At 37.8% G+C, this 115,343-nt stretch carries 99 protein-coding genes and 1 tRNA gene (1 of these 100 running past the window's edge); 59 read left to right on the forward strand and 41 right to left on the reverse strand.

Annotation, left to right across the window (positions count from 1 at the left end; all coding sequences use genetic code 11):
* The coding region (locus M899_RS07435) for a hypothetical protein (RefSeq protein WP_034728407.1) at window positions 1-648 on the reverse strand (648 nt) is incomplete at its 3' end.
* 304 nt (window positions 649-952) lie between these two features.
* Between M899_RS07435 and M899_RS07440 the strand changes: the two genes are divergently transcribed.
* The 3 genes from M899_RS07440 (at window position 953) to M899_RS07450 (ending at window position 7,446) form a co-directional block, all read left to right on the forward strand.
* Window positions 953-6,247 (forward strand): hypothetical protein, encoded by a 5,295-nt coding sequence (locus M899_RS07440; RefSeq protein ID WP_021270900.1) that lies wholly within the window; start codon window positions 953-955, stop codon window positions 6,245-6,247.
* 78 nt (window positions 6,248-6,325) lie between these two features.
* Window positions 6,326-7,198 carry a ParA family protein gene (locus M899_RS17630; RefSeq protein ID WP_021270895.1) on the forward strand — a complete coding sequence of 291 codons (873 nt, stop codon included), beginning with the start codon at window positions 6,326-6,328 and terminating at the stop codon, window positions 7,196-7,198.
* Entirely contained in the window at window positions 7,195-7,446 is a 252-nt protein-coding gene (locus M899_RS07450) for a hypothetical protein (protein WP_021270879.1), read from the forward strand. Before M899_RS17630 ends, M899_RS07450 begins: the two co-directional genes overlap by 4 nt.
* Window positions 7,447-7,454: 8 nt before the next feature.
* Here M899_RS07450 and M899_RS07455 read toward each other — a convergent pair whose 3' ends face one another.
* On the reverse strand, window positions 7,455-8,366 hold the full coding sequence (locus M899_RS07455; protein ID WP_021270819.1) for a LysR family transcriptional regulator: 912 nt from the start codon (window positions 8,364-8,366) through the stop codon (window positions 7,455-7,457).
* 84 nt (window positions 8,367-8,450) lie between these two features.
* Here M899_RS07455 and M899_RS07460 point away from each other — a divergent pair, with 84 nt between their 5' ends.
* Window positions 8,451-9,398, forward strand: a complete 948-nt coding sequence (locus tag M899_RS07460) for an NADP-dependent oxidoreductase (protein WP_021270877.1) — start codon at window positions 8,451-8,453, stop codon at window positions 9,396-9,398.
* A gap of 8 nt (window positions 9,399-9,406) precedes the next feature.
* Here the strand turns inward: M899_RS07460 and M899_RS07465 are convergent, their stop codons facing one another.
* Window positions 9,407-10,675 carry a hypothetical protein gene (locus M899_RS07465; protein ID WP_021270860.1) on the reverse strand — a complete coding sequence of 423 codons (1,269 nt, stop codon included), beginning with the start codon at window positions 10,673-10,675 and terminating at the stop codon, window positions 9,407-9,409.
* Window positions 10,676-10,757: 82 nt separating this feature from the next.
* A complete protein-coding gene (locus M899_RS07470) occupies window positions 10,758-11,399 on the reverse strand; it encodes a hypothetical protein (protein WP_021270834.1) in 642 nt (213 codons plus the stop codon).
* 205 nt (window positions 11,400-11,604) lie between these two features.
* Between M899_RS07470 and queA the strand changes: the two genes are divergently transcribed.
* The 7 genes from queA (at window position 11,605) to M899_RS07505 (ending at window position 17,792) form a co-directional block, all read left to right on the forward strand.
* Window positions 11,605-12,654 (forward strand): tRNA preQ1(34) S-adenosylmethionine ribosyltransferase-isomerase QueA, encoded by a 1,050-nt coding sequence (gene queA, locus M899_RS07475; RefSeq protein WP_021270922.1) that lies wholly within the window; start codon window positions 11,605-11,607, stop codon window positions 12,652-12,654.
* Between the two features lie 7 nt (window positions 12,655-12,661).
* Window positions 12,662-13,777 carry a tRNA guanosine(34) transglycosylase Tgt gene (gene tgt / locus M899_RS07480; RefSeq protein ID WP_021270926.1) on the forward strand — a complete coding sequence of 372 codons (1,116 nt, stop codon included), beginning with the start codon at window positions 12,662-12,664 and terminating at the stop codon, window positions 13,775-13,777.
* Window positions 13,778-13,787: 10 nt separating this feature from the next.
* The gene (yajC, locus tag M899_RS07485; protein WP_021270858.1) at window positions 13,788-14,138 is read left to right on the forward strand and encodes a preprotein translocase subunit YajC; all 351 of its coding nucleotides are present in this window, start codon (window positions 13,788-13,790) and stop codon (window positions 14,136-14,138) included.
* A gap of 22 nt (window positions 14,139-14,160) precedes the next feature.
* Window positions 14,161-14,421, forward strand: a complete 261-nt coding sequence (locus M899_RS18720; RefSeq protein WP_021270896.1) for a twin-arginine translocase TatA/TatE family subunit — start codon at window positions 14,161-14,163, stop codon at window positions 14,419-14,421.
* Between the two features lie 128 nt (window positions 14,422-14,549).
* Window positions 14,550-16,259 (forward strand): protein translocase subunit SecD, encoded by a 1,710-nt coding sequence (gene secD, locus M899_RS07495; RefSeq protein WP_021270936.1) that lies wholly within the window; start codon window positions 14,550-14,552, stop codon window positions 16,257-16,259.
* 17 nt (window positions 16,260-16,276) lie between these two features.
* The gene (secF, locus tag M899_RS07500; RefSeq protein ID WP_021270925.1) at window positions 16,277-17,206 is read left to right on the forward strand and encodes a protein translocase subunit SecF; all 930 of its coding nucleotides are present in this window, start codon (window positions 16,277-16,279) and stop codon (window positions 17,204-17,206) included.
* Window positions 17,187-17,792 (forward strand): hypothetical protein, encoded by a 606-nt coding sequence (locus M899_RS07505; RefSeq protein ID WP_021270903.1) that lies wholly within the window; start codon window positions 17,187-17,189, stop codon window positions 17,790-17,792. Before secF ends, M899_RS07505 begins: the two co-directional genes overlap by 20 nt.
* Window positions 17,793-17,795: 3 nt before the next feature.
* Here M899_RS07505 and M899_RS07510 read toward each other — a convergent pair whose 3' ends face one another.
* The gene (locus M899_RS07510) at window positions 17,796-19,457 is read right to left on the reverse strand and encodes a hypothetical protein (RefSeq protein WP_021270915.1); all 1,662 of its coding nucleotides are present in this window, start codon (window positions 19,455-19,457) and stop codon (window positions 17,796-17,798) included.
* A gap of 303 nt (window positions 19,458-19,760) precedes the next feature.
* On the opposite strand from M899_RS07510, the gene M899_RS07515 reads away from it, so the two are divergent.
* Complete coding sequence (locus tag M899_RS07515) at window positions 19,761-20,066, forward strand: HU family DNA-binding protein (protein WP_021270872.1); 306 nt, start codon at window positions 19,761-19,763, stop codon at window positions 20,064-20,066.
* Between the two features lie 118 nt (window positions 20,067-20,184).
* Here the strand turns inward: M899_RS07515 and M899_RS07520 are convergent.
* Together M899_RS07520 and M899_RS07525 are read right to left on the reverse strand one after the other, a co-directional pair.
* A tRNA-Cys gene (locus tag M899_RS07520) sits at window positions 20,185-20,262 on the reverse strand.
* A 93-nt stretch (window positions 20,263-20,355) separates the two neighbouring features.
* Window positions 20,356-21,459 carry a PQQ-dependent sugar dehydrogenase gene (locus tag M899_RS07525; protein WP_021270893.1) on the reverse strand — a complete coding sequence of 368 codons (1,104 nt, stop codon included), beginning with the start codon at window positions 21,457-21,459 and terminating at the stop codon, window positions 20,356-20,358.
* A 221-nt stretch (window positions 21,460-21,680) separates the two neighbouring features.
* Here M899_RS07525 and M899_RS07530 point away from each other — a divergent pair, with 221 nt between their 5' ends.
* The gene (locus tag M899_RS07530; protein ID WP_021270832.1) at window positions 21,681-23,780 is read left to right on the forward strand and encodes a hypothetical protein; all 2,100 of its coding nucleotides are present in this window, start codon (window positions 21,681-21,683) and stop codon (window positions 23,778-23,780) included.
* Between the two features lie 20 nt (window positions 23,781-23,800).
* On the opposite strand, the gene M899_RS07535 is transcribed toward M899_RS07530, so the two are convergent.
* Window positions 23,801-24,220, reverse strand: coding sequence for a GatB/YqeY domain-containing protein (locus tag M899_RS07535; RefSeq protein WP_021270866.1), 420 nt, complete (start codon window positions 24,218-24,220; stop codon window positions 23,801-23,803).
* 88 nt (window positions 24,221-24,308) lie between these two features.
* Here M899_RS07535 and M899_RS07540 point away from each other — a divergent pair, with 88 nt between their 5' ends.
* From M899_RS07540 to M899_RS07565, 6 genes are read left to right on the forward strand one after another with little or no spacing between them, the layout of a single operon-like run.
* Window positions 24,309-25,838, forward strand: coding sequence for a hypothetical protein (locus tag M899_RS07540; RefSeq protein WP_034728414.1), 1,530 nt, complete (start codon window positions 24,309-24,311; stop codon window positions 25,836-25,838).
* Complete coding sequence (locus M899_RS07545) at window positions 25,828-26,706, forward strand: hypothetical protein (protein ID WP_021270847.1); 879 nt, start codon at window positions 25,828-25,830, stop codon at window positions 26,704-26,706. The genes M899_RS07540 and M899_RS07545 overlap by 11 nt, the downstream gene beginning before the upstream one ends.
* Before the next feature lie 59 nt (window positions 26,707-26,765).
* Window positions 26,766-27,596, forward strand: coding sequence for a hypothetical protein (locus M899_RS07550; RefSeq protein WP_231370262.1), 831 nt, complete (start codon window positions 26,766-26,768; stop codon window positions 27,594-27,596).
* 11 nt (window positions 27,597-27,607) lie between these two features.
* A complete protein-coding gene (locus M899_RS18785) occupies window positions 27,608-27,964 on the forward strand; it encodes a CidA/LrgA family protein (RefSeq protein WP_021270849.1) in 357 nt (118 codons plus the stop codon).
* On the forward strand, window positions 27,964-28,656 hold the full coding sequence (locus tag M899_RS07560; RefSeq protein WP_021270932.1) for an LrgB family protein: 693 nt from the start codon (window positions 27,964-27,966) through the stop codon (window positions 28,654-28,656). Before M899_RS18785 ends, M899_RS07560 begins: the two co-directional genes overlap by 1 nt.
* A 3-nt stretch (window positions 28,657-28,659) precedes the next feature.
* Window positions 28,660-29,046, forward strand: a complete 387-nt coding sequence (locus M899_RS07565; RefSeq protein WP_021270825.1) for a DOPA 4,5-dioxygenase family protein — start codon at window positions 28,660-28,662, stop codon at window positions 29,044-29,046.
* Here M899_RS07565 and M899_RS07570 read toward each other — a convergent pair.
* The 4 genes from M899_RS07570 to M899_RS17635 all read right to left on the reverse strand — a co-directional run bounded on the left by M899_RS07570 (window position 29,039) and on the right by M899_RS17635 (window position 35,643).
* Window positions 29,039-30,412, reverse strand: coding sequence for a glycerol-3-phosphate dehydrogenase/oxidase (locus tag M899_RS07570; RefSeq protein ID WP_021270829.1), 1,374 nt, complete (start codon window positions 30,410-30,412; stop codon window positions 29,039-29,041). The two genes, M899_RS07565 and M899_RS07570, sit on opposite strands and share 8 nt — an antisense overlap.
* Window positions 30,409-31,902: a hypothetical protein gene (locus M899_RS07575; RefSeq protein WP_021270845.1), complete on the reverse strand. Its 1,494-nt coding sequence runs from the start codon at window positions 31,900-31,902 to the stop codon at window positions 30,409-30,411. Before M899_RS07575 ends, M899_RS07570 begins: the two co-directional genes overlap by 4 nt.
* Window positions 31,903-31,988: 86 nt before the next feature.
* Complete coding sequence (gene secA, locus M899_RS07580; RefSeq protein ID WP_021270859.1) at window positions 31,989-34,541, reverse strand: preprotein translocase subunit SecA; 2,553 nt, start codon at window positions 34,539-34,541, stop codon at window positions 31,989-31,991.
* 22 nt (window positions 34,542-34,563) lie between these two features.
* Complete coding sequence (locus M899_RS17635; RefSeq protein WP_052610327.1) at window positions 34,564-35,643, reverse strand: peptidoglycan DD-metalloendopeptidase family protein; 1,080 nt, start codon at window positions 35,641-35,643, stop codon at window positions 34,564-34,566.
* Between the two features lie 226 nt (window positions 35,644-35,869).
* On the opposite strand from M899_RS17635, the gene M899_RS07590 reads away from it, so the two are divergent.
* On the forward strand, window positions 35,870-36,583 hold the full coding sequence (locus M899_RS07590) for a substrate-binding periplasmic protein (protein ID WP_155897142.1): 714 nt from the start codon (window positions 35,870-35,872) through the stop codon (window positions 36,581-36,583).
* A 15-nt stretch (window positions 36,584-36,598) separates the two neighbouring features.
* On the opposite strand, the gene M899_RS07595 is transcribed toward M899_RS07590, so the two are convergent.
* Complete coding sequence (locus M899_RS07595; protein WP_021270828.1) at window positions 36,599-37,342, reverse strand: Stp1/IreP family PP2C-type Ser/Thr phosphatase; 744 nt, start codon at window positions 37,340-37,342, stop codon at window positions 36,599-36,601.
* A 231-nt stretch (window positions 37,343-37,573) separates the two neighbouring features.
* Here M899_RS07595 and M899_RS07600 point away from each other — a divergent pair, with 231 nt between their 5' ends.
* The 5 genes from M899_RS07600 (at window position 37,574) to M899_RS07620 (ending at window position 45,711) form a co-directional block, all read left to right on the forward strand.
* The gene (locus M899_RS07600; protein WP_021270921.1) at window positions 37,574-38,878 is read left to right on the forward strand and encodes a hypothetical protein; all 1,305 of its coding nucleotides are present in this window, start codon (window positions 37,574-37,576) and stop codon (window positions 38,876-38,878) included.
* Between the two features lie 181 nt (window positions 38,879-39,059).
* Complete coding sequence (locus M899_RS07605; RefSeq protein ID WP_021270883.1) at window positions 39,060-41,117, forward strand: PrkA family serine protein kinase; 2,058 nt, start codon at window positions 39,060-39,062, stop codon at window positions 41,115-41,117.
* A 40-nt stretch (window positions 41,118-41,157) separates the two neighbouring features.
* Window positions 41,158-42,273: a DUF444 family protein gene (locus M899_RS07610; protein ID WP_021270868.1), complete on the forward strand. Its 1,116-nt coding sequence runs from the start codon at window positions 41,158-41,160 to the stop codon at window positions 42,271-42,273.
* Between the two features lie 2 nt (window positions 42,274-42,275).
* The gene (locus M899_RS07615) at window positions 42,276-43,775 is read left to right on the forward strand and encodes a SpoVR family protein (RefSeq protein WP_021270918.1); all 1,500 of its coding nucleotides are present in this window, start codon (window positions 42,276-42,278) and stop codon (window positions 43,773-43,775) included.
* A gap of 61 nt (window positions 43,776-43,836) precedes the next feature.
* The gene (locus M899_RS07620) at window positions 43,837-45,711 is read left to right on the forward strand and encodes a FecR domain-containing protein (protein WP_021270873.1); all 1,875 of its coding nucleotides are present in this window, start codon (window positions 43,837-43,839) and stop codon (window positions 45,709-45,711) included.
* Here the strand turns inward: M899_RS07620 and M899_RS07625 are convergent.
* A complete protein-coding gene (locus M899_RS07625) occupies window positions 45,708-47,105 on the reverse strand; it encodes a tetratricopeptide repeat protein (protein ID WP_021270901.1) in 1,398 nt (465 codons plus the stop codon). The two genes, M899_RS07620 and M899_RS07625, sit on opposite strands and share 4 nt — an antisense overlap.
* A gap of 59 nt (window positions 47,106-47,164) precedes the next feature.
* Here M899_RS07625 and M899_RS07630 point away from each other — a divergent pair, with 59 nt between their 5' ends.
* The 7 genes from M899_RS07630 (at window position 47,165) to M899_RS07660 (ending at window position 54,752) form a co-directional block, all read left to right on the forward strand.
* Window positions 47,165-48,952 (forward strand): hypothetical protein, encoded by a 1,788-nt coding sequence (locus tag M899_RS07630; RefSeq protein ID WP_021270920.1) that lies wholly within the window; start codon window positions 47,165-47,167, stop codon window positions 48,950-48,952.
* A gap of 24 nt (window positions 48,953-48,976) precedes the next feature.
* Window positions 48,977-50,026 carry an RNA polymerase factor sigma-32 gene (locus M899_RS07635; RefSeq protein WP_021270821.1) on the forward strand — a complete coding sequence of 350 codons (1,050 nt, stop codon included), beginning with the start codon at window positions 48,977-48,979 and terminating at the stop codon, window positions 50,024-50,026.
* Between the two features lie 94 nt (window positions 50,027-50,120).
* Window positions 50,121-50,396, forward strand: a complete 276-nt coding sequence (rpsO, locus tag M899_RS07640) for a 30S ribosomal protein S15 (protein ID WP_021270855.1) — start codon at window positions 50,121-50,123, stop codon at window positions 50,394-50,396.
* Window positions 50,397-50,621: 225 nt separating this feature from the next.
* The gene (pnp, locus tag M899_RS07645) at window positions 50,622-52,790 is read left to right on the forward strand and encodes a polyribonucleotide nucleotidyltransferase (protein WP_021270889.1); all 2,169 of its coding nucleotides are present in this window, start codon (window positions 50,622-50,624) and stop codon (window positions 52,788-52,790) included.
* 46 nt (window positions 52,791-52,836) lie between these two features.
* The gene (gene dut, locus M899_RS07650) at window positions 52,837-53,301 is read left to right on the forward strand and encodes a dUTP diphosphatase (protein ID WP_034728483.1); all 465 of its coding nucleotides are present in this window, start codon (window positions 52,837-52,839) and stop codon (window positions 53,299-53,301) included.
* Window positions 53,302-53,328: 27 nt separating this feature from the next.
* Complete coding sequence (locus M899_RS07655; protein ID WP_021270897.1) at window positions 53,329-53,613, forward strand: polyhydroxyalkanoic acid system family protein; 285 nt, start codon at window positions 53,329-53,331, stop codon at window positions 53,611-53,613.
* 8 nt (window positions 53,614-53,621) lie between these two features.
* Window positions 53,622-54,752 (forward strand): 2Fe-2S iron-sulfur cluster-binding protein, encoded by a 1,131-nt coding sequence (locus M899_RS07660; RefSeq protein ID WP_021270913.1) that lies wholly within the window; start codon window positions 53,622-53,624, stop codon window positions 54,750-54,752.
* Between the two features lie 23 nt (window positions 54,753-54,775).
* Here the strand turns inward: M899_RS07660 and M899_RS07665 are convergent, their stop codons facing one another.
* Both M899_RS07665 and M899_RS17640 read right to left on the reverse strand, forming a co-directional pair.
* Entirely contained in the window at window positions 54,776-55,360 is a 585-nt protein-coding gene (locus tag M899_RS07665; RefSeq protein ID WP_155897144.1) for a hypothetical protein, read from the reverse strand.
* Between the two features lie 46 nt (window positions 55,361-55,406).
* Window positions 55,407-57,056, reverse strand: a complete 1,650-nt coding sequence (locus M899_RS17640) for an ATP-binding protein (RefSeq protein ID WP_052610328.1) — start codon at window positions 57,054-57,056, stop codon at window positions 55,407-55,409.
* A gap of 243 nt (window positions 57,057-57,299) precedes the next feature.
* Between M899_RS17640 and M899_RS07675 the strand changes: the two genes are divergently transcribed.
* The 3 genes from M899_RS07675 (at window position 57,300) to M899_RS07685 (ending at window position 60,514) form a co-directional block, all read left to right on the forward strand.
* Window positions 57,300-58,763, forward strand: coding sequence for a hypothetical protein (locus M899_RS07675; RefSeq protein ID WP_021270904.1), 1,464 nt, complete (start codon window positions 57,300-57,302; stop codon window positions 58,761-58,763).
* A 143-nt stretch (window positions 58,764-58,906) separates the two neighbouring features.
* Window positions 58,907-59,953, forward strand: a complete 1,047-nt coding sequence (locus tag M899_RS07680; RefSeq protein ID WP_155897146.1) for a hypothetical protein — start codon at window positions 58,907-58,909, stop codon at window positions 59,951-59,953.
* 60 nt (window positions 59,954-60,013) lie between these two features.
* A complete protein-coding gene (locus tag M899_RS07685; RefSeq protein WP_021270836.1) occupies window positions 60,014-60,514 on the forward strand; it encodes a cupin domain-containing protein in 501 nt (166 codons plus the stop codon).
* Here the strand turns inward: M899_RS07685 and M899_RS07690 are convergent.
* The 4 genes from M899_RS07690 to M899_RS07705 all read right to left on the reverse strand — a co-directional run bounded on the left by M899_RS07690 (window position 60,507) and on the right by M899_RS07705 (window position 62,934).
* On the reverse strand, window positions 60,507-60,980 hold the full coding sequence (locus M899_RS07690) for a hypothetical protein (RefSeq protein WP_021270841.1): 474 nt from the start codon (window positions 60,978-60,980) through the stop codon (window positions 60,507-60,509). The two genes, M899_RS07685 and M899_RS07690, sit on opposite strands and share 8 nt — an antisense overlap.
* 9 nt (window positions 60,981-60,989) lie before the next feature.
* A complete protein-coding gene (locus tag M899_RS07695) occupies window positions 60,990-61,655 on the reverse strand; it encodes a fumarylacetoacetate hydrolase family protein (protein WP_021270870.1) in 666 nt (221 codons plus the stop codon).
* Window positions 61,639-62,064, reverse strand: coding sequence for a hypothetical protein (locus M899_RS07700; RefSeq protein WP_021270909.1), 426 nt, complete (start codon window positions 62,062-62,064; stop codon window positions 61,639-61,641). Before M899_RS07700 ends, M899_RS07695 begins: the two co-directional genes overlap by 17 nt.
* Window positions 62,065-62,172: 108 nt before the next feature.
* Window positions 62,173-62,934 (reverse strand): substrate-binding periplasmic protein, encoded by a 762-nt coding sequence (locus M899_RS07705; RefSeq protein ID WP_021270937.1) that lies wholly within the window; start codon window positions 62,932-62,934, stop codon window positions 62,173-62,175.
* 250 nt (window positions 62,935-63,184) lie between these two features.
* Between M899_RS07705 and M899_RS07710 the strand changes: the two genes are divergently transcribed.
* Together M899_RS07710 and mgtE are read left to right on the forward strand one after the other, a co-directional pair.
* Window positions 63,185-64,399: a DUF2252 family protein gene (locus tag M899_RS07710; protein WP_034728422.1), complete on the forward strand. Its 1,215-nt coding sequence runs from the start codon at window positions 63,185-63,187 to the stop codon at window positions 64,397-64,399.
* Window positions 64,400-64,459: 60 nt separating this feature from the next.
* Window positions 64,460-65,836 (forward strand): magnesium transporter, encoded by a 1,377-nt coding sequence (mgtE, locus tag M899_RS07715; protein ID WP_021270863.1) that lies wholly within the window; start codon window positions 64,460-64,462, stop codon window positions 65,834-65,836.
* Here the strand turns inward: mgtE and M899_RS07720 are convergent.
* The gene (locus M899_RS07720; protein ID WP_034728425.1) at window positions 65,831-66,694 is read right to left on the reverse strand and encodes a hypothetical protein; all 864 of its coding nucleotides are present in this window, start codon (window positions 66,692-66,694) and stop codon (window positions 65,831-65,833) included. The genes mgtE and M899_RS07720 overlap by 6 nt on opposite strands.
* A 101-nt stretch (window positions 66,695-66,795) precedes the next feature.
* On the opposite strand from M899_RS07720, the gene M899_RS07725 reads away from it, so the two are divergent.
* Window positions 66,796-68,094, forward strand: a complete 1,299-nt coding sequence (locus M899_RS07725; protein ID WP_021270842.1) for an inosine/guanosine kinase — start codon at window positions 66,796-66,798, stop codon at window positions 68,092-68,094.
* Here the strand turns inward: M899_RS07725 and pyrF are convergent.
* The 3 genes from pyrF to M899_RS07740 all read right to left on the reverse strand — a co-directional run bounded on the left by pyrF (window position 68,089) and on the right by M899_RS07740 (window position 74,265).
* Window positions 68,089-68,805, reverse strand: a complete 717-nt coding sequence (pyrF, locus tag M899_RS07730) for an orotidine-5'-phosphate decarboxylase (protein WP_021270857.1) — start codon at window positions 68,803-68,805, stop codon at window positions 68,089-68,091. The genes M899_RS07725 and pyrF overlap by 6 nt on opposite strands.
* Complete coding sequence (carB, locus tag M899_RS07735; protein ID WP_021270820.1) at window positions 68,792-73,207, reverse strand: carbamoyl-phosphate synthase large subunit; 4,416 nt, start codon at window positions 73,205-73,207, stop codon at window positions 68,792-68,794. Before carB ends, pyrF begins: the two co-directional genes overlap by 14 nt.
* 107 nt (window positions 73,208-73,314) lie before the next feature.
* Window positions 73,315-74,265 carry an aspartate carbamoyltransferase catalytic subunit gene (locus M899_RS07740; RefSeq protein ID WP_021270827.1) on the reverse strand — a complete coding sequence of 317 codons (951 nt, stop codon included), beginning with the start codon at window positions 74,263-74,265 and terminating at the stop codon, window positions 73,315-73,317.
* 92 nt (window positions 74,266-74,357) lie between these two features.
* Between M899_RS07740 and M899_RS07745 the strand changes: the two genes are divergently transcribed.
* The 7 genes from M899_RS07745 (at window position 74,358) to M899_RS07775 (ending at window position 82,356) form a co-directional block, all read left to right on the forward strand.
* Window positions 74,358-75,398, forward strand: coding sequence for a hypothetical protein (locus M899_RS07745; protein ID WP_034728428.1), 1,041 nt, complete (start codon window positions 74,358-74,360; stop codon window positions 75,396-75,398).
* Window positions 75,388-76,335: a D-glycero-alpha-D-manno-heptose-1,7-bisphosphate 7-phosphatase gene (locus M899_RS17645; RefSeq protein WP_021270852.1), complete on the forward strand. Its 948-nt coding sequence runs from the start codon at window positions 75,388-75,390 to the stop codon at window positions 76,333-76,335. The genes M899_RS07745 and M899_RS17645 overlap by 11 nt, the downstream gene beginning before the upstream one ends.
* 43 nt (window positions 76,336-76,378) lie before the next feature.
* Window positions 76,379-76,726: a hypothetical protein gene (locus tag M899_RS07755; RefSeq protein WP_021270843.1), complete on the forward strand. Its 348-nt coding sequence runs from the start codon at window positions 76,379-76,381 to the stop codon at window positions 76,724-76,726.
* An 89-nt stretch (window positions 76,727-76,815) separates the two neighbouring features.
* Window positions 76,816-77,748: a biosynthetic peptidoglycan transglycosylase gene (locus M899_RS17650; protein WP_021270830.1), complete on the forward strand. Its 933-nt coding sequence runs from the start codon at window positions 76,816-76,818 to the stop codon at window positions 77,746-77,748.
* Between the two features lie 30 nt (window positions 77,749-77,778).
* Window positions 77,779-78,807: a lipoate--protein ligase gene (locus M899_RS07765; RefSeq protein ID WP_021270941.1), complete on the forward strand. Its 1,029-nt coding sequence runs from the start codon at window positions 77,779-77,781 to the stop codon at window positions 78,805-78,807.
* A gap of 44 nt (window positions 78,808-78,851) precedes the next feature.
* On the forward strand, window positions 78,852-80,546 hold the full coding sequence (locus M899_RS07770) for an ABC transporter ATP-binding protein (protein WP_021270839.1): 1,695 nt from the start codon (window positions 78,852-78,854) through the stop codon (window positions 80,544-80,546).
* Window positions 80,539-82,356 (forward strand): ABC transporter ATP-binding protein, encoded by a 1,818-nt coding sequence (locus M899_RS07775; RefSeq protein WP_021270850.1) that lies wholly within the window; start codon window positions 80,539-80,541, stop codon window positions 82,354-82,356. The genes M899_RS07770 and M899_RS07775 overlap by 8 nt, the downstream gene beginning before the upstream one ends.
* Here M899_RS07775 and M899_RS07780 read toward each other — a convergent pair.
* The 3 genes from M899_RS07780 to M899_RS07790 all read right to left on the reverse strand — a co-directional run bounded on the left by M899_RS07780 (window position 82,334) and on the right by M899_RS07790 (window position 85,237).
* Complete coding sequence (locus M899_RS07780) at window positions 82,334-83,359, reverse strand: Ppx/GppA phosphatase family protein (protein WP_021270899.1); 1,026 nt, start codon at window positions 83,357-83,359, stop codon at window positions 82,334-82,336. The genes M899_RS07775 and M899_RS07780 overlap by 23 nt on opposite strands.
* A complete protein-coding gene (locus M899_RS07785) occupies window positions 83,331-84,479 on the reverse strand; it encodes a DNA cytosine methyltransferase (RefSeq protein ID WP_021270816.1) in 1,149 nt (382 codons plus the stop codon). Before M899_RS07785 ends, M899_RS07780 begins: the two co-directional genes overlap by 29 nt.
* 83 nt (window positions 84,480-84,562) lie before the next feature.
* Entirely contained in the window at window positions 84,563-85,237 is a 675-nt protein-coding gene (locus tag M899_RS07790; protein WP_155897148.1) for a hypothetical protein, read from the reverse strand.
* Window positions 85,238-85,376: 139 nt separating this feature from the next.
* Between M899_RS07790 and M899_RS07795 the strand changes: the two genes are divergently transcribed.
* The 4 genes from M899_RS07795 (at window position 85,377) to M899_RS07810 (ending at window position 89,628) form a co-directional block, all read left to right on the forward strand.
* A complete protein-coding gene (locus M899_RS07795; RefSeq protein WP_021270911.1) occupies window positions 85,377-86,585 on the forward strand; it encodes a tRNA methyltransferase in 1,209 nt (402 codons plus the stop codon).
* Window positions 86,585-87,724: a M28 family metallopeptidase gene (locus tag M899_RS07800; protein ID WP_021270885.1), complete on the forward strand. Its 1,140-nt coding sequence runs from the start codon at window positions 86,585-86,587 to the stop codon at window positions 87,722-87,724. The genes M899_RS07795 and M899_RS07800 overlap by 1 nt, the downstream gene beginning before the upstream one ends.
* 63 nt (window positions 87,725-87,787) lie before the next feature.
* Window positions 87,788-88,930, forward strand: coding sequence for a tRNA 2-thiouridine(34) synthase MnmA (mnmA, locus tag M899_RS07805; protein WP_021270919.1), 1,143 nt, complete (start codon window positions 87,788-87,790; stop codon window positions 88,928-88,930).
* 101 nt (window positions 88,931-89,031) lie between these two features.
* Window positions 89,032-89,628, forward strand: coding sequence for a hypothetical protein (locus M899_RS07810; protein ID WP_021270934.1), 597 nt, complete (start codon window positions 89,032-89,034; stop codon window positions 89,626-89,628).
* 40 nt (window positions 89,629-89,668) lie between these two features.
* On the opposite strand, the gene M899_RS07815 is transcribed toward M899_RS07810, so the two are convergent.
* The 3 genes from M899_RS07815 to M899_RS07825 form a co-directional block, all read right to left on the reverse strand.
* Window positions 89,669-90,088 (reverse strand): hypothetical protein, encoded by a 420-nt coding sequence (locus M899_RS07815; RefSeq protein ID WP_021270923.1) that lies wholly within the window; start codon window positions 90,086-90,088, stop codon window positions 89,669-89,671.
* A 94-nt stretch (window positions 90,089-90,182) separates the two neighbouring features.
* Complete coding sequence (locus M899_RS07820) at window positions 90,183-92,186, reverse strand: urocanate hydratase (protein WP_021270864.1); 2,004 nt, start codon at window positions 92,184-92,186, stop codon at window positions 90,183-90,185.
* 90 nt (window positions 92,187-92,276) lie between these two features.
* A complete protein-coding gene (locus tag M899_RS07825) occupies window positions 92,277-93,716 on the reverse strand; it encodes an aminotransferase-like domain-containing protein (RefSeq protein ID WP_021270910.1) in 1,440 nt (479 codons plus the stop codon).
* A gap of 108 nt (window positions 93,717-93,824) precedes the next feature.
* On the opposite strand from M899_RS07825, the gene M899_RS07830 reads away from it, so the two are divergent.
* The gene (locus M899_RS07830; protein WP_021270898.1) at window positions 93,825-94,085 is read left to right on the forward strand and encodes a DUF2917 domain-containing protein; all 261 of its coding nucleotides are present in this window, start codon (window positions 93,825-93,827) and stop codon (window positions 94,083-94,085) included.
* On the opposite strand, the gene M899_RS07835 is transcribed toward M899_RS07830, so the two are convergent.
* Entirely contained in the window at window positions 94,072-95,124 is a 1,053-nt protein-coding gene (locus M899_RS07835; RefSeq protein WP_021270891.1) for an agmatinase family protein, read from the reverse strand. The genes M899_RS07830 and M899_RS07835 overlap by 14 nt on opposite strands.
* Window positions 95,125-95,226: 102 nt before the next feature.
* Here M899_RS07835 and M899_RS07840 point away from each other — a divergent pair, with 102 nt between their 5' ends.
* From M899_RS07840 to M899_RS07855, 4 genes are all read left to right on the forward strand, one after another.
* Window positions 95,227-95,817: a 2'-5' RNA ligase family protein gene (locus M899_RS07840; protein WP_021270928.1), complete on the forward strand. Its 591-nt coding sequence runs from the start codon at window positions 95,227-95,229 to the stop codon at window positions 95,815-95,817.
* A 3-nt stretch (window positions 95,818-95,820) separates the two neighbouring features.
* Window positions 95,821-97,185 carry a hypothetical protein gene (locus M899_RS07845; RefSeq protein WP_021270831.1) on the forward strand — a complete coding sequence of 455 codons (1,365 nt, stop codon included), beginning with the start codon at window positions 95,821-95,823 and terminating at the stop codon, window positions 97,183-97,185.
* A 78-nt stretch (window positions 97,186-97,263) separates the two neighbouring features.
* Complete coding sequence (locus tag M899_RS07850; protein ID WP_021270871.1) at window positions 97,264-98,853, forward strand: ABC-F family ATP-binding cassette domain-containing protein; 1,590 nt, start codon at window positions 97,264-97,266, stop codon at window positions 98,851-98,853.
* A gap of 188 nt (window positions 98,854-99,041) precedes the next feature.
* The gene (locus tag M899_RS07855) at window positions 99,042-99,548 is read left to right on the forward strand and encodes a CarD family transcriptional regulator (RefSeq protein WP_021270887.1); all 507 of its coding nucleotides are present in this window, start codon (window positions 99,042-99,044) and stop codon (window positions 99,546-99,548) included.
* Here M899_RS07855 and M899_RS07860 read toward each other — a convergent pair.
* Window positions 99,545-100,531: an extracellular catalytic domain type 2 short-chain-length polyhydroxyalkanoate depolymerase gene (locus tag M899_RS07860; protein WP_021270826.1), complete on the reverse strand. Its 987-nt coding sequence runs from the start codon at window positions 100,529-100,531 to the stop codon at window positions 99,545-99,547. The two genes, M899_RS07855 and M899_RS07860, sit on opposite strands and share 4 nt — an antisense overlap.
* 48 nt (window positions 100,532-100,579) lie before the next feature.
* Here M899_RS07860 and M899_RS07865 point away from each other — a divergent pair, with 48 nt between their 5' ends.
* Entirely contained in the window at window positions 100,580-101,128 is a 549-nt protein-coding gene (locus tag M899_RS07865; RefSeq protein ID WP_021270853.1) for a YkgJ family cysteine cluster protein, read from the forward strand.
* Here the strand turns inward: M899_RS07865 and M899_RS07870 are convergent.
* Window positions 101,123-102,655: an HD domain-containing phosphohydrolase gene (locus M899_RS07870; RefSeq protein WP_021270880.1), complete on the reverse strand. Its 1,533-nt coding sequence runs from the start codon at window positions 102,653-102,655 to the stop codon at window positions 101,123-101,125. The genes M899_RS07865 and M899_RS07870 overlap by 6 nt on opposite strands.
* A gap of 12 nt (window positions 102,656-102,667) precedes the next feature.
* A complete protein-coding gene (locus tag M899_RS17655) occupies window positions 102,668-103,015 on the reverse strand; it encodes a Crp/Fnr family transcriptional regulator (RefSeq protein WP_021270902.1) in 348 nt (115 codons plus the stop codon).
* 82 nt (window positions 103,016-103,097) lie between these two features.
* On the opposite strand from M899_RS17655, the gene M899_RS07880 reads away from it, so the two are divergent.
* Window positions 103,098-103,601, forward strand: a complete 504-nt coding sequence (locus M899_RS07880) for a YtfJ family protein (protein ID WP_034728435.1) — start codon at window positions 103,098-103,100, stop codon at window positions 103,599-103,601.
* On the opposite strand, the gene M899_RS07885 is transcribed toward M899_RS07880, so the two are convergent.
* From M899_RS07885 to M899_RS07895, 3 genes are read right to left on the reverse strand one after another with little or no spacing between them, the layout of a single operon-like run.
* Window positions 103,585-104,118, reverse strand: coding sequence for a hypothetical protein (locus M899_RS07885; protein WP_021270838.1), 534 nt, complete (start codon window positions 104,116-104,118; stop codon window positions 103,585-103,587). The two genes, M899_RS07880 and M899_RS07885, sit on opposite strands and share 17 nt — an antisense overlap.
* Window positions 104,119-104,123: 5 nt before the next feature.
* Window positions 104,124-104,882, reverse strand: coding sequence for a penicillin-insensitive murein endopeptidase (locus tag M899_RS07890; RefSeq protein WP_021270907.1), 759 nt, complete (start codon window positions 104,880-104,882; stop codon window positions 104,124-104,126).
* A gap of 6 nt (window positions 104,883-104,888) precedes the next feature.
* Window positions 104,889-105,119 carry a hypothetical protein gene (locus tag M899_RS07895; RefSeq protein ID WP_021270931.1) on the reverse strand — a complete coding sequence of 77 codons (231 nt, stop codon included), beginning with the start codon at window positions 105,117-105,119 and terminating at the stop codon, window positions 104,889-104,891.
* A gap of 210 nt (window positions 105,120-105,329) precedes the next feature.
* On the opposite strand from M899_RS07895, the gene M899_RS07900 reads away from it, so the two are divergent.
* The gene (locus M899_RS07900; RefSeq protein WP_021270882.1) at window positions 105,330-107,732 is read left to right on the forward strand and encodes an alpha/beta fold hydrolase; all 2,403 of its coding nucleotides are present in this window, start codon (window positions 105,330-105,332) and stop codon (window positions 107,730-107,732) included.
* Window positions 107,733-107,759: 27 nt separating this feature from the next.
* On the opposite strand, the gene M899_RS07905 is transcribed toward M899_RS07900, so the two are convergent.
* Window positions 107,760-108,512, reverse strand: a complete 753-nt coding sequence (locus M899_RS07905) for an acyl-[acyl-carrier-protein] thioesterase (protein ID WP_021270851.1) — start codon at window positions 108,510-108,512, stop codon at window positions 107,760-107,762.
* Window positions 108,513-108,567: 55 nt separating this feature from the next.
* Window positions 108,568-109,983 (reverse strand): hypothetical protein, encoded by a 1,416-nt coding sequence (locus tag M899_RS07910; protein ID WP_021270854.1) that lies wholly within the window; start codon window positions 109,981-109,983, stop codon window positions 108,568-108,570.
* A 332-nt stretch (window positions 109,984-110,315) separates the two neighbouring features.
* Between M899_RS07910 and M899_RS07915 the strand changes: the two genes are divergently transcribed.
* Window positions 110,316-112,658: a methyl-accepting chemotaxis protein gene (locus M899_RS07915; RefSeq protein ID WP_021270881.1), complete on the forward strand. Its 2,343-nt coding sequence runs from the start codon at window positions 110,316-110,318 to the stop codon at window positions 112,656-112,658.
* A gap of 3 nt (window positions 112,659-112,661) precedes the next feature.
* Here the strand turns inward: M899_RS07915 and M899_RS07920 are convergent, their stop codons facing one another.
* Together M899_RS07920 and M899_RS07925 are read right to left on the reverse strand one after the other, a co-directional pair.
* Complete coding sequence (locus M899_RS07920; protein WP_021270862.1) at window positions 112,662-113,675, reverse strand: murein L,D-transpeptidase catalytic domain-containing protein; 1,014 nt, start codon at window positions 113,673-113,675, stop codon at window positions 112,662-112,664.
* 56 nt (window positions 113,676-113,731) lie between these two features.
* Window positions 113,732-114,589 (reverse strand): ChaN family lipoprotein, encoded by an 858-nt coding sequence (locus tag M899_RS07925; RefSeq protein ID WP_021270822.1) that lies wholly within the window; start codon window positions 114,587-114,589, stop codon window positions 113,732-113,734.
* 78 nt (window positions 114,590-114,667) lie between these two features.
* On the opposite strand from M899_RS07925, the gene M899_RS07930 reads away from it, so the two are divergent.
* Window positions 114,668-115,343: the 5' portion of a hypothetical protein gene (locus M899_RS07930; protein WP_021270869.1), read on the forward strand. 143 nt of this gene lie beyond the right edge of the window; 676 of the gene's 819 nt are visible here — the first part of the coding sequence; its start codon is at window positions 114,668-114,670; its stop codon lies off the right edge, out of view.

Below are 115,343 nucleotides of genomic sequence, written 5' to 3' on the forward strand. Positions count from 1 at the left end.
GAGTCCCTCTAGCATAACGAGTAGACGTGTCGTTGGAATATCGAGATTTGTTTGTTCTTTTTGCAGGACTTCACTGTCGTATCGAAGTCCAGCACCAAGCTCAAATTGAGATGTGTAGTTTTTAGAATAGATGGCCTCAAAATGAACACCACTTCTTTTTCCAATTTCTTCATCTACTAAACTCGTAGACTCTTTGAAACCTTGAACGAAGTTTGCTTTGATTGTTAAGTGCTTCTTGCCAATTACACGAGCATAGCGCTCTTCAATTTGTCTGTATTTTTCTTGAATTTGAAGTATGGGAAGTTCTGTCCAAATTCTTTCGACTGACTTACTTAGAGTGACAACTTGATTATCTGAAAAAGGAATAAGTGAATCCTTTTCTACAACAATCCACTGAGAGAAGTCGCGATTAACAGTTATGGCCCTTGCAAGAATTGAAATATTCTTTGTAGAAAACATTGAAATTTGACCAGGCAAAATTCCATCTTCTTTTCCAAGCCTGATGACAAAAGTTTTCTTGGTACTAGAGATCGCTTTGATGATGACCATATTGTTGTTGGTCTCATAATCTTTTTCAATTAATTCCTGGGCCATAGAATTGATACCCAGACCTATGCATAAAAAATAGAGGTAAAGCTTTTTTGTCATATTTCTATTTTAGAAGATATTTGCAGCAAAAGGTATCGCGGGGCAGTTTTGGCAAAAACTGCAGTCATAGTGTCTATAAGCAATTATTGTGGTCAACTTTTTAAATAAGACGATTATTCAACAACCCCCATTTTTGACCTAAGTGGCCTTAATCATAGGTCTTTTGGGAGTCTTTTCCCAACGTCTCGAAAATTCTGAGAAAATAAACGAGTAACCGAGTCTAAAGCTCCGAAATACAAAGGGATTTAATCTAAAGCCCCAGAAGATTTGTACGATAAGTCTTAGGGAAAGAGACTGAGGAATTATGATTAAAAATTTGTTGTTTTTAGGACTTACGGCCATAGCGCTTATTTCATGTACACCACAAGGCGGTGGACAGAAGAGTGCGTCTTGTGGTTTTGGAGAGTCGTACGACAAAATTTCTCAAAAATGTGTCAACGTTCGTGAGGCACCTGCAACCACTTTAAAAACTTTTGAACTCAATGAAGATGCAGCTCCATCCTATGTCACACTAACATACGATGATGCCAACGGTGATCAAGCGTCTTCTTGTAAAGTCACTGAGAATTTCTCTCAAATTGAAGCTGTTGCTCCAGTTGTTTACACAGACCTTGCTCTTCAAATGGCCAATATCGTAGCAGAAGCAGATTTTGTAAGAGGTAAAGTTGAAACTCTTATCGCTCCAGGAACGGGAAGTGTGAATGTACTTTATGCTAACGTTCTTAGCAGCTATGCTCTTGCAAAAGAATCAACGTCAAATAGTTCTCTCTATGCTTATATCGATAGTATTCGTTCTTTAAGTACACAAATTGCTAATGTTGCGCTTTCTAATACTCCAACTTATAGCTTTGGTTTAGCATTTCAAACATCTTTGACAAGCTTTGCAAAAGTCGTCGTTAACGTTGGAAATCGTTGTGAGTGTATTGGTGGTGTGTGTAAAGTTGCAATATGGCCTCGTACAGAGGTGAGTGGATCATTTGGATTAACTTATACTATCACTGATCCTATCGATGGTGAGAGTAACCCAACACAAATGATCGTTGAAGTTATTCCTGTTAATGATGCTCCTGTGGCAAAAAATGGCAATGTATCTTCTATTTCAGAAAGTACAAATTCATCGGCCACGACCAATACTTTTGTTCTGACAAATGTGTTTTCAGATGTTGATAGTTCAATTGTTTCTCTAGATATTTCATCTCCATCTACAGGATCATTTTCAAATTGTATGATTCTGGCCGGAGCACATTTAACTTGTGATTACACTTCTCCTGATGGCTCTTCAAATAGTGTTGGAGCGGCCGCTACGAATTCTCTTGGTAACGTCATTTTTACGGCCAAAGCATTTGGAACAAGTGGTAATTCAATTGTTGTTAACTATGTTGAGCATCTCTATCCTGATTTTGATAACGATATTAAAGTTAAGGTGAGTGGCAATACAATCAACATCAATTTTTGGTCGTCACTGGCCACGGCCGATGAAATTGTTTCGAAAGTAAATAGTACTCCTGAAGCTGCAGCTCTTGTTAGTGCACAAGCAGTTGGGGGAGCTGGTGCTTTTTTACAAACGACAGGGCAAACTGTTACTCTTACTGGTGGAGTTGCTCCATTAGTAACTTTCTCATATAGAGTTCTCGATTCAAGTGGCCTTTATTCAAATATTGCAACTGGAACAATTGATGTCACTCCTCATGACGATGCTCCGGTTCTTGATCTTGCCAATATTACTTATTCTCCAAGTCCGGTGACTTTAACAAGCTTTATTATGACAGTTCCATTTTCTGATGAAGAAGGTGATGACGTTAATACCACTTGTTCGTTTCCTGTAAATACATCATTCTTTGTCGAATCGGCATGTGCTTGTAGCAATGTCACAAATACATGTACTGCAACACTTAAGCCTAAAGGTGGTGTTGTTGGTATTACTCCAATCACAATGCAAATTGCCCAAAATAGTGTGCCGGCCAATACTGATACTCAAATTATTTCAATCAATGTTGGTCAACCTAGTGGCGAAGCTCCTTATCCTGTAAATCATGCAGCGCTAGGAACAGAAGGAGCAACAGCTCAAGTTGCCATTAGTGAATATGTCGCGATAAGCACAGATGCTTTTATTGATGATGTTGTAAATGCATCTTACTCATTCGCGGTCTCTGATCCGGCCAATGGAACGTTGACAGGTTGTGCTCTTATTACAGATGGAACGACGAAAAGACTAGATTGTACTTATGTACCTGATAATGGAAACGTTTCAGGTGTCAGTACTCAAGCTGTTTCAAATTTTCAATTAGGAACGGGAATTAGTTGTATTGCACTAACTGCCAATACTGGTGGTGTGTGGGCCAACAATATTAGTGTTACAACTGCTTCGCAACTTGGCATGAGTGCAGGAGATGAGTTTGCAGTTGTTAGTGGATTTGCAATTACGGTTTATGTTGAAGCAGGTGTTTCAACATGTACTCAAGTTGCTCAGGCCATTAATAACTCGGCCAAAGCTAGCTCATTTGTCACAGCATCTCCAGTGGCGCCAGCTCAAACTGTAGGCGCTGCCGCTGCAGAATTAATGACAGCAAATGTGACTACAGCAGCTGTTGATGGTGCTGACTTTTTTACCTATACCATTAGTGATGGCACAAATACTTCGCATCAGGCCTATGTTACGATCAACGTAACACCAACTAATGATGCTCCTTTATTTTGTCAGTACTCTAGCTTTACTGATGCTCCTGAGTGTAACAATCTTCTTGGTTGTATTGGATCAGGAACACCTAGTGGGTCAATTAAACCAAATACAATTGGTATTCGTTATTATGACCAAGACACGGCGACTTGCTACGTCTCTAACGGTACTAGTGCCAATACAAATTGGGAAGTCGCAACAGATGATGGACTTGATACTCTAACAGTAACTCAAAGAGAGAAAGTTATTATTAAGCGTATTCGCATTGATGAAGGTGGCGGGAATATTGGTGGTAATGAAAACACTGAAACTTTGGTTGTAAAAAGTTTAACAAGTTCAAATACTAATCTCATTCCAGCTGATGCTTTCTCTGTTGGAGTCTTCAAGGGAAGTAATCGCGTAAAAGTATCAGGGGCCTATGCCAATGATGTTGTGGAAACAACACCGGCCAATAGCTCTGATGATGAAGATATTCGTATCGAAGTTATCCCTGTTTCTTCACTTGTTGGAGAAAGTGACATTGTTTTAACTTTTAGCGATGGTACAAACGATCTCGATGTTTCTTTTAAAGTTGTCGTTAATAATATTTCTGCCACTCATGGAAATTGGGAAAATATTAAGGCCATTGGGGCGACACAAAACCGCATTGATGAGATCACAGGACAAGATTATGCTTGTTCTTATTCCCAAACTTCTTGTAGTGGATCTACTTGTACAGGATCTTTTGATCCAAGTGCTTCCGCTACTCAAGTTACTCCTGATGCTTTGAATGCACTCTTTTATAGAACCGATACTAAAGAATGTTACAAAAGTACGGGCACTACCGCAGGGGACTGGGAGAAAATTGAAACTCACTGTCAAGTTTCTCCATCGGCCTATGCTACAGGTTGTACAGGAGCATCATGTATTGGTTCAGGTTCACCAAGTGGTGTTGTGACACCAAAGGCCGTGGATGTTGTTTATCTTGATGAAGATACGAATACTTGTTACCAATCAACCGGAACAACAAATACTTCTTGGAAATCATATACGGCAACAGCTTCTGTTTTTCTAGACTTTGGGGCCTTCTCTGTTAGTGGGGGATCTCTTGTTGGTTATAATGTTTATAGACGACCTGTTTTTGAAGAGTTTGATTATGAAGTTCCTTTGAACAAAACAACAATTGCAGCTTCTCAAACTTACTATACTGATAATCTTTCAAACTCTACCACAGCTCCAACTTCAGGAACATTGTACTTCTATGAAGTTCGTCCTGTGGTTCAAGAGACTGGTACAAGTAATAAATTTAATGCCAGCACAACTGAGGCCTTTACGACTTTAAGAGTTGTTGTTCCTCATGAAAATCAAACACTCGTCCACCGTTGGATTGTAAATAAAACGATGTGTGAAAAAATGCAAAAGAGCACTGATTCATCAAACAACTATAGATGTTTGTATGAAGGTCTTGGTAGTACGGCCAATGCTCCTGGTTCAAATTATTATGATTTTGGCCGCGATCTATTAGTTGATCGATTTGAGGCCGGTTGTCCTTATACAAAATCACCTGCATGTATTTTTACACCAGATGGAACGTGTCTTGGAATCAGCGACCCGTCTAATGGTGTGGACTCTGCCACAAGTGTAGGCGACATTTACTACGCGAGAAGCTCAGGTAAGTGTTGGCACTACGATGGCGCCGCCTCATGGTCAATATTTGATGGAACGCAAACGGCCAGTGATTATAATCACGCTGAACTTCCACCACTTGTGAATATATCACAAACAGGTGCGGATTCATTTTGTCGTGCTCAAACGGTTTCTAATATCGTTGGGGTTTGTAATTACTCGACAAAATCTTGTGTAAATCCTGCTGAGCCAACGAAGAGAATTGATTGTCGTGGTGCTGGTGCACCAGCGATTAATCCCATCGCCGGATCACCGTTTTACTATGATGAAACAAATAAGGCCTGTTACCAATATTCTGGTTCATGGAATATTGTCGCTGGAAATATGATTGGTCAATCAGCGGGTCTGTTACCATCAAGAAAAGATCAGACGGCCTATTCTGAATGGTATATCAATCCAATATCTGCAGAGTCAGGAACTTCTGAAATGACTGATGCTGCTGTAACGAATCTAGAGACAGGTCTTGCACTTAATGTTCAGGCCAAGTGTAATACAACTTCGGCAAATGGGCTTGAAAGTGATTATACAGATTCTGATTCACCAAATAGTAATGCTCGCTATACATTACCTGCTATTGCTAGTTCATCAATTCGTTCAGTTATGACAGGTGCTACGCAAACAAATTCATGTCTTTCAAAATACGCGGTACAAGATCACGTTGGAAACGTAAGTGAGTGGACTTCTGATCGTTTTGTCTGTCCAAATGGGGCCTTTACATGTCAGGCCATTAATGACGTTGACAATGATATACTGGAGTTAAACTCGACAACAGATAATTTCCGCTATGCTGATGGTAGTGATCTTTTCACAGTTTATAATTTTGATGGAAGCTCTGGACCTTGTGATGATACAGGAGCAGGTTGCGGTGCTGATCTATCATCATGGTTATATAAAACAAAACTTTTTGGGGCCTCATACTTTGTGACTCCAATGGGTGTGCCATTAGATGTAAGCTACAACACAACTTTCAGTGGGAGCCCAACAACGGCCTATACTTCACTGATTGGTCCTTCGACAGGAATAACGCAAACTCAGCTTCATGAAGATCTAATTGATGTGAATATGGCCGAAATTAGCAGAGTCACTAATACAAGTAATTGTGGTGGTGTCGTTGGTGGTGGATCATATACGTCAGGTAATGGGGCCGGAACATACTACTTCAAGCTCTATCCATGTGAAGATGATACTGTTACAGCGGGCATCAGTGAAGAAATCGGCTTTCGCTGTGTGGCACCGGCCGGTGGTTACCTCGAATAACGTCTTGACCAAGATTTAATATTTCAAATGATCTTTCCTATGCTAGACTTACTTTGCAAATGCCAAGGAGTCAAAAGCATGGGAATTTTCTTTAATCGCACTCAATCACAAAACGACGAAGGAAAAACTAACGCTGAAGGTGGTAAGGGAAAGGTCATTGCTTTCTTAAACCAAAAAGGTGGCGTCGGAAAAACCACTGTGGCCTTCAATACGGCCTTTGCTCTTAGAGCGCAGGGAAAGCGCGTTCTTTGCCTCGACCTTGATCCTCAAGCTAATCTTACCTATCTCTTTGGCATCGAAGATGTTGAAGGCTACTCACTATATAATCTTCTTTTAAACTCTATTCGCGAGCTTAAAGGTCTGCATACTTCATGTCTGGTAAGTGATCTTCTTGTGCAAAAAGATGGTGTTGATCTTATCCCATCTTCTGGGGATCTTTCTGGATTTGAGTTAACTGTTGCAGGGATCTCTGTACCCCGCCAATTAATTCTTAAAAAGTTTATTGAAAAAAATGGTCTGACACACCTATACGATTACATTGTTATCGATTGTCCTCCAACTCTAGGGCTTTTAGTGATCAATTCTCTTTGTGCCAGTGACGGTGTTATCGTTCCTTTTAGACCGGACGATTTTTCTCGCAAGGGGCTTAACGCATTTTATGAAGTTTTAGAAAATATCGACGATATGGGTGTAGTAAAAGTTCCAGAAATTCTTCTTCACGTTCCCAACCTTGTGGATGCCAGAAGAAAACAAGAACAGGACGACCTAGTCAATATTGTTAATCAGCTTGGCAGTGATTCGAAAGTTATGGAGCCCATTCACAATAAATCACAACTTGTGAAGGCCTTAGGTCAAAGAAAGTCGGTATACGACTATTCTTCAAAAGAGTATGCTCCTTTGCAGGAGAGTTTCACTAAAATAGCCAATGTCATCGAGGAGTGGGCGCAATGAAAAATCCTTTATACGTTGTTACCAATAATGGAAAAGATGTAGAAGAAGTTGGAAATATCTTCGAGGCCATCGTAAAAAAATTAGGACTTGAGCCTGTCATCGCTCTTTTTCAAACTCTTATTGACGAACTTCTAAAAAATATCAACTCATACGCCATGTTGTTGGCCGTTCAAGAATTTATCGACAAGCTTCTTGAGAGTATGAAAGAAGTTGTAAGTAAGGCGCCATTTTTGGCGCGCTTTGTTTAAGACCCGAACTAAAGCTTGTTACATACTTCATGAAATTTTTCGAGTATCCACTTTTTGGCGGGATCGTGTTCAAATGAATTGTACCAGTACAATCTGTTTTTTAGTGCTGGAGTTTTAAATGGAATTTTGTGAATATCAATTTTTGCATGATTTCTAAATTTGAGGGCCGTTTTTAGTGATATGCCTGCAAGTAGATTAGTGCTTTCAACCAAAAATGGAACAGTCATAAAATTGGGCACAGACATTTTCACAGATCTTTTTAATTTATTCATGCTTAGAATTTTGTCAAATTCACCCATCAAATTTCCTTCGAAGGATGTGATGATATGATCTTCTTTCAGATAGTTTTGTAGAGTTAAATTCTTTTTTATTGCAGGGTGATTTCTCCTAGAAATTACACAATAACTATCATCAAAAAGATGTTCAGAAAAAAGTCCTAAAGTATCATCTGTATAACCACTTGTGGCCAAAACAATGTCAAAATGACCAGAGCGAAGTTGTTTTGAAAATTCTGATTGCGAATAATGAACAGGAATTATTTTGATATGTGGTGCCTCTTTTTCAATAATCTTTAATATCTCGGGAAAAATTGAATAAATAAACACATCAACAATTCCTAAACGAAATGTTCTTTTATAGGCCTTTATATCAAATTCATTTTTTTCTAATAATCCTGCTTTAATTAACTCTATAGCACTTGCAAGATTTTTACTTATTTCATGTGCCTTCGTTGTTGGTTGAACTCCTTTTGAAAGTCGTGTGAATAACTCATCACCCGTTATTTCTCTTAACCTTTTTAGGGCCGCACTTACTGAGGGTTGGGTTAGACCTATTTCTTTCGCTGCCAAAGATACATTACAAGTTCTATAGACTGCATCAAAAACTATGATTAGATTCAAATCAATACCGCTGATATTCATACTGTTTATATACTCCTATATTATATATTGATTATATTTATATCACTTTGAGTGTTATTTTGTATACATCATAGAGGAGGTCACATGAAAGTGATGAAATTTTTTAATTATGGTTTGAATTCAGATTCTCAGCAGATGTTTGAAGAAATCCCGCGTCCACAAAAGGGAGAGGTCGTTGTAAAAAATTACTCCAGTTCAATTAACCCTTTGGATTGGAAAATAAAAGATGGTCATTTAAGAGAAATTTTACCATTACAATTGCCCTTTGCACTAGGCTGGGATTTTGCTGGTACTGTTACTGAAGTTGGTGAGGATGTCACAGATTTCAAAGTTGGAGACCGCGTTTTTGGCATGATAGATATCAATCCAAACAGTAAGGGCACTTATGGTGAATATGTAATTGTTTCGAGTTCTGGCATTGCTCACGCTCCGAAGAAGGCAGCGTTAAATGAACTTGGCGCCTATCCACTTGCCGCCTTAACGGCATGGCAGTCTTTAACGACGAATGGGCAATTAAAATCTGGGGATCATGTTCTTATTCATGCAGGGGCCGGTGGTGTAGGACATTTTGCTGTTCAAATTGCAAAATCCTTAGGGGCCCACGTCGTAGCGACTGGCAGTTCTAATAATGTCGATCTCATTAAGTCTTTTGGAGCTGATAAAGTGATTGATTATAAGAATTCTAATTTTGAAGATCAAGGTGAGATCTTTGATATGGTCCTTGATCCCGTTGGGGATGAGAACTCTCATCGTTCATTAAAAGTTTTAAAAGAAGGAGGGAGATTAGTTACTTTGTTAGGAGTTAGTGAGAAATTAAAGCAAGAGGCACAAGAGAAGAATATTTCCACCTTTCATACATTTGTTAGTCCTATCTCTAAGGATTTAGAGATGATTGCAAATTTAATTGATAGCGATCAACTTAACGCTTATGTGAGCGATACATTTTCTCTTGATGAAATCGATGAAGCACTCAAGAAAAATAGCGAAGGTCGCACGACTGGGAAAATTATAGTTAATATTTTTAACGACTAATAAAATTATTAAAAATATGATCCTGTCGGAATCCCCACCGACAGGCCCCACGTTTGAACTTTTTCTTGTTCACGGCCCCAATGGATATAGTTGATTTCGACAAAATATTTCTTACCAAAACGAAGCCATAAATTATCGTAAGTCTCTGAACTTTGAGTGGAAAGGAACATGCCGTAAGTGAGATTGTAATTTTTAAGTCCAAAAGGATGGAAATAACTTAATTCAAAACCTTGTGGGTAGATAATTTTATTGTGAGTGGGCTCATTGCTATCAAAACGGTAGCCGAGAACTTGGGCCCCAAGAAGAGTTGTGAGTTTAACTCTGTTGTCAAATGCATTGGCCAAGTCATAGGCAAAATATAATCCAAGATTATTGAAAATTGTTTCGTTATAGACGAGGGCATTAAATGCTCTAAGACTTGTATTTTCTGTGAGATCAAATCTTGAATAGATCATAAAACTAGGGGCAATTTCTTTGTCTTTGATGCGACCAAGACTACTTGTCTTAAGGGAATAAGGACCTAGACCCACGGCCGTGTGTAAACGGCGAAGGCGATCGGGGATTGTGGCCGTGACCCTAACTTTTGAAATCTCTCCAAATTGATTTTTTATATCAAACTCAATAGGGTCATTTGAAGTAAAATAAAGTGAGAAAGTCCCTTCGTGGTCACTTGAAAGTTTGATATTTGTGCCTGCCATACTTACTCGCAAGCGAGGTTTTTCTCTTCCAATTTTTCCCGTTTTTTCCATCATACAACCAACGGAGATAAATTCATTTTCAAGTCCTGTGACTTGGACATTGTACTTCGTGCATGAGTTGTCGATGAGGTGTGATTCACTTTTTTTTAGCTTTGTGTTGGTGACAAGCTTTAGAACTTCAAGCAGTTTTTTATCTTCATAAACTTGAATTTCTTTGGGACTTAAAAGATTAATTTTTAATTCACTCTCAAAGTGATTATTGTTCGTCTTTTGCGGAATGATTTTTTCATTGCCATAGATATAGGTTATAGACTTTTGCGATTGAGTCATAATTTTTAAACGTACAACAGGCGTAAGCATGTTGTTGTCATCTTTTGGCCATTCTAAGGAATCTTTTAAAATTCCGGCACGCACATTATTAGTTCCCACTGTTTTTAACAAACGAAAACTCGCAAGATCGATGGGAATGGTTGATTTCCCAATTTGTAGAGGGCCGATATTTATAAGACCTTTGTCAGATGTCGCAAGAGTCGAGACTATATTGAACAATATAAAGATGATGACAGTAACGTATTTCATTTTATGATTTTAATTTTTCTTAAAATCATAAGATAGTGGGAAAAAAAGAAGGGCCACTTTGGGCCCTTCTATATAGGACAAATTAGTTGATCAAAATTTTATCGTCGACTTTTTTTAAAGTAATCCACTGACGGAAGCTTCCATAGCGGATAATTTGGTTTCTTGTTCTATCGTCAACTTGAGTTTGAATCTTTCTATTAATCATAAAATCAAATGAAACGCGTACGCTCTGTCCTTGATCGAGCTTATTCATTTCTTCTTCATTTAATAAATCAGAAATTTCAATGCGAACACTTTTGACAACTAGGTCATCTGAAACACTATCTTTATGTAAAGGCTTGTAAACGCCATCTCTATAGATGATTGCCGTTAGTGTGCTCGTTTTGATGGCCACTTCTTTTTGTTCCTTGCTAAAAAAATTGGCAAACGAATAAGCGTCATAGGGATTCACTTTTGAAAATGAGAATCCTTTTTCGCTCTCATGACACTGGAAAAAATTAATATTTGCTGAAAACTCTAAAGTCTCATCATTGATAATAATCTTTCTTTCAGTCAAATTATAGGCCTGTAATCTATGTCTAAAAGAATCTGCTTTAGACTTACAGTTGGCCAATGTTCCATCGGCCACTTTTAGCCATTGGTCTGATTCGATTGAATTGGTGGCCATGGCCATATTCGCGCTAAATAGAATTGAGAAGAAGAACATCTTTTTGATCATTTTCATTTTTTCCCCTTAGTGTAGATTCTTTTTGTTGTGTTGCCCTGAAATAACATACTTTAGGGTGGCCATGTGTAAGGAATTGCATACTTTGTAATATATTCTTCTTCATTTTTTTTTCCCAAGTATTGGGGGCATAATGGGCATTGTGCTAGACAAATGGGGCGCAAAAATATAAACATTCCAAAAACTTATGTGCTGGACTGAGAATATGATGCAAAATGTAAATCCCGAGGATTTGCACTTATCCAATTACGATTTTGACCTTCCAAAAAACCTTATCGCCGATAGGCCGGTTGTTGGGCGCCATCATTCTAAGCTTCTTATCTACAATGCCAAAACAAACGAAATCATTCATACGAATTTTTTAGAAATCGACAAATACCTTCCTTCTGATTCTTTGCTTGTGGCAAATCAATCAAAAGTTTTTCCATGCCGACTACTTGGCCAAAAAACTTCTGGTGGGAAGGCCGAGATTTTTATTCTCTCTGTTGTAAGCTCGAATAATTCTTACAAGGCGCTTATTAAGTGTCGCGGTAAGAAGAATGTAGGGGATCAGTTTATTTTACCTCATGACGTCAAGGCCACGATCACAAGTGTCCAAGACGGTGTTTTTTGGCTTTCATTTTCAGTAGTAGATTTTACTGGTTATCTCGAGCAAGTAGGTAAGATTCCCATTCCACCTTATATTCGCTCCGGTGAATCTGATGAAAAAGATAAGAGTGACTATCAAACAGTATTTGCTAAAAACGTTGGCAGTGTGGCCGCTCCTACGGCCGGTCTTCATTTCACAGATGAAGTCTTTGCCAATCTTGCTAAAAAGAATATTGAGCGTGCCTTTGTTACTCTTCATGTTGGTCTAGGAACGTTTGCGCCTGTGAAAACAGATAATCTTTCTGATCATGTGATGCATACTGAAGAATACTTCATTGATGCGGCCAATTTGGATAAACTTAATAGTAAAAAGAAAATTATCGCCGTAGGGACAACTTCACTTCGCGTTTTGGAATCTTCATTTCATGAAGGGCGATTTGATGTTGAGGCCGAAAAAAGATATCACACCAATATTTTTCTTCACCCTGGAAAAACAGTTCATAGTATAGATGCGCTCATTACGAATTTTCACCTGCCGAAATCAACTCTTCTCATGCTTGTAAGTAGTTTAATTGGCCGTGAGAAAACACTCGAGCTTTATAAAGAGGCCATTACTAGAGAATACAGATTCTTCTCATACGGTGATGCCATGTTAATTTTAAGGTAGTAGCTAAATGACAATGTATAAAGAAGTTGCAAAGAGTGGTAAGGCCCGCGCTGGAGTTATCACAACTGCTCACGGAGAAATTGAAACACCTATTTTTATGCCTGTTGGAACACGTGCTTCTGTAAAATGCATGTGGCAACATGAGCTAGAAGAAGTTGGTGCTCAAATTATTCTTGGAAATACTTATCACCTATATCTAAAACCTGGTCATGAACTTGTTGAAAAAGTTGGTGGCGGACTTCATGGTTTTATGAATTGGAAAAAACCAATCCTGACTGATAGTGGTGGCTACCAAGTCTTCTCACTCTCAGATATTAATAAGCTCACTGAAGAGGGTGTAACGTTCCAATCACATATTGATGGTTCTTATCATTTGATTACTCCTGAGAAATCAATGGAAATTCAAAAGGCCCTCGGCTCTGATATTGTCATGGCCTTTGATGAGTGTCCTGCGCTGCCGGCCTCAAAAGAGCGCCTGCGTGAAAGTATGGAGCTAACACTTCGTTGGGCCAAGCGTTGTAAAGACGTAGAGCTTAAACCGCATCAGCACCTTTTTGGAATTATTCAAGGAGGCCTTCATAAAGATCTTCGTACAGAGTGTATGGAAAGACTAAAAGAGATCGATTTTCCAGGTTATGCTCTTGGCGGACTTTCAGTTGGTGAAAAAAATGATGAAATGGTGGAGTTTCTCAATGACTTCGTTCATACCATGCCAGATGATAAGCCACGCTATTTGATGGGTGTCGGTAAGCCGCTTGATGTTCTTAATGGTATTCGCGCAGGTCTTGATATGTTTGACTGCGTTTTGCCAACTCGAAACGCAAGAAATGGACAGTTTCTCACAAGTCATGGCCCGCTTAGTATTAAGAAAGAAAAATTTAAAGAAGATACTTTGCCACCTGATCCAGATTGTTCATGTAAAGTGTGTCAAAACTACTCAAGAAGTTATATCCGCCATTTGTTTAATGTGGGTGAATATCTTGCAGGGCAGCTAATTAGCTTTCACAACTTACATTTCTATTTAACTATGGTAAAAGAGGCGAGACAGGCCATCATTGATGACCGATTTGAAGAATATTACGCAGAATTTAAAACAAAATACACATCCGAAAAATGGAAATAAGGAGATTTTTATGAAATTTTTACTATTACTAGCTCAAAGCGCAAGTGCACAAGAAGCAGCTGCCGCAGCTCCTGCACCAGCTGGTGGCATCACTCAATTTGCCCCACTTATTATTATTTTTGTAATGTTTTACTTTTTAATTCTTCGTCCACAAAAGAAAAAAATGGAAGAGGAAAAAGACACTCTATCTAAACTTTCAAAAGGTGATGAAGTTTTCACGAAGTCAGGTATTCTTGGAAAAATTCACGGTATCACAGAGAAAGTTGTGACACTAGAAGTTGAAGATGGTGTTAAAATCAAAGTTCTTAAAGGACAAATTGGCGGATTAGCTAAATCTATTTTCGAAGAAGCTAAGAAGTAATTCTAAGCGCGCTGGAGGCCTTATGTTTGGCATTGGAATGTCTGAACTGTTAATCATATTTGTTTTTGCTCTTATCTTTATTGGACCTAAGAAATTGCCTGAACTGGCAAAAAATTTAGGAAAAGGATTGAGAGAGTTTCAAAAAGCTAAAGATGATCTGATGAATCATGTCAATGATGCAGCCAGACACGAAGAGAAGGTTGAGCATGTTGCTCAGGATAAGCCAGCGCCCGAAGCGCCAAGTCAAAACAAATCAGATGAAGACAATAAGGGCCACTCATAAGAGTGGCCTTTTTTTTCAGCATACCTTTTCTTGCATAATTGTGTACTTCCGAACTATACTTTTTAATGGTTTAGCTAAAGCTTAAAAGAATAAGGACGTTCGTTCGACGAACTTAAGGGAGTATGTAGATGAAAAGAAGCTGGTGGTATCGCTTTATCATTCTTATAGCGATTACTGTAGTCTCCATTGTGGTTGTAATCCCCACTGTCATGGACTTCAACAAAGAAAGTAACTATCCTGTTAAATCAAGAATCAATCTTGGACTAGACCTTCAAGGTGGTCTGTACATGATTCTTGGTATCGACTTTAAAAAAGTTTATAAGGATGAAGTTAAAAGTTACGCTCGTAAAATTGAATTCGCCATGAAAGATGAATCAGGGGCAGAAGTTCACGGAGCGGAAATTGACGAAACTGATCCTCTAGATCCAAAGATGAACATTGTTGTTGCTGATGTGGCCAATGTTGAAAAGACAAAAGATAAGATCCACGAATTCTTCAACGGTCTTCTTCGTATCACTAAAGAAAACGGAAATAACCTTCAGATCGCCCTTACTAATAATGTAAAAAGAGATATTGAAGAACAATCTGTGACTAAGTCTATTGAAGTTATCAGAAACAGAATTGATGAGTTCGGTGTAACTGAACCAGAAATCGTTTCTCAAGGTAACGACAGAATCGTTGTTCAACTTCCAGGTGTTAAGGATATTGATAGAGCAAAAGAGCTTATTGGTAGAACAGCTAAGCTTGAGTTCAAACTTGTTAACGACACTGTTCCAATGGCAACAATTCAGTCATGGTTACAAAAAGCAGAAGCTAGCGGTATTAAATTCTCTAAAGAGGAGCGCTTCTCTGATTATATTAGAAAAGTAAATGAGTTCTTAAAGAATGACCTTCCAAAAGACTACCAACTTGCTTTTGAAAAATCTGTATCTAAAGCAACTAATGAAGTGGAGCTTAAAATCCCATACCTCGTTGACGTTAACCCAAGAATTTCTGGGGAAGACCTTGCTGATGCTCGCGTACTTATTGATCAACAAAAAAATCAACCTTACGTTTCTCTAGAATTTAAGAAACAAGGTGCTGATGCTTTTGAACAAGTAACTGGTGACAATATTGGTAGAAGAATGGCGATTATTCTAGATGGTAACGTTTATTCTGCACCAAATATCCAATCAAGAATTGCTGGTGGTAGAGCACAAATTACACTTGGTCAGGGTGATTTCAACAGAACAATGAAAGAAGCTCGTGACCTTGCACTAGTGCTTAGAGCGGGTGCTCTTCCTGTTCAACTTGACTTTCTTGAGCAAAGAACTGTTGGTCCATCACTTGGTCACGATTCTATTGCGAAAGCTGAAGTGGCCTCACTTATTGGATGTGTGATTGTTTTCCTTTTCATCCTTGTTTACTACAAGCTCTCTGGAGTTGTGGCGGTAGTTTCTCTTACACTAAACGTTCTTCTAGTTCTTGCTGCTCTAGTTGGACTTGAGGCCACTCTTACTTTACCAGGGATTGCTGGTATCGCTCTTACTGTTGGTATGGCCGTCGATGCCAATATCATTATCTATGAGCGTATTCGAGAAGAAATTAGAAAAGGTATTTCTAACTATAAAGCTGTTGAAAAAGGTTTTGAGTCTGCATTTTGGACAATTATCGATGCCAACATCACAACAGCACTTGCAGGTCTATGTCTTCTTAACTTTGGTACAGGTCCAATTAGAGGTTTCGCAGTAACACTTCTGATTGGTATCGTTGCTACAGTTTATACATCATACTTTGCAGGGAAACTTTTCTTCGAACTTTATATGGATAAAGTTGAAGGCCAAGATCTTAGTATCTAATCTTTTTGGAGTTTAAAATGTTAGAAGTAATTAGCAGTAATTCAAATATTAATTTCACAGGCAAGTTTAAACTTGCCTCAATCCTATCAATCGTTCTTGTGCTTGGTTCACTTTTCTTTTCTTACTCGAAGCTAAAATTCGGTGTAGATTTCAGAGGTGGAGCTGAGGTTCAAGTTAAATTTGCAGATAATGTAAAACTAGATGACCTAAGAGGGAATCTTGTTAAAAGTGGATTCAAAGGTCTATCAGCTCAAACTATTGGTGAGCAAGCAGATAATGAATTCCTTTTAAAAGTAGCAGGGGATGATGAAAATCTAAATACGATCACTCAGTCTCTTACAGATACACTTAATAAGAACTATGCTTCTCAAGGTGTAGAGATTAGAAAAGTTGATATCGTTGGTCCTAAAGCGGGTGCGCAACTTAGAATTTCTGGTTTCCAGGCAATGTTATGGGCCCTTATTGCGATTATGATTTATATCGCTCTAAGATTTGATTTCAAATATTCTCCTGGTGCAATCGTTGCTCTATTTCACGATGTTTCGATTATTCTGGGTGTTTTTGCCTTAACTGGAACTGAGTTTACACTTCAAACTGTTGCGGCCATTCTTGCGGTAATTGGTTACTCGGTAAACGATACTGTAATTGTTTATGACCGTGTACGTGAACACGAAGGTCAGTTTGTTGGAAGATCATTAGCTGAGCATATCAATAATGCTGTTAATGAAACTCTACCAAGAACAATCCTAACTTCTGGTACAACTCTTTTTGTATGTATCACTATGTTAATGTTTGGTGGTCTCGCTATTAGAGACTTCTTCTTGGCGATGACAATTGGTATCGTTGTAGGTACTTATTCATCAATCTTTATTGCATCACCAATTACACTTATGTGTGAGAAGTTCCAAAAAAATAAAGAACCAGCGAATGAAACTGTTAAAGCTTAGTTTGATAATAGGCCTCCTTACGGGGGCCTTTTTTAGTTTTGGCTCTGACTTAGAAGATGATTTGGATAATATCGAATCCCAAATGGAGAGTGTTGTTCAAAAGGCCCAGACCCAGTATGGTCAGGATGAGAATAAAGAGTCGGCCCGCCCCACACAAAGTTTAAAAGAAACTGTGCGAATGGCCCTTGGTCCATTTCGTAAAATGAGTGATGAAGAGCTTCATCGTCATGTAGAAGATTCTTTAAAACGTAGTGGAACAGGTGCACTAATAAAAAAATATCCACAAACAATTGATGTCGTTTCTGAACTATTAAAAGATCCTGAGGCCCTTCCATCGTTAAGCGGTGTTGTGGAAAGACGTGATCGTTTATGGTTTTTTGTGGGGATTAATATTGGGATTATTTTCTTTGGGATTGCTCTAAGAAAGTTAACATCTAAAGACGGTGACGGACTCGTTGCTAGAGCAAGAAAAGGATTGATACGCTTTTTCTTTCTAAACGTTCTTAGAATTGCTACATTCGTTTATTTCTTCTACGATGAACTAATGCCAGCATGGTATATCGTTAAAGATACACTAAAGCTCTAAATCTTATTCAATAGAATCAACGGCCGGAACACAAGCGACACGTTTGTCAGAAGGCCTAATCCCTACAGGGATTCCTGAATTACCAACCTCATTTTGTAAATCATCGGCCGCACGTACAGTGTAGCGTTTTTGATAACCTTTTTGTGTAAAAGGGTCTAAGTCATTCGCTACAGGTGGCCAGTAGAAATAAGTTGTGTAGTCACGAACAGAAAGGGAAGTTGGTCTAATTTTTGAGCCATCTTGTTTTATATGAAACCAGATGGGTTTAATTTCACTTTCACGAACGAACATAACATCAGGAGTAACAGTCGTACTTGTTCCTTGTGAGTCTGTAAAAGTTTCGGTCGGTCCTACTGCGATATATAGGGCCTCAGTTGGTACACCTACAAGGTCTTTTAACACACTATAAAGTGGATCAGTACTATTGTAATCATCTGTTCCTGGGCATTTTCCAAATCCATATTTATCTACAAATGGCACCATGATATAGCCAAGATTTGGTTGAGCTCCGGCGATACCACTCACTTGAGGAACGTTAGACCATTGCAGTAATGAAAAGATATCTTGATCAAGCGTATCTCCACCATTTCTTCTGGCGTATTCTTCTTTAATAAGTGTATTGGCCTTTAATTGGTTATTTTCTAAATACATTCTTGGATCATTTAAATCCCATACGGCAAAGTGATTTGCTCTATATTCAAGACGAGGATACTCCTCATTATCAACTCTTGTATTGTGTTCACGATAATTGAAGCAGACAATATTTTTTTCAGTGTCTGGCAGTGCTGGTGGTGCATTGTCTGGTCTGAAGTAAAAGTGACTTCGCGCCATATCGCTATAGATACTCACATTTGAACTGCTATCTGTTTCAATGAGAAAGCGCAAACACGTATATTGTGTGATCCCCTTAAAGCGAATGATTCCTGTGTCATCATCTTCGACCGGATTTTTCAAGAGCACTTGTAGGTAATCACTTTGTGCATTAGTTCCTGTTCTCGTTTCTTGGATGTTAAGAACATAAGGCGTATCGAAAAGCAGCGTCGGCTCTAGAACGGCTTCAAATTTATTTGTTCCTGGAAATGTTGTGACGTTCACTTGCTCACCAGTTTTCGCTGTTAGAAAACATTGTGGAGTTGCTGGGTCTGGGTTTGAACCAGTTTGAATAGCATTTGTACACCAGCCATTGAGGTTTCCAAAAAGAGGTTGATTTACAATTTCTGATCCGACTGTAACAGAACCATAGAGCTTAGCTTGAGTGTCTGTTTTGGTGGCACAAAATGCAGGACAGTTAGGCGATGTATTGAGTGTGACAGATTGTTTCGCTTTACATACGCAAAAATCTGAATTGATAAAAACAGAATCTTGCGGACGAATAATTTCATCACTATCTTTCAAACAAGCGCCTTTGGCACCAGAGAGAATTGTTTGTTGATCTTCTGTTAGACTTTCTGTGATATCAGCAATCTCACTTGCATCAGCAATATGAAATCCTTCAGTACAAGAAGAAACACATTGTTCATTATCGATTTCGTAATAAAGTGACTCCCCACAAGAATCAACAAGATCTGATGCTCCAGAGATTACACGCTTAGAGCGTCCGGCCTCTTTTACGCAAGAACTAAGTAGGAGAGTAAATAGGACAATTAGTGTTAATTTTTCTTTCATTCTAACTATCTTTTCGTCATCGCTTCTTTCACCTTTAACCTATTTTAAGATACACAGAGCAATAAAGACGGCCATCTTTAAAAATTGAGTCATTTCCATAGCTTAAAAAACAACTTTGTTAAAAAAAGTTAGCACTAATGCCTTGAAAATTGGTCACAAGACTGACACCATAGTAATGTAAGTGCCTGAATTTCTAAAAAATAAGAAAACTCATTTAATCTTGTTAAGTAATTCTCGAAACTTACCGATAGGTAAAAAAACGAAAGAAAAACAAATTCTCTATACGCATCTCGGAGGAAGATTATGACAAAAGCGGATTTAATTGCAGCAGTAGAAAAGCAGGCAAACCTGACTCACAAACAAGCTGAAACGATTGTAAACATTTGTTTCGACAGTATGATTAAGTCTCTTTATGACGATGAAAGAATTGAAATTCGCGGTTTCGGCTCTTTTGCTAACAGAAATTACAAAGCTTACGAAGGGAGAAATCCTAAGACTGGTAAGATTGTAAAAGTACCACCAAAGAAAGTTCCTTTCTTCAAAGTAGGAAAAGAATTGAAAGAAATGGTAGATGCAGGAAAAGATAAGTACGTAATTCGTGAAGCATAATCAAAAGATCGTATTGTTAAATATAAAGGCCTCCTGATTGGGGGCCTTTTTTATTTCTAGGCAAAAAAAAAGCCCCGCAGTTTGCGAGGCGAATATTTGAAAGGGATTGTGTTTTAAGTGGAGGTCAGAATCGGATTCGAACCGATGATACAACAGTTTTGCAAACTGCGCCGTTTGACCGCTCCGGCATCTGACCACTTACTGTTTAAGTAGCTGTGATTGTGTATGAACGGTCCATAATTGTCAAACCTTATTTCTGATAAAATTCACCTCTAAACAATGCTTGGCATTATTTGATCTTGTTCTCCAGTGGTTTGATCTCATAAATTCTGCCACTATCTGTAGATATAAAAATATGGCCTTTACTATTGGCGCTCACATGGCGTATGCGCTCTTTAAGCTCACTCAGAAGCTCCTCTTCTTCGATAACTTTATTTTCCTTGATTCGCACCCTTCGTAAATGTCGCGAGCTCAAATTGGCCAAGAAGAAGTCTGAGCGCCAATTTTCAAATGCACTCCCTTTATAAATTAAAAGGCCAGAAGGGGAGATTGAAGGTGTCCAATATTTTATAGGTTGCTCCATTCCTTCTTTATGTGTACTTCCAATTTTAGGACCCCAGTACTCACTGCCATAAGTGATAATGGGCCAGCCGTAGTTGGCCCCTTTTTTTATTAAATTGATTTCATCACCACCACGGGGACCAAACTCACTATTCCAAATATTGCCATCTTGGTCGATATCAATTCCTTGAGGGTTGCGGTGGCCTAAGCTCCAGACTTCTTTTGCAAAGGTCTTATCAGTTTCGTGAGGGTTGTCTGCTGGAATTGTTCCATTGAGATTAAGTCTTATGATCTTTCCGTGATGTTTTGTTTTATCTTGGGATAAGTCGCGCAGTCCTCTTTCTCCAATGCCCATATAGATTTTGTCGTCTTTAAAAACTAGACGAGAACCAAAGTGGACAGTCTTGTCGCTATTAGCATTGCTGACAAACAACTCTGTGAATTCTTCGAGCTTATTATCTTTTAAATTTAATTTGGCACGACCTAGTGCTGTGACAGCTCCGTCATTGATTGGTTTTGAGTAGGTGAGGTATATATATTTTTGACCTTGAATCTCTTTAACTTTGACATCAAGAAGTCCTCCTTGCCCTTTCGTGTAGACTCTTGGAGTGCCAGAAATTGGCATTTTGAGACCATTTTGAAGTTTGAAAAGATGACCACTTCTTAGTGTGAATAGTATCGTTTCATTATCATAAAAATCAAGGCCCCAGATGACGTCGTCGGTATCAATAATTTTTTCAATTTGGAAGTTGTGATGCTGAGATGTCACCGTTTGGGCAAATATATTGGATGTGATTAATAGTAGTGAAAAAACGATTCCAAATTTTTTCATCGAAACTCCGTGATTAAAAACTAATTTATTAAATTATAACAGGATGGACTGAAGAATCACCTCTTAAAATGGGCATTTGGAGTTAATGAATGTTGATAAATGAACTCTAACTGACTGTTTAGTAGAATTACTAAAAATTCACTATAAATAATCCTTATAATAATAAAATATTTTTAGAATTAACCGATAAAGATACTAGGATTTTTAAAAGGTTGAATCAAATGGCAAACAAACTCTTTTCAATGACAATGATAATTTTGATGAGTTTATTTTTCTTTTCCTGTAGTGCTAAGAAAAATAATTCAAATGCATCGTTCAAATTGTATTTGGGGGCGCAAGTTTTAAATAATTACTCCTTCACAACCTTAAGGGCAAATCCTGTTGGTGATGCTCTAGGTCCGGATGGTAAACCAATTCCACCTTTTGATATTTCATTATCTGATACAGCTGATGGAATAGTTGAAATTCCAAATGGAATTTGGCACTTTCAAGTCGTCGCCTTTGATAATGTCAATCTTGCTATTGCTAGTGCTTTTTGTGGGGACTTCGGCCCAGTTGAATTAACAGGTGAAGATGCACAAGTTGAAATTGTCATTACTGGTGCAAACTGTAGTACACCTGAAAATAGCAACTATGTCACACAAGTAAAGACTAATTATGCAAGTGCTGGAGGGCTCTATAACACTCCACCAGTGGCCACAGGTTTTGTACAGCCTAATATAAATGAAGATGATACTTTCAATGTAACGCTATTATATTCTGATAACGAAAGTGATCAGGCCACAAGTTGTACGATTTCACAAATGTCGCTCGTATCCCTTGTGAATGCGTGTTCATGTTCGGCAGGGGTGTGTGGTGCAACTTTAAAAGGCAATCCAGATAGTTTTGGGGCAGCTTCTTTTTCTTACTCAGTAAATACAAATGGCCAAGTTTCAAATGATTTCACAATCGTGTTTAATATTCTCGCTGTTGATGATGCTCCAGTTGCGCAAAGTTTAACTCTTGCAACCAATTTAATTGAAGATGCTGATCAGACTGTTATTTTAAATTATACCGACATTGAAGGTGATCAAGCGACAGCTTGTACTATTTCAAATGAGGTCAATGTCCAAGTGACTACGAACTGTACTTGTACTAGTGGAACATGTGATGTTGGAATTCGATCTTTGCCAAATGCAAACGGACCTGGAAGCTTTGACTTCAACGTTGTGTCCAATTCATTAGTCTCAAATGTTGGAACCATTAATTTCACTATTGATCCTGTAAACGATCCACCAGCGATTACAACTACTATTCCCACAGTTTCAGTGCCAGAGCACCAATCCTTTACTTTTAGCTTTCCCTATAATGACGTAGATGGCGATAGCGTAACTTGTTCAACAGTCGGAGTTTCTTTTCCAGTAACATGCACATGTTCAGTGGGCAATTGTGATGTTGTCATAAATCCCGAAATAGGTGGCCAGCTTGGAACTCATAACTTGGGAATTGATGTCTCTGATGGACAGTACACCGCCTCAATGACAACAGTCGTTGATATTTTTTTACTGTGTCCAACTCATTATATAAAAGTTCCGGGAGTTGCTCCTGTTAATGATTTTTGCGTTATGAAATATGAGGCGAGCAATAATGGCTCAAACCAACCTATATCTTCAGATGTGGCGGTGCCGTGGAGTGCTGTTTCCATGGATAATGCTAGTGCCTATTGTCGCAACGTCAATGAGCCAGGTTTTCAGTCTTCTCGTTTTGATCTTATCGCAAATGAAGAGTGGGTTGTAATTGCAAAAAATATTGAACTCCAACCATCTAATTGGTCTAATGGAGCGATCGGCTCACCAAATGCTCTTAATAGAGGATGGAGTTTAGCAACTAATACAAATTTTTCTTCTGATAAGAGCGTCAATTGTGTTTTCAATACTGGTGTAAATGCATGTGCAGTATCAGGTGATCACAATTATAAAAGAACTCATAACCTTTCAAACGGTGAAGTCATTTGGGACTTTGCGGGGAATCTTTCTGAGTGGGTTGACTTCACTTTGACAGATTCGGTTTTAACAATGGGTCCAACAGATGTTAGTTCTGCAGGATATATGGAGCCAATCCCCACAGGAAGTTTAGTTTTAGAAGATATCGGTCAGACCAATGGTTATGGTTTTAGTCAGGGGACTGGTAAGATTATTGGTGGACCGGTGGGCGCACTAACTCGTGGTGGTTTTTATAATGAAGATTTGAGTGCAGGGATATTTAATATGAATATGCAAGCATCAAGTTCAGCATCAAGTGCAACAAAAAATGGCTTTCGCTGCGTTTATCGCACACAATAAAAAATTAAAAAAAGAGGCCCTTACGATAGGGCCTTTTTAATAAGATCTGTAGCTAGCTTTCCATCAAAACGACCTTTAATTTGTGGCGACAATTCTTTCATTATTACGCCTAGATTTGGGGCCGCATGATTTGCTTTAATATCATTGATAAGCGCTACAACTTCTTCTTCTGTAAGCGCCTTCGGTAAGTATTCGTCTAAGATTTTTACCTCAGCAAGGACTTCGTTAAATTGGTCAGAACCCTCTGGAAACATAGAAAGAGACTCTTTAATTTTTTTTGCATAAGAGATAACAATATCCATCTCTTCAATTGGTTTATTTGAAGTATCATTTTCAATAAATAATTTTTTTAAATAGCGAAGCACGTTCAGTCTGATCTTATCTTTTGCTTTCATTGCAGTAATGATTTCTTGACTGATTTGATCTTTAAGTTGTCCCATGACTATTCATCCTTGTTAATTTTTTCCTAAGTGTATCAGGATAATGAAAGCTAATAAAGTTTTCACATGAAAATACGATTAAAAAAGTATGTTTAAGTTCGTTATTTTTACCCTCTTTCTTACTTCCTTGCCTCAATTGGCCCTTGCGCAATATGAGCGAGACGAATTAATTGGTCAGGATTCAATATGTCTAAAGCTTGAGAACTACGAAGATGAGATGGGTCGAGAGTGTCTTATCACAAAAAAATCTATAACTGAAATTCATCGAAAAGACAGATTGTCTCGAGATCTTGATGAGCATTTGGCCCTAAGTGAAATCAAGAGAAATATTCAGTCCATGGCCGATGCTCAAATTTATAACTCAATCCAAGTTTTGGCCGCTCTCGGTGTAGAAAAAGAAGATTTAGGGCTTAGTCGAAAAAAAGACGAATTAGAAGTTAAAGGTTATCACTTTCCAAAATTTTCTCGAAAAAAAAATGCTGAACTTCAAAAACGTTATTTTCTTTCGGCCATACGTTACCATGAACAAAAAACTCTTCTTGCAAATTATCCACTAACAAATGACCAAAAGAATAATATCAAACATAAATTACGAATAATGGAGTTGCGCTATCCTTTAGTCACTAATCATAATTTCAAATTCTTTAAAGATTATGTGGTATCAAAATTTAAAATCACAGGTGGTTATAAAGTTGAAACGAAGGAAGAAGAGTATGTTCTAGATTCTTACTTATTAGGTGAAGTCCCTGAAAAACTTGATGAAGTATCGCAGTTGGGGTTTAAAGTAAAATCAAATGCTGGAAAAGTTCTAGAAGGTCTCGTAAGTGGAAAAAATGAAAAGCAAATGGATATCATCTATAAAGATCTTACTTCAGAACTTCAACAATCCCTAGCGATGCAACTCAGTCCACTGGAGAGTATTAACTCCTTCAACTCATGTCAGCTCTATAACGTTCATTCTCGAATAACTTTAGATGCGATCAATTCTTCAGCAGATCCGGCAAAGCTTGTGAAAAGTTTTTGTAATTGCCAAAAAGAAAACTCACCTATAGATGAGGACATTGTAATGGGGCTAGAAATGGCCTCTCTCGGTGGTTTAGGTCTGTGTATTACGCCAACAGGTGTAGGTCAAATTGTTGGCTGTCCTACCGCTTTTGTTGCTGGCCTTGGGGCAACTGGGGCAAGTACAATCAATTTTTTTTCCTATATGAGTAACTATTCAGACATCAGCAAGGCCCGTGGTGTAACTACAGTATTAGAAAGAGATTCCTTTTATCAAGACGAGGTGAATCGACTTAGAGATAAAGAACTCGATTCACTTAGTAATATTGGTGTTTCTCGCTTGATTGGACTCGTAGGTCTAAAAGTTGGTCACATCGGAATGAAGGGGCTTCTAAGAGTTTATGAAAAGAGTAATATTTCAAAAACTTTAGCAAAGAAAAATCCGTTTCAAAAAGAGAGATTCAATTCGCAAGTAGATAAATTAGATCCTAATATGCAAACAAAGATGTTTGTCATTTTAGATCGCCTAGATGAGAAAACAAGAAATTATTTTATTGAATCACCTGAGGTTCTTTTGCGTGAACTTAAAAAATCAGGAGGAAAATGTGCTCTATAAATTATTTGTCTCGGCCTTTATTCTTGTATATTCGTTTTCTATATTAGCATCTGATCTTCTCGATGAGATTATACGTCAAACTCAAGTCGAAGGAGTAAGTATTGAACAGCTTGAAACGCAAAAGAATGCCATAAAAGGAAATACACTTCTTGATATAATCAATCGTACAAAAATTGATGAAGAAATCTCTCGCCAAAAACATATTAAAGCAAAGATTCTTTTAGAAGTGGCCATTAATAATACCGATATTTCTCAAATCAATCCAGGTTCTTCCTTGGACCAAAATCGACTTAAAAAACGAACAACCGATTTAGGGAGTGAGCTTCTAAATAAATCAGTGGATGAAACTGTTGTTAAAAGTAATCCGGCCCTGGCCTCAATAAATCATAAACCTAGTGGAAGGGCGTTGGTGCTTGGTCGTGATGTTGATATGGACAATCTTTACCATGCTCGTAATCCAATGAAAAAAAGCGAGACAATAATTGTCGAAAAAACAACAGATCTAAGAGGACGCACGGTTTATAAATCTTTGGATGGCAAAGTTGTCGACTATACGCCCATGGGAAAAGTGTTTGCAAAAAATGACGTTATTTTTAAAGATGAATCAGGGAAATTGCAAAAAGGATATCCAAAGGCCATCTATTCAGATGGAACATTAGAATTCAAGGATCAATATGGCCTCACTCAAAGACGTATCGCTGGGAGTTATCATTTAAGTGACGATATCGCATCGTTTGACGGAGATAAAATTAAAACTAATTCCCAAAAAAGTGTTTCTATTTATGATGATCTTGATTCTAATAACAACTTATCGTCTCGGGAAAAAAATGCTTTGAAATCTTTAAGACGTGTAATGTGTAATCTCTAAAGACAGTCGTCTTATTCGTTGACACTTAGGCCTTCACCCAATATGTAAAATTCGACCAAATGAGTGGTTTGCATTTTGCAAAAGGAATTGTTGTGAAAGCTGTAATTGTTCTATTATTTCTCTTTATTTTTCATCCATCAGTTGTCTGGGGTAGTGGACTCAATAATTGTTATGGTCTAGTTGAAAAGTTTTTTATTAATGAAAGTGTCATTTCAAGTGACGATGCCATAGAAGTTCTTGGCGAGATTGAAGAGTTGCTGTTGCGATCTGTTGCCAGCGAGTTTCGCTTTGGTGATCATGATGCAAGCTACTTTCAAGATCTTGAAAATGCAAAACATACGTTGTCTGAGCTTATTGAAAAGGCCTTAGAAGGTAAGAAACTTAGCTCTAATGAAATTGAAAATTTAAAAAACCGAATTTCTAGTTTACTGCCTAAAGAAGTTGAACAAACACTCGTAAATACTCCTGATGATATTTGGCAGGGCATGACTAAGGATTCTTCACTTGTGCAGGCAGAAGTTGTTTATGAAGTTCCAACTCGAAATGATCTTCATTCATTAAAAGTTGTCTTCAATCAGAATGTTGTTGATAAACTTTTTCACTCTTCTCTACAAGTAGAGCAAAAGGCCGCGCCAAAAATACTCACTGCAATTACCCATGGATTTGGCTCGTCGGGTACTGGGCATGGTATACAACGTTTAATGATTGATAGTGATATTATTGAAGTTTTTATCCGTGGTAATGATGTTGGACGTATTAGACTCGGGGGTTATATGGACAATGGCATTCTTTATTTGGTCCACTTTTCAAATAAGGGTGAGCATGGTTCATCGCGATATATACAAACATTTGTCAATCAAGTTAAAATGGAGAAGACTAAAAGGAATTAAGGGGAGTGCTTATGCCTGGCCTTTTAACTGGTTTTTTTCTTATTTTACTTCATCTTTTTTTGGGCAATTTGGCCTCGAAATTTATATTTAATGGATTCATGCCAGGAAGTGTTCTTGGTATGATTTTCCTTTTCTTGTCACTAAAATTGAATTTAATTAAGTCCCAAAGTGTTGGTGAGTTTTCAAAACTGGTCTCAAAATTTATCCCGCTTTTTTTCGTTCCTATTGGCGTCGGCCTTATGGACTCATATAAAATAGTTGAGGCCAATTTCCTCATTATTATCTTTTCGAGCTTAATTAGCACCATTCTCATTTTGCTTTTTGTTCCTAAGTTGTATTTGTGGCTTGTGAAAAGGACAGGTGTTTAATGGATATTTTTCGCACTGATCTTTTTTTTATTCTTTTAACAGTCGGTTCATATCTGTTTTCAGTGGCCCTTGCTCGCAAAGTAAAGTTTCCTTTGTTTCATCCAGTGATTGTTGTTCTCGTTATCATAATTAGTGCATTAAAAATAATGGGAATTGATTTTTCAACTTATAATAAAGGTGTTGCCGCCATTGATTTTATGCTTGGCCCTTCAGTTGTCATTATTGGATATTTTCTTTACGACAATTACACACATATTAAAAAACAGCTCTATCCCATTTTAATAACAATGATTATTAGTGCTCTTTTTGGAGTGGCCTCTGTTTTTGCGATAGCTTATGCAATGGGTGCCAATAGGGAAATCGTCGCAAGTCTTCTTCCTAAGTCAGTAACATCACCCATAGCTATCGAAGTTTCGGCATCTTTGGGAGGATTACCTTCATTAGCTGTTGTCGTTGTTATTATTGTTGGGATTTTCGGGGCCAGCTTTGGTCCTTCACTATTAAGAAAATCAAATGTTTCAGATCCTATTGCCAAGGGGCTTGCCCTGGGATCTGCGTCTCATGCTTTAGGAACGGCCACAGCTCTCGAAATCGGTGAAGTTGAGGGCGCCTTATCTGGTTTGGCCATCGGGTTAATGGGCGTTTTTACCGCTATTTGGGCGCCAATTTTATTTTATATCGTTTATAGGTGAATCATGGATATTTCAAAGTTAAAGTTTCAGTTTAATTCAATTAAAAGGCCAAAAGACTGGGTGTGTGATTTTGATGCTCACATTTATTTTGACTTAAATCAGTATGAAATTATTTTAAATTTACAAAATAAAATTAAAGAGAGTTTTAGCTCTGAAGACATTTTTGTTGGAGATATTATTCCAAAAAATGTTGGTCCCCATTTGAAACCCATGATGGAAGTTAATTTTAAAAGATCTCATTTTACTGAATTTGTCTTATGGCTTATGGACAATCGTGGACCGTTATCAATATTGGTTCATAGATTGAGTGATAATGATTTTAAAGATCATACATCAGGGGCACTTTGGCTTGGAAAGCAAGTTCCCCTGGATTATGATAAATTTAATTAGAAAGTAGAGTTTCAATTAACTTTTTTTGAGAATCGCTCAGTGTGAACTCTGGGCGATTAATACGTCTAGAGACGTCTTCTATCTTTCTTACGTGTTCCTTCTCAACAATCGACTTGATAATCTCATCGTTGATATGAATTTCTTTAAATGAATCAACAATACTTTTTTGGCGAAGGGGCATTGAACTTAGGCCATCATTGTAATTTCTTTGTTGGCGTAGGCAAATGGCCTTGGCCACATCACTGGCCATCACTCTAAAAGTTGTATATTTACCACCAATAATAATGTGCAAATTTGGCTTCACTTGGAAATACTTATGCTCTCTGGCCGTTTTTCCAAGATTAGAATCACTATCTTCTTTTACGAGTGGTCTTATGCCAGCAAAAGAATTAACGATATCCTCTAAAGTAAATTTTGAATGGGGAAAATAGTTATTTAAATTTGCAATTAAGTACTCAAGCTCATTTTGGCTGGCCTTAATATCAAAGAAGTCTTCGTTGGCATTAACCTCTGTTGTTCCCACTAGGACATGATCTTTTTGGGGTATAACAAAGATGACTCGACCATCGTTAGGGGTAAGCACCATGGCCGACTTCAGAGGAAGTCGCTCTTTTTTTATCCAGATATGGCTTCCTTTTGAAGGCAGAATATGATCTTTCCATTTGAGTTCATATTCATCTTTTAAGACGTGATCAGTAAATGGCCCAGTGGCAAAGACTAGATCTTGGCAAAATACGTCTCTTGATATTCCGGTGATATTATCTTTTAGTGTCACTTTAATCTGATTATCACACAGAGTTTCATGCTTCACATATTCAACATAATTAAGAGCATGACAGTTTTTGTTTTTAAGGCCATCGTAAATAACTTCTAAAGTTAATTTAAGATCATCCACTATGGCATCATAGTACATTCCACTGCCTTTAAGGCCACTTTCCTTTATTCCTGGAATGAATTTCATTGTATCTGATTTAGAAACCATCTTATGGGGTGAATTTTGAAAACCAGAAAGGAGATCATAAAGAAATAATCCAATCTTAAGCATCCATTTTGGTCTTAATGAATCCTTGAATACGGGCATATAAAAATTCATTTCATAGCACAAATGTGGAGCAATTTTTAACCAAAGATTTTTTTCATGAAGGGCCTCGAATACCAAACCAAAGTCCATATTCTCTAAATAGCGAATTCCACCGTGAAGCATTTTCGATGAGCTTTGTGATGTTTGAGATGAGAAATCTTTTTTATCTACAACAAGACAATTAAGTCCTTGAAGAGAGAGGTCTCTAAATATTCCTGCACCAACAATTCCCCCTCCAATGATTAATGTATTGTAACTTAGGGGGATACTCTCTAATTTGCTCAATTTCTAGCTCCTGGGGCATCTATTAGCCAAACAGCATTTCCTGTACATGTTATTTTAAATTCACGGTCCATGCCCTCTGTTAGAGGAGTTATCTGGTATGTAATTCCCACAACCGCATTGGCCTTCAATTCAAATGCACGTGCACGCAGTCTTTCTTTTAACTGATCAAAAACTTCACTTTGAGAAAGATCAGCAATATTTTCTTGATAATCTTCTTCCTCTTCAGAGTTTTGTCTAAGTTCGCTCTCTAAAACAACTTTGTGAGAAGAGATGATGTCGATATAACGGACTATTTGCATTGCGTCCAGTCTTGAATCTAGCGAGAGGATAATATCTTCTTGTTTAATTTCGTTTTCTTTAAATTCATGATGTGACGTTTTGTTTTGGCGAAGATTTGATTTTGTGACAAGTCCTTTCTCTTCGTTTTCATATGATTTTGACGGACGAATTTCTTCTGAAAGTCCCATTAAAATTTCAAGATTAAAGCGTCTTAACTTATGGCATAAATAGATTGCGGCGTATTCACTAAGTTGGGAAAGAAGTAATGTTCCGTGTTCGATACTCATGGTCATGACTTGACGATTGCTATCATTGATTAGGCCGTGCTCTTCTAAGATGGATGCAATGGCCTCTCCATCTTCATGGTATTTGATCTTCTTTAAAACAATACTAAAGGGAGGATTTCCTCCTAGAGCAACGTTGCCATAAGTGATATTTTCACTAAAGCGTCTTACGTCTTGAAATGTTTCTCTAGTAGGTGGACTTGGCATTTGTGTTGTTTGAGTCTGTGTTGCTTCAGGTTCAAAAAAAGAAGGAGGATTATCGACTTCAATTTCGTTTTCTGAGTCATATTCAGAGACGGCCTCTAAGCTTTCTTCCATTACCACGTCATTATTTTCTTGTGCACTCTCATCGCTATAATCGATTAAGTCTTCATTGGAGCTTAGAAAGTCTGTTTCTTCTTGATCATCAACGCCATCACTGTCGTCATTGTCTTCTTCTGAATCATCGTTATATTCAGTATCTTCTGAATCAAAAGTTGGGAATTCGCTTTCTTCGCTGGAATCCATACTAAATTCTTCGCCAAATTCTTCTGAGGAAAAACTTTCATCACTGCCAAAGTTCAGTGCTTCTTCATCTTCATCTTCATCTTCTTCAGATTCAGATTCTAATTCTGATTCTGATAACTGGAAGTCGGGAATTGTGGCCTCTTCGTCTTGGCCTTCGTCTTGTTCAGGCATTTGGGGAAACTCATCTTCTTGGTCTTCATCTTCTTGTGAATCATTACTCATGTGAAAAGATGGTTTATCGCTATCGTCTTCAAGATCATCGATAGAAGGCAGGGCATCTTCTTGATCGTCATCGTCTTGAGTTTGATTTGGGTCTTTATAAGTTTCTAATTTGGCATTGACCTCATCATCTTCTTGGTGGAAGAAAGCTGAGATATCTTCTAGACGGGTAAGGTCTGGGCGTGTTTTGTCATCAGACATAAATCGATTCCTTCGATCTGGTTATATGCCTATTATAACAAAGAATTAAAAAGGGAGCTATAAGCTCCCTTTTATTTTTTAGAAATTTAGGCCCCGTGGCACTGTTTGAATTTTTTCCCTGAGCCACATGGACAAAGGTCATTTCTTCCAACTTTATTTCTACCGCGAGATACGGCCTGAATGGCCTTGGCTTCTTCGGCCTTTTCAAGGGCCTCTTGGGCCATTTTATAGGCCTCAAGCTGTCTTTCAAGCTCTTCTTGATGCTGTTTTCTTAGTTCATCAATCTCTTCTTTTGTATAAAGTCTAACAGTGTACATATTGCGAACAACTGACTTTTTAACTTCAATTCTCATCCCTTCAAAAAGTGTAAACGATTCACGCTTATACTCTGTTAAAGGATCTTTTTGAGCATATGCACGTAGGTTGATCCCTTCTTTCATATGGTCCATGGCCAGAAGGTGCTCTTTCCAGTGATTGTCAAAAGTTGTTAGTAGGATCTCTCTTAGGGCAAGTTTAACTTGCTCTTCTTCATATTTTGAGAATTTCTCATCGATGATTTCATTTGCTCTTGTCGTAAAATACTCTTCAATATTTCCTGCAAACTTCTCAGAACATTCAACTGCACTGATTTCTAGTTCAGTATTGAATGTCGCCTTGAATGATTGCTTCATTTCATCCCATGGCCATTGGTCTAGAGGGACTTTTTTCTCAGTTCTGAAAGTATTTACTAGTTCTTCAGAAACATCTTCGATCATTTCTTTAACAAAACCTAGATTGTCATTGTCTCCTAGTATTTCTCTTCTAATTCTGTAAATAACACGTCTTTGCTCGTTCATTACGTTATCGAACTCAAGAAGGTGCTTTCTAATTTCGAAGTTATGAGTCTCCACTTTCTTTTGGGCCTTAGCGATAGCATTGGAGATCATCTTATGCTCAATTGGCTCATCTTCTTGCATTCCAAGTGTGTTCATAACCTTTGAGATTCTGTCACTTCCAAAAATTCTCATAAGATCGTCATCTAGAGATAAGAAGAATTTTGAGTGTCCTGGATCTCCTTGACGGCCTGAACGACCTCTAAGTTGGTTGTCGATACGACGTGATTCGTGTCTTTCTGTACCAACGATGTAAAGTCCGCCTAGGGCCTTTGTTTCATCAGTTAGCTTAATATCGGTACCACGACCGGCCATATTTGTTGCAATTGTAACAGCACCTTTTTGACCAGCATCTTTAATGATGTCGGCCTCTCTGCCGTGTTGTTTAGCATTTAGAACATTGTGTGGAATACCTGCTCTTTCAAGTTCTTCAGAGAGTAGCACTGAAGAATCAATAGAGATTGTACCAACAAGAACTGGCTGACCTTTTTCATGAAGTTCACGCACAAGATTTATAATGGCCTTGTTCTTTGCGTTTTTGTTTTTGTAAATAACGTCGGCCTCATCAATTCTTGCAACGGGCTCGTTTGTTGGAATAACAACAACATCAAGATTGTAGATTTTTCCAAATTCTTCTGCTTCTGTATCCGCTGTACCTGTCATACCTGCAAGTTTGCTATACATTTTAAAGTAGTTTTGGAATGTAATTGAAGCAAGAGTTTGGTTTTCAGATTTAACTTCAACGCCTTCTTTTGCTTCAATGGCCTGGTGTAGACCATCTGACCAACGAGAACCATCTTTTAAACGGCCTGTGAATTCATCAACGATGATGACCTTTCCTTCTTTGATAACGTAATCAACATCATTTTTAAAAAGGTGGTGAGCTCTTAGAGCTTGATTTAAGTGGTGAAGAAGCTCTGAGTTTTTTAGATCGTAAAGGTTTTCGATTTTTAAAACTTCTTGAACTTTAATAATACCATCTTCAGTAAAGATCGCTGATTTTGTTTTTTCATCTACTGTGAAGTGTTTCTCTACAGTCAGTTTCGGAATGACTGAGTTTGCAAGTCCGTAGGCATCAGTATTTCCTTCGCTTGGACCCGAAATCAGTAGGGGAGTTCTCGCTTCATCGATTAAAATCGAGTCAACCTCATCCACGATACAGTAGCGGAAGTCTCTTTGAACATATTCCTCTAAAGAGAACTTCATATTGTCTCTTAGGTAGTCAAATGCAAATTCATTATTTGTACCGTAAGTAATATCTGAGCGGTAAGCTGCTTGGCGCTCTTCATCGCTCATATCGGCAACGATACAGCCTACGCTTAGACCTAACCAGTTAAACAGGACTCCCATTTCTTTGGCATCACGACTCGCTAGGTAGTCGTTGACAGTGATAATATGGGCCCCTTTTCCTTCTAGGGCAACAAGATACAGAGGAAGGGTTGCTGTAAGTGTCTTACCTTCACCCGTTTTCATTTCGGCAATTTTTCCTTGGAATAATACAATCCCACCGATCATTTGCACATCGAAGTGGCGCATTCCAAGGGAGCGTTTTGACGCTTCTCTTACTGTGGCGTAGGCCTCTGGTAAGATGCTATCAAGGTCTGCACCATTTTTAATCATTTCTTTGAACTTAGGAGTTTGCGCCTTTAGTTCATCGTCGCTTAAAGCTTGCATTTGAGCTTCAAGAGAGTTGATTTGGTTTACAATTGGACGAATTTTTTTAATATCGCGATCGTGTTTTGTTCCGAACAAAGTTTTAAGTAACATTATTTATTCCCTAGTTTAAAATTTAATCTAAAATGTAGTATAGCGGATCAACTGGTGTACCGTTAACGCGCACTTCATAGTGCAAGTGTGGACCTGTTGACAGACCTGTATTTCCTACTTTTGCGATGGCATCTCCGCGCTTAAGTACTGTGCCTTTTTTGGTCAAAAGCTTCGAATTGTGTGCAAAAAGAGTTTCAATTCCATATCCATGATCAATTTGAACATAGAGACCAAATCCTGGTTTTTCACCGGCCGCAACAACAACGCCGTCAGCAGGGGCAATAACTGGTGTTCCTGTGTTGGCACCAATATCAAGACCTTCGTGCATTTTTACTCTTTTTGAGTAGTGAGACATTCTTGGGCCGTAGTAACTTGTAATCCAGCCGCGAGCAGGCAAAAGCGTTGGTGTTGCTTTTAAAAATGATTCGCGATCGAGTAAGTATTGGTCCAATTCATGAATCGCCACTTCCAATTCCTTAATGTGAGACTTTACCTTTGAATATTTATAATCAAATTCAGCAAAGTCTGAAGCCAGCGCGAAACTTTGTTTTGTCAGTTCGTTCCACTCTTTTGTAAAAGCGTACCCCGTGATGAGTCCAAAGTTTGTTGCAATTTTTTGCTCATAAAGGTCTTTAAGCTCGAGGTACTTCGCATCGGTTTTCATCTCTTTAAAGTTATTGAAGATGTTGACTTTTACAGTGTCCTCTTTATTTAGGTCGTAGTCATCTGGTGAATCGAGACTGTTAGGGATTCTTTCGTTTTCACTTTTTGCTGAATCTTCTTCACTACTGTTTGGTGCACTTTCTTTTTTGCCAGAAAAGCCTGTAATAATTCGAAGTTTCTTTTCAAAAGTTTTAATACGCTCAATATCGTCTGTTAAAGAGTTGATCTTCATATGAAAGAGCTGAATCTGCTCTTTAAGCTGACGGTTTTCAAGACTTAAGTGTTTATTTTCGTAAACTTGTTTTAAGATTTTCAAATAATCGTAGCAAAGAACTCCAAGAAGTAATCCGAAGATTACACTCATGAAAATGAAGGCCTGAAACAGGACTTTAGGAATTCTGATGGAGCGGACACCCTTGTCTCTCTCCGGAACTAACATAATAGTTATATAGCGATCCAACGCTTTTCTCCGTTAAAAATTTTTGAGGCCCTAAAATTGTAAAGCCGTGGAAGTACTCTGGCAACGACGAGATGCACAGAAAAAAGAGATTATTTATCTTTCCTTCAAGAATATTTATTGTAACAATAAATATGACCCTCTGAATGGAGCACTTGCGTTGCGACAAACTCTCATTTTCATATTATGGTTATCAACTCTACTTTGGATGAACCGAAGTCATGGTGCATCTATTGCTGTGAGTTTTGCGACTAGTGATCTACCTGGTCTACTAGACAAATCTCAGGGCCATGAAAAAGGTTTCTTTGTCGATTTATTTGATTTGATAAAAACAGAAACGGGCCTCGATGCCCAACTTCGTATCTATCCATGGGCAAGAGCACAAAAACTAGTGAGTTCTGGTGATCACCATGTTTTGATTGGACCCTATCGCTCTAAGCAGCGTGAAAAGAATTTAAGCTTCGGGAGCAATCCGATTTACAAAGATCGTATTGTTCTTGTCACAAGTGCAGAGGATAAGGTCAAGTGGCGTGGTCGCCTTGAAGATTTAGCGAATGAATCTGTGATCATTATGCGAGGCTGGTACTATGGTGAAGAAATTCAAAACTTTCTTTCTGATCATAAAAAAACTCTAAGCGCAGGAGACTTAGCTCAGGCACAAAAACTTCTTCTGTATGGTAGGGGCCGCTATCTTATCATTAATGAGCGTAGTTATTTCTACTACAAGAGCAAAGAGAGTTATTTCGATAAGAGTGTTCTCATTTATCCCAATCTTACAACAGTTGATGGTTATATAGCATATTCAAAACAATATAAGAATTTTGAACAAATTCAAAAAAGTGTAGAAAATGTAATTCAGCAAATTACCATTGATGGTCGTTTAGACCGATTGCAGAAAAAATATTTTTCACATCTCCATTGAAGAAAATTGCCAGCATTAAAGTGCAATAACAAGTATGACTGAAATATTGTCTTGTCCACCATTTTCATTGGCCTGAGCAACAAGAGTATCTGCCACCAATTCAAGCTTTTCTTTTGTCGCTTTTGAAGGATCAGGGATATGATGATTGATTAAAAAAAGAATATCTGCATCTGAAACTTTTCCGTGAAGTCCATCTGAACAGCTTAGAAATATATCTCCACGAGAAACTTTATAGGTGAAGATGTCGACTTCTACTTCATCGTCAAAACCAACTGCGCGTACGAGGACATTTTTCTCTGGATCTTTTTGGGCCATCTCGCGATTATAAATTCCCAAATTCAGCTTCTCTTGAACTAGTGAATGATCTTTTGAGAGTTGGTAGATTTTTTGCTTGTTAATAAGATATGTGCGGGAATCTCCAACATTTCCAATGTAAAGGGTGTCGCCTTTAAACTTTAGCATATTAACAGTCGTTCCCATTCCTTGTAAGTTGGGATCGGTGAGAGCATGATTTTTTATATTTTGATTAGCATAGAGAACAGCCTTCTTGCTATTTTCATCTGGATTTGAATTTGGATTTTGATCAAAATACTCAGGAATAAGCTTCACTGCCATGGCCGAGGCAATATCACCACCATTGTGACCACCCATCCCATCCGCTACGACAAAGAGATTTTTCTTATGGCCTACAAAAATGGCGTCTTGATTGGTCTTTCTTTTGCGACCGATGTCTGTTTTTCCCGCAGCTATTAAACCCATGGTTTCTCCCTCAGTATTTTAAAATTTTCTTAAGTCCTTGGATTTTTGTCAAAAGAAGGCAAGATGTTTCACCTTATTTGGCCCATATTTGCGAGAAGTTGTGATGGAACGAAATGGCCAAAAAGAGCATAAATGGCATTGAAATTGCTCATATCTCTCTATTGGGGCCAGTGGTGCGTAAAATTGAGGTGTGTATTGTTTAAGAATTGGTCAATTGACCAAAGGTGTTTCATGAAATTTGCTATGCTCATTTTTTGTCTATTATCGTTTAGCTCAATGGCCGATTTTTTCAATAAGAATATTGATTCGGATTTCTTTATTAAATTAAAAGATAAGCACAGCGCTGTATTTGGTAGATCGTGGTATCCCAATATTGAGGCCTCTGGTCTATTAGGGCACCTCGAAAGAGAAAACCCTCGTGCTTTTCAACAATATCTAAATTTAGAAAAGAAAATTATTTCTTGGGTGCAATTTCTTGACTCAAGCGAGAACAGTGATTTATTTGGAAAAGATTTAAAACAGTGGCGTTATAAGAATGAGGGCTGCTTTGCTCTTATGGTTATTAATGTTTATGAAAATGAACTAAAAAAATATGACGAGAAAAATCAAGTGATTTTCTCTTATCTCTTGGCCCATAGGCCTCAGTCACTTTTTGCAAATAATGGAATGTTCTATTTAAAAGGTGCTGAAGTTGAGGGAACAAGAAGTTTCGATTCAGGATCTTTTTTAGGTCATACTTATAGTCGCAATATGAATGCCATCACCCGCACTTTTAGCGATTTCATGGATTTCATTTTCTCTAGTGGTGAGAATACCAAAAATATCGTTAATCTCTATGAGCAACGTTGCGATGAACTACCGCTTGCAAGTGATTTTTTTCCCAATTGGGATATGGAAGAAATTGAGCAAATTGCGTCTATAGATGATGATCAAATTAGAGCAAATGAACTGCGAGTTTTTATGGATAGTGCATGGTCTCCACGCATGAATTTTCGCTATGGATATCGCCAAGCTCTGGCCCTTTATCCTCATCTTGGACTTAAGTTTTCTGCGAAAGTTGAATCAGCTCAATTTATAAGAACGTATTTTGATGTGATGGTAAAAATTTACGATGAACATAAAGTAGTGGATGAGAAATTATGTCGTGCTTTAAATGCACCATTGTCTCTAGCAAGTACACTTGGTTTTGATGTCGATCCACTTAATAATTTGTATAAAAAAATGACGATAGAAGATTTTAAAAAATGGATGGAAATTAAGGCCTCGATTAATATGGCCTCTATGTATGAAATAGATGAGTGCTTAGGTACTCTTCGCTATATTGATAATGTGTGGTCGGGTTCAACTATTTTACCACATCCGAATAATTCTATTATGAGAAGAGATATACGTTATTACTTAGGAAAAATAGAAACCGAACTTTTTTATCACCCATCTTGGAAGGCCACCGTTTGCATGAAAACGAAATTGAAAAAAAATGATAAATCTCTGTCAGTCACTAAGGCAAAGTCTCCCGGCGTTTTTGGTTGTTTTTGAGCATGTATTTATAGTGATGTCTTTAAGTCGGGTATATGTTGTTGTTTTATAGTTGATTAAAATAGGTGCATTTTGGCTCCTTGAATTTCTTATAATTTATGGCCTATTTCCTTTGTATCTCTGAACTTTTAAGGCATAATAATAAGAAGAATGGGAACCTTTCACGGATGGAGGACTCACAATGGCCCAAATCGATATACGCTCTTTTATGAATGAGAACTATAAAATCGCAGATTTTGCCCACTTAAATTGGGAAGGTTCTTTTCAAGATTATCTAGACAAAGTTGCTAAAGATCCAAAGATCACAAGAAATTCTTTTCAGAGAGTTTACGACATGATCATGTCTTTTGGAACGAGCACTTACACCGAGTACAAAAAAGAAATTACTCGTTATCATTTTTTTGATGATCCAATCAATAACGGTAAAGATGCTGTTTTTGGTATTGATGTTCACCTAATGAAATTTGTGAACTTTTTTAAATCTGCGGCCATGGGATATGGTACAGAGAAACGCGTTTTACTACTTCACGGACCAGTTGGTTCTGCGAAGTCATCTATTGCCAGACTTCTTAAAAAAGGTCTTGAGCATTACTCTAAAACTGATGATGGTGCTCTCTATACTTTCGAATGGTATGACGCTGAAGAATCAGAAATCCTTGGTGGTCAAAAACTATTCCCATCTCCAATGCATGAAGAGCCTTTAAAGCTTATTCCAGTAGACGTAAGAAAGAAATTTATTGAAACGGTTAATAAAGGTCTTGATGGGCACAAGATCAATATTAAAGGTGAAGTTTCTCCGGCCGATCGATATATTATGACTGAGTATTTGAAAAAATACGAAGGTGATTGGCTAAAAGTTATGGATCGTCACATCCGAGTTCGAAGACTTATTCTTTCTGAAAAAGACAGAGTAGGTATTGGTACATTCCAACCAAAAGATGAAAAAAATCAAGACTCAACAGAGTTAACAGGTGATATTAACTACAGAAAAATCGCTCAATATGGTTCTGACTCAGATCCAAGAGCCTTCAACTTTGATGGAGAGTTCAACATCGCTAACCGCGGTATCATCGAATTTATCGAGATGCTTAAGCTTGACGTTGCTTTCCTATACGACCTTCTAGGTGCTTCTCAAGAGCATTCAATCAAGCCAAAGAAATTCGCTCAAACTGATATTGATCTTGTTATTCTTGGGCACACAAATGAACCAGAGTTTAGAAAACTTCAAAACAATGAGTTCATGGAAGCACTAAGAGATAGAACGGTTAAAATTGATGTTCCTTACATTACTCGTCTTGATAACGAAGTGAGGATTTATCAAAGAGATTTTAACGCTGAGAAAATTCCTCACGTTCATATCGCTCCTCACACTCTTGATATGGCCGCGATGTGGGCCGTTTTAACAAGACTTGAAGAGCCAAAGAAAGCGGACCTAACAAAACTTCAAAAGATGAAGTTATATAATGGAAAGACTCTTCCTGGTTACAATGAAGATAACGTGAAAGAACTTAGAAAAGAAGCCATTCGCGAAGGTCTTGAAGGGATTTCTCCTCGTTATATTCAAGATAAAATTTCCAATGCACTTGTTAAATACGGTGAGTCTGGTTCATTAAATCCATTTATGATTTTTAATGAATTAGAAAGTGGACTTAAGCACCACAGCTTGATCAACTCTGCTGATCAACTTGATACGTATAGAGAGATGCTTGCGATGACTAGGCAAGAGTATGAAGACATCGTTAAAAATGATGTTCAAAAAGCAATTTCTCTTGATGAGAGCGCAATCGAAACTCTTTGTTCTAACTATATTGATAACGTTAAGGCCTACACTCAAAAAGAAAAAGTTCGCAACAAATACACGAACAAACTTGAGGATGCTGATGAGCGTTTCATGAGAAGTATTGAAGAGAAAATCGATATTGCTGAATCTCGTAAAGATGATTTCAGAAGAGAGATCATGAATTATATTGGTGCCCTTGCAATCGAAGGTAAGAAATTTGATTACAAGATGAATGAAAGACTTCATAGAGCACTTGAATTGAAACTTTTTGAAGATCAAAAAGATTCTATCAAACTTACATCGATCATTTCAAATGTTGTTGATAAAGAAACACAAGAAAAGATCGACGTTATTAAAGCTCGTCTTATTAAGAACTATGGATACGATGAAATTTCGGCCACAGATGCACTTAATTACGTTGCTAGTATTTTTGCAAAAGGTGACAGTGCGAAGTCTTAGGACTTCGCATCTTTTCCCATAAGATCCCTAAGGAGGGTAAATGGATCACCCGATTAAACGAGATCATGCAAGATTTCGAAAAATCATCAAAGGTAAAATTCGCGATAACCTTCGCAAATATGTCTCCCAAGGAGAAATGCCTATTCCCAAAGGAAATGGCCAATTCAAAGTTCCCATGCCGCAAATTGACACCCCAAGATTTCGCTTTGGTGATAAAAGCCAAGGGGGCAGTGGACAAGGTGAAGGACAACCAGGTGATTCAGTTGATGGACAACCAGGGGAAGGTCAACCAGGTCAAGGTGAAGCAGGTGAAGGTGAAGGAAATAAAGAGTTAGAAGTAGATCTTTCTCTTGATGAACTTGCTCATATTCTTGGTGAGGAGCTTGCTCTGCCAAAAATCGAACCTAAGGGTAAGAAGAATATGCAGTCCACTGTGGATAAATACACAAGTATTGGAACCGTGGGGCCAGATTCTCTAAAGCATTACAAAAGAACTTATAAAGAAGCATTGAAAAGACAAATTTCAATGGGTACTTATAATCCAAAGAACCCAATTATTGTCCCAATCAAAAGTGATATGCGCTATCGTTCTTCAACTTCTAAAATTGAATTTGAAAACTCTGCTGTTGTTATTTATATGATGGACGTTTCTGGATCAATGGGTGATGAACAAAAAGAAATTGTGCGAACAGAGTCTTTTTGGATCAACTTGTGGCTAAAGTCTCAGTATAAAGATATTGAAATCCGCTATATCATTCACGATGCTTCGGCCAAGGAAGTTGATGAGGATACTTTCTTTAGAACACGTGAAAGTGGGGGAACGCTGATTTCCTCTGCACTTAAACTTTGTCGTGACATTATTAAGAGTGACTACAACTCCGATGAATGGAATATCTATCCTTTTCACTTCTCTGATGGAGACAACTGGTCAACTGAAGACACAAAATTATGTCTTGATATTTTAGATAACGAGATCATTCCTCACTCAAATGTGTTTTGTTATGGTCAAGTTGAAAGTCGCTATGGTTCAGGTCAGTTTTATAAAGATTTAGCTGCACGCTATGGTGAAGAAAATGACAATGTTATTTTGAGTAAAATCAAAAATAAAGATGCCATTTTAGAATCTATTAAAGATTTTCTAGGTAAGGGTAATTAAATATGGAAAGAACGAAACCAATTACTGGTGAGTTAAGAGAGCTAAGAGACGAGGTTGAAGGTTACGCTCGTGAATTTGGCCTAACGTATTTTCCTGTAGTATTTGAAGTCTGTGATTACGATACCGTTTGTATTCTTGCTGCTCAAGGAGGATTTCCAACTCGTTACCCTCATTGGCGCTTTGGTATGGACTACGATCAACTTTCTAAGGGTAATACTTACGGCTTCCAAAAAATCTATGAACTTGTCATTAATACAGATCCTTGCTACGCATATTTGTTAAGTTCAAATCGTTTTGTAGATCAAAAGCTCGTTATGGCCCACGTGTATGGTCATGCTGACTTTTTTTACAATAATGCATGGTTCAAATCGACGAATAAGAAAATGATGGATGTTATGGCCAATCATGGAACTAAGATTCGTCGTTATATGGATCGCATCGGCCAAGATAAAGTTGAAAATTTCATTGATATTATTCTTTCATTTGAAAACCTTCTCGATACAAATGTTCTTTTCTTAGATCCTTCTTATCAAGTGAGAGAAGGTGTCGTTGAAGAAGATGATGAAGAATTTGATAAACGCTCATCTGTTCTAAGATCATTTATGAACAGTAAATTGGACAAGAGAAATGCTCCCGTAGCGAAGAAAGTTGAAGACGATGAATCCACATTAAAGAGTATCGATAAAAAAGTTCGTGGAACGCGCGATATTATGAAATTTCTTATGGATTACGCTCCAATCACTGAATGGCAGGCCGATATTATCGGTATTTTGCGTGAAGAGGCCTATTACTTTCTCCCTCAAAGAATGACAAAAATTATGAATGAGGGTTGGGCCAGTTACTGGCACTCGAAAATTCTAACTGAAAGAGCGCTTAGAGATAGTGAAGTTATCGATTTCGCCGATGTTCATTCCGGTGTTATGGCCATGAGCCCAAAGTCTATCAATCCTTATAAAATAGGTGTTGAGCTCTTTAGAGATATTGAATACCGATGGAATACTGGTAAATTTGGAAAAGACTATCTTGAATGTACAAATTTATTTGAAAAAGAAAATTGGAATAAAGAGACGAATCTAGGGCGTGAGAAGATTTTTGAGGTGCGTAGAAGTCATAATGATATCACATTCATTGATGAGTTTTTCACTGAAGAATTTTGTCAAAGACAAAAACTTTTCACTTATAAATTCAATCCAAGAACTGGTCGCAACGAAATAGACTCAAGAGACTTTAAAGAAATTAAAACGAAGCTTCTATCTCAGCTAACTAATTTTGGTTCCCCAATTATTGAAGTTGAGTCGGCAAATTTCCAAAATAGAGGCGAGTTGCTCCTACGTCACGTCCATCAGGGCGTTGATCTTGATATCAATTACGCTTCGCAAACAATGGCCAATGTGCACAAGGTTTGGAAGAGACCAGTGAGTATCGTTACTGTTGTAGAAGATGTTGAGCATGTCTATTCTTTCGATGGTAAAGAGTTTAAACAAGTAAATTTGAAACTTTAAAATTGACCATGGCCTTCTAATTAGTGAAAATAGTAAAGTATTTTCACTTAGAGGGTCATGGATGATTACTGTCAATTTTAGAATTTTACTTCTATTGTCTTTTTTTATTTCTATCAATTCAAATGCTTCAATATCGGCAAGTGTTACTAAGGTTCGCGGATCAGTAACTAAACTCTTGCCTCACTCAATTGTGGCCAGCGATGTGAAATCTGGTGATAAGCTTCCTGAAGATACTTCCATCGTTACGGGTGATAGAAGTTTTGTCAAAATCATCTTCAATGACAACTCACAGGTTTCTCTAGGCCCTAATTCAAAACTTGTTATCACTGAGCTTAAAAAGTCTGAGGCCGGTGTTATTTCTCTTTTAAAAGGTCGTCTGAGATCGCAAGTAGAGAGAAAGGATAATGATAAGAATAAATTATTCATTCAAACCAGAACCGCCGCCCTTGGTGTTAGAGGGACAGATTTTCAAACAATTTATAATCCAGAAAATAATGTAACAAACCTTCTGACATTTAAAGGTAAAGTTGCCATGGTTAAAATTGACGACAAACTTCAAAAAGAACTTTTATCTGAGCAAAAAGATGTGAAGTATCTCGAGGAAAGAGATGCCAAAGGGCAATTGAAAATTCACCGTGAAAAAACTCATGTAAAGGCCAGTAGTGAGCAGCTCGATAAAATTCTTGAAGACAAGAAAGTGGTCGAAGTTGAAAAAGGTCAATTCTCAGGAGTCTCAGATTCACTAGAGCGTGCGACTGAACCAGTTAGAATTTCACCCGTTCAGTTTAGTGCTCTTTATCAAAATGCTGGTTTAATGGATAAAGGTGAGCAAAAAATTGCTGCCATCAAAAGTACTGATGCTACAGTTGCTCTCATTGATCAGGCCCCACAGAAGGCCCCTGCAGAAGGTTTTTATGATGAGAAAACAGGTAAGCTAGCTCCTAAGGCCGGAGGTCTTATAGACCTTGAAACAGGTGTCTATGTTCCACCAACTAAAGAGGCCGCTTTTGATCCAAAAAATAAAGTCTATATTGCTGACAATCTTGGCTCTATTGATAAAAACTCTGGGGATTTTATCGCACCGGCAGGTCTTAAACTTGATGCCGTAAAGGGTTTTGTCCCAGAAAAGAGTGGTTTAAAAAATCAAGAAACGCTTGTGGCCCTATCTGGTGATCTGAATGAGCAAACGAATTTAAAAATTTGGAGACCAACAGAAGATAGAAAAGAATTAGTTGTTGCTAAGGATAATTATCTTTCTTCTCGAGAGGAGTTCTCTAAAGGCCAACTGCTTGTCAGCTACCTTACAGGTGGTCAAAAACTTAAAGGCACTAAGTCGAATAAGTTTAATGATACAGAAAAAGACACGCAGTCTTATTCTGGATTTAATATTCAATACGCTCATTCTTCTGATGGTAATTGGCAGCTTATCAATGAGCTTGGTTACCGCTCATTGGATTTTGGAATTGTAGGCAATGGTTTTGCTCAAAATTCAAAAGGTCTTTTCACCATCGGCATTGGTCTAAGAAAGTACTTTAATGAAAAATGGAATTTCGTATCACGCTTATCTTTAGAACAAGAATTTTTCTACAACGTCAAAACAGAAAATAGCGTTGATACATTTAGCTTAAAGAAAATCACTCTCTTTAAATGGCGCAATTATTTTGAAGGTCACCTTGTTAGATGGCAGCGTTTTAGTATAACAGGAATGGGTGGACTTTTATTAATTCCAACGAAAGAAACAGGTGATGTTGAAACATCAATGGCCTTTGGACTCAATTTAGGAGTCGGACTAAAGTACTGGCCATCACCAAAACATTTCCTAAAACTTGATATGACGACAGAGAATTTTAGTGGTGATGTTAAGTCGGAATCATTTAGTTCGAATCAGGAGCATTCAAGCGGTGTTCTTGCTCTTCGCTATGGAAGATTATTTTAAATTTCAATCTGCTCCCCATCAAGCTCTTCAATATCTCGTTGGTCGATATTGATTTGTTCTTGAAGGGGAGTGATAATTTCTGGATTTTTTATATCATCTAAAAAACTTTCCATATCCCTATGCATAGGTCCTTCTCTTTTGGAAGTCTTAGCAATATTGCTCCAAATTAGTGTTTGCAGCTCAAAGTAACAATTCATCCCATCGTGATGCTTACAAGTTTTGTCTAAGCTTGAAACCATTTGCGAGTAATCATTCGTTTGCATTGCTAAGTGAGCAATCATAAGTTCGACTTCAAAAGGGGGCTTTTTACCATAGAGTTCTTGCAGTATCATGGCGTTCTCGTAAGCCGCCTCTGTTTTATTTGCTCTAAGTTTAAAGGCCGTATCAAGGCTGATTTTTTTTCTTTCATCAAGCTTTGGATTGTTAGAATTGTGAAGAAGATCACTCCCTTCGTCCCAAAGCTTTAATAGCCAAGCAATCGGAGTTGCTCTTTCAAGGGCATTTCTTGAGTCGTGCTTTTGGGCCAGTGCTAATTTGAAATGTCCGTAGGCAAGTTCATATTTTTTTTGTGCTAAATTGATATTACCTTTTAGGTTTTCTGCATTTGGACCTTTTAAGTCTTCGACAAACGCCTTCGCTCTTTCGACATTTCCAAGACGATAATATAAAAGGGCCAGTAACTCTCTTATCTCACTAGAGTTATAGTATATGGCCGGAATTGAATCTACAAATTCTTCGACTTTTTTTTCTTTGTTAATAAACAGTCCAGATTTTAACCAAATTCTTAAATATTCTTTGTCAGCAAAAATCCATTGGAAATCAGATAGCGTTTCCCCGCGCGATGCAATTGTTTTTTCATAAAAAAGATTTCGCACATTTTCTAACCAAAAATGGTCGTTCTTCGTGTAGTCAGCAGTCACAAGCTCACAGCGTTCGATATTTTTTAGTAATTCTTTGCTAGGGCCTTTGGTGATCATAGCGGTAACTTTCATGATGCAAATTTCTTTGAAGTAGCGCTCTTCAAAATATATTGGGGCGCTCAAAATTGAGATCACTTTGTTCATATCGCCTTCAATAAAAGCAATAAGAGATTCATAGCGCTCAACAATGATTTTTAAGGCCGACTCTTTTTTATCAATTTTAAATAGGAGAAGCTTCGCTTTTTCAAGTTCACCGGATAAGAGAAGCTCTTTTACTTTTTGAATGATTCTAATCGTTGCATCTCTATCTCTTACGTTTGCAAGTTCGATATATTCCGCCACTTCATATTCTTTTAGTAAGGACCAGTCTGTTTCAATTTCTTTGAGTTTTTCAATTTTATAAGGAACAGCTTCATCTGCTAGTGCAGAATTTAACCCGAATGTAATTGTCAGAAATAGGAATATTGTCTTCATTTCATTAACAATTTCGGAAAGTTTTCCGATAACTTAAGTGAACTTTCAAGGATGTATAGTTGATTAAAAAAGTTTTTACTTTGTTTTTTATGATTCTTATTTTTAGCACACAAGTACGTGCTCTGATTCCTCTTGAAAGTTTAATCCTCGGTGATTTTTCTGATAAATACGATTTAGAAGTAAGTGATCCACTCCATTACATTTATGATTTCACCCAATACGCCAGTGATGATGTCATGGATAAAGACAAGAAGGCCTTGGCCATTTATCGTGGTTTCTATGAAGAAGGTCAAAATTTAAAGGATTACTGCGACTCTAATCGAGAACCTACTAAATATCCTATTGCTTGGGATCGGGATCAAGCAAAGAGGGCCTATATGGCCACGCTTCAGTATGTAGGTCTTGATATCACAATTAGGGCCATGGTGAGTTATGCTAAGTTTTTTGAAATGACTGAAGAAGAGTATACTTCAATGGTTTCAGGACTGGTCGGAAATTATTGTTCGGCCAATTTGTCTATCATTAGTGTAAAGCAGTTGCAGAAGCTTATGACAAAGCGTTTTACAAATAATTCTTTCGCTCTTCCTGATGTCAAAGGAAATCCTCTTTTTTCTCAAGATGTTCATTCTCTCCAATCTATGGAGAGTGTTAGAAAGCGTGAGTTCTATTATACAGTAGAATTATTCAAATCGTTTTGTTCATGGAATGGTTCAACAGATGATGTCGGTCTCATGGTACCGCTTCTAAGAAATCCTGTTACCTATACTTTTATTGAAAGACAGCTTCTAGGTAAAAGATTGGTTTATAATGAAAACTCTGGACGTATTCATTATGCTGATGCCGCCAACACTGTTCAAGTTCAGTGTCAAAATTTAGTTTGTCGTAAAACTGATTTGAAAACATTCAATGTAAAATTTCCAAAATCAATAGGGTTTTCAAATATAAAAACAGATCTCGATAATTTATACTGCGAAGATTTCGTGAATGTCGATTACAACTTTAAGCAAAAAGATGAGAAGTTAAAAAAAATTATCGACTCTATTTCTTTTGATGAGCAAAATTTTTTAATAGGGCAATTTGTCGCCCTAGTTACAGGAATTCCAGATTTCTTTTTATGGCAAAAAGAATTTAAAGATATACAGCTTCTGTCTCGTTTAAGCATCGATCAATTTTGGTCTCGCTGGGCAAAGAAATACACGGAAAATCTGGGTAAGGATCTTTACTATGAAGAGCCATTAACAATGGAGCTTGTGGATAAGAAAAATTATTTCAACAAGTATCTGCCAAACTTCAAAGTTGTTTTTGATGTCAATCTTGGCGAGATGGATCGCATAAATCAGCGAGTTGGAAAAATGAAATCCTATTTTGAGATTCATTTAAGTCATCAATTTGCCGCATGGATTAGAAGAGAGTGGCAAAACCATGATCCACGCGAGAAGGAAGTTGAAGGTCAATTGCAAACGGCCCTGCGCGATCGTCTTACTGATGCGGTTAAAGAAATTCAGCAAAAGTTTGTCTTTCCTCCTTGGACTGAAGGACTCGACCGAATTCTTGTAAATGAAATTTTAGAGCAGTTCTCCGAATATCAAGGAAGTTACTTCGCCAGGAATAAAACGGGGACAATGGTCATTCCCGTGGAAATTAATTTTGGACCTTATGCGCTTTCTTATATGCGTCATAATCACAAAATAAAAAAGTCAAAAGAACTTGAAAAATCTAAGGAAGAACTGAGAGAGTTGCGTCGTAAAAAAAGTGAAAAAACAAATAAACCAATGATAGATATTGATGCAGATGATGATGAATCTTCTCAAATCCCTGAAAATTCAGAAGACGTAGAAAACTTATAATCCTCATGTTATTATCCCTTCCATATGAGTGATAAAAAGAAAAAAGAGATTGTCCCTGAAGTCCTTCCAAAAGTTGAAATGGAAGATCTTCTGCGCGATGAAAAGTCCATCGATTATAATGACGAAGATATTATTGATCTCGATGAATTTGAACATACTGAACTTGCCAAAATTCAAGATGTCTTTGAAGAATCAAATCTTCCTACACCGCTAGAAACAGGTCTAACGACGAAAGAGTTAAAAGGAATTGATCCTTTAACTTTATATCTGAAAGAAATTAGCCGCTACGATTTATTGAGCCAAGAGCAAGAAGCTGCTCTTACAAAGGCCCTCGTTGAAACAGGGGATCTTGATGTTGCGAAAAAATTAGTGACGGCCAATTTGCGTTTAGTTGTAAAAATCGCCATGGAGTACCGTAGCGCATATCAAAATGTCATGGATCTTATTCAAGAAGGGAATATTGGTCTTATGAAGGCCGTTTCAAAATACGATCCTGAAAAAGGAGCGAAGCTAAGTTATTACGCAAGCTGGTGGATTAGATCCTATATTCTGAAATTTATTTTGGATAATTTTCGTTTAGTCAAAATTGGAACTACTAACGATCAAAAAAAATTGTTTTATAATCTTCTGCGTGAAAAAGAGCGCCTCATTTCTCTTGGTATAAATCCCGACAATGAAACGCTTTCAAAGCGTCTTGGGGTCTCTGAAAAATCTGTGGCCTTAATGGATGAGCGCCTTGGCCCTTCAACTGGGGATCTTAGTATCGATAGGCCCATCAGTGATGATGGTAGCGGTGCCCGTATTTCAGACTTCCTTGAAGATGATAGCGATGACATTGCTGAAAAACTTGCACACTCTGAGAGTATCGAAATTTTGCGTGAGAATTTAGTGGATTTTATTGATGGGCTTAAGCCACGCGATCAAGAAATCTTTAAAAAACGACTACTTAGCGAAGTTCCTCCGTCCCTTCAGGCCATTGCGGATGAATACGGAGTGTCACGAGAGCGCATCCGCCAGATAGAGGAGCGTTTGCTCAATAATTTAAAGGTTTACATGTCCGAGCATTTGGGGTAAAACTCCCTAAAATAATTCGTCTTTTACTAGGTTTCAATGTCTATCTCAGCTTTGCTACTTGGTTTAAGATCTGTCATTACAAGGAGAATTTGAGATGACTACTACAGAAAGACAACAAATCGTTAATGAATTCGGAACTGAGTTTGGTAAAGGTCCAAAAGATTCAGGATGTACAGCTGTTCAAGTTGCACTTCTTACAGCAAGAATCAACGGTCTTAAGGGACACTTCGAGTCTCACAAGCATGACTACCACTCAAACAGAGGTCTTTTGAAGATGATCGGTCAAAGAAAGTCTCTACTAAAGTATCTTCAAAATAATAACGAAGAGAAATACAAGAACCTAATTAATAAGCTTGGACTAAGAAAATAAGTCAAAAAAAGGGGGGCCATAGGGTTCCCCTTTTTGTTTTTGGCGATTAAAATAAAAATAAGATTTGTGTGGAGGTAGAAAGAAATTTGTTGGATATTTGAAAGTGGTGTTTATGATGAACTCTTCTTTGAAATATCTTCCAAATTTCCTACCAATACTCAAAATAAAATATAAAACCTATTAAGCGATAAAAGGATTATCTTCCTTTTGTAATGGAGTACGTTAATGAACGAAAACAAAAAGATTTTCACTTACAATTATGGTGGTAAAGAAGTTACCATCGAAACTGGTCGTCTTGCTAAGCAGGCCGATGGTTCAGTTCTTGTGTCTTGCGAAGGGACTCAAGTTCTAGTTACAGTTTGTTCAGCTAGAGAAGTAAAAGACGGACAAGACTTCTTTCCACTTCTTGTAGAATATACTGAGAAATTTTATTCAGCAGGGAAGTTCCTTGGTGGATTCTTAAAGAGAGAAGGTCGTCCTTCAACTCAAGAAACTTTAAACGCTCGTCTAATTGATAGACCACTTCGTCCAATGTTCCCAGAAGGGTACATGTTTGACACTGTAATTTCATGTACAGTTATGTCTTACAACGAAAATGGAGACCCAGAAGTTCTAGCGGGTCTAGGTGCTTCAGCGGCCCTTACTCTTTCAGACATCCCTTTCAACGGTCCAATCGCCACTTGTAAAGTAGGTCGCATTGGTGGTCAATTTATTATCAACCCATCTCACTCACAGTGGGCCGAGTCTGATCTAGAAATTGCTGTTGCAGCTTCTGAAGATGCAATCCTTATGGTTGAAGGTGAAGCTAAGATCGTTCCTGAGCAAGAAGTGCTTGATGCCATTTTCTTTGGTCACGATGAGATTAAAGGATTTGTTAAATTCCTTAAGGGAATGCAAGCAGAACTTGGTAAGACTAAGCGTTCTTGGGAATCAGCTGCTGCTAACAAAAAACTTGTTGCTACAGTTACAGAAAAATTTTCTAGCGATGCAAGAGCAGCTATCGAAATCACTGATAAGCTTGAGAGACAATTTGCTGTAAAAGCTCTTGAGAAAAAAATCAAAGCCGATATGGCCGAAAATTTCGCTCAATATGATCTTGCTGAAAATGCAGAGTTTGGAAAGGCCGCTTATAAAGGTGTTGAAGAACTTATGTACAACATGATGAGATCTGACATTCTTGATAAAGAACACAGAATTGGTGGTAGAGCTCTAAATCAAGTTAGACAAATTGAAACTGAAGTTGGAGTTTTAGCTGCTCCACACGGTTCATCACTATTTACTCGTGGTGAAACTCAAGTTCTTTCAACTGTAACTATCGGTGGTGCTTCAGGTGAACAAATGTCTGATAGAATCGTTGGAACAAATTACGATAAATTCTACCTTCACTATAACTTCCCTCCATATTCAGTAGGTGAAGCACGTGGTGTAAGAGGTGTTGGTCGTCGTGAACTTGGTCACGGAAATCTTGCTGAGAGAGCTCTTAAAGCAGCTATGCCAAATGCTGAAGAATTCCCATATACAACAAGAGTTGTGTGTGAAGTTCTAGAATCAAATGGTTCTTCTTCAATGGGTTCTGTATGTTCTGGTTCAATGGCCCTTATGGATGCCGGTGTTCCTCTAGTGAAGCCAGTTGGTGGGATTGCTATGGGTCTAATCACTGATGGATCACGCTTTAAAGTTCTTACAGATATTCTAGGGGATGAAGATCACCTAGGTGATATGGACTTTAAAGTTGCTGGTACTGAAGATGGTATCACAGCTATTCAAATGGATATTAAGATCACTGGTCTTACACGTGAAATCGTTATCTCAGCAATGGGACAAGCAAGAGATGGTCGTCTTCATATTCTTAATGAAATGAACAAAACTATCGCAGCAGGAAGAAGTGAATTCAAACTTGGTGTACCAAAGATTGAAACTTTCAAGATTCCACAAGATAAGATTGGTGCCCTTATTGGTCCAGGTGGAAAGAATATTAAGAAAGTACAAGAGCAATTTGAAGTTACAATTGAAATCGTTGAAGATGGTACAGTTAAAGTTCTTGGAACAAATCCTGATAAGATTGCTTCATGTATCACTACTTGTAACCTTCAAATTAACGGTCCAGAACTAGGTTCTGACTACCTAGCTGAAGTTGTAAGCTTAAAAGATTACGGTGCATTTGTTGATATCGCTGAAGGTGTTTCAGGACTAGTTCACGTATCAGAAATTACTGATGCTGAAAGAGTAAAAGACGTAAACGACTATATGGCAGTAGGTGATAAAGTTACTGTAAGAGTTGTTGAAGTTGATAAAATGGGACGAATTAAACTTTCTTGTAAGGCCGCTGGTGGTCTTAAGAGAAAGGACGGAAAAGAGCCGGCCCCTAAGAAAGAAGAAGCTCCACAAGAATAATATGAGAGAGGGCCTTACGGGCCCTCTTTTTTGTTACGGGATAAAAATGACTGCATATGTTGATTTGAAAATTAAAAAATTAGAGCACTTCGATAATGATCTTCCTTTGCCTGCTTATGAAACAACAGGAGCAGCAGGAGCGGATTTAAGAGCACAACTTGGAAAAGGTGAATCTTTAGTGATTGCCCCTGGCAAGAGAGTGCTTGTACCAACAGGACTTAGTTTTGAAATTCCTGAAGGGTATGAAGTACAAATCAGGCCACGCTCGGGTCTTTCATTTAAGACTCAACTTCTCGTTGTTAATAGTCCTGGAACTATTGACTGCGACTACAGAGGTGAAGTAAAAATCATTCTCGGAAATTTTGGAACAGAAGATGAAATCATTGAACACGGTGATCGCGTTTGTCAGATGGTTATAGCACCAGTGACACAGGCGAAATTTGTTGTCACAGATGAGCTTTCATCAACAGAAAGAGGGGCCGGCGGATTCGGCTCTACAGGTAAACAATAAAGTAAAGAGATAATAGGGAGAAACTCAATGGATTTAGTTGTTAACTATAAGAAAGCAGCTTCAAAAGAAGAGGGATGGGATCTTGCGAAGGCACAGATAACTCCTGAATATGTGGCGAAATTCAATGTAAAGGCCGAAATCAACTATGATAGAGCGAGTGGTAAAATTATTGCTACTGGTAAAGGTTTTACACTAAGTCTTGAATTTTCCGACAATGATTGTAAAGTCGGCGTCGAATTATCTCTCATGCTAAGGCCATTCAAAGGAAAGATTCTTGAGGCCGTGCAAAATAAACTTGAGAAAACAGTTTAAGGAATTTTATGCATAAGGTGACGATTAGACCAACTGGCCAAATTGTAGAGATTGATGAAGATAAAACTCTTCTTCAATCTCTAAAAGATCAAGGTCTATTTATTAATTCATCGTGTGGTGGACACGCGAGCTGCTCAGATTGCATTATTAAAATCATTGATGGTGAGGATTATGTAAATACGCCTCCATTTCCTGAAGTGCAATTAATGGGTAACGTTTTTCATATTACTAAAGAGCGTCTGTCATGCCAGACATACGTAATGGGTGATATCACTATTGATATTTCTGATCACGATAAAACACGTGTTGATGATCGTCTTAATAAAAAAGGACGCGGCTTTCTTAAAAATAGAGCGCCAGTTAATACGAAAGTTAGAAAGAAAGAAGATGTTGATAAAATGTACACTGAACGCCAAGCTATTCGTGATGAAAAGCGCGAAAAAGATGGCGAGTGGCAAAAGCACTGGGAACGTGAAAAAGATGTTCTTGCTGTTAAGAAACTTGGTGGCGGAAAAAGGCCAAGACTTTTTAGAACTGATCATTTAGAAGAGAAAATGGCCGAGGCCAGCGAAGAAAATAAAAGAGAACAGAGCGCACCACGCGAGTTCAGAGAAAAACGCGACTTCGGTGACAAGCGCGAGTTCAGAGAAAAACGTGACTTCGGTGAGAAGCGCGAGTTCAGAGAAAAGCGCGAATACGGCGAAAAACGTGATTTTAGAGAGAAACGTGAATTTGGTGAGAAGCGTGAGTACAAAGGAAAGCGCGACTTCAACGAAAACCGTGAGTACAAAGGAAAGCGCGACTTCAACGAAAACCGTGAGTACAAAGGAAAGCGCGACTTCAACGAAAACCGTGAGTACAAAGGAAAGCGCGACTTCAATGAAAACCGCGAGTACAAAGGTAAGCGCGATTTTAATAAAGGGCCACGTCCTGATCGTGACTTCAGACGCCCACGTGAGGAGCGTGAAGACGGTGAAAACCGCGGACCACGTACTCCAAGAGAAGATAGGCCTAGATTTAAAGATTCTGCCTTTCCAAGACCTAAATCATCTCAAAGAGATGGACAAGCACAGAGAAAGGATAGAGGCGATAAGGCCGGTTTTCCAAGAAAAGATTTTAGAAAAAGTAGAAAAGATTAGGCCCATGAAAATGGGCCTTTTTTTTAATATTTACAAAGAATTGTTTTGATTTTATCGAGATCAACTTTTCTGGCGGCCTTGTCAATGACCACTTCTTTTCCATCATCTAAGATGGCCCAAAGTTGATAGTGACCTTTGTTTTCAAATCCTCTGAGTGAGGGATCATTTTTCATCTTGGCCACATTAGGAGAGTCAAGGAAATGCTCTACAAAAAGTGCGTCTGCGCTTTTTAAATTTAGCTTTTTTCTTAGTAGTAGAATTCCAAAGAAGACTCTGTGTGTGAGGGTTATTTCCTTGCCATTTTTTGTAATGAACTTTTCATAGAAAAAAGCACACAATAAAAACAGAGGAATGCCGGCCATGACAGCAATGGCACCTAGGCCTAAGACATAGTTGATTTGGTCGCCGGTGGCCATGAGTTTTTCAACAGGACCTCGTACGGCAATATACATGGCACCAATAACAATCGCTATTGCTGCAAAGTAACCCCAAAATAACATCGGAAGACCGTATGTCTTAAGAGTAATACTCTTTGTATTGTTAATATCTTTGACTTCAACTCTATCAGTTTCTTCTTCAGAAACTGGAAACATATACATTAATCCCATAAAGGAAAATTACACTTGGATAGGGTCTTAGGCAATGAAAAAAGGATTATTCTTGACCAGATCTTTCCTCAGGAATATTTATTTTCGCAGAATTGACGGGGATCGTTATTGTGAACTGCGCAAACTCATTTTCCAGGGTATCAAGCTCTATATGGCCATCGTGAACCTTATTAATAATATCAAAACTCAGAGAAAGTCCTAAACCAGTCCCTTCCCCGGCCGCTTTAGTCGTAAAAAATGGAGTGAAGATTCTGTTACGATTTTCTTCCTTAATACCCAGACCATTGTCTCTAACTTGGATGGTAATTAGACCATTGTTGTGAGAGGTCGAAATTTTTAATTGAGGTACATAGCTGTGGCCGAGAAGATCTTTTTTCTTTTTCATTGAATAAAGTGCGTTTGAAAAAAGATTGAGAAATACACGAGAAATATCGGCGCGCACAACTTTTAAGGGCGGAAGTCCTTCGTCAAAGTTTTTCATGATATTGGCACTAAAGCCATCGTACTTAGCACGTATGGCCTGACCAGCAAATTTGAGGTTCTCTTCAATCAGTTCATTAATATCAGTTTTAGTGAAACTCATTTTATTGTGGCGAGAGTGTTCAAGCATACTTTTAATGATTTCTTCTGCTCTTTTCCCATGTTGAGTGATTTCTTTATTCATCGATAGAATGTCAGAGACAACATAGTTGAGTTCTGTTCTTTGTTCTTGGTTGAGATCTTGTTTTAAAAGCTCATTGGCCTCGTCGAGGGCCTCAACACAGGCCTTTGAAAAATTGATGATAAAGTTTAGAGGGTTGTTAAGCTCGTGGGCAATCCCTGAGGTGAGTGAACCTAAACTTGCTAACTTTTCTTGAGCAATCAATTTATCTTGGAAGTTTTTAATTTCTTCAATCTTCTCTTGAAGAATGACGTTTTTATTTTGTAGCTCTTTTGTTCTCTTATGTACTAGCTCTTCAAGATGATCTTTATATTCTTGTAGTTTCGCCTCGGCCTTGTCTCTCATTCCAATATAGCTCTTAAGATTGATTCTCATATCGTTGATTGAATTAACGAGTAAATCAATTTCATCTTTTGAATTATCAATTTTCGTGATCTCAATTGGCCTATCAAGACTACCTGGAGTCATTTCACTGGCATAACGGCTAATCTCTACAATTTTTCTCGTAACGATTACGTAAATGATGAACATGATACACAGGGAGACGAGAAAAGTTTTTACTGTCTGGGTCATTAAAATGACAAGGATTCGGTCCCATAGTCTTTGATAGATATTATCAAGGTTGATTTTGACTTCTAACAAACCAATGGAGAGTTCCTCTTGCGCCTCGACGTATTTGAGGGCAATTGTTTTTGTCAGAGCATTAGTAATTTTTTTATTTCCCACTTCATAGAATAAATACTTGTCACCTTCTCGCAACTCATTAATGCTGATGTATTCAACATCGGGCAATTTACTAATCCCTGTGATTTGTATTGTCAGTTGATCTCTGTCAAGGTGCCAAAGAGAGTTGGCCAGGGAATTGGTGTAGATTGTTTCAATTTGAGTTAGGGTGTCGTTTGCTTTTAATAGATCTTTTTTATAATCCAAATAGAGTTGAATCAATGTTCCCAGAAAAGTAAAAAATGTACTACATAGCAATATGTATTTAAGAAGTTTAAATTGTAATTTGGTATGAGACTTATTTGCCTTCATTTGCTCCAACAAACTAGAATGTCGCGATTTATGAGATATCTTAAATATTATATACGATTATCTTTCGAGATCATGTTTTTTTTGACATAAATATATCTCTATTCTTGTCTTAGGCGGGGGCCTTACGCTATGTTGTTTCTTTTGGCCTAAGTCTTTCTCAATTTTATGTTCTTTTTATTCAAGGAGCAGTTTTAGCCGCTGTGCTGTGGCCATTTATGCTCAATTCAATAAACTGTAGGCATTATGTCTCAACAGTTAGATTACGGTGATAAATCACCATTACGTTTAGTTAAAAATGCCTTTGGCCCAAGCACGAAAGAAGTTCGTGCTCATGAGCTAACGCAGAATTGGCCATGGCCTTCGGTCTCCCCGCACGGACCAGGAAGTGTTGCACCGAGTGTTATTCATGTTCCAAAAAAAGAAATTGATGAATTCCTATCAAAAGTTGTGAAGCGCTATATTCGCACTATTCAAAAATTTGGTCTGTCATTTTTTAAAGAATCACTTTTCAAAAGGGATTATAAGAAAACGAGCGATGAAGAGTTTGTTCATATTTTTACCCAATCAGTTTACGCGAAGTTTTTTTGCGAAAAGCTTGATCAAAAAGATAGGGATACTTTTTTTGCATTTTTAAATGATAGGGATACGTTTTATAAAGTTGATATGAGTCATTTGGCGAATATGGAAACGATAGAAGGAATCGATCTTTATCCTTCAACTTCCCTTTTTAAATGGGAAGAGGGGAAAATCCAATTAGTTGCCATTAATATGAATAATCAGGTTTACACCACCAGACATCGTCAATGGGACATTGTGAAACTTTTAGTTTTGCAAGGTGCGGCCGTTAGACTTCTTATTTGTGAGCACCCTAGAGCGCATTTTCCCATTGATTCCTTCGTTGGCGTCTCCCAGTGTCTTCTTAATCGTGAATCATTGTTATATCGACTATTGTCGCCACATTTTTACATGCAACTTCCACTGAACTTTGCAGTTCTCTATATTTCAAAGTCTGTGGCCCACAATAATCAAAATGAAATCTATACACCGTTTCCCTGTACGAAAAAGGGATTTCTCTCAAGTTTAAAAACGTCATTCAGCGGAATTGAGGGCAATAGCGCTTATCCGGCCTATCGCTTTAGGCTGACACCCGATGAGATTTACGGTCCCTATGGAGATTTTCTCTCCCTTTATTGGGAAGTTATATTTTCTTTTGTGTGTGATCTTTTTAAAGATATATCTCAAGCACAACGAAGTGAAGCAGATGTGAGAGCGTGGGCAAAAGAATTACATTTTCTAATCCCAGGCTTTCCTGGCCCCGATGAAATTATTAAAGGGGATACTTTAGAGCGCGTGGTGACGAGCTTCATACACAATGTAACGGTTGAGCACTCAAGCGATCATTACAACTATTCTTCATTTGCTCGCGACCAATTACCCCTGCGTGTGAGAAAGGCCTTGGATGATCATCATTGGTCTTTTGAGGGAAGTTTAAGTGGTGAGGATTATGCTCGTCATGAATTGGCCACAAAGATGTATTTTCAGACATCCACACTTATTTCCCTTACTCAAGTTAAGTATGATTTTGAGGCCAGTAAACAAATGAAAGTGTCCCATTTTCATCATAATTTGCGAGAGCTCGATAGGGGACTGACACCCCAATTACGCTTTATTCCTCTTGCGCATATCGCCTCAAGTATCCAATTTTAATGATATTTCAATAAAATTAGATGTATAAGTTCTAGACACCCTATAAAGAGTGCAGGCCCACCTTTCTTTGTATTGGATTTCTTTGCACAATGGGGTCATTAAATTAATTAACAAAAGTTGGACCCTTGTTTAAAAAACTATCCTTGTTAGCAGTACTGCTTCTAGTGGCCCATAGCACCTTAGCGATGACTTCGCTAAATTGCTTCGATTACATGGATGAGTTTACTGGCAAGTCAGAAAGTACTTATCGCGATATTTCTATTAGAATCGAAGAAGGCTCAGTGGCCTCTTTCAATAAAGAAATTAAAGATTTTGTGTCTATGCAGCCCTATCCATTTTGGTCTTCAGATGAATTTGTTGATGATTTCTTCTTGGTTAGAAATGCCAAGCCTACTGTAAAAGATGCATTTGATAATGCAAAAGAGCGCGTGAGAAAACTCGAAAGAAAAGTAGATCTTCTCAACAAAAAGTATCCTGAGCATAGAATGTATCTCAATAGCTTTAAATCGAGTTTATCTAAGACGATAAAAAATGCTGAAATGAATTTCAAGAAGAAGTACTCACAAAACTTCAATGACATTTATACTTTCGATGCCCACTATAATCTTATTTCTTCAACGCTGATTAATTCAGCTCTTGGGAATTTGGCGGAGCTGAAGGTGGCCCTGACGAGACATGGTGTTGTGGCGCAAAGTTTTTATCCTTTCTTGAATAGGGGTCTAATGCATAAAGATGCCTCTTCACTATATGAGTCTTTAATTTCTCGAATGGATACGGCCGTAATGTTCTATTACAAGAATATTCAAAGTGGAAATATGACAGTTAAGCGTATGCGCCAAATGTATCCTATTCTTTCTTCGTCGGTTCATACAGATGACGTGGATATTTTTATTAAAGAATTTGTTATGCATATCCAAAATAAAGAATTTGATATTCTCTCATTTGATGAGGCCACTCAAATGTATTCGTTCGTTGAGGTCAAGCATTCTGAAAAGACTGTGGGAAGCAATAAGAGCGCTCGTGACTCTATATTAAGACAGGCAAAAATGACATTTGAAATCTTTAAATTCATCGGTGTAAAAGACAAGGTTGTTGTTGAAATGGCGGCGCCCTTTGGTATCGATCGCGTTTTAGCTGATGCCTTAAGAGAACTTGATGTTATCATTGATGGTGGAATTTTCCAGAAATAGCCTCTTCTTGATCCTCTTCTAAGTTCTTCTATAATAGAGAAAGATTTAAAAGGGGATCCTATGATTGAAAAAATAATCGAACATTTTGGTCTTGAAAAACATCCTGAGGGCGGGTACTTCAGAGAAGTTTACCGATCTGAAAACTATATTGAAAATGAATCCTTACCTGAAAATATAGTTGGTCGCAGAAGTTACGCCACTTCAATTTACTTTATGCTTACTTCTGATGAAGTTTCAAAATTACACAGAATTAAATCTGATGAGACATGGCACTTTTATGGAGGAGATCCTCTTGTTGTGTTAGAAATCGATGAAGATGGCAATGTTCATAGAACTGTACTTGGTAACGACTTTTTAAACGGTCAACAGTTGCAATATACGGTTCGTGCTAATCGATGGTTTGGGGCCTATTTAGAAGATGGTGGTGAGTATTCACTCGTGGGGTGTACGGTCGCTCCAGGTTTTGATTTTCGCGATTTTGAAATGGCGCAAATGACTCATCTTAATGAGGAGTTTCCTGAAATTGAATTCGATGATAAAATTGTGAATGAGCTTATTTAGCCACGCAATCTTTTAGTAGGGTAAATTGTGTTGGGGTTTCTATCACTCCAATACAACCCATTTCTTTTGAAGATTTTGTCGATGTATTTTTGAAATATCTCATCTTGTCATGAATTTTTGTGGGTTCAGTTTTTGTCATGCCGGCCTTTCTGGCCATATAGCTAAATTCTACTTCGTAAACTTCAACATCTTTATCAATGAGTTTAGGGGTCTCTATTTTAAGGGTTGAAAAATCATCGACGATATACTTTTCTGTATTGTGGATTTCATTAGAAGGCTCAAAGACACTGACAATATACTTGAAGTTTTTTTGCTTTAAGCATACTGAGTTTTCATTACGATTGATCCTAGAACCTGAAAAATCGAGTTTAATCGCCTCTTGGATATACGTTTTATCGTCTTTGTTGCATTCAAAGGCAAAGGAAGAATGAGCAGTTAAAAGTGAAAGTATTATTAGACGAATCATCTTGATCCTTTATTTTAGCATACTATTGAGTTCATAAAATGATTCAAAGTTTAGTGTCAGCTTGTCATCCTTGGCAAGAGGACCTACGCCACTTGGTGTACCTGTTAAAATGATATCACCTGCATTTATTGTCATATAAGTCGTAATTTCTTTTACAATATCTGTAAGATTGAAAATCGTTTCTTTGATATTTCCCTGTTGTTTTAAATGGCCATTTATCTTCAATGAGAAATTGAGATCATTGAGATCTTTAATTTTAGATTTGCAAACAAATGGCCCTATCGGGCATGAACGATCAAAGGCCTTGGCCTTCTCCCAAGGAGAACCTTTTTCTTTTAATTCTTGTTGTTTTTTTCTTAGAGTTAAATCAAGGGCGAGCGCCACGCCGTATATACTTTGGTGAATTACTTCATTGGTAATTTCTTCTCCCATCGCAATACTTTCTTTAAACAAGAAGGCCAATTCTATTTCATGGTGTATTTCACCCAGATGAAAAGGTAGTGCAATTTCTTTGTCTATATTTATTAGCGAGCTAGTTGGCTTAAGAAAAAGAAGAGGGCTTTTAGGAATGGGATTTGAAAGTTCGTGAGCGTGCTCTCTATAGTTTCTGCCTATGCAGATTATTTTTGAGCACGCAAGTTCGATAGGAAAATGATTTTCAGTTAGAAGTTTCACCTTGTTGGTCTTCTCCTGCTAATTTAAAACGAACGACTTCGTAATCTCTATTTAAACACACTTCGTGTAAAAGATGGAGGTCTTTGTTAAGCAGGTTGACGAATTTTTTAAATCTTGGGTGAGAATCATTGATCTTAATTTGTTTGCGCAAAACATTGCGATTAAGACCTAGAATGACTGCTGCTCTTAAATCGAACTTAACTTGTCTACTGTCAAAATCAACGTTCATATCATCAATATAAAGGCCGTAGACTCTCTTATTTAAAACCATTACTTCATCCTCAGAGAGTTTACCTGAGTCGTTGATTGTGTAGTTCGTGCACTCTCTTTCTTGGATTCTTACAACCGCGGCCTGGGCCTGTGTTAGTGTCAGTAGGGTTATTGAACCAATAATTAGACTCTTAAGCATAAATACTCCTTATTAGATATGGAGTCTTTATAATAGAAAGTCGAATTTTAGGCCAAGGGCACATGTAGGAATTATAGAGGTGTCTAAAGACTGTAAATTAAAGAGTAATCAAGGGAAATCAATGTAATACTTCTTCTCAATGGTTTTTAGTTTTCCCTCTTTTTTCAGCGAATTCATCGCTTCCATGATGCTTTTCATTGTTAGTTTTGAATTGGGGCGGCCAAGAATCTTGTGATTATAAATTTGGTCATAATCTGCAGAAAGCTTGAGTTTTGAAGTGAGGTCTTGGTTGATATCGGATTTCATCTTGAAATAGGATTCTGTAATAATCGCCAGGTCAGCTCGTCCTTTTAATACAAGATCTATATTTTTACTATGATCATTTGTGAAGATGATATTGTACTTTCTCTTTAGCTCTTCTTCATTGCTCTCAAGCTCAGCAAAGCCATAGTGATAACCAAGAATAACAGCGATTTTTTTATCTTTTAAATTTTTTTGTAGATCTTTTTGAGTGTAGATACTTTTATTAGTTTTTAAGCTTAGATATTTCTCTCCACCCATAGCAATTATTGGCGACACACTTAAGTTATATTTTTCCCAACCCCATTTTTCTGACTCAAAGAAAATATAATCAAATTTGTTTTCTTCGTAATCTTGGTAGCGTCTTTTTGGAGAAGTGAAATAGGGGCGAAGTTCAATGTCGAACTTAACAAGTTTGTCATTGAGCAGGTGGATAAGGTCGACTGCAGCTCCTTGGGCCTTGGTATCTGTTATCTCAGCATAGGGAGGAAAATTGTAGAGGCCAACGTATATAACGTCTAATGCCAAGGAGTGCGCACAAATGGCCCAGAATAAAAATATTTTAAACATATCAACCTTTAAATACTTTAGAAGATTATAAGCGAAAACCCTTGATTATTGAGTTAAAAAATTTTACTCATTAAACCACGGTAATCATGGAGAGTTTAACTCGGTCATTGTCTAAAATGGTTGATGGCCAAAGGGTCGTTTATATTTATGATCATTGACCAAAGCTTAGGCAGTAAAGGCCCAAAATTGAGGGTCATCTCATTAAAATTACACTTGTATTTCAGGCGTCATTTTTGCACAAAGTACTGCGATGATTAATTCAATAAGAAGCTCAATCTTATTCGCACTGATCTTTGGATCAATGTATTCACTTCCTTTACAGGCAAGTGGTCAATGCTTTTCACAATTAGAAAATTCCTACACTCACAGTGAGGTTTTAAGTCGACTAGAGAATCTAAGTCCAGGGATCGATAAAGACAAAATTCGTCTAAAAGTTTCAAGTGTAGATTCCTCTTTTATGTTTTATCGCAGTTTTGTCTCTCTTTTTTATGATGAACTAAAAGCAAGATTGGCCAACAGTCCTCTTCGTAAATTAGAGCACTTCCAAGGATTTTCACCCATTGACTATCATCCTGATAACTTTTCATTTTATGGTGTAGGAAATAAAGAATTAAGATATCAAATGAACGATTATGATAATGGCAATCGTGTCCCTGTTATCACTGATCTTATTCGCTATATGAGCTCTTTAAAAATTGCTAATCGTAACAGATTTGATCGCAAAGAGCTCAAGGAGCTTATTGAATCATATTATAAAGGTCTCCAAGGTAAAGAAATTGATTACCCAGAATTTATGCTGAAAAATATTCACTTCAAAGATGGACACTATTTTTCTGATTCATCGGATTATGGAGGTCAGAAATTAGTGCGCAAATTATCTAAAGGCAGAGTTGCTAGGGAGCTTAGTAAGGATGAAAATCATTTCATAGAGCAGATTGTGGAAGATTTTTTCAAGGGACGTTTAGAAGTTCTTGATGCTTTTAAATATTATAATGTAACAGGTGGTTCAGGAGGGCTTCTTCGCTATAAGATTCTGCTCAGGGATAAGGATCATATTCTCGTCTATGAGTTCAAAGAAATTGAAGCAGGGGCCTTTAATCCTTTAAATGCAGTACTCAATGTTTCTCCTATTGAGACTTTAAATTTCCTCGTTGAGGACCCTCGCTTTCGTAATTTTTATGGGATGGCCCAAATGAGTGATAAAACTTATTTTGTCAGACCAAAATTTGATAATTTTAAGCAAGATGATTTTTTAGAATATTCCAATAAGCAACAATTGAAATTGGCCAAAGTTCAAATGAATGTTATCGGCCTCAATCATAGAATCGCTCTAGGTAAAAAAAGTGAAATTTACTGGAGTGAACTCTCTACATTAAAAGACATTTTATCCGATAAGGTCGATGAGATGACAGATATAATGAATTTTTATTATGAACTTTTATCCAAAGATAAAGCTTCTCTCTAGAAAAAAAATTCTTTTGCTGTTAAATTCATACTATTCCAAAGCATAGAAAATGGACGGCCAATGATCGAACAGGATCTGACTGAACAAGAATTATTTGATAGCATCGCTAGGGATGTTGAGCGCTACGGCCATGAGAATATGGTTGTCTATCCTTACGATCTCAAAGAAACTCTTGTTCAACTGCGTGAGGAGAGTGAAGTTCTCTATCGCAAGGCCCTAACCATTATTCCCAACGAACTTCTGGCCGAAGTTATTTCTGAAATGCCTGGTCATCTCCAGGAAGAAGCCGCTGAATATCTTGGTGCCTTTAAACTCGCAGACGTTACATCAAAAATGGATACGGATGATGCGGCCGACTTTATTCAGACCATTAGTGAGTCCAACGAAACTATTGCGAAGAATATTCTATCGAATATTGATAAAGAAGATCGTGACCTTATCAAGTCTCTTATTTCATACGACGAAGATGTGGCCGGATCTTACATGCAAACCGAGCTTTTTAGCGCCAATTTAAACGAAAATATTGGTTCTTCAATCGATCGTTTGAAACAAATGAAGGCCCAGGCAGAACTTGATAATGTTTATCATGTATTTATTGTCGATAAATACAATAAATTTATTTGCTCTATCGGTTTAGAAGAAGTCATTATTATGGACTTCAAGAAAACATACAAAGATATCATCGAAGATGAAGAGAAAGAATATACTCAAATCTTTGCAGGCCACAGAGACGATATTAGTAAGGTTGTTGAAAATGTGAGTAAGTACAACCTCTCTACTATTCCTGTCATTGATGAAGAGGGAATCCTTATCGGTCGAATCACTTCCGATGACGTTTACGATATTATCGAGGAACAGGCCACTGAACAGATCTATCATATGGCCGGGGTTAACGATGAAGTCGAAGAAGAGGCCGATATTTTTGCGGTTGCAATTAACCGAGGCAAGTGGTTGGCCATAAATCTAGTGACGGCGGTCGCGGCTTCAGTGGTTATTGGTCTATTTGATACGACGATTCAATCCCTTGTGTCTCTTGCTATATTGATGCCGATTGTGGCCTCTATGGGTGGAAATGCCGGAACCCAAAGCTTAACGGTAACTGTTCGCCAACTTGCACTTGGAAGTATTTCTGAGGGCGATGCTAAAGACACAATCATTAAAGAAGTTGTCCTCTCATTATTAAATGGTTTGATCTTTGCTCTTGTGATTGGATTATTGGCCTATTTATGGTTCGATATGCCGCTTTTAGGGGTCGTCATTGCCCTTTCAACTGTGATCAATCTTTTATTTGCAGGATTTTTTGGATCCATTATTCCTCTTGTTCTAGAGAAATTAGATATTGACCCAGCAGTGGCAAGTACTGTTCTTTTAACAACAGTAACAGATGTTGTTGGCTTTTTCAGTTTTTTGGCCCTGGCCAAATGGATGATCTTATAGCTTGTAGCTAACTCCTAAATACATGTGAACACCATCAAGTGAATTGAGTACCATTTCTTCACTTCCCGTATTAAATGGTTCAGTGTCAAAGACTTTGAACTTCATCATTTTAAGTCCCCCGACGAAACCCCATTGCGAGGCCGGGAAAAGTCTTATTTGTCCTCCAACACCACCGCCTAGATAAAGTCCACGATTAAAATCTTCTGCATTTGGGTCAGTGAATTGAATATCACCCGATCCTGATAGTTGTCCTACCAGATCGATTGAAAAAGTTGAGTTGAAAAGTAGGGAATAAAACAGATAAACATCTAGGCCCACAGTTTTAACGGCCAGCTTTTCTTGCTCGGCACTGAGATAATTTAATCCAATGGCAAAGGCCATGGGTTTATTTGGTGGCCTATGCTCAAGAGCAAGAGACATAACGGTGGCGCTTGCAAGGGTGTCGTTATAAGCAGTTGTTAGCTCTTCCCATTGAGGCCCTAGTGCCATTTGACCGTAAGTCAGTGTTAGAAAGTTATTTTCAGAAAGCTTGTCGATATCATCTTTGAAGAGCTCATCCACATTGTGCTCGTTTATTTTTTGGTGCCCAGATACCTCTGAAACCACCTCATCAGAAAGCGAAAGATCTTTTGTTTGAATATAGGCCACACGCCCTGAGACAATGACAGCATATATGTCTTTGACTCCAATGGGATTATCACTGACGCGAACTTTTTTCCCAAAGCGGATATAACCCAAGGGGCTTGTTAATTCCTTGTCAGCAAAGACGACCGCCTTTGATGTTGTAACAGTGGCCACCCTCGCAGCAAGAGAATTTAAACAAAATAAGGCCAACATTATGACAATAATAGATTTCATAAGATCTATTATAGCTACAACACATATTTTTTTCAAAAACATTGTTGAAATAACTAGCGATGTTTTATGATAGAGCAAACTATTCAATGAGCGAGGGCCCCATGAAGTTTCCTGGTAAGAGAAAAACTAAGCATTATTTTCCCGTCCGTGATCAGGGTCGTATTCCTTTCGAGGAAAACTTTGTCGATGGTAAAAAAGTTTACGTTGTTGGGATTGATCAACTTCTTGTAGATATTGAGGCCCATGTTGAAGATAGTTTCTTAGAAAAATACAATATCCCTAAAGGGGAATCAGTTGTTCTTGAGTCAGATGTGGTGGAAGAAATCTACTGGAAACTTAAAAATGAAAATCGCATAATAGGTGAATTTGCAGGAGGAGCTGTCGGGAACACTCTTCACAATTACTCTATTCTAAGTGACGACAGATCTGTGGCGCTAGGAACAATTTGCGATACTATCAGAGTTGGTGATTACGCCTTTAAATATATTTGTTCAACTTCATCGAAAGTTGATTTTAGCTATCTTCAGCCAAGTGATGGACACATGGGAAGGGCCATGTGCTTTTTAACTCCAGATAAAGAGAGAACTTTTGCCATTGGTAAAGGGATAATGAATAATCTCACTCCAGAGTATATTCCTGAAGACGTGATTTCTGGTTCGAGTGCTCTGTTGGTAACAGCATTTTTGTTAAGAGATAAAGAGGCCCCAATGTATCAGGCCACAATCAAGGCCTGTGAAATTGCTCTAAAAAATAATGTTCCTGTGATCTTTGCTCTAGGAACAAGTTCTCTCGTTGAAGAGCGTCGCGATGAGTTTTGGGCCTTTATTGATAAGTATGTCACTATATTGGCGATGAATGAACAAGAGGCCTTGGCCCTAACACATATTGATGACCCTCTTCTTGCTAGTGAGAAGGTGTTGGATATTTGTGATCTCATTTTGTTAACTGTTGGTAAAAGAGGTCTTTATATTGCTTCATATGTAGATGAGCAAAATGCCAGAAAAACAGATGATATGATTCATACAAAATCAATTTCAGAATATAATTTATATGAGTATTCTCGTGCACAAAAGAAAATTGATTGCCATCAACCAATGAAAATTTATTCTCACATTAATCCTTATTTAGGAGGACCTGGAGAAATAACTAATACGAATGGTGCAGGGGATGCGGCCTTAGCGGCCTTGTTGCATGATATCGCGGCCAACGAATACCATCGAATGACTTTACCGAATTCACCTAAGCATAATGATAAGTATCTCACATACTCGTCAATTCACCAGATTTCTAAGTATGCCAATAGGGCGAGTTATGAAGTTTTAAAACAAAATTCTCCACGTTTATCTCATGGCCTTCCTCAAAGAGAGGAAAGCTTAGAAGAGTCTTATTGGGAATTATAGAAGTTCTTTTCTTAGAAGCTCAGTACTTTGTTCATAAGGGCGCTCTTTCGTTGTTAATGAGCGTCCCATAACAAGATAGTCGGCACTTTTTACGAAGGCCTCCTTTGGAGAGAGGACTCTTTTTTGATCGCCGATATTTACACCAGAACTAATTTCGCTTACAAGTCTTACACCCGGGCAGACAGTTATAAGTGAAGGGTATTTATTTTTAACATCACTCGCTTCTAATGGAGAACAGACAACACCATCAATATTTGTTTGATCTGCAATTGAAAAGAGACGGTCAAAGGCCTGTTCTTGTTCATTTTTATCAATGCCCCAGATCGCTTTAAAATCCTCGCCCTCGAAACTTGTAAGATAACTCACTCCCAGAAGTTTACACTCAGATAGGTATTCATTTTTAGTTTCAAGTGCTCTTTTACACATGGACTTTCCTCCCTGTAGATGGAGAGTTAGAAACTCAATAGGAAGACCTGAGAGTGATTTGATGGCCCCGCTTACTGTATTTGGAATATCGTATAGCTTAAGATCGAGAAAAATTCTTATACCAAATTTGTCATAAAGCTCTTTTACAAGGAGATGACCTTCTTTGTAGAAGGCCTCCATTCCAATTTTGTAGAATGAAAAATCTTTGTGTGATTTTCCAACAAACTCAAAAATCTCATTTCGATCCATGCCATCAAGGGCGACGATGATCTTATCTAGACTCATTTTCACTTCCAATATTTTGAAGTTTTACAGGTACTAACTCCTGATCAACAGTTCCAATTAAACTTTCGATCACGGCCAAAATATTCTCCGGTCTTGTAAAGCACGGAACTCCAAATTGAATGGCGTAGTTTCGAATAAACTCCCCATCTGACTTTGATTGTCCTTGATTTAGTGGAGTGTTGAAGACCATTCTTAGTTCACTGTCTTTAAGGGCCTCTATCATTGATATACCCTCGTGGTCACCAATTTTTCCTACGAGAGTACAAGGCAGTCCTTGTTTGGTGATATAATCATATGTTCCACTTGTGGCCATAAATTTATGGCCAGCACGATGAAGAGTCTTAAGATAAGGAACAATACTTGCTTTATTTCTGTCGGCCAATGAGAAGAGGATTGAACCTTTGTGATTTAAAGAAGGATAATTACCTAAATACGACTTTAAAATCGCATGATCTTTATCGCTATCTATCCCGAGAGTTTCCCCAGTTGAGCGCATTTTTGGTCCAAGGATAATATTGTCTTGAATAAAGCGATCAAATGGGAAAGTTGATTGTTTAACACAAAAGTATTTTGCCTTTTCTCTATCAAAATTTTCGATTTCTTTCCCACAAAGAGCGTCGGTTGCTTTTGCGGCAAGATTGAGTCCACATGCTTTACTTAAAAATGGAATTGTTCTTGAGCCTCTAGGATTGGCCTCGATACAATATATTTTTTCACCTTTAATCGCATATTGGAAATTGATGGGACCAATAACACCAAGCGCCTGGGCCAAATCTCGAGAGATATTTTTCATCTTTTGATACATTGAACTGGTTAGCATCACTGGTGGAGAGATCATTCCCGAATCTCCAGAGTGAACGCCTGCGTGTTCGATATGCTCACAAACGGTAAAAATACAATTACCATTAACATCTCTAATCAGGTCAACGTCATATTCCATTGCGCCTTCTAAGTAGTTTTCTACTTGAAAGATGACTGCAGAATTTTGAAGTTGTTCTTTTAATTGCTCTGGTAAATTTTCCAGTTCACTGTGATGGTGGAAAATGTACATACTCTCTCCACCAATAACATAACTTGGTCTGATGATCACAGGTAGACCAATTTCAATCATGGCATTGAGTACATTTTTGTGACCAGAAACTTCCATTGATTTTGTATGAGAGAGTTCGACTTTTCTTGTGATTTCATAAAATCTCTTTCTATCTTCCGTGAGATCAAGTAGGTCAAGTGATGGCCCGAGAAATTTTATATCATAAATTTCTTTTCTAAATTCGGATTCTAAATGTTCTCTAATATTTATTCCTGTTTGCCCTGAAAAAGAAGCGATGACGCCGTTTGGATTTTCATGGGCCAGAATATCGAAAAGGTCTTCTGAAAAAAGAGGAGTGAGATAAAGTCGATCAGAACTATCATAATCAGTACTTACTGTTTCTGGATTAGAGTTTAACATAATGGCCTTGGTACCATTTGTTCTTAAATGCTCACAACTTTTTACACATGAATAATCAAATTCGATACCTTGACCAATCCTGTTTGGACCAGATCCTAAGATCGCAACAGTTTCACCTTCTTGTGATAATGCAGAGGCCTCATTTTCTTTTTGATAAGTAGAGTAGAAGTAAGGTGTTTTTGCACTGAATTCTCCTGAACAAGTGTCCACCGCCTTATAGATTGGAGTGATTCCAAATTTATAACGTGTGGCCAAAATTTCCGAAAGACTCTTATCTGTAAGAAGTGCAAGATGCTTATCGCTAAAGCCCATGGCCTTTAATTCTTGAAGTTTTTGAGGGTTAAGTGTTTTATCTTCTTTAAGCTCATTTTCTTTTTCAATAAAAAGCTTCACTTGATCTATAAACCATGGAGTGATCCTTGATAGATTGAAAATTTCTTCTGTGCTCATTCCCAGTCTGAGGGCCTCAAGGACAGTCACAAGACATAACTCTTGTGGTGTTTTCAGACGCTTTTCTATGCTTTGTCTTGTTAGCGTTAATGGCGCTGATTTTAGCTGGAGAAGTGAAGGAATCTCTAGTCCCATTTCTGTTGAGCGCAGGGCCTTCATAAAGGCCTCATTAAAACTTCCCCCTAGAGCAAGCACTTCACCTACTGATCTCATCTGAGGTCCTAGGTCTTTAGAACTTGTTGGGAATTTATTAAAGGGAAAAATTGGAATTTTTAGTGCCACATAATCCAACGTTGGTTCAAAGGCCACTGGAGAGACGAGTGTGATGTCGTTTAAAATTTCTTTTAAGGTAAATCCCACTGCCAATTGAGCAGAGATTTTTGCAATAGGATATCCCGTTGCCTTTGAGGCAAGGGCCGAAGAGCGGCTCACTCGTGGATTCATTTCAATGACAACAATATCATTTTCATCAAAAGGATTGATGGCAAATTGAACGTTAGCGCCACCGGCCACGACATTCATATGTTTAGCAATTGTCAGGGACATAGTACGCAGTTGTTGGTAACAGCGATCACTTATCGTTTGTGCTGGGGCCACGGTGATAGAGTCGCCAGTGTGAACACCACAAGGGTCAACGTTCTCAATAGAGCAAATAACAACACCATTTTTATTCTTATCTACCATGACTTCAAGTTCGACTTCTTTCCATCCTAGGAGAGACTTTTCCATCGTAATTGGAAATTTAATGTCCGAATTAAAAACATCTTCTAAGTCTGCCACGTTATGAACTAGGGCCGCACCTTTTCCCCCTAGCGCGAAGTCACGTCTAATAATAAGAGGAAAACCAACTTTACTTTCCGCTAAGCTAAGAGCATGAGTTTCGCTTTCGGCCATGAATCTTTTTCCAGTTTGGTAACCAAGCTTAGTCAGTTCTTTTGCAAAGAGTTCTCTGTCCTCTGTTTTTTTAATGGTATCAACATTGGCCCCAAGAAGTTCAACGCCAAGTTCTGCAAGAATCCCTTGCTCTTCTAGTTCTACACATAGGTTAAGCGCCGTTTGTCCACCCATTGTTGACAAGACGGCATCAACATTTTCTTGTTTGATGATTTTTACAATTGATTCTTTTGTAATTGGTTCAATAAAAGTTGCATCGGCCATATTGGGATCAGTCATGATGGTGGCCGGATTTGAATTTAAAAGAGCCACTTTGAGACCGAGCTCTTTTAAAGATTTTAAGGCCTGAGTTCCTGAATAATCAAACTCAGAGGCCTGTCCAATTTTAATGGGACCAGATCCAATAAGTAGAATTTTTTTAATGGGACCATTATATTTTTTGTCTTTTGTCAGCTCTGGTAGCGGGTGCGGGAGAATATCTGGCAAATCACTTTCTTTTTTCCCACTGAGATATTTTTCAACTTCTTCAAAAAAGATCACGCCATCTTTGGGTCCTGGATTGGCCTCAGGATGGTATTGCACTGATTTGATTAAGTGGTCACTTGTACTCATTGATTCGACTGATCTATCAAAGAGTGAGCGTGAAGTGATGTGGAGTGTTTTCTTTGCTCTGTTATTATTTTTTATGGCAAGTACCGATTCTTCATCAGCAGCATAACCGTGATTTTGACTAGTGATGATAATGTCACCTGTCGCATGATCTAAAATAGGGTGATTGGCCCCACGTTGACCAAAGGGAAGTTTGATAGTCTTTGCACCTAGGGCCATTGTTAAAAGTTGGTGACCAAGGCATATTCCACGAATTGGTGTTTGGGCATCTATTAGGGCTTCCACCACTGCAATTTGATCTTTATATTCCTTCGGATCCCCCGGGCCATTTGAAAGAAATACTAGGCGAGGATTGTATTTAAGAATTTCGTGCGCACTTATATTGTACGGAACTTGCACAAGTGGCAATTTCATGGCCTTAAGGTAATCGACTATGGCAAGCTTTGTTCCATAATCAACTAGCACAATGGGATTTTCGCCAGCTAAATGAGTTATAGGTTCATGGCAAGATACTTTATCAAGATCGTTACACACAAGTGTTTGTCTATCAAACTCGTCTTTACTTGGGGCCTTTTCTTTCAAAGTGATTACACTTTTATGCTCTCTCGTTTTTGTCGTAAGATACTTTACGAGTGCTCGAGTATCGATACCGCTTAGAAGCGCAATGTTATGTTTTATGAAGAAGCTGCTATATGAAAAATTCCTAGCGATAAGTGAGCTGGCATGAATTTTATGGGATTGCATGACTTTGTCACAGGCCTCGTAGTTACCCACATGGGCCGTTGTGAAGATGATGTGCTGACCTAGGAAACTTGGGTCGCTCGCTGTTTCTTGGTAGCCGCTCATTCCGGTTGTAAAAGCACTTTCTCCCCAAATCCCTAGTGCTAAGCGAGGATCATTGCTTGGAAGGTTGATATAACCTTCGAAAGTTGTGCCATCACTAAAGTGCAAGTAGGCCTTGTTTTGTTTCAAGCTTTTTTGAAATGCTAGTTCATTCATGTCGATGATCCTCGAATTTTATTGGTGTGGAAATTATTCTTGAATTTTGTGAAAAGAAAAAATAGGCAATACGGCAATGATTAGAAATCAAAGGGAAAAAAGAAGAATTAGTAACTCGACAGATTGGCAAATGTTCCAACTGTTTTATCTCCATTTTCAAGCATAGCAAGGATAATGGCCATTCTCATTGGAATGGAGTGCTTCACTTGCTCGTGCCCGCGATAATATTGGCTTCGTAAAAGTTCCAAATCTAATTCTACTCCAATATTACATGGACCAGGGTGGTAAACTGGAACGAATTTATTTACATCTTTCATTAACTTTAGACTTAGGCCAAAGTCTTTATTGTATTGAGACAGGTCTCCAAATGATTCTTGGTGTCTCTCAAGTTGCATTCTTAATAAGTAGATAATGTCGGCTTGCTGCAAACAATCTTTAGCTTTTTCAACATAAGGAAGATTTTCAGATTTTGCGTAATTTTCACACAATGATCGTGGACCACTAATAATGACCTTCGCACCGTACATTGGCAGAAGTTTTACTAGGGAATGAGTCACTCTAGAGTGAAGGCAATCGCCCATAATGGCAATGGTTTTACCCTCGATTTCACCTTCCCATTGTTGCATCGTGAACAGGTCTAACAGTGCCTGTGTTGGATGTTCATTGGTTCCATCCCCGCCGTTAATGACCCTTAGGGGTGGATTTTGTTTCAAGGGATTTAATAGAGCGTTATCACTTGAGCGAATCACGCAAGCATTTACTCCTTGTGAGTAAAGTGTGAGCAGAGTTTCCTCTAAGCTTTCACCTTTGCTTAAACTTGATTTCTCAGCGTTAAAATCCATATGACGACCACCAAGATTTTCAATGGCCATAAAAAAAGAATGTTTTGTGCGAGTTGAATTTTCGAGAAACAAAGTGGCCACAACTGGACGAGTTGTCGTGAAATTTGTCGTTAGGCTTGTACGAAATTTGAATTTTTCCGCAAGCTTTAACAGACCATCGATTTGTGTTTTGTCCAAATCCCCGATGCTCTCGAGTATGGACGGAAAGTTTAACATGGCCGACCTTTCCAACTTTACGAAATTGTGTAAAAGTATCCTACAGATGATAGTTCAAACACGGCCTTGTGCCAAATAAATTTTTAAATTTGATGAAAACTTACACCACGATCGAAACAAAGGCCCAAAAAGAGGCCCTTATTAACGAATTTAAAGGGAATCTCTTTGAATATCTCGTGGCGTCCTTTATGGCGAGAAATCACAAAATTGAAAGGGCGTTCATTTCAAGTTTTGGCGGGGCCATGAAAGAGCAGTTTTCTCATTACGAGCAATGGCTTAGGCAAAACGAACCAGAGCTATTAAAAGAACTTCCCGTTTTGGCACAAAAAACGGCACAGGCCCTTGATGCCCATTTGCCAAAAGATTTGCAAAATATCCTCGTTATGGGAAAAATGGCCGCAGGTGCGCATGATATGACTTTCGGTGAGTGCGATATAATGGCCGTTGGTGCTCATCAAAAAGTACCCTTTTCTCTAAAGTTGTGCAAAGGGGGGGCCTTCGTTAATACTAAAAGTGCTGGTGTAAAAAGCTTTCTCTCGTCTTACTTTTCGGCCTTTACCATGGCCAATAAATACCAAGAAGAATTCTCACGCTTTATTGATGAATCATTTTTACGTATGGGTCATGAACTTTACCACATGGCGGGTCTAGAGTTTAGTGGCCGTTTTGATAGTGAGTGGACTAGTGAAGGTCATAGTGAGCTGCCAGGCCAATTACCGAGTCCCATGCAAAAAGTTGTCCTACAAACATATTATGATCTCGCGCAGAAACTTCACTTCTATCTATTAGAGCTTTACAAAATTGATGCGCAAAAATTTGCAGCATGCTTATGGCCATTAATTGGTCAACGTGACAATGAACTCATTCAGGCCACTTGTTTTCATAAGAGTATGAGAAAAGATGGTATTGAAAAAAAATATCAGCTTAGTGGACTTTTAGTCCATAAACACGAACGTAATGATGATGCTAGTGTTGCAGTCGAGATTATTCCCATTAAAGATAGTATTAGTTCTTTTGAAATTCATTTTAGGGGCCTTATTTTACAAATTAGAATTAAGCCGATGAATAAATTCACGACGGCCTCTTATAAAGTCAATTGTTCAATCAAAGAAAGAGAGATTCATGACAACTAAGATATTTCTTATCAACTGTTCTTCTTCTGTAAGAAAGGCCGTGGAGCTCAATTATCCTGAACTCGTTCTTTGTGATGATTCGAGTTCATTTGATGGGGGAGTTGTTCTTGAGAGCATTGATCGTCTTGATTTTGATCTAGAGGCCCTTGTGGCCACAAATCAAAACACTTCGTTGGTTGAACTGCAAAATAATGATAAAGGTTTCGCTCTTGATAAAATGGGGAAATTGACTTCTTTGGATTCACAGAAACTCTATGTTGATTCTTTTTACCACATTGGGGCCTATCGATTGATGGATCGCGATTCACTCACTCATTTGAAAGATGTAAAAGATACTTTCAGTGCCCTCATTGGGGCAACTGGTAGTAGAGAGTTTTCGCGTTCTGAATTTAAAAAGGCCCTCTTTTTGGATCGTGATGGTATTTTAAATCATGATGGGGGCTATTTATTTGAATTTGAAAAAATGTCATTTTATGATGAAATTACTGAGTCATTAAAACTTTTCAAGGCCCATGGCTATGATATCTTTGTTATCACAAATCAGTCAGGCATTGCCCGTGGGTACTATACTGAAGATGATGTGAGAGAACTTCATAAAAAGATGCGTGCACATTTTGAAAAACTAGGTGTTGTCATCTCTGCGTTTTATCACAGTTGTCATCATCCTGAAAAAGGCGTTGAGAACTACAAGGCCAACAGTTTTACCCGCAAGCCTTATCCTGGCATGGTCTCTATGGCCATGAGAGAATTTCCCATCACCCTTGTTGATAGCGTGATGATCGGTGATAAGAAAAGTGATCAACTTATGGCCTTTCCCGGAACAACTTTTCATATGAAAAGGCAGTATGATCTTTCCAATTCAAGTGCACAAATTTTTGAAAACTACGAGGAATTAAAAATGTTTCTTGCCAGTAAGTTTTTTAAAGGTCAAAATTGATTTAAATTCTTTTGTCAGGTTTTTCGTTTTAAATGGAGTTAGAATGAAACTTGTGTTTTTAATCTTATGTGCATTTTTTCTTTCTTTTGCATTTCATTCAGAAGCGCGCGATCTTTCAGTGAAGGAAAAGCTTTCATTAATAAACTACGAACGCAATCAAGAAGTTCTTGAAGAACTTGTTGCTAATATTAGAGCTAATGACTTATCGATTCCAGAATATCTCTCTTTTCAAATTCATAAGAAAGGCTGCCTTCCAGTGCGCGGTTTGAAGGAAAAAATTGAAAGAGAAAATGATGAATACAAAGATCAATCACTTTTATTGAAAGAGCTTGATTCAGTTTGTGCACAATCAATTTCTGGCATTGCTAAATTGTATCTTCTTTATAAGTAGTTGATATTTCATTATACCCCTTAAGGTTTCACGGCCGCCTTGATTTTTGCTACAATTGGAGGGCCGTAAGAGATACTTGAGGAGGAATGATGAAAAAAGCAATGCTTATAACCTTTGGGGTTATGACCCTTGCCCTATTATCTCTGGCCTTTTACTTGTTTTCACTTGTTCCAAGGGCCGATATTGAGAAATTGCAAAATGGTTATGTGGCCTACTCTATTGAAAAAAACAAAGAGGCCAAGGTTAGTTATAAAGTCGTAACAAAAAAACCTAAAACTTGGAAATCTCTAAATCAAATCTCACCTCATCTTGTAAATGCCGTTTTGCTAAGTGAAGACTGGAGCTTTTATGATCATGATGGTGTCGATTATAAACAAGTGGCCGAGGCCCTTGACGATGGTTTAAATGGTAAAAAGTTAAGAGGGGCCTCAACTATTTCACAACAAGTTGTTAAAAATGTTTTCCTCTCAAGTGAGAGATCCTATTGGCGCAAGCTCAAAGAAATGGGGATTACTTTTTGGTTAGAATATAAATTATCAAAAGATAAAATTTTAGAAGTCTATTTAAATATTGCTCATTGGGGTGAGGGAATTTACGGCGCAGAGGGTGCTTCACGCTTTTATTTCTCAAAGAGCGCAGGTGCACTAAATCCTCTTGAGGCCGCTTATTTAGCAACTCTACTGCCAAGTCCCGTTCGATATGGTGAATCATTTCGTAAAAAAGAGCTGACCGACTTTGCACGCAATAATATCAATTCTATTCTTGATAAAATGGTGGTGGCCAAGAAACTTTCGGCGGAAGACGCTTACCGCTATAAAAGAACACCTCTTTTTAGGGAGGATTCGATTATAAAAAAACAAAAGCGTAAATTCTCTAAAAAGAAATTATATCATGATGGTAATGAGCTAGAAGGTTATTACGCTCATGACCCAGATTCACTTGTCAAAGAGAATATAAAGTATGACGATGACGCTCTTGATGAGAAATTTGAAATTAAAGATCAAGAATTCTCACTTGAATAGGCCCTAAAAATTGTGTTGGAGTTACAGTTGATGCAAGATGCTGTTAAAAAAGTTCGTGTTCTTATAGCTGATACATTTGATCCTTGGTTTAATTTGGCCACAGAAGATTGGATCTTTAGAGATATGGACCCTGAGGTGCCCACTCTCTTTTTATGGCGCAATGACAATACTGTTGTTATCGGCCGTTTTCAAAATCCATGGACTGAGTGCAATGTTCAAAAAATGGAAGAAGACCATATTAAACTGGCCCGTCGCCAATCTGGTGGTGGAGCAGTCTTTCACGATCTAGGCAATACCAATTTTACATTCTTAAATTCGAGGTCGAGTTACGATAAAGAAATAAATAATGGAATCATCATCAATGCTCTCGCGGCATTTGGAGTCAAGGCCATGGCCTCTGGACGAAATGATATGGTAGTAGAAGATGGTGAAGATATAAAAAAAATTTCAGGCTCGGCGTTTAAAGAAACAAAGGATCGTGCATTTCACCATGGCACACTCCTTATCAATGCCGATCTTTCAAAGCTTGCAAAATATCTTAATCCCAATAAGAAAAAGCTTGAATCAAAGGGAATTAAATCTGTTCGCCAGCGTGTGACAAATTTGCAAGACGTGAACAGTGGTATTACTCACGATGCGTTATGTGAGAGAATCATCGAGGAATTTTTCAGTCATTATGGTGTACGCTGTGAAGTAGAGCATCTCGATTATGAGACTATTAAGACTGTTAGCGCATTACAAGGTCATTATGAAAAATTAAAAGACTGGAATTGGCGCTTTGGTGAAACTCCTAAATTTACCCATTTTATGGAAGAGCGCTTTAGTTTTGGTGGATTTGAAATTCATCTTGATTCTCATAAAGGTCTCATCACTGAAAGTAAGATCTATTCAGACTCTTTACATCCTGAAATGGTGGAGTTTTTGACGGGGGCCCTAAAAGGCAAGGTCTATGCACCTGAGGGTGTAGAAGAGGCCATTTTGGAAACTAAAATAGAGTTGCCAATGATTGGTGAATATCTTGATGAAATTTGTCTTTGGATGAAAGAGCAGGTCAGATAATTTAACTTGCTAGTGGTTGTTGTGTCCGTGTATGATTTTTTCACATGAAATCTTTCGTACAAAAATCCAAAAAAGAACATTATAAACTTTGGTCAGACTTTATATTAAAGTACTGGCCAATCTATCTCTCAGGCGTATTGGCCGTTCTTGTGACCGACTTCTGTCAAGTTTACTACACGAGGGCCATGGGCTGGGTACTCGACTTTTTTACTAAAAAAAGTTTTCCTATAGAAAGTGAGTGGTCTGACAAAGAAAAGTTTTTCTACCTCTTCGCTTTTATGGTTGCAATGCGTGTACTTCTAACTCTTGGCCGTGTCGGTTGGCGTATGACCTTGGCCCGCCAGTCACATTATGCGGCCGGTTTTTTAAAAGAAAAAGTTTGGGAAAATGCGCGCTACTTTCCTCGCCATGAATTGAAAAATATTTATTCTAAAGGTCTGCTGATGAATGCCGCCAACTCAGATGTTGGGGCCTCACGCTTTTTATTTGGCTTTACTCTTGTGGGCGCAGTGGATGTCTTCTTTTTGGGAGTCATCACGTTTATTGCTATGGTTAATATTAGCTGGAAGTTTACGATCGTAACTCTTTTGTCTCTTTCACTTCTTCCTTGGGTGATTAAAAAAATATCATCAAGTGAAGTTGAGCGCTATAAAGAGGCCCAAGAGGCCCTTGATGAATTCAATGATCAAGTTGCACAATCAGTTGGTAGTATTCGCTTGCAAAAAATGAGTGATCTTGGCCGTTTTTGGACTGCGTTTTTAGAAGCAGGGGCCGACAAGTATCGCTTGAAGTGGCTATCGGCCATTAAAATTTCAATTTCCTATATGCCTGCAATCGGCCTTAGTAACGTTGTGGTTTACCTCGTTCTTTTCATTTACGGATTGGATCTATATTTAAAAGGCGAGTTAAGTGTTGGGGATTTTGTGGCCATAAATGGGTTGGCCTTTATTATTCAAGATCCGCTTATTGAACTTGGCTATATTATTTCAGAGTGGCGAAAAGGAATGGCCTCTCTTGAAAGACTTAATCAAATTTTTTCTGCTAAGAAAGAATCATTTCTCTATCGACCTGGCCAGGTAATTTCTGGTCATGAAAATATTTTTAAATTAGATAATGTTTCTTTTCGCTTCCAAGACGGAGACGAGAATGTTCTTAACAACTTTTCTTTGGAAGTTAAAAGAGGCGAGCGTTTCGGGATTACTGGTCCAATTGGTTCAGGAAAGACTGTTCTTCTAGATATTTTAAGTGGGCTTGAAAGGGGTCATGAAGGGGATGTGCATTTTAAAGGGAAATCCTTTGATGAGTACTCACATACAGACCTTAGAAAAGAAATCGCCTATGTCCATCAAAGACCTTTTCTCTTTGCAGATACTATAAAGGCCAATGTCTCATTAGATATGACTATGTCTGAAGAAGAAATTTGGAAGATTCTGTGGATTGCATGTCTTGATGAAGATGTGAAGAGATTTGAAAAAGGATTAGAAACACCTCTTGGAGAGTGGGGGGTGAATTTGTCTGGGGGACAAAAACAGCGTCTCTCCCTTGCGCGTGCCCTTGCTCGTAATCCTGATGTCCTTCTTTTAGATGATTGTCTCAGTGCTGTCGATACAGTGACTGAGGAGAAAATTTTGTCGCGCATTGATGAATACTTGGCACAAACGACAGTGATTTGGGTTGCCCATAGAAAATCAACCCTCAAGTATTGTAATCACATTTTAGAATTAGGTATCTATGAGTAGTTATCACGAATTAGATGATCAAGATGAAAAGAATCTCGACAAGAAAAAGACTAGCGATCTTCGTTCATTATTATTTTTAGTAAAATATTCTAAGAAATATGGTGTGGCCATTGTTGGCTCACTACTTTTACTTGTATTGTACTCGGCCGTGGCCCTCTATTCCTCACGTTTAACGGGATTATTTGTTGATGAGGGGCTTTTAAAGTCAGATCGCAACAGAGCTATTTTTCTTGGTCTATCGGTTGTTGGATTAGAGCTTCTCTCGATTATTTTTCATTGGATAGGACGCACAGTCTTAGCGCAAAGGGCCTCTTTGGTCGTTTTAGATATTAGGAAAGGGCTTTTTCAACATTTGCAAAAGCTTCCCCTTCAATTTTATGATCGTTGGCCCCAGGGGCGTGTTATCACTCGTATTACTCACGATGTAGAAGGACTTGAAAATTTCTTCACTAATTCTTTGGGAAGAATGTGTTCATCTATTTTTATGGCCATTAGTGCAGTTATTGTCATGTGTTCAAGTGACTTAAAACTTGGGCTTATGATTTTGGCCTCAATTTTTCCTGCGCTAATATTTGTGCTCTTAACACGTTCACCTGTTAAAAAGGTGAATCGTAAAATGTCTAAATTTTCAAGTATTATCAATTCCAAACTTACTGAGTTTATTGATGGTATTTATGTCATAAGAAGTTTCGGCCTTGAAGGCTGGTCTATGAAAAAGTATAAGGCCACAATTGATGATCATATTAATTCAAGTCTTGAGGCCAACCTTCTTTATTCATGGTCACAGCCACTTCTGTCTTTTTTGTGTGCTTGTCCACTTCTTGTGTTGATTTGGTTTGGCGGACAGCAAGTAATGGATGGAACAATGAGTGTTGGTCTTTTTGTGGCCTTCACTCGTTATTCGGAAAAGTTCTTCTTTCCAATTATGAATCTTTTTAGAGAATTACATGTTATTTTTCAGGCCTTTACAAATACTGAGCGTGTGGCCAACTTTTTTGAACAAAGTGTAGAAGATGAAATTCTAAAACAAGACGACAATCCTATTTCTAAAGGGGACTTCAGGGGAGAAATTGAATTTAGAGATGTCTCAATGGGTTATGACGATAATTCGTGGGTTTTAAAAAATGTGAATTTTCATATTAAGCAAGGGGAGCGCATTGGCCTTGTTGGCCATACCGGTTGCGGAAAAACCACAACAATTTCTCTACTTTCAAGATTATATGAATTTCAAGAAGGTGAGGTGCTCATTGATGGCAATAGTGTGCGCTCATTTGACCGTACCTTTTTGCGCTCTCATATTGGTGTCGTTTCGCAGGATTCGATTTTATTTCATGGAACACTTCGTGAGAATCTTTCATTAAATACAGATCAATCTGATGAAGAAGTTCTTAGAATTTCTGAGCAAACAGGACTTCTAAAAGTAATGAATGACGCTAAAATTTCTCTAACATCAATGATTCTCGAAGGCGGAGTAAATCTTTCTGTCGGTCAGAGACAATTGATATGTTTGACTAGAGTTTTTCTTACTAATCCTTCAATTCTTGTTCTTGATGAGGCCACGGCCAATATTGATCCTCAGATGGAAGAGGTTATTCATAGTGCCTTAAAACAATTAATGGATGGTAGAACGACGTTAATGATTGCTCACCGTTTAGATACTTTAAGCGGTTGTGATCGTTTATTTGTTTTTGAGAAGGGTGAAATTGTGGAACAAGGTGGGCCAAGGGAACTCATAGAAAAGAAGGGTCGATTCTATGAGTTGCACAAAGCAGGTCAAAAGCGAGAGACTACCAACTCGCCTCATCAATAAGTAGGCCATGGGCCATATTAACTTTTAAAACTTCAACATTATTTATATTCAATGACTGCATGTGACCAAGAACGAGAGCAATATTTGTCACATCAGTCTGAGAATATTCACCACCAAGTTCTTTGTCATTCATTTGTGATCTTTCCATCAAAGTCCTATATAGATCTTCTTGGTTGTAAATTTTATCGGCAATTTTAGTTTGGTTTCTAAGTGAGTAGTAATGAACTCCACCAATTCCATACACTTTTGTGTCAGATAAGTTTCTAAAGGCCACAGGTACTTTTTTTGCGTATTCTTTAGAAAGTTGAAGAGCGCGTAGAGCTCGCTCTTTTCTCAGAGGGTTTGGTGTTTGCGCATTTTTGTTATAATACTTTTTTAAAACAGCATCTTTGAAACTGACGGAAGCAATTTTTCCTAAGTAGTAATTCCACTTACCATCAATATTTTTAGTCATCTGTTGAGAACCACCACCGATGTCCCAAACCATAAAACTTTCGTTTTTATTTTTGATATGTCCTAGGGCCCCAAGGTAGCCAAAGCGAGCTTCAGTTTCTTGGTTGATAACTCTCATTTTGATCTTTGTCTTATCTGAAATTTCTTTAAGGGCCACAGCGCCGTTGCCCGCTGTTCTAAATGCAGATGTGGCCATGGCACTAAAGTCAGTGGCCCCCATGTCTTTGGCCATTTTTTTCAATTCACCTAAGGCATTTACGGCCTTTTTCTTAATGTCTGAGTTGAAGTTATTGTCTTTTGCCTGGATCAACGCCTCTTTGAATGGCACTCCACGCTGGGCCTCGAGAAGGATGCTCACAAGTTTGTGTTCGCATTTATCGACTTCAGCGACAACCATTTTTGTAGAGCCTGAGCCCACATCAAAGGCCGCTCTTTTTACGAGACAGGCTGAATTTGAAGTTTCGTTTTTTGTTGTAGATGCGCAGCCACTGATAACAAGGGCCGCGCTAATGATAATAAAATTACGCGCGATAGACGAAGGCCTTTTCACGTACACTCCTAATAGTTTGGTTTATTGTACTCTTCGTTTCGTTCTTATTGTCTTTATTCTGAAGAGAATCTTTGTACATTTTTACAATGGCCTTACCAATACATTTTGCCATAACTGGTGGCACAGCATTTCCAATTTGTCTCCACTGTGCAGATAGTGTTCCTTCAAATACGAAATCATTTGGAAAACTTTGCAAGCGTGCCGCCTCTCTTTGAGTTAAGTAGCGGTGCTCAACAGGGTGGAAGTAGCTATGTCTATGAGTCATAATTGTCGGGCTTGGTTTACTACGATCTAATCTTTGGTATTTTGTTTGACGGAAACGATTTTCTTTTAGATTTTTCCAATCAACACCTAGATAAAGTGATTTTGTTAGGAAAGCTTTTTCATCTTTCTCATAACGAATCCCTTGACCTTCAGGAATGCGCATAAGTCTTTTTTCATCAATTTTTGATTTAACTTTAGCACTTGCAAGGTCATGGTTATGGATCATTCCGTCTTTTGCTTGCAGGTCAAGTAGAGCTTCACCTACAGTTACTGGCGCTTTATAAGTTTTGGCCATAATTGTATCGTGAGTAACTTTTGGAAATTCAATTTGAGAATTGATTCTTGAACCAATGATAATAGTTCTTCTTCTACGCTCAGGAACACCATAGCGCTCTGAAGACATGACTTGTACATCTAAGATATATCCAAGCTTGTAGAATTCTTTGAAAATGCTCTTTAATGTATTCTCATTTTTCTTTGCAAGAAGTCCTGTTACGTTTTCAATGACGACGTAGTAAGGATTTGTTTCTTTCACTATACGAACGAATTCGCGAAATAGTGAGTTTCTTGCATCTTTTGGATCACCTAATCCAACGGTTGAAAAACCTTGGCATGGAGGACCACCGACAACAACGTGAACTTCTTGATTATCAAGGTGCTCTTTTAAAGTTGATTTTGTAAGCTTTCTTACGTCGCCACAGTAGAATTTAGCGTGCTTGTGATTGCGAAGGAATGTTTGACCTGCAAATTTGTCAGCATCAACACCTAAAATACAATTAAGTCCCGCCATTTCTAGGCCACATGAAAGGCCACCAGCTCCTGAAAATACATCGATAAAGTTCAATTTTTTGACCATTGTGTAATCTGTCTCTTGTTGTTGGTTTAAAAGAAAAAAGTACAATGATATTATGAATTTACCAGAGAGTAAGTGTCAACTAATTAGCCGATCTTTTTTAGCTCGTTTTGGAGCTCGATGTTATTGAACACTAAGACTTCGTCTTTCTTGCGCTCCACAGGGAGTTTTTCCACTTTTTTTGTGGTTTCCATGCATTGGAACGTACCGTCATTTTTGCGAATGATGATTTTGTCTGATAGCTCGGTCCATAGATCTAAATTTTTGGACAAAATAAGAAAACTTGTATTTTCTTTTTCGTTTTTTAGAAGAATCGCTTTTTTTAATAATTTTAATTGAAAGTGACTCAAGTGCTCATCAATACCATCGAGAATGATCATCGGACAATTGCGTAAAAAGGATTTTACAATACTTGCTAGAATAAGTTCTTCTTTATTGGCCTCGCTTGGAAGGTCATTCAAATTTTTAATTTGGAAGAAAAGGGATTTGAGTGCTGGTCTCATATGTAATCTTTCTTGAATGATTTGTTCTTGATCATAGCAAAGTGTCTGAGTATCAGACTCGAGCATTATGTTTTGAAGAAGGGAAAGGTTTTTTACAAAATTCTGTCCTTCATCAACATGAGCAAATTGATAGTAGGCCTTCATGCCTAAATACCTAAGGGCCACAAGGCCATTTTTAAGTCCTGATTGATAGGCCTTTTGCTTTGGAGACATGAATATGATGTCACCAGCGACGATCTTTTTTGCTTGATTTTTCATGCCTTCTTTATCGGGAAATAAAGTGTAAAACTTAATAATTGTTGCACATTTTAGTCTTTTTTCGGAAATATCCTCCAACTTTATCTCCCTGCAATTATTGGACTATAATGAAAGAGTCCATTATTTGAGGAGGCGGTGATTGAGTACAATCATTATTGGCATGGATGGCAAAATTGAATCTTTGGTAGCGGCCTATTTGTTAAAAAAGCAAGGGCATCGCTGTATAGGTGTCAGTGTTGCTTGTTCAACTGGAAATGCAACTGTTGATAAAATTATGGCCCCTTGGATGCCTGAGAATTTAGAAAATATAAAATCCTACTGTGACCAATTGGAGATTCCTTATTACGCAACTGATGGTAGTGGAGAATTTTATGATCAGATCATTGATCGTATTGTCGCTGCCAAATTGCAAGGTATACGCTATAACCCTCTTCAAGATTTTAATAAACTCATTATCAGTAAACTCATCGAAAAGAAGAAAGTTTTAGGCGCCGATTTTGTGGCCACAGGTCACTTTGCAAAAATCTATAAAAATCAAATCACCCATGAGTTTCATCTTCTGACTTCAAATGATGAAGAAAATGACGAAAGTTATGGTGTCGCATCAATCGATAGTTCTTTTTATGAGCACCTGATGTTCCCTTTGGCCGACATTCGACGTTTTGAATGTGAAAAGATCTATGCACTCATGGGTATCAAAGTCAAAAGAGATTACAAGCAATTAAAAGAAGAGCGTCATGATTTCGATCTTCAAAAAGAAGTTAATCTTCTTACCAAGGAGTTGTCTTCACCTCATTTTGTAAAAGAAGGAACCGTTTTTAGCTATTATGATTCGCGCTCTCTTGGTGAACATGAGAGTACACTCGATTTTTATCTTGGATTAGATAAATTTAACTTTAAGGCCAGTGCTCCAGTTGAAAAGGGCTTGATTGTTGGTAAAATTGTTCCAAGTACGGGGTTAATTTTCTTAGTTAAAGAAGAATCGATGAAGTGTTCGCATATTTATGTTGAGGAATTTGTCTGTGAAGATAAATTAGATGTTTCTATGCCGATGAATTGCTTTTTTAAGATGTCGGCCAATTCTGAAAAAATTGCGTGTACATTGTACATGAAAAATAATGGTGCCGCTTTGATTGAGCTTAAAGAAGAAATTAACGAACTCATTCCTCAGGGTCTCGCCTTGGCCTTTTACTCACGTAAAGGTGTTGGGGCAAAGGTTCTTGGCCGTGCACGGATACGTAGTTTTGGTTATTATGAAAACTCAGAGTATCGCTATCTTCCTCTTACTAAGGACGAGGAGGATGTTGTTAAAAAACCTCTGGTAGATATTTTTCAATTGAGGCACTAATGCGTTTTTTAATCATTTTCTTTGTTTTATTTAATTTTCAATCTTTTGCCCTTACTCTGAAGGCGCAAGATTCAACGATTAGGAATAAAACGCAACTTTCTCGAATAGTGAAAAATGTAAAAGAAGATGATCTTATATCTACTCTAAGAGATTTTGTGAGATGTTGTCGTCCCTCACGTATGGCGGGCACTAGTGGTCATGAAATGGTTTCAAAGTGGCTGGTTGACGAGATTAAAAAGCGTGATAATACAAACTCAGGTCTTACTTTTGTTGATGATTTTATCCCTAATACAGAAGAGGCCATTAAAAAGTTTCAAGACAACTTCCAAAAAGAGATTGTCGGACGTTATGAAGAAAAAGATCCCGTTTATAAAAAATGGAACGATTATACAAAATCAATGATTCAAAAAATTGAATCACTCAAAACTGTAACAGGAAAAAATGTAATTTGGGAAAAGAAGGGTGCTAAGTTTCCAAATGAAGTTATCATGTTGGGGGCCCATTATGATACGATTGCCTTTAATAAGGAGACTCTGGTTATTGATGAAAGTGCCGCACAGCCTGGTGCCGATAATAATGGAACGGGTGTTGTTGCTCTTTTAGAAATGATTAATCTCTTTTCAAAAATTCAACTAGAAAAAACTATTCGAATTGTATTCTTTGATATGCAGGAATTAGGTGAGCTTGGTTCTAGGGCCTATGTCTCCAAGTATCTTGAGTCTCTTAAAAAAGAAAACTTTGTTGGTTTTATGAATGTGATGATGTTGGGCTTTGATACAAAGACCAGCGATAAGATTAAAAAAATTGGAAATTTTAAGGCCTATATTCGCGAAGGTCATGGTGAATTTCCTGATTCTGATAAATCTCTCTTCGATATGATAAATCGTGCTGGCTCACGAGTGAATTCATCATTTAAGTTTACACCGCTAGGCAAGGCCTTCTCTCCTGGAGATCATTTACCTTTTTGGGAAGCTGGACTACCTGCTGTCACTTTCACCCAAGATTTTGAAAATGATTACAACGAAAAGAGAAATCATACTTCAAATGATTTTGTTGAGACTCTAAATTTCAAAACTTATCACAAGGCCTTTCTCTATTTGGCCGCAGGGGTTTTGGCCCAAAATTTTGAAATTAAGTAGTTATTTTCACTAGATTTAGACAATTTCATTGATTGGCGGGGCCTTTTTTAGTAAAAGTGCCCCATGGCAAGAATAAACGATCCTAGAAAAAATGAAGAAATCACTGTTATCCTCGGTATGTCTGGAGGAGTGGATTCATCTGTATGTGCGGCCCTATTAAAAGAAGAAGGCTATAACGTTATTGGTATGTTTATGAAAAACTGGGAAGAACTCGATGAAAATGGAGTTTGTCAGTCTGCCAAAGAATTCCAAGATGTCGTAAAAGTTTGTGAGAAGCTAGATATCCCTTATTACTCTGTCGACTTTGTGAAAGAATATCGCGAACAAGTCTTCAAGCATTTTGTTTCTGAATATGAAGCAGGTCACACTCCTAACCCAGATATTCTTTGTAATCGTGAGATTAAATTCAAAGTTTTCTTAGAAAAGGCCCTTGAATTGGGGGCCGATTATTTGGCCACTGGGCACTATTGCCAAAATGAGTTCATTGGTGGCGAAAATCGTCTTGTAAAAGGTAATGATCCAGGCAAAGATCAAACTTACTTTTTGTATACGCAAAAAAAATCTATCTTAGATAAGGTTCTTTTTCCTATTGGGCACCTACCTAAAAAAGAAGTTCGTGAGATTGCAAAAAAATATGATTTGATTACTCACGATAAAAAAGATTCGACAGGAATTTGTTTTATTGGAGAGAGAAATTTCAAAAACTTTCTTTCAAATTATGTTCAATTAAAACCTGGTCGCTTCCAGACATTAGATGGCACAGATGTCGGAGAACATTCAGGTGCTGCTTATTATACAATCGGTCAACGAAAAGGGCTCGGCCTTGGTGGCCAAGGTGAGCCATGGTTTGTTGTTGGAAAAAATATTGATCATAATATTGTATTCGTTGAGCGTGGAGAAGAGCATCCGGCGCTCTATGCTGATGAGCTATGGGCCAACGAACTTAGTTTTGTGAGTGAAGAATTTAATTTAGAACTCCCATTTAAATGTCGTGCAAAGATTCGTTACCGCCAAGAAGATCAAGGTTGTACTATTGTTGGATTTGATGGTGAGCGCGTACATGTTATTTTTGATGAGGCCCAAAAGGCGATTACTATTCGTCAAAGTATTGTATTTTATTCAACCATCGAAGGACGTGAAGTATGTCTTGGCGGCGGAATGATTGAAAAAAGAGGTCCAACTCACTTCGAGAAGGCCAATCAATAAGAGATTAATGTCAATTTTTTAGACACTTCATGTAATCTCCTCTCTAAAGTCCTTAGGGACGGACTTTTTTGTTATTCTTATTCCAATCATGAGGAATTGGGATGTTTATAAATTCACTTAAATTTTGGTTTATTATAATTTTATTTTCTAGTGCCACGCCTGTATTTAGCGAAGAAGTTTCAATTGATTGGAATGATGTCGTTAAAAACCTTGAGTTACAACAATTCTTAGAAGAAATAGAAAAGGAAGAATTTAATTCTCTGATGCGACCTTTTGCTCTTAAAGATATAGATATAAACAAGTACATCCCCGAGGACCTTGAATATTTAATAAATAAGAAGATGGATTTAAAGATTTATAAATATGAGTATCAAGAGGCCTTAAATGCTCTTCAGTTTTTTTCAACATTTTCTTTGATAACGACTAACGCACAGACAGAGGAAGGGGCCCTCCCTAGTGAGAGAGAAGTCTTTACTGCGGTAGTTATCAATGGAACGGCCTATACTATTGCTAAGGCAAATGGGATGAATGAAGATGATGCAAATATCACGCGTTTTATTACGGGGTTTATTGTTGGCCTTCTTCAAGATGGTTTAAAGAATTTTGGCAATGGTAGTATTGAATTCAATGACAATATCAAATACACCGGTGGTGGTTCATCATTTATCAATTTGAGCTTTGAGTTCAAATTACCTTAGGACAAAAAAAAAGGGTCGAAAATGACCCTTTTTTTTGAAGTTATCTAGCTGAGTCGTTAAGTGTTTTCCCTTTACAAGAAGCGATACAGTATTTGAACTCAGCGCTTGGTTTGCTGTAAAAAGCATAGCAAGTTTCAACACATTGTTTTACTTTTTCACTTTCGTTAACTACTTTGTAGTCAACAACATCACACATATAATCAACTGTTAAATCCAGTGCGTACACATCTGAACCAGTGTTGATTTTTGTTTGGTAAAGTTCTACTTCACCTTTTTTAGCGATGAATTTTACATTTTCTTCTTCGTATCCTGTCCAAGTTGTAGCAACATCGTAAGATACGTTTAATTCTTGTGATAAAATATCAAGTGCTTGAAGACCAATGGCCTCTGTACACTCATCTGCCATAACAGGTGCGCTCATTAGTGAAATAAGGGCAAAAGTAGTTAGGAACTTTTTCATTGTGTGACTCCTTTAAGACTTTAAAAGTTGCCCTTAATTCTCAATAAAAACACCCTTTGTCAACGCGTTAATAAAATCTACATCATTGATTTTATTAGATTAATTCATCGCTAACAATATTTGGGATCGTTACTTTTAATAAAGGCTCTTTTTCCATTGCACGTTTAATAGCGAAAATGGCCCCTTCATTTCTTGCCCAACTTCTTCTATTGATTCCATTGTTCACGTCCCAAAAAAGCATGGATTTAATTCTTCTGTCACAATCTTCTGATCCATCGAGAACCATTCCGAAGCCACCGTTGATAACTTCACCCCAACCAACACCACCACCGTTGTGTAAAGAAATCCAAGTGGCCCCTCTAAAAGAATCTCCAACGAAGTTTTGCACGGCCATATCTGCAGTAAAGCTAGAACCGTCATAAATATTTGATGTTTCTCTGTAAGGTGAATCTGTTCCTGATACATCATGGTGGTCACGACCAAGTACGATTGGTGCTTTTATTTTTCCTTCGCGAATGGCCTTATTAAAAGCAAGGGCAATTTCAATTCTTCCATCACTGTCTGCGTAAAGAATACGGGCCTGTGAACCGACGACAAGTTTATTTTGTTTTGCCCCTTGAATCCATTGAATGTTATCACTCATTTGTTGCTGAATTTCAGCAGGTGATTCACTCTTTAATTTTAAGAGAACTTCACAGGCAAGTTCATCTGTTAAATCAAGATCTTCAGAAAGTGAGCTTGTACACACCCATCTAAATGGCCCAAAACCATAGTCGAAACACATCGGACCCATGATATCTTGTACGTATGAAGGATATTTGAAATCACCTTTTTCATTCGTTATATCTGCCCCAGCTCTCATTGATTCTAAAAGGAAGGCATTACCGTAGTCGAAAAAATACATTCCTTTTGCACTTAATGAGTTGATGGCATTCACATGACGTCGTAATGTTTTTTGAACTTCTTCTTTAAATTTTACAGGATCATTGGCCATCATTTCATTTGATTCTTCAAGTGTCATTCCTGCTGGGTAGTACCCACCGGCCCACGGATTGTGTAAGCTCGTTTGATCACTTCCAAGTTCTACATCGATATTGTCCTTATCTAGTCGCTCCCATAGATCAACGATATTTCCTTGATAGGCGATTGAGACAACTTCTTTGTTTTCTTTGGCCTTTTTAATTCTTGGAATAAGTTCATCTAAATTAGCAAAGACTTCATCAACCCAACCTTGCTCGTAGCGAGTTTTAACGGCCTTGGGATTAACTTCGGCCACAATTCCAACACAACCAGCGATAACGGCCGCTTTGGGTTGAGCACCACTCATACCACCAAGACCAGCTGTTACAAATAATTTACCGGCCAAAGTTCCTTTTTCTCCACGCTCTTCCATTAATTTTCGGCCAGCGTTTAGAACAGTGATTGTTGTACCGTGAACAATTCCCTGAGGACCAATATACATGAATGAACCTGCTGTCATTTGTCCGTATTGAGTAACACCAAGGGCGTTGAATTTTTCCCAGTCATCTGGTTTAGAATAATTTGGAATCATCATCCCGTTTGTTACAACAACTCTTGGAGCATCTTTGTGCGAAGGAAATAATCCCGCAGGGTGACCAGAGTAGAGAACGAGGGTTTGCTCATCAGTCATTGTTGCAAGGTATTGCATGGTAAGAAGATATTGCGCCCAATTTTGGAATACGGCCCCATTTCCACCATAAGTAATTAACTCGTGAGGGTGTTGGGCAACGGCATAGTCTAAGTTATTTGATAGCATCAACATGATCGCAGCAGCTTGCTGTGACTTATGTGGATAGTCGTTTATTGATCTCGCAAAGATTTTATAATCAGGTCTGTAGCGATACATATAAATGCGGCCATAAGTTTCCAATTCCTCTTTGAACTCTGGCAGAAGATCTTTATGTAGATTGGCCGGAAAATAGCGAAGCGCATTTTTAAGGGCCAACTTTTTCTCGTCAGCATTTAAGATTTGTTTTCTTTTTGGCGCGTGATTTATGCCAGCTTCGGGAGCTTTTTTTGGTGGTAGTGTTGAAGGGATACCTGCCAAAATGGCCTTTTGAAATTCTTCACGAGTCATATCAGATGTCCTTTTCTAAGTGTGTCAAAGTCCTCGCATTTTAGCGTGGACTTAACACTTTTTCCACTTAGAAGTACACCTTATTTAATGCTATGCCGTAAGAGCTTTTATATGCTCGCCAATAATGCGCAGGTCCTTTTCCACGGCATCAGTCCACTTCATACCAGTACATAATCTTATATAATTGCGGTAGTCGTCGCTGGCCGAGAACATGATACCTGGTGAAATAACGATATTTTTTTTGATCAGTTCATTATAAAGGTCTGTACTATCAACTTCCACAGGCAGCTTTACCCATAGAAAAAATCCACCTTCAGGATTGGTTACTTGGGTTTGTTCAGGAAAGTAGAGTTGAATACATTTTTGAAAGCGAATAATATTATCTTTCAAAATCTGGCTCAATTTTTTACAGTGATTGTCGTAAAATTTCTTTTGTAATAAGTGGCCAACGACCATCTGATTGAGAGCATTAGTTCCAATATTAGAAATGAATTGATGCCTTTCAACTTCTTCTTTGAACTTAGTTGGCACTACCATAAAACCGACACGTAAACCTGGGCTTAGAGTTTTTGAAACTGAACTGCAGTAAATGACATTGTCATCATCGAAACTTTTGAAAGTAAGAGGTCTTTTATCATTGAAGGTCAGATCGCCGTAAATATCATCTTCAATAATGGCAATATTATTTTCTCTAAAAGTCTTAGCAATATTAATCTTGTTTTTATCACAAATATACGAGCCCATAGGGTTGTTAAAATTTGAAATAAAAAGCGCGGCCTTAATATTGGTATTGGTGCTGATTATTTTTTCTAAGATCTCTAAATCTATCCCATGAATGGGATGAGTTGGTACTTCTAGAATTTTTAGATCTAGATTTTGAATAGCAAGCAATGTTCCATAGTATGAAGGAGTTTCGATAAGAATGGTGTCTCCGGGTTTTGTGAGGACTTTGAGTGACAAAACAATGGCCTCCATTGCTCCGGATGTTGCAATGATATTTTCTAGAGGGGCCTTAATTTTCAAAGAAGAAAGTTTTTTTTGAACGGCCTTTCTATAAAATGAATTTCCTGGTGCAAAATTATAGAGAGCACTATGGGTCGGATTTTCTTTAATGACCTGTTTTAGGGCCTTATTAAGCATAGTATTGGGCAAGAACTCGGGGTCTATTGTTGCGGCCCCAAAGTTGTGCATCTTCTTATCACTGGCCGCGCTAATCATACGATAAACAAGATCGGGAATTTCGATTTTCTTGGCATTTTTAGTGACGGTGTAATGACAGCTCTTATCAAGGGTTTGAGGAATTTCATAGGTCACATAAAATCCCGATTGGGCCCGCGCTTCGATAAGAGCATCGTCTTCAAGAAGTGAGTAGGCATGTGTTGCCGTGGCAAGACTTACCGTTTCGTCCTTCATTACTTCACGAATTGAAGGAAGTTTGTCGCCTGGAAGGAAATCTCCGCGGTGGATGAGATCACGAAATTTTGATGCAAGCTTCATATAGGCAAGATTTTGTTTAGTTTTATCAGTCATGAAAATCCTTATTTTAACTGTATTTATTATAATACCATAAAATTGAATCTGTATTTATTTTTTCACTTTGCTATATTGGCAATAGTAACAGTTAACAAGAAGATGTTTATGAATAGATACAGTTTAGATCACCGCAATACATACACTTTCACTTCGGTTAAAGGTCGTTTTTGGGTCACAATTCCAGGTGATCACAAAGACTACATTGTTGAATGCGGTCAACATATTGAGATTAAAGATGCACACGGAACTTTGCTTATTTCTGAAATTGAAGGGGATAGTGGAAGTTTTGTTTTTGAGAAAACTGGTGAAGAAAAGGCGCCACAATTTTCAAAATTATGGCGCGCTTTTATGGTTATCTTTTCTTAATTAAACCCTGAGAAGCAAGGGCCGCTCCTGTGAGTTTGTAGAGTAGTCTCATACCAACATTGGCGTCCCACTCATCAGTCTTTCCTGGCGCAACTTCTACAAGATCAAATCCTACTAATTTTCTTCCTGAATTTACAACTTCCTGAACTAAACCAATCAATTCCATATATTCAATCCCACCTGGTACTGGTGTCCCTGTATTTGGGCAATATCTTGGATCAAGGCCATCAATATCAAAAGAAATGTAAACGTTTTTTGGAAGATTCTTAACGATTTCCTTCGCAATTTTTGCAAAGTTTTCGCCCTTGTATTTTCTTTGCTGAATTTCTGCATCAAAGTAAGTTTTCACTTTTTTGTGATTTGTTACGTAGTCATATTCTTGTTCGCAGAAGTCTCGAATTCCAACTTGAACAAGCTTTTTCACTCCAGGAATTTTCTCTACAACGTTATACATAATTGAAGCGTGTGAGTTTTCAAATCCCATGTATGCAATTCTTGTATCAGAGTGAGCATCAAAGTGCAGAATACCGAAGTCTTTGTACTTTTCAGCATAGGCCTTTATAGCACCAAAAGGTGTCGCGTGATCTCCGCCAATAAGCACTGACATTTTTCCATTGTCCAGTTGCTTTTTAGTCTCTTTGTAAACGATATCATTTAGTTTGTCGCAAAGTGCGTTCACTTTTTTCAATGTCGTTTGCAGTGTCTTGTCTTTTTTTAATTTGTCTTCATCTGCATCGATGATTTTTTTTGCAAGCTTGCGACCTTCTGTATTCATCTTCTTAATTTCAGCTTTTTCTTTTTGTAAGAAAAGACCTACTTGGTAAGCGTCAATATAATCTAGATCGAAGAAATCAATTTGTTCACTGGCCCCTAGAATGGCCTTTGGTCCCTTTGCTGTACCAGCTTGGTAACTTGTTGTAACGTCCCAAGGCACAGGGATATATACAACTTTTGATTCCTTTTCTGTGAAAGGAAGCCCATAAATTCCATCTTTAGCAGATGCTTTAGAATTGGGATCAAAATTGGTCTTTAGGCCCATTGAAATAACTCCTTAAAATGTGAATTCACATTCTATATAATTAAATAAATATTTTGTCAGTAGCTAAACTTTCTCCTATTATGAATGAATAATAGGGACTTCATGAATAAATTTTTCACTTTAACATTCTTGTTTTGTTTATGCTCTTATGCGCTTGCACTAAGTGACCATACTTATTCTCTAGATCGCTCTATTTATAAAGCTATGCCTTATACTGATATCTATAAAAAGCAAGGTGTGCTGGCCTATAATGTTGATTTTGGGCCTGTAAATGCCCTTAAAAAGAGTATTGAAGATATTCTTGATATCAAGTTAAGTGATAGAGGGGAGGCCCACATAACGGTTTTAACACCCCCTGAGTATAAAAAAATATCACCTCATTTAAGTGCTCATGAAATCCATCTGCGTTTTAAAGATGAGATTCAACGCATCCCATTTTCTGTAAAGTGTTTGGGGCAATTATCTGAGAAAGGAAATACTGTTTACTATGTCGTTATTGCTTCAGAGGGTCTTATTGAAATTAGAAAAAAAATTCTTGAAATGGCCAAAGAAAATGCACAAAATGCGCCCATTGATTTTGATCCAATTAAATTCTATCCTCATATCACTGTTGGTTTTATTACCGGTGATATTCATGACAGGCCAAAAAACGTGGACTCATGTTCGTCGCCAAAAAATTTAATAATAAAATAATTCATGCTAAATATTGTTCTTCTCTCACTTCTTTCTTTTTTTCTTGTCGCTTGCGGTAGTGTTCAGTCGAGAACCAATTATGTTGCTATTTCTGGTAACGATCTAAAAACTGTAAGCTATAAAGGTCAGCGCCATTTTTTGCCAGTTGTATTAGAAGTTGATCCCGACTTTTATTTTGAGTTATCTCTCGATAGTAATGTTAAAAATATTAAAAATTATAATTGCGATTTAAATTATACAAAATCTGTCATTCCTAATTTTGCCATGGGGCTTATTTATCCAGTCGGAACTCTTGCCGCTGGGGTGATGGTTTCTGTTGATTATTTAACGGGTCATGTCTTTTCGTGTGATCAAAAGATTACTTTTGGTGATTTTCAATTTCCTAAAAAAGACAAAAAGCTCCTTCTTATGCCTTTTGCAAATGTATCGATTTCCAAGGATCTTTATCTTAAAAATAAGGCCATTGAAAAAGTTAATTCTCAGAAGTTAAAGATTATGAGTGATGATATTTCTGAGAACCTAACCAAGAATGGTATTACACGTGGATTTCCCTATACCGGTAGCTCTGAACATTTAAAGAAAATTTGGCCCCTTGTTAAAAAGAAGGGATTTAATACCGTATTATACTATAAAAATGTCGACGATAAGAAGTTTGAGGCCTATTCACAAAACGTTTATACCGGTCATATCTCTAGAGAAAATAAACTCGATTTTGAAGATAATTTAAAAGCTAAAAAACGTTTTAGAGATTATCTTATTGATGCTATTACATTGATTCCGAACTCATTCACAGTGACTTCTGTAACTCGTCCTGAAGTGGATCTCCACAAAGGTAATGTTTCCACTACAGGCGCCCATGATGTAAACCGTCACCCAAAGGCCTTGCCGCGTTTTGTTCAATATCTAGGTCTTAAAAATATGGCCCATCCTATATTTTATAGAACATGGGATTATACTTTTGGTGTGGCGCCAACTCTTAGTGGCCATTCGTATTCATTAGATCTTAATCCGCAAGTGGTAGATATTATCGATTACACTCTAACTTTTGATCTCCAACTTACAACTTTTACTCCTTTTGGACAATTTGTCATAGAGTATGGAGTTGGCCCCATGTATGTCGACTATAAGGTTCGTCATCAAAGTGACGTCTCTCATTTTTATAAAGTGAATCGACTGGGGATTGGTTATTATGCATTTATTAGCAATCGTATTTTCTTTCTCTTTGGTGTTAGTTCTTATCGTATAAGTGATTTTTACATTAGTGAAATTGATCGACGAGTCGATTCTGTCAATGATGTTTATGTAGGTTTTGGGTTCACTGTTCCAGAAATTGCCGATATGGTAAAAAACTACTTTTTAAAGAAATAACAATAAAAAACATTGCTGTTCATTTTAGGCCTTCCGTGCTATGGTCCGCCTAGTGTTTCATTGAATTAAGGGATTTTTATGATTAGTACATCAAACATAAGTTTAAGCTTCGGCGGCAGAAAATTATTCGACGAAGTAAATATAAAATTCACTCCAGGCAATTGCTATGGATTGATTGGCGCCAATGGTGCTGGTAAATCAACTTTTATCAAAATTCTCTCTGGCGAGATCGAGGCCCAAACTGGACAAGTCGATATTACTCCAGGTGAGAGACTTTCAATTTTAAAGCAGGATCACTTTGCTTATGACGAGTATACTGTCATGAACACTGTGCTTATGGGGAATGAAAGACTTTATAAAATCATGAAAGAAAAAGATGAAATCTATATGAAAGAAGATTTCTCTGATGAAGATGGTGTTCGCGCTGCTGAGCTTGAGGGTGAGTTTGCTGAGCTCAATGGTTGGGAAGCTGAGTCTGATGCCGGAATTATGCTAGCAGGTCTGGGAATTGGTACTGAGTATCTTGATCGTCAAATGAGTGAGCTTACAGGTTCTGAAAAAGTAAAAGTTCTTCTTGCTCAGGCCCTTTTTGGTAAACCAGATATCCTTCTTTTAGATGAGCCTACCAACCACTTGGACATTAAGGCCATTCGTTGGTTAGAAAACTTTTTATTAGATTTTCAAAATACTGTTATCGTTGTTTCCCACGACCGTCACTTTTTGAATAAAGTTTGTACTCATATCGCTGATATCGATTTTGGAAAGATTACTATTTATGCAGGTAACTATGATTTTTGGAGAAAGTCGAGTGAGCTTGCTCTTAAATTAAAATCAGATCAAAACAAAAAGATGGAAGATAAGGCAAAAGAACTTCAAGCTTTCATTCAAAGATTTAGTGCAAACGCATCGAAGTCTAAGCAGGCCACTTCTCGTCAAAAACAGTTAGAGAAATTACAACTGACAGATCTTCCGATTTCAACAAGAAAATATCCATACGTTCACTTTGCTCCTAAAAGAGAAGCTGGAAAAGAGCTTTTAAAAGTTGATGGTATTTCAAAAACTATCGATGGAGTTAAGCTTCTTGATAATGTTTCTTTTGATGTGAATAAGAATGATAAGATTGCTTTTGTTTCTGACAGCGATCTTGCTATCACAACATTATTCCAAATTTTAGCTGGAGAAATTGAACCGGACAGTGGGACATATACTTGGGGTGTAACGACTACTCAGTCATATTTTCCGAATGATAATGCTGTCTACTTTCAAGATGGTAAGTACAATTTAGTCGATTGGTTGCGTCAATATTCTGATGACAAAGATGAATCTTTTGTGCGTGGTTTCCTTGGGAAAATGCTTTTCTCTGGAGAAGAGGCCCTTAAGAAAACAAATGTTCTCTCTGGAGGAGAGAAGGTTCGTTGTATGCTTTCAAAAATGATGCTCTCTGGCGCAAATGTGCTTATGCTTGATGGTCCAACCAACCACCTTGATCTAGAGAGTATTACTGCAGTGAACGAAGGGCTTATTAAGTTCAATGGTACTGTGCTATTTGCGTCACATGACCACGAATTTGTGCAGACTGTGGCAAATCGCATAGTTGAGGTTAATGGCAGTGTAGCTGCAGACAAACTTATGACTTACGATGAATATTTAGAGTGGAAGCTCAATTAGCTGATATATTGAGTTACCATACTTATACACTTTCCTTGTTTATTATTCAGACCTAGTAAAACCTGCTCTGATTAGGTTTTTACTAGGTCTTCTGCTATAATAAAGGGGTAAGAGTTCAAAAAAAGTCTTTTGTTCTTTTCCTATCAAATTTTCATTTCTAACCGTCGATTATTCGACAAGGTGGTTCTGTGAGTACTGAAAAATTAAATCAAAACTATTCTGTTGGTGACGTCGTTATCTCGCCAAAGTTTGGGGTTGGTCATGTTGTTGGTATGGAGTCACTCTCTGATGTGGGCACAAGTTTTTATGTTATTGAAACCAACAATGATAAGTGCCGTGTTCTAGTTCCTCTAAGTGGAAGGCCGCAAATTCGTCGTCCTGCTACTAAGGATATTATTGAAAAATCTTTGGAACAAATTAAAACTGCTGAGAATGTAGTTTCAGCATTTCCTGCTTTCAAAAGCAAGAGAGAGCGAGTTGAGTTTTTTAAAGAAGTATTAAAAAGTATCGATCTGAACACAACTGTAACGGCCATTTGCGAGTTAAACGACATTTCTAACCGTGGTAAAGTTGAAGACCAAATTCTTGATGGTCTTATTGCAAATTATTCAATTGAAGTTGCTGAAGTAACTCAAAGGGATAATGATGAAGCAAAAACTTTAATCTATGATCTATTAGAGATGAGAAAGGCCTAAAGGCCCTTCTCTAAAACTTCATTGATTAGTTTATGTATGGCGCTCATTTGAGCGCCTTTTTTTGTGTGAAAATCACGTCCCGCATGACCCCACCAGTCCCAGCATCCATGGGGGTTCTCGAATGGTAGAGCTGATTTTTTTGCTTGAGGGAAAAGGATTGCAACTCTTAACGAATCTGCCGCCTGCTTAATGCCAGTATTCTCAATATAACTCATTTCGATATGATCAATGGTTTGTGAACAACCATGAAAGGCAACGTGCAATGGGCATGAGTTTTCTTGGCAATATTTCGGTACGTAGAGATAAGCTTCTTTTTGAAGATTGTTTTTTTCTTTTTCATCTTGAGAAAATGTTCTCATCTGACCTGGTTCAACGGCCGTGATAATCTCACGATTAGGGTAGAGGTATGAGAGTGATTCAAGCGCACCGTTGTAATGGCAATTGCTAATATAAGGTGTTTTAGCTGCAGTTTCACAGTCATTTCCGTAATGATTCGTGGGGTAGGCGTGCCCTGCAGGTAACCAGTCGACAAATCTAATATTTGAAGGTTCCAATTTTAAGAGTGTGTAGAGCTTTTTCAACTGATAGGCCACTTCTGGTAAAACGATAGTGTCGTTTGTGCCAGTGAAAATATAGACGCGATCTTCGTAGAGATTTTTTGTCGGATCGATTCTTTTTTTCTTCAATTGAGTTTTAATTTCGGCCATTGAATCTTTTGCGAGTGATTCAGTTGGACCTTTTTTCATACAGTTTGTAAGGGCCTTGGGGATATCACCTGATGAGCAATAAAAGGGTCCCCCTGCAAAGAGGGCCGCACCTTCAACATCTTCACTAAAAGCAATATGGTATTGATGTGCAAAAAATGCACCCGAAGAGATGCCCGATACTGTAACTTTATTTTTCTCGTAAGAAATTGCCAGTGTGTTCGAATATGTTAGTGTTAGAAATGTAATGAATACTGATATATATGTTAAAATTTTCATAATTAAATATTTGCTATTAAAATATGATTAGGCAAGTTAGGATTTTGTTTGAACATCGAGAAAGATATGAGTCACGGAAAAACGTTACAAGAAAATGCAGAACAATTTTTTGATAAAATCTTTGATAAACACAAAGAACAAATGAGTTGTGCCAAAGGTTGTGCAAAGTGTTGTCACACGGATATCTCTATCTTTACCTGGGAGGCCGAACTTATTGTTGATTGGTTTATGGCGCTTGGTGAATCTGATAAAAATAGATTGAAGTCCCTTTGGTTGTACGATCAACAAAAAGGAGAGGATCAATACGGCAAGGAAGCGATGCCTTGTACGTTTTTATATGATAATGCCTGTTCTATTTATGAGGCACGACCTATTATTTGCCGCACTCAAGGCGCTCCTTTATTTGTTAATGATGCCGTAGATGCTTGTCCGTTGAACTTCACTGAACACTTTCCACAAAAGACTGATTGGCTGGAATTATCTCGCCTAAACACTCTTTCATCTCTTGTTCAAATGAATTTTGAAGCAGGATACTCCTTTTTAAATGAGGAGCGAATTGAACTTAAAGATCTGAGAAAAATTCTCTCAATTCTATAGCTGTAAGGTACTCATCTTTCGAATTATTTTTGTGAAGTTACCACCTTTGAACCTCTCTTTTCGAGAGGCCAAATATTCGTCCAAAGTCCAGTTCTCATTTTCCAAAATATAGCAGACAAAATCGTGGGCCACGATGAATATTGCTGCTAGAGGAAGGATGCGAATATGGTTCAGCCTCGTCGGGAATCCTGTGCCATCAGGAAGTTCATGGTGTTGCATAATGATCTTCTCTGCATCTACAGGAGCATCATCAAGTTCTTCGACTAATTTTTTAATATCTTCAGGGTGCTTGATATAAAGCCTTTTTTCTTCTTCCGATAAAGTTGGCTCTATTTCTTTATACTCTTCCAGTGTTTGAATTTTTGCCAAATGAGGATGATCAACTAGGGTGATATCGTGCATATAAGAGACAAAAATGAGTTTCTCAAGAGTTGATTCGTGATTCCACTCCATAATATGTGCAATGGAGCAAGTTATGCGTGTGAGTAGGTTTATGTGATTTTTAACATATGAATTTGGGTCGCGATCTAGGGCGAGTTTATCTAAGAGTTTTTTTAGGGCCGGCTTTTTTGCCATGATTTTTACGGCCTTACTCGTTTTTTGCTGAATTTCTTTTTTGAAGTTTTCATCAATTGCAAATGTGCCATCGAGTCTTTGTTCAATCTTTTTAATTTCTTTTGAAACTTCTTGTTCAGATTCTTGAATATTATTTTCTTCAGTCACAGAAGCTGGGCCTTGTGTGCTTTTTTGTTCCTGGGCCTCGGCCCCTTGACCTAGATTTTGCTGGCGCTCTTTTTTAATTTCAGCGAGAAGATCATTGTAGTCTTGTTTTTCAACGGGAGCAGACTTTTCGACTTTCTTGTCTTCAGGTCTCATCTTTTTATAGGTCATTTTATCTCCGCGCTCTAAAGTGCGGATCGTTGTCTCTATATCCAATGTCATTTGTTTTAAAATCCATTGAGCAGTACGTTTTTTTAAGTAAAGGGTTTCAACGCCTTTTTCTTTGTAGCGTTTGACGTCTTCATCCTCAATTTTGTCGTGTTGCTGATAAATTTTAATATATCGACCGCTAGGCAGTTGGATGTAGACATCTGTTTCTAGGCCCTCAAATGACGTGAGAAGCTTAAAACTAATTGGGCAATAGGGCATGGGTTTGATGAGCGGGTTTTCAATAAAAAAGCCCTTCAGGAAGCGATTCATTTTCTCAATGGATTGATCTCTATTGATAACGGCGGCCTTCTTTGCATCAAGTTCTCTGGCAAATGTATCGTTGGCAATCACAAAGAAAGGAATTTCTTTTTTACTTTTCTCGTAGAGTTCATAGCAATTTTTGATTTCACCAAGGTTGATAGACCCATCGGCAACAATGAGAAAGTAGTCACCAGTTTGGGCAGTAAAATTTTTAAATTCGTTATAACTCTCGAAGCTTTGTACGGCGAAAGAATACTCGCTTTCTAAGTTGAATGTTAGAATATCTGAGAAGGCATTTCTTTTACTTAAGAGAAGAACATTCGTTCTTTTAAACATAGACAACCGCCATTATATCTTTATTCTTTCATTGGCCTTTCTCAGTCTTTCAACGAGAGTCAGGGTGATCTTTTTAAACCATTCTTGCTGAGAGTTTAAAAGCTCATCGAATTTGGCCCTTTTAATTCTAACTAAAGTACAATCCGTATCGGCCAGCACAGAGGCAGAACGAGGCCCACGATCCAAAAAAGACAGTTCCCCCACAAGTTGGTTAGGGTGAATTTTTCCAATCTCTCTTTCCTCTTCTCCAATACCTTTGAGAATTGATAAGTGACCGCTAGTCAGAAGATACATCTCTGTACTTGGGTCTCCTTCTCTTAAGAGAAATTCGCCTTTTTTTAGGGTTAATGTTTCGTTCATGGGCTTAATGATATACGATATTAGTTGAATTACAAAAAAGAATATTTATTGTGTGAAAACTAACTGGAATATGGAGATTCTTATGAAACGTTTAACATTAATTACATTGCTATTACTGTCAACTAATCTGCTTGCAGAAATGATGCCTTTAGTGACACTTGAGAAAGAGGCCGGAGGCCGTTTAGATGGTTCTCTTTGGAGTTCTTCAGAGCTTGTGAATAAAGTCCATGTGCTTTTCTATGTTGATCCAGATGAAAAGGATCTTAATGAGCCATTAAGTGAAAGACTAAAAGCAGAGAATTTTGATCGCGCAAATTACCAATCGATTGCTGTCATTAATATGGCCGCGACTTGGTTGCCAAACTTCGCTCTTGAGAGCTCTTTGAAAAGCAAACAAGAAAAATATCCTGACACAACATATGTGAAAGATTTCGATAAGCTTCTTGTGAAAAAATGGAGTTTAAAAGATGATTCTAATAATGTGATCCTTTTTGATAAAAAAGGAAATGTTCTTTATAAAATCATGGGTGCAGCAAGTGCTGAACAAATTGAAGAGTTCATTGGATTAATTAAGAAAAATCTTTAAGCTCAATTGATGTTAAGCGGATGGCCAAAAGTGCTGTTCGCTTAATTTTTTTCCTCTCACTAGACCATTGTAGTCCGATCATCTTCTTGTCATCATCAATTTCTATTCTCATAAGTCCTAAACCTGGACCCTCAGTTCTTTTATCTTGATCATGGGGCAATTTAGAGGAGTCCAGTACCCAAACTTTTTGTAAGGCACTGTTTGGATCATTCTCTATTTTATAAATGATGGCCATGTGGCCAGAGTCACCATTTTTTGGAACGATGTCTTTTTTCCAGCAAAGAATATCGCCAGGGCCCAGCTCGTTAAAATTTGAGATGGGATTGCCTAGTTTTTTTTGAGCTAATGCATTGTAAAATTCATTAGCGCGAAAGAATGTCGTTGAATTTAATGCGAATGAAATAAAGCTCGCACAATTACAATGAATAACCTTTTTTTTCTCATCAAGAAAAGGATGTTTTGAAAAAACTTTTTCATTATAAGAAATAAAGGAGAGGGCCCGCTCTATGATACTCATAGTCCTTAGCGTTTTGAGCCCCTTCTATCGTTGAATGGGTCAATTGGTCTTTTAGGTTTTTTAACCACAAAAACGGCATTACAGCCATTGCCCTTAGCAGGATCAGGCTGGGATTGGCATAGAGAGTCTTTTTCAGGACAGTTCATTCGAATATGCATATGAGTACTGTGAAGGGCCTCTGGCCTCATTCTTCTAAGGACATTTGTTACGACTTCTTTTCCGTGAGTTTTTTCAAGCTCTGACCTTTTAAGGCAGTAAACTTTTTTAATCGCATTATCTACAAAGATTCGTGTAACTTTTTTTGTGTCAATTAGCTTCATCATAAGATGCCAATTGCGCTCAACGTGGAAATTATCAGTTACCTTTCCACCCTTTACGAAATCTTCCGACCAACGTGATTGATTGGGATTTTGAGTAGTTTGCTTTTTTGTGTAGTAAACAATATCGGCATCAAGACCATTTTGATGGCTTTTGTGGCCCGCGATTTTACCACCGTTTCTAGCTGCGATGTCCCCAACTTGAAGTGGCTCACTCTCAGGGAATTCTGCTCTCATTTCTTGGGCCATTTGCTCTAGGAGCTCGGCCATTTCTGTTGTAGCAAAAGAACGATTTCTCGGTCTTAGCAACTTTAACACACTGGGTGCTTGTTCTAAAATATCATCGGCCTCTTTTAACTTTCCAGCATTATAAGAACCAATGGCCTCACTGGCCTTTGTGTTGGCGGCAATGAGGATTAATATAAGAAGTAAAAATAGATTTTTCATAGGGGTTTAGAAGAAGGTATTGAAGTTGACGTTGTACTTTGCCCTGGCCTCGTCCTTCTTTTTTTCAATGCAATCATTGAGGGCCGCATGAAGTTCTATCTCCTGCAGGCATTTGTTGATGATTTTAAGGACAATTTCCTCTTTATTGAGCTTCTTCGGTCTCGGCGCCTTTGTTGGAGCTGCAACAGCAATAACAGTAGCTGTTAGAAGCGCAACGGCTGCGATGCGTTTGAACATGGAATTCTCCTTAAGAATGTCTTTAATAGTTAATCAATTTGTTATGGATTGTCTAGGAAAGTCGCAATGGCCGTAAGTTTCTGAAACTTAGTACTTCTGACGATAGATATTATTTACCAATCCTGAATAAAGTTCACTATAGCAAAGCAATGATGGCCTAAAAATCAGTATCATGTAAAAGTTCCCGGTCCCCTAATGAGGAGTGAATTCATGAAGTTAAGAAGGTTAGCCTTTGGCCTAATCACATGTTTTGTCTTTTTTCTATCGTTAATCATTTCAACACCTGTTTTTGCAAACGAAGAGTGTTTTAAGATTATCGCTAACGTATTTGATAAAATTAAAGCTCCAGAAAGCTTTCCTGCACAAACGAGTAGGGGGTTGCGTGAGTTGTCTGATCAACGTGTTGCAGAACAAGGAAGTCAGGGCCTAACGCAAAAAGATGTTGAGCTTGATGAAAAATTATATTTCGATCTTAAAGGTGAAGATGCTCCAGAGATTTTCAAAAGTCTTATGGTTGATGGTGTTCGCTTTATTGATCACGAACTTTATGGAAGTGCAAGAAAAGGAATTGTAAAGCTTGCCGATTCTGGAGAGTTCGTTTCAATGCGTGCTGATATTCCTTATAAAGGAAAAAATCTCGCAACTAATATTGGTTTAAATAAAGGCTTCTTTCTTTCTAATTATGCTAATAAGCTAAAGTCGCTCGTTACTAAAGATGCTAAGGCCGTGGTTCTTTTCATGCATGGTGGAGGAACTAATACGACAGGTCATCACGTAGCGGCCCAATTATCTAATCACCTTTCAAGCTATGATGTAGATGTTATTTCACTAGATATGCCATGGCACGCTGAGGGTCCTCGCGATCACTTTGCAAATGCTGATGAATTTATTGGTTGGATGAGAGCATTTATTGAAAAATATGTGGCCCCTTCAGGTAAGCCAGTATTTCTTGCTGGTCACTCAATGGGTGGTGAGATGGCCAATATCTATCTTCGCGCGAGTGCAAAAGAAGACAAGTGGGTAAGTGGTGTTATTTCACTATCTCCACCAGTTGATCCTGTTCCAGAAATCGGTGATGCCCGCACTAAGCTTGCCGAAATTGCTAAAATGTGGCGTGAAATTGAACTTGGTGGAACGTATAAAGAAGACCAAGATGAATTGAATATTCTAGCGTCATTAAAAGAAAAATTCACAAGAGAAGGAAAGACTATAAATGATATCGGAAATACTGATGAAGGTATTCTCGATGAGACAACTTTCCAAGGTAAAAACAACCCAATTGGAGTTCTTTTCGAACAGATCCTAACTGTGGCCAATACATGGGAAGTTCCTGCTCATAAAGGTGCTGACTATCTACCAGCTCTTTTTGCATGGGGTAAGTACGATTACTTATTATCTGGTAAGTACTATGACTATATTAAGCAATATATTTCGCCTCTATCAAATGTTGACCTAAAACTTTATGGGCATAGAGAAACAGTTGGTGGAACGATCGAAAAAATTGGTCACTTAATCTTTGATCACTATGATTTAGAAAAACAAGATGAGCTTGAAGCGTTCTTAGACGTTAGAAAATTCATCACTAAAGTTGCTGGTGTAGAGCTTGTAAGTAAGGCTAATAGGCCAGGTAGCAACGATATGCAAATGGCCTCTTCATTGATCCGCGAGTACGCTGTATCTCTAGACTTTAGAGCATTCGTAGACAGCGCCACTATTGAAAGAAAAGTTCAGGTTAATCCTGCTGAATTCGAAAAGATGGCCAAGGAAATGCAAGAGATTGGACCAAAGCTTGCTGATAAGAATATGCCAGAAGAAGATAAAAAAGTTCTTCGTGAAAGAATGAATATTCTTAAAGATAAGATGAAAGGAAGTTATGTACCAAACTCTGAAGAAGGGGCAAAAGGTCGTGAACTTCTTGCTAAAATTGATGGTCTCGAAAAAGAGTATCAAGATTATTCTAAATCTCAAAAAACACTCTTGAAGCTTTATAACAATTTAGCTCCTAGAATGAATGCTAAAGAGAAAAAGATTGAAGAGCTAATTCGTGCCGCTGTAGCAACATCTGATGATGCTAAGGCCAAGGAACTTGCAAAAGAATATGAGGATGCTCAAATTCTTCTTCTTCAAGAGACAACTAAGGTCTACAAAGAGATCGATAAGCATATTGATAAGGTTTTAACTCTTGGCGATAAAGTGACGGCAGAAGATCTTAAACCAGCAACTTCACTCTATGAAACATTCAGAGAGTATGAGTATGGTTATTTCGAAGGTGTATTCGTTAAGTCTAAAAAGGCCTACGAAAACCTAATTGCACAACTTGGACGTGAAGGTAAGCTTGGTACTGAATTACAGGTTGAAATAAGTGCTTTTGATGCTGATAAGAAGCTTGTTGAAGACACTAGACTTGCTCTTGATCTTCTTGAGTACAGAATGTACGAACTGCAAGAAGAATCATCAACTCTCAAGCGTGAAATCGCTGAAATGTATTCTAGTGATACATGGAAATTTGAAACGATTGCTCTTAAAGATATCTTTGAGGGTGGTGCTGGTTCAATTTCTGAAAATATTGGTGCTCTTCAAGAATTTTGGAAAAAATGGAAGGCCATCCAGTAACAATCTAATTAAATGAGCGCCAATATTTTATTGGCGCTTTATTTTTGCCATAAAACTTTTTATTCCTTCGTTCTCCAAATGAAAATCAATCTCTTTAGCGCTTTCATTCTCATTTTTATTACAATATAAGCTCAGTTCTTTGCAATCCATGGGAACTTCTTTTGCATAGGCCGCATAGATAGATTTTGCTATGATATTTTCATCCATGAGATAATCTTCTAAAAGTTCAAAATAGGTTGTGTTGTTTAAATGTCTATTTATGTCAAAGTCTGTTTGTCGCAATTGAAACTGTTTCGCTTTAATAGTGTTATGCTTATCATTCAAGCGCCATCTTGCGATATCTTCTTTAAAGTGTGTTTCGTCACAAGTTTTAAATCTAGGAAATAAAGACGCATCAAATTGGGCCAATTTTTTTTCTTTGAAGTTTAAATAGGCCCATTGAGTTTGGGCATGAATTAGGGGTGTTCCTTCTTTTGTTGTAACAATAAATTCTCTTAGTCCCTTATGGCCATCTGCTCCTCTTGACCAAGTAGAGATGATGATATCTTCAGTGATCATAGGAATGCGATCAATTTGAATTTCAATCTTGGTTAAAACCCAGGCCTTACCGTTTTTCATGACTTCACCAAAATTTTCCGCTTTAGTGGTGTAATGAACAAGAGCTACTTTTTGGAATAAGAGCATGAGTTTTTTAAGAGTGAGTTCACCTTTGTAGTTTACATCATCTGCATTGAGATGAATTTCTACAAGAAATTTATTATCTTTTTCACCAAAGATCATCTTTCCTCCCTTAGAGTTTTTTATTATAAAAAAGCTCCATGCTGTTGGAAAGAATTTAATTAATGATCGTTGTTAATGTACTTTCGAGGATCATGGCCGAGTTCGTGGCCTCACCTGGACCGCTGTTTTTTGGTGACGCTGGAGTCATTTCAAAGTGACCATAACCAACAAATCCTCCATCAATTGATCCATTGATACTTGCAGGAGCACGAGAACCGGCACTGAAGTCAAAGAGTTCAAAATCTTTTAGAGTCAGTGTCTGGGTTGGACAAGTATAAAGATAATTATCCATGGGGTTTGTATCAACAAGCATATGGACAAGGTAATTTACTCCATAATCAATATTATTTTGATTTAAAGAAATTTCATAAGGAATGCCAAGGCCTTGTGTTAGAAGATCTAGTTGATTAACAGTGGCATCATCATCGAAAAAGATCGCAGTACTTGAACTTGGAAAGTTGTTGTCAATGTTGCGACAAAAAGCACTGTCCACTGGAAATAGATCTTCTGGCCTTGTTGGGACTTTTCTTAAATCATAATAAAGTCCGCTTTGACCAAAAGCATTTGATTGAATATTTCCAAGTAAACTCAATTCATTAGTCTGTAATTGTTCAATAGTAAAATCATAGGTTAGGGATGGAAGAGTTGTGTTAAGCACATATGAAACTGTGAGTTCATCTGATTCATTCCCACTTAAATCGGTAGCAAAGGCCTTGATACAATAATTCCCATCACCACTTGCACCTATATTAATTTTTTGAGTAAAGCTTACTCCGCTATCATGGGGGTCACAACAGGCCCCTCCAAATTGGATACAATATGTAATCTGACCGCTCTCTGAACTTGAGAGAATAACGTCAAATAATGAGCCATATGTACCACTCTTTTTGTCAGCACTAAGCTCTGGTGCTTCGTTATCAATGTTTGTAGAATCAGGTTGTGAAGATGTAGAGGTCGTCGTACTTGCCGTTTTTGTCTCGTCTTCACTCGTTTGTGATGAATTAGATGTATCAAGAATTCCTACATCATCGCCTGTTGCCGCTGTGGAAGTACCATCTGTCGCGGAAGCAGTGTCTGAAGAAGAACTTCCTACTTGGGATGCCTTTGAATTATTATTACTATTAGAAGAATTATTTGCTGAGCTACTTTTTTCTAAGGCCAAAGAAGATCCGCCAGATAAGTAGGCCTTCTCTTGTTCTTGAGTTTGCGCAAACTGTTCTGATTCCTCTAGGTTTGGTTCACTGTTATTTTGCACACGTATAACGTTTTGATCATTCTTTTTTTCAATTTTCTTTTGACGCTTTATTTGTTTTATTTTTGTTGATGCAATTTCTCGAGAGTTTTTTTGTTCTGAAACTTCTTTTTCATTTTTATCAATGGTTGGAACTTCTGGTCTTAGCGATATAAATAGAAAGGCCACAACTGTAGCTATACCTATGGGTGTTGAAAAAGATTTAAACAGGTCTTTCATCGCGCTTTTATTTCCTTAGAAATCAATCTCCAATAGGCCTATCGACCCTTTCAAAGATAATGTTAATATTGATTCTCTTTAGAGGGGTTAAGTATTTGTTAATGCGTGGAGGTTTAAGGGATTTAGGCCGTGAATGTGCCATTTTTTATTGTCTTATTCTACTTCCAAAAACATTCCTAAAGGAATTGAGATTTTGTTAAGTTAAAAAATATAGTTTCCCATTATTTTTATAAAAATCAAAATTAGTAAGTCTCCTTTACAGATGCAACTTAGACATCACATAAAATTGTCGATGAGTATAGGCCATCTTCAGTATTTGCGGAGTGAATATAATGAAATCTTTATCTCTGAATAAGAAACTTGTGCTTTCTTATCTTATTTGTGGACTTGTTCCGGCCTTTCTTATTATCGTTATAAGTTTTATCAAAAATAGTGATGCTCTAAGGCAGGAAGCTTTTAATAAATTATTGGCCGTTAGAGAAACGCGTGGAATTCAATTAGAAGACCTCTATGCCACGATGAAGTCCCAAGTCAGTGCCCTTGCAAATAATAAAGTTTCTTTTGATGCTCTCAATGACCTCTCTGGTGATTTTGAATATTTTAAAATGGAGTCAAAAAAAGATTTATCACAGAGTAAAAAGAAACTTGAGGATTTTTATAAAAATCAATTCTATGCAAAATATGAAAAAGAAAATCATAAAGATGATAGCTTTGATCCCAATCATCTTTTCAAAAGTCTAAGCGATAATCAAATCATGATTCAAGATGCATTTATAAGTTCTAATCCAAATCCTCTAGGACAAAAAGACAAATTATATGAATTAAAGAGCGAAACGACTTATGCCAAAACTCACAATAAATATCATAAGACTTTTCATACATACGTCCAAAAATTCGGCTATTATGATCTCTTCTTAGTTAGCGCTAAAACCGGAGAAGTTGTTTACTCCGTATTCAAAGAATTGGACTTTGCAACTTCACTCAAAAATGGCGCTTATAAAGACAGTGCTCTAGCTGAAGTCTTTAATGCCGTTCTCGCTGCAAAAAGTCGTGAAGATATTTTTATGACTGAAATGCATAAATACATTCCAAGTTATAATGCTCCGGCACAATTCATTGGGGCCCCTATTTTTGATAATGAAAAAGTAGTGGGCGCACTCATTTTTCAAATCCCCGTTGATAAAATTAATAATATTCTAACAGGTAACCAGGGATGGAAAACACAAGGACTTGGGGATAGTGGAGAAACATATATTATCGGTGCTGATAAAATTATGCGAAGTGTTTCAAGATTTCTCTTAGAAGATAAAACGAATTTTTTAAATGCAATGAAATCTATTAACACAGATGAAAAAAGATTAACCTATATGTCTTTAAAAGAGACAACGGCGCTTTCTGCACTTATTGATAATAATGGGGCCAGTGCCGTTGTTAATGGTAAGTCTGGTGAAGATGTCTATGCAGATTATCGTGGTGAAAAGGTATTAGGTTCCTATAGGCCTTTAAATATTGAAGGACTAAAATGGAATATTCTTTGTGAAATGGATGAGGCCGAGGCCTTAAGTAGTGTGAATCTTCTTAAAAATTTGATGATGATTCTTGCTGGTGCATGTGCTATTGCTATTTTTGCTTTTGCTTATTTCCTAGCGAAAGGACTTTCTAGTGCCATTGTGAACTTATCTGATGAATTAAAAAATGGCGCAGAAAATATTTTAGTCAGCTCTACTTCTATTGCAGAAGGAGCTACTCAACTATCGAGTTCTACTGATGAGCTAGCGGCCAGTCTGCAAGAAACCTCTTCATCAATTAATGAAATCTCCGCCATGGTTACACGCAGCTCTGAATCAGCTGAACATGCAGCAAAACTAAGTATAGAAAGTAAGTCTAAGGCAAATCAAGGTAAAACATCAGTAAATGAAGTGAGAGATGCTATCACTCTTATTCATAGAAGTAATGAAGATATTGTTGAAGGTGTTTCTAGAAATAATCGCGAAATTGAATCGATTAATGCCATCATAAATGAGATTGCTGAGAAAACGAAAGTGATTAATGATATCGTTTTTCAAACAAAGCTCTTATCTTTTAATGCCTCTGTTGAGGCAGCACGAGCAGGTGAACATGGTAAAGGCTTTTCAGTTGTTGCCCAAGAAGTTGGGGCCCTTGCTCAGATGAGTGGTGGTGCGGCCAGTGAAATTTCATCACTGCTTGAAACGAGTACTTCAAAGGTACATGATATCGTTACAAGCTCTAGAAGTATCATGGATGGCCTAATTGGCGAGGCCAAAAAGAATGTCGAAAATGGTCTCCAAAAATCAACAGAATGCGAAGAGATTTTAGATCAAATTCTATCAAGTTTTGAAGTTGTTAATGATTCGGTTCGCGATATTGCAAATTCCTCAGGAGAGCAGGCCAGTGGTGTAAGAGAGATCACTCAGGCCGTTCAGCAATTAGATGGTGTAACCCAACAAAATTCACAAGTGGCCAATGATTCTTCGGCCCGTGCCGAAGACTTACGTCTACAGTCTGGAAAGTTATGGAATGTTGTTGAAAAAATGCAGACTCTTGTTTATGGCCACGTGATTAGCGAGGCCAAGGTACAAGCAATTAATTCTGAAAAAAAAAATAGAAAAAAAGAACATCAAACTCTAGATGACGATTTTAAGGATGTGGCCTAGTTTTTAGGAACACATCCTATCCCAATCGCTGACTTGTTTTTCAACTTTGTTCATATCATCAGGACAATCTGGTACGTAAGAGTAGAAAAGTGATCCGCCTTGAATCTTATTTACTATCTCTTTTCCTTCACCTGGTTGAAATGCTGGGCATCCAAATGAGCGTCCCATGCGAGAGCTATCTTGATTGTAGAAGGCCTCATGCATAACTACACCATTTCTTAGAGCATCGTCATTCACAGAAGGAGTAAGTCCGTTGAGAATCATTTTATTGAGTCTCGGTCTTGTTGAGAACATTGGCCATGGAGCACTAGCGCTTTTATTTTCTGGGTCATGGGCCACAGAGTTTGCTAGATATGCTGTTGAATAGAAGCCTGGTCTTGTCATTGCCCAACGATCATGAATCGGAGATTGCCCATTTTTCTTACGAACAGAATTGATTTTTGTAAGTTGATCTTTGGTAAATTTACACTGATTAATCATTCCATCGTGATCTGGATCGCCATAACTAACACCATTAGTTTTTCCGGAACCATGGCTTACGCGAAAATTTTTAACTTCACCTGTTCTTAGATCTAGAAGATAAAACCTTTTTTGTGATGAGTGTTGAGAATAGTCTGCAATAGAAATGTAATTTTTATTTTTGAATTTACTCTTATTATCTTTGTAATATTTTAGAGCTTGCTTGAGGGGTTCGACAGGAACACCTTCGAGTACGAAGTTTTCGAAATACTTACATTCATCGGCACGAATAACTTTCTCTGTATCATTGATGAGCTCTTCGGCCTGTGCAACTGCACTACGCAGAGACTTTACTTGCATTTCTTCATTGCAATTTCTCAATTCGTTAACAGAAGTAGAAACACCTTCGTCTGCTACATCATCGTCTTGAAATGAAGATTTTGGATTGCCATAGCGTGGATCAACACGGGGGGCCCTCTCAACTTGATTGGCCTGTGCAAAAGCTAGATTTGAAACCAATGTTCCAAGGATTAAAGGGACTAAAAACTTTCTTCTCATTTAAAACCTCACAACAATAGTATAATTTTATTGTGAGGTCAGATAAAGGTAGTAAATTATTCCAAATACAGAATGTAGTCAGCTATTTTTCCATACTTAGAGCTGTCAAATAATTCAGACCACTCTTTCTTTGTCATAGAGTTTTTGTCTACTACTTTGATTGAAATGATTTTATGGTCGTTGCTTGTGCGAATTTGCTCACGAATAAGTCCGTCGAAATAATCCGAGTGAAATGACCCCACTACAGTAAATCGAAGTGGATTAATCGCCTGTTGTTCAAATTGATAGGCCATTACTGAATCTGTAAAGGCCTGGGCATCAAAATACTTTTTCAAACTTTCTGAATCAGTATGACCACCCATAACTTCTTTAAAACGAATGAGGTATTGATCGCTTCCTTTCATATAGTTTGGAGGTAAGTACTCAGAGGGAAGATTTTCAATACCACCTGTTGTAATATAGCGCTTTACTTCACGTGTTTCATTCAAGGCAATGAATTGGCCATTGATATTTTTTGTGGCCTTAAAGATCGGAGCATATTTCATATTTTCTGAAATATTTTTTTCACCCATCATTTGAATTAATAATTCATCAATTGTTAATTGGTTGTTTGAATATTTATCGAAGAGTAATTCTAGCTTGTCATGATCTTTGTAATTTAAAAATTCCCAACCTGTGGTGACCTGACCTTCCATTTGCAGATTTCTAGTCATCAATTCTATAAACTCACCTTGGGCCTTTTGAATTTGTTCATTGTAGTGATATTCACCTAGAATAAAATGGGTCTGATTTGATGCTATTGTTTTTGCCAATTGCTCAACAGTTAATTCTCTCTCATTTTGGACTTCAACCAATTTTGGTGCACCAAAGGCACATGATGAAAAAATGAAAGTAAGGGCGAAGAGCTTTTTCATGGGTTCTCCTGTGGACTATTCTATTAAACTTTTGATAGCATTAATTTTCTACGAACTCAAATAAATGGAAATCATGACATGAAAAACTTTTTCAAAATAACAATTCCACTAGCTATTATCATAACGTTAGGGGCCGTTATCTATCAAAGATCAACTGGACCAACTTATCCAAAAAAATTCCGCATTGGACCTTCTCAAGAGCGAGTATTGGTTAAATTCCCACGCAGTCAAGGGGGGACTATTGACGCCCTTGTGGAATTGCCAGTTCTAAACGATCAAATGAGTGCAAGTCTTACATATAAGCGCTTTCCTACTAACGATGAGTGGACAACTATCCCTTTGCTTAAAGAAGGCAATGTTCTGGCGGCCAGACTTCCAAATCAGCCTCCTGCAGGGAAGTTAACTTACTTTGTCACAGTTAATGCACCATGGGGCGTAGAGAATCTGGGTTCGATGGATAAGCCTATAATAATTCGTTATAAAGGCGAAGTACCTATTTGGATTTTGGGGCCACATGTCTTTTTTATGTTCTTGGCCATGTTGCTATCAAATCTTTCAGGATTAGAGGCCATCAAAAGAACGCAAAGTGCTGTTAGTGTAGGGCGTTTGGCCTTCGCTTCATTATTTATTGGTGGTATGATTTTGGGGCCAGTCGTTCAAAAGTATGCCTTCGATGTTTACTGGGCGGGTTTTCCTTTTGATTGGGACTTAACTGACAATAAGCTTCTTATTGGCGTTATTTTTTGGGCCATTG

Source organism: Bacteriovorax sp. BSW11_IV, from assembly GCF_000447755.1.
Taxonomy (GTDB): domain Bacteria; phylum Bdellovibrionota; class Bacteriovoracia; order Bacteriovoracales; family Bacteriovoracaceae; genus BSW11-IV.

What these genes read in the sequence shown, in the direction of transcription:
- M899_RS07815 (WP_021270923.1), bottom strand. Translation starts at nt 90,088, where the DNA reads ATGAAAAAGTTCCTAACTACTTTTGCCCTTATTTCACTAATGAGCGCA.
- M899_RS07800 (WP_021270885.1), top strand. Translation starts at nt 86,585, where the DNA reads ATGCGTTTTTTAATCATTTTCTTTGTTTTATTTAATTTTCAATCTTTT.
- M899_RS07615 (WP_021270918.1), top strand. Translation starts at nt 42,276, where the DNA reads ATGGAAAGAACGAAACCAATTACTGGTGAGTTAAGAGAGCTAAGAGAC.
- M899_RS07830 (WP_021270898.1), top strand. Translation starts at nt 93,825, where the DNA reads ATGAATAGATACAGTTTAGATCACCGCAATACATACACTTTCACTTCG.
- M899_RS07675 (WP_021270904.1), top strand. Translation starts at nt 57,300, where the DNA reads ATGTCTCAACAGTTAGATTACGGTGATAAATCACCATTACGTTTAGTT.
- M899_RS07915 (WP_021270881.1), top strand. Translation starts at nt 110,316, where the DNA reads ATGAAATCTTTATCTCTGAATAAGAAACTTGTGCTTTCTTATCTTATT.
- M899_RS07740 (WP_021270827.1), bottom strand. Translation starts at nt 74,265, where the DNA reads ATGTTAAACTTTCCGTCCATACTCGAGAGCATCGGGGATTTGGACAAA.
- M899_RS07905 (WP_021270851.1), bottom strand. Translation starts at nt 108,512, where the DNA reads ATGATCTTTGGTGAAAAAGATAATAAATTTCTTGTAGAAATTCATCTC.
- M899_RS07920 (WP_021270862.1), bottom strand. Translation starts at nt 113,675, where the DNA reads ATGAGAAGAAAGTTTTTAGTCCCTTTAATCCTTGGAACATTGGTTTCA.
- M899_RS07655 (WP_021270897.1), top strand. Translation starts at nt 53,329, where the DNA reads ATGGATTTAGTTGTTAACTATAAGAAAGCAGCTTCAAAAGAAGAGGGA.
- M899_RS18720 (WP_021270896.1), top strand. Translation starts at nt 14,161, where the DNA reads ATGTTTGGCATTGGAATGTCTGAACTGTTAATCATATTTGTTTTTGCT.
- M899_RS07820 (WP_021270864.1), bottom strand. Translation starts at nt 92,186, where the DNA reads ATGACTCGTGAAGAATTTCAAAAGGCCATTTTGGCAGGTATCCCTTCA.
- M899_RS07685 (WP_021270836.1), top strand. Translation starts at nt 60,014, where the DNA reads ATGATTGAAAAAATAATCGAACATTTTGGTCTTGAAAAACATCCTGAG.
- M899_RS07540 (WP_034728414.1), top strand. Translation starts at nt 24,309, where the DNA reads ATGTTTAAGTTCGTTATTTTTACCCTCTTTCTTACTTCCTTGCCTCAA.
- M899_RS07665 (WP_155897144.1), bottom strand. Translation starts at nt 55,360, where the DNA reads ATGGGATTAATGTATATGTTTCCAGTTTCTGAAGAAGAAACTGATAGA.
- M899_RS07620 (WP_021270873.1), top strand. Translation starts at nt 43,837, where the DNA reads ATGATTACTGTCAATTTTAGAATTTTACTTCTATTGTCTTTTTTTATT.
- M899_RS07850 (WP_021270871.1), top strand. Translation starts at nt 97,264, where the DNA reads ATGATTAGTACATCAAACATAAGTTTAAGCTTCGGCGGCAGAAAATTA.
- queA (WP_021270922.1), top strand. Translation starts at nt 11,605, where the DNA reads ATGATGCAAAATGTAAATCCCGAGGATTTGCACTTATCCAATTACGAT.
- yajC (WP_021270858.1), top strand. Translation starts at nt 13,788, where the DNA reads ATGAAATTTTTACTATTACTAGCTCAAAGCGCAAGTGCACAAGAAGCA.
- M899_RS07515 (WP_021270872.1), top strand. Translation starts at nt 19,761, where the DNA reads ATGACAAAAGCGGATTTAATTGCAGCAGTAGAAAAGCAGGCAAACCTG.
- M899_RS07895 (WP_021270931.1), bottom strand. Translation starts at nt 105,119, where the DNA reads ATGTTCAAACGCATCGCAGCCGTTGCGCTTCTAACAGCTACTGTTATT.
- M899_RS07885 (WP_021270838.1), bottom strand. Translation starts at nt 104,118, where the DNA reads ATGAGTATCATAGAGCGGGCCCTCTCCTTTATTTCTTATAATGAAAAA.
- M899_RS07870 (WP_021270880.1), bottom strand. Translation starts at nt 102,655, where the DNA reads ATGTTTAAAAGAACGAATGTTCTTCTCTTAAGTAAAAGAAATGCCTTC.
- M899_RS07890 (WP_021270907.1), bottom strand. Translation starts at nt 104,882, where the DNA reads ATGAAAAATCTATTTTTACTTCTTATATTAATCCTCATTGCCGCCAAC.
- dut (WP_034728483.1), top strand. Translation starts at nt 52,837, where the DNA reads ATGACTGCATATGTTGATTTGAAAATTAAAAAATTAGAGCACTTCGAT.
- pyrF (WP_021270857.1), bottom strand. Translation starts at nt 68,805, where the DNA reads ATGAGTCTAGATAAGATCATCGTCGCCCTTGATGGCATGGATCGAAAT.
- M899_RS07450 (WP_021270879.1), top strand. Translation starts at nt 7,195, where the DNA reads ATGAAAAATCCTTTATACGTTGTTACCAATAATGGAAAAGATGTAGAA.
- M899_RS07900 (WP_021270882.1), top strand. Translation starts at nt 105,330, where the DNA reads ATGAAGTTAAGAAGGTTAGCCTTTGGCCTAATCACATGTTTTGTCTTT.
- M899_RS07785 (WP_021270816.1), bottom strand. Translation starts at nt 84,479, where the DNA reads ATGGTCAAAAAATTGAACTTTATCGATGTATTTTCAGGAGCTGGTGGC.
- secA (WP_021270859.1), bottom strand. Translation starts at nt 34,541, where the DNA reads ATGTTACTTAAAACTTTGTTCGGAACAAAACACGATCGCGATATTAAA.
- M899_RS07575 (WP_021270845.1), bottom strand. Translation starts at nt 31,902, where the DNA reads ATGTCTGATGACAAAACACGCCCAGACCTTACCCGTCTAGAAGATATC.
- mgtE (WP_021270863.1), top strand. Translation starts at nt 64,460, where the DNA reads ATGATCGAACAGGATCTGACTGAACAAGAATTATTTGATAGCATCGCT.
- mnmA (WP_021270919.1), top strand. Translation starts at nt 87,788, where the DNA reads ATGGCAAGAATAAACGATCCTAGAAAAAATGAAGAAATCACTGTTATC.
- secD (WP_021270936.1), top strand. Translation starts at nt 14,550, where the DNA reads ATGAAAAGAAGCTGGTGGTATCGCTTTATCATTCTTATAGCGATTACT.
- M899_RS07770 (WP_021270839.1), top strand. Translation starts at nt 78,852, where the DNA reads ATGAAATCTTTCGTACAAAAATCCAAAAAAGAACATTATAAACTTTGG.
- M899_RS07710 (WP_034728422.1), top strand. Translation starts at nt 63,185, where the DNA reads ATGATTAATTCAATAAGAAGCTCAATCTTATTCGCACTGATCTTTGGA.
- M899_RS07465 (WP_021270860.1), bottom strand. Translation starts at nt 10,675, where the DNA reads ATGAAATACGTTACTGTCATCATCTTTATATTGTTCAATATAGTCTCG.
- M899_RS07535 (WP_021270866.1), bottom strand. Translation starts at nt 24,220, where the DNA reads ATGGGACAACTTAAAGATCAAATCAGTCAAGAAATCATTACTGCAATG.
- M899_RS07660 (WP_021270913.1), top strand. Translation starts at nt 53,622, where the DNA reads ATGCATAAGGTGACGATTAGACCAACTGGCCAAATTGTAGAGATTGAT.
- M899_RS07835 (WP_021270891.1), bottom strand. Translation starts at nt 95,124, where the DNA reads ATGGGCCTAAAGACCAATTTTGATCCCAATTCTAAAGCATCTGCTAAA.
- tgt (WP_021270926.1), top strand. Translation starts at nt 12,662, where the DNA reads ATGACAATGTATAAAGAAGTTGCAAAGAGTGGTAAGGCCCGCGCTGGA.
- M899_RS07810 (WP_021270934.1), top strand. Translation starts at nt 89,032, where the DNA reads ATGTTTATAAATTCACTTAAATTTTGGTTTATTATAATTTTATTTTCT.
- M899_RS07690 (WP_021270841.1), bottom strand. Translation starts at nt 60,980, where the DNA reads ATGATTCGTCTAATAATACTTTCACTTTTAACTGCTCATTCTTCCTTT.
- M899_RS07725 (WP_021270842.1), top strand. Translation starts at nt 66,796, where the DNA reads ATGAAGTTTCCTGGTAAGAGAAAAACTAAGCATTATTTTCCCGTCCGT.
- M899_RS17650 (WP_021270830.1), top strand. Translation starts at nt 76,816, where the DNA reads ATGAAAAAAGCAATGCTTATAACCTTTGGGGTTATGACCCTTGCCCTA.
- M899_RS07610 (WP_021270868.1), top strand. Translation starts at nt 41,158, where the DNA reads ATGGATCACCCGATTAAACGAGATCATGCAAGATTTCGAAAAATCATC.
- M899_RS07700 (WP_021270909.1), bottom strand. Translation starts at nt 62,064, where the DNA reads ATGCTTAAGAGTCTAATTATTGGTTCAATAACCCTACTGACACTAACA.
- M899_RS07625 (WP_021270901.1), bottom strand. Translation starts at nt 47,105, where the DNA reads ATGAAGACAATATTCCTATTTCTGACAATTACATTCGGGTTAAATTCT.
- M899_RS07565 (WP_021270825.1), top strand. Translation starts at nt 28,660, where the DNA reads ATGGATATTTCAAAGTTAAAGTTTCAGTTTAATTCAATTAAAAGGCCA.
- M899_RS07590 (WP_155897142.1), top strand. Translation starts at nt 35,870, where the DNA reads ATGAACCGAAGTCATGGTGCATCTATTGCTGTGAGTTTTGCGACTAGT.
- M899_RS07775 (WP_021270850.1), top strand. Translation starts at nt 80,539, where the DNA reads ATGAGTAGTTATCACGAATTAGATGATCAAGATGAAAAGAATCTCGAC.
- M899_RS07840 (WP_021270928.1), top strand. Translation starts at nt 95,227, where the DNA reads ATGAATAAATTTTTCACTTTAACATTCTTGTTTTGTTTATGCTCTTAT.
- M899_RS07440 (WP_021270900.1), top strand. Translation starts at nt 953, where the DNA reads ATGATTAAAAATTTGTTGTTTTTAGGACTTACGGCCATAGCGCTTATT.
- M899_RS07505 (WP_021270903.1), top strand. Translation starts at nt 17,187, where the DNA reads ATGAAACTGTTAAAGCTTAGTTTGATAATAGGCCTCCTTACGGGGGCC.
- M899_RS07550 (WP_231370262.1), top strand. Translation starts at nt 26,766, where the DNA reads ATGAGTGGTTTGCATTTTGCAAAAGGAATTGTTGTGAAAGCTGTAATT.
- M899_RS07510 (WP_021270915.1), bottom strand. Translation starts at nt 19,457, where the DNA reads ATGAAAGAAAAATTAACACTAATTGTCCTATTTACTCTCCTACTTAGT.
- M899_RS17645 (WP_021270852.1), top strand. Translation starts at nt 75,388, where the DNA reads ATGACAACTAAGATATTTCTTATCAACTGTTCTTCTTCTGTAAGAAAG.
- secF (WP_021270925.1), top strand. Translation starts at nt 16,277, where the DNA reads ATGTTAGAAGTAATTAGCAGTAATTCAAATATTAATTTCACAGGCAAG.
- M899_RS07600 (WP_021270921.1), top strand. Translation starts at nt 37,574, where the DNA reads ATGAAATTTGCTATGCTCATTTTTTGTCTATTATCGTTTAGCTCAATG.
- carB (WP_021270820.1), bottom strand. Translation starts at nt 73,207, where the DNA reads ATGAATGAACTAGCATTTCAAAAAAGCTTGAAACAAAACAAGGCCTAC.
- M899_RS17655 (WP_021270902.1), bottom strand. Translation starts at nt 103,015, where the DNA reads ATGAACGAAACATTAACCCTAAAAAAAGGCGAATTTCTCTTAAGAGAA.
- M899_RS18785 (WP_021270849.1), top strand. Translation starts at nt 27,608, where the DNA reads ATGCCTGGCCTTTTAACTGGTTTTTTTCTTATTTTACTTCATCTTTTT.
- M899_RS07635 (WP_021270821.1), top strand. Translation starts at nt 48,977, where the DNA reads ATGAGTGATAAAAAGAAAAAAGAGATTGTCCCTGAAGTCCTTCCAAAA.
- M899_RS07605 (WP_021270883.1), top strand. Translation starts at nt 39,060, where the DNA reads ATGGCCCAAATCGATATACGCTCTTTTATGAATGAGAACTATAAAATC.
- M899_RS07525 (WP_021270893.1), bottom strand. Translation starts at nt 21,459, where the DNA reads ATGAAAAAATTTGGAATCGTTTTTTCACTACTATTAATCACATCCAAT.
- M899_RS07470 (WP_021270834.1), bottom strand. Translation starts at nt 11,399, where the DNA reads ATGAAAATGATCAAAAAGATGTTCTTCTTCTCAATTCTATTTAGCGCG.
- M899_RS07530 (WP_021270832.1), top strand. Translation starts at nt 21,681, where the DNA reads ATGGCAAACAAACTCTTTTCAATGACAATGATAATTTTGATGAGTTTA.
- M899_RS07460 (WP_021270877.1), top strand. Translation starts at nt 8,451, where the DNA reads ATGAAAGTGATGAAATTTTTTAATTATGGTTTGAATTCAGATTCTCAG.
- M899_RS07790 (WP_155897148.1), bottom strand. Translation starts at nt 85,237, where the DNA reads ATGAAAAATCAAGCAAAAAAGATCGTCGCTGGTGACATCATATTCATG.
- M899_RS07720 (WP_034728425.1), bottom strand. Translation starts at nt 66,694, where the DNA reads ATGAAATCTATTATTGTCATAATGTTGGCCTTATTTTGTTTAAATTCT.
- M899_RS07860 (WP_021270826.1), bottom strand. Translation starts at nt 100,531, where the DNA reads ATGAAAATTTTAACATATATATCAGTATTCATTACATTTCTAACACTA.
- M899_RS07880 (WP_034728435.1), top strand. Translation starts at nt 103,098, where the DNA reads ATGAAACGTTTAACATTAATTACATTGCTATTACTGTCAACTAATCTG.
- M899_RS07705 (WP_021270937.1), bottom strand. Translation starts at nt 62,934, where the DNA reads ATGTTTAAAATATTTTTATTCTGGGCCATTTGTGCGCACTCCTTGGCA.
- rpsO (WP_021270855.1), top strand. Translation starts at nt 50,121, where the DNA reads ATGACTACTACAGAAAGACAACAAATCGTTAATGAATTCGGAACTGAG.
- M899_RS07925 (WP_021270822.1), bottom strand. Translation starts at nt 114,589, where the DNA reads ATGAAAAAGCTCTTCGCCCTTACTTTCATTTTTTCATCATGTGCCTTT.
- M899_RS07755 (WP_021270843.1), top strand. Translation starts at nt 76,379, where the DNA reads ATGAAACTTGTGTTTTTAATCTTATGTGCATTTTTTCTTTCTTTTGCA.
- M899_RS07560 (WP_021270932.1), top strand. Translation starts at nt 27,964, where the DNA reads ATGGATATTTTTCGCACTGATCTTTTTTTTATTCTTTTAACAGTCGGT.
- M899_RS07825 (WP_021270910.1), bottom strand. Translation starts at nt 93,716, where the DNA reads ATGACTGATAAAACTAAACAAAATCTTGCCTATATGAAGCTTGCATCA.
- M899_RS17640 (WP_052610328.1), bottom strand. Translation starts at nt 57,056, where the DNA reads ATGAAGGCAAATAAGTCTCATACCAAATTACAATTTAAACTTCTTAAA.
- M899_RS07745 (WP_034728428.1), top strand. Translation starts at nt 74,358, where the DNA reads ATGAAAACTTACACCACGATCGAAACAAAGGCCCAAAAAGAGGCCCTT.
- M899_RS17630 (WP_021270895.1), top strand. Translation starts at nt 6,326, where the DNA reads ATGGGAATTTTCTTTAATCGCACTCAATCACAAAACGACGAAGGAAAA.
- M899_RS17635 (WP_052610327.1), bottom strand. Translation starts at nt 35,643, where the DNA reads ATGTTAGTTCCGGAGAGAGACAAGGGTGTCCGCTCCATCAGAATTCCT.
- M899_RS07595 (WP_021270828.1), bottom strand. Translation starts at nt 37,342, where the DNA reads ATGGGTTTAATAGCTGCGGGAAAAACAGACATCGGTCGCAAAAGAAAG.
- M899_RS07765 (WP_021270941.1), top strand. Translation starts at nt 77,779, where the DNA reads ATGCAAGATGCTGTTAAAAAAGTTCGTGTTCTTATAGCTGATACATTT.
- pnp (WP_021270889.1), top strand. Translation starts at nt 50,622, where the DNA reads ATGAACGAAAACAAAAAGATTTTCACTTACAATTATGGTGGTAAAGAA.
- M899_RS07845 (WP_021270831.1), top strand. Translation starts at nt 95,821, where the DNA reads ATGCTAAATATTGTTCTTCTCTCACTTCTTTCTTTTTTTCTTGTCGCT.
- M899_RS07910 (WP_021270854.1), bottom strand. Translation starts at nt 109,983, where the DNA reads ATGAAAGACCTGTTTAAATCTTTTTCAACACCCATAGGTATAGCTACA.
- M899_RS07455 (WP_021270819.1), bottom strand. Translation starts at nt 8,366, where the DNA reads ATGAATATCAGCGGTATTGATTTGAATCTAATCATAGTTTTTGATGCA.